Here is a 114,596-nt window from a genome sequence, read left to right as displayed (position 1 = left end):
CCGACCGCCGCAGCTTCATCCTCGCGGACTGCCCCGGCCACGTTCAGTACACCAAGAACACGGTGACGGGCGCCTCCACGGCGGATGCCGTCGTCGTGCTCATTGACGCCCGCAAGGGTGTGCTGGAGCAGACCCGCCGCCACCTGTCCGTGCTGCAGCTGCTGCGCGTGGCCCACGTGATCGTCGCTGTGAACAAGATCGACCTGGTGGACTTCAGCGAGCAGGTTTTCCGCGACATCGAGGCCGACGTGCAAAAGGTGGCCCGCGAGTTGGGCCTGGGTTCCGATGGAGTCGCTGACCTGCTGGTGGTGCCGGTCTCGGCCCTCGACGGCGACAACGTGGTGGACCGTTCCGAGCGCACTCCCTGGTACACGGGACCGGCGTTGCTGGAGGTCCTCGAAACCCTCCCGGCTGCCGATGAACTCGAAGCTGAACTGGAAAGCTTCCGATTCCCGGTCCAGCTGGTCATCCGTCCGCAAGGTGCCCTGGCCCCTGATGCCGTGGCTGCCGGACTCGATGTGGAGGCCTACCGTGACTACCGGGCCTACGCCGGGCAGATCACCGAAGGCTCCGTGAAGGTAGGTGACGAAGTGTCCGTCATCAGCCCGGGCCACGAGCCGCGCGTTACCACCGTGGTGGGCATCGACTTCGCGGGCCAGTCTTTGGAAGAGGCCGCTGCGCCGCAGTCCGTGGCCATCCGTTTGGCTGACGAGATCGACATCGCCCGTGGGGACACCATCGCTGCGGCCGGAACCGTTCGCGAAAGCTCGGCTGACCTGTACGCATCGCTGGCTTGGTTGTCGCCGAAGCCCCTGCGCGAAGGCCAGAAGGTCCTGGTGAAGCACGGAACGCGCACGGTCCAGGCTTTGGTCCGCAACGTCACAGGCAAGCTGGACCTGGCCACGTTTGCCGTGGAGCCGACGTCAACGCTGGAACTCAACGACATCGGAAACGCGCAGCTCCGGCTCGCCGCAGCCCTGCCGTTGGAGAACTACCTGCACCACCGTCGCACGGGTGCCTTCCTGGTGATTGACCCCATTGACGGCAATACCTTGGCCGCGGGTCTGGTCAAGGACCACCCCGGTGACCACGAAGACGAACGTTACGTCATCTAAGGACACAGACAGCAACAAAACCGCGGCTTGTTCGCTGCCCCTCCCTTTGTGGAGCGTGATGTTCGAACAAGTCGCGGTTTCTTTTTGGGAAGGCCGTATGCCCCGCAACACCACGCTCAGCACCCTCCTGGACGCCGGCAAGGACTTGGTCCTGGACGGAGCGCTTGCCACGGAATTGGAAGCCCACGGTTGCGACCTTGAGGACGCGCTCTGGTCCGCCAAGGTCCTGTTGGAGCAGCCGGAGTTGATCAAGCAGGTCCACCGCGACTACTTCGACGCCGGTGCCTCCGTGGCCATCACGGCAAGCTACCAGGCGACGCCGCAGGGTTTCGCGCGTCGCGGTCTGTCCGTGGAGGAGTCGCTGGAGCTGGTTTCGCTGAGTGTCCGGTTGGCCAATGAGGCCCGCCAGGAGTACCTCGCGGCCAACCCCGGTTCGGGGCCCTTGCTGGTGGCCGGCTCGGTGGGACCGTACGGCGCCTACCTCGCCGACGGCTCAGAGTACCGGGGCGATTACACGCTTTCTCCCGCGGAATTCCGGGACTTCCACCGGCCCCGCATCGCCGCATTGGTTGAAGCGGGCGCGGACTTCCTGGCTTGCGAGACGCTGCCGTCGTACGCCGAAGCGGAGGCGCTGTTGGCGCTCGTGGCGGAGTTCGACGTCGAATCCTGGTTTACGTTCACGCTGCGGGACAGCGCCCACATCAGTGACGGAACGCCCCTCGCGGACGTGGCCGCGCTGCTCAGCGCGGAACCGCGCGTGGCCGCCGTTGGGGTTAACTGTGTGCCGCTGGAACTGGTGACCGGGGCGCTGGGCAACTTCGCTAAGTCCTCCAACAAGCCACTCGTGGCGTACCCGAATTCGGGGGAGACGTATGACGCCGTGACCAAGACGTGGGGACCGGCCGGCAACGGGTTGTCTGCAGAAACCCTGGCCGGGAACGCGGGGGAGTGGCTTGGCCGTGGAGCCCGTTTGCTGGGCGGCTGCTGCCGCACGAATCCGAAGGACATTGAAGCCCTTTCGGCCAATATGACGCCAAGTGACCCTTCATGAACCTTGATTTCTACGGGATTGAAGCCGAAATATGACAGTCCCTACTGTGAACTCATGACCACTCCGGAACGGTCCTTCCTTGCCCTCGATGGGCGATGTTAGGGGCCTGATCTTCGCCCCGCTTCGCATCCCAAAAATCTCCTAAGGACCCCCATGTCGAACACTCCCGAGTCACCCAAGCCCGGATCTGATTCCGGCACCACCCGCATCGTCGCGGGACAGACCCCAGCCAAGCCCAAGCGCCGCCGCACCCTCGAGATCGGACTGGCCGTCGGCCTGGTCCTGCTGATCGGTGCAGGCGCAGCCGTAGCCTCCGTCGTCTCGAACAACTACAACAGCCAGGCAGCACCGGCCGCCAACACCTCCCCGGCAGCCGAGCTCAAGCTGGGCTACTTCAGCAACGTCACCCACGGCCCGGCCCTGGTCGGCACCAGCAAGGGCTTCATCGCCAAGGAACTCGGCGACACCAAGCTCAGCACCCAGATCTTCAACGCCGGCCCCGCCGCGATCGAAGCCCTGAATGCCGGAGCCATCGACGCGACCTACATCGGCCCGAACCCGGCCATCAACTCCTTCGTCAAGAGCAACGGCGAATCCATCAGCATCATCGCCGGCGCAGCTTCCGGTGGTGCCCAGCTGGTGGTCAAGCCGGAGATCAACTCCGCAGCCGACCTCAAGGGCAAAGTGCTCGCTTCGCCGCAGCTCGGCGGTACCCAGGATGTGGCACTGCGCGCCTGGCTCGGCCACCAGGGTTACAAGACCAACCCTGACGGCAGCGGCGACGTCAACATCAACCCGACCGAAAACGCCCAGACCCTGAAGCTTTTCCAAGACGGAAAGCTCGACGGCGCGTGGTTGCCTGAGCCCTGGGCCTCCCGCCTGGTGCTGGAAGCCGGCGCGAAGGTCCTGGTGGACGAGAAGGACCTGTGGGACAAGGGTGACTTCACCACCACCATCCTGATCGTGAACAAGAAGTTCGCAGCTGAACACCCGGAGACCGTCAAGGCTCTGCTGAAGGGCCACGTCGAATCCGTGAACTGGCTGAACTCGGCTTCGGCTTCGGAAAAGGCGAGCACCATCAACGCTGTCCTCAAGGACACCGCAGGCAAACCGCTTCCGGCCAACGTGATCGACCGCGCGCTGCAGAACATCAAGTTCACCACCGACCCCCTGGCAGGAACGTACAAGAAGCTCCTCCAGGACGGTGTTGACGCAGGCACCACCAAGACCGCCGACATCAACGGCATCTTCGACCTCCGCGCCTTGAACGAGGTGGAGGGCAAGAAGACCTCCGCCGCCGGTCTCGGCCAGGACTAAGCAGTAACAAGCTGGTCCGCCCCCTCGCGGGGCGGGCCGGCCTTTGGCCGCATCCGGACCCCGGATACGGCTCAGGCAGTACCAGCTTGACGAACAACAAACGAAGGACGGGACCATGCCAGTTGTACTGGAGAACCTGGGCAAACGCTTCGGCGACGGGGCTCCCGTCCTGGACGACGTCAACGCCACGATCGGGCAGGGCGAGTTTGTCGCCCTCCTCGGTGCGTCCGGCTGCGGCAAGTCCACCCTGCTGAACATCATCGCCGGACTTGAGCAGCCGACGTCGGGCGCTCTGGAAGTCCCCAGCGATGGTGCGGCGTTCATGTTCCAGGACTCAGCCCTGTTCCCGTGGCTGACCGCACGAGGCAACATCGAACTGGCCCTTCAGCTGGCCGACAAGTCGAGCAGCAAGGCGAGCCGACGTGCGCGGGCAACCGAGCTGCTGGAGCTCGTCCACCTTGGAGGAGCCGGCGACAAGCGTCCACACGAGCTGTCCGGAGGCATGCGCCAGCGTGTGGCCCTTGCCCGCTCGCTGGCCCAGGACCGGCAGGTGCTCCTGATGGACGAGCCGTTTGCCGCGCTCGACGCCATCACCCGGGACCTTCTTCACGATGAGTTGGAGCGGATCTGGAAGGAAACCGGGCGAACCATCATCTTCGTCACCCACAACGTCCGCGAGGCCGTGCGCCTGGGCCAGCGGGTACTGCTGCTGTCCTCGCGCCCAGGCCGGGTCGTGGCCGAATGGGAAGTCACTGAAGAGCACCGCACCGATGCCGGCCGCGCAGGGGAGCTGACCGGCGTCATTACCCGACGACTTCGCGAGGAGATCCGCCGCCATGCCAAGTAACCAGACCACCGAAGAGCGGACCCTCCCCGTGAGCGACCAGAACCACATCACCTCGCCGTCCATCAAAGGCAACCCCTCCGAGCTTCGCGACCTTGAAGCGGGTCTGGATAACCTGCAGTCGGACGTTGGCCGTCAACGCGGCATCGAGTGGAAGCGCATCCTGCTGCCGATCGTGGCACTCGTGGTCCTGGTTTTGGCCTGGCAGTTCTACGTGTCCTTGGGTCTCAAGCGCCGCGACCAGGTCCCGGGGCCGCTGGATGTACTGACCCAGTTGGGCGTCTTGTGGAGTGAAGGCAAGGTCCAGGAATCGGTCTGGACCTCCCTGCAACGCGGTCTGATCGGCTTCCTGATTTCCGTCGTGGTGGCAACGCCGATTGGCCTGTTGCTGGCACAGGTTGCACCTCTTCGGCGTGCTTTTGGGCCGCTCATCTCAGGTCTGCAGGTCCTGCCATCCGTGGCCTGGGTTCCTGCTGCCATCATCTGGTTCGGGTTGACGGACGCCACCGTGTACTTCGTGGTGCTCATGGGTGCCATCCCGTCCATCATCAACGGCCTCATCTCCGGCGTCGACCAAATCCCGCCGCAGTTCCGCAGCGTCGGCACGGTGCTCGGCGCGAACCGGCTGCAGATGGCCCTGCAGATCATCCTCCCGGCGGCCCTTCCCGGGTACATCGGTGGTTTGAAGCAGGGGTGGGCCTTCTCCTGGCGCTCCCTCATGGCCGCTGAAATCATCGCAGTGGGCGGCACGATCGGCTTTGGCCTCGGCTCCCTGCTGGATCAGGGCCGCGCGTTGTCAGACATGGCGATCGTCATGTCCGCAATCCTCCTGATCCTCTTCGTGGGCATCCTGATCGAACTGCTGGTCTTTGGCCCGATCGAAAAGCGCCTGCTCCAGCGCCGTGGCTTGCTGGCAGGCAGCAGCCGCTAACCCCCCCTTAACAAGCAACGCGGGGTCACTATTGGCCCATGTTGGGTATCAACATGGGCCACAAGTGACCCCGCGTTGCTGTTCGGGACGCCCGACGGCGGCCTCCCGCCGTCGGGCGTTTACGGAACGGCGTGTTAGAGACCGGCCAGCAGGGCCTTCATGTCCTGGATCTCCTTCTCCTGCGCGGCCACGATGTCCTTGGCCAGCTGCACCGCCTCGGGAGACTTGCCTTGGCTGATCTCGGTTTCGGCCATGGTCACGGCACCTTCGTGATGCGCGATCATCTGGGTGAGGTAGAGCTTGGCTGCTTCCGCACCTTGGGCGTCTTTGAGTTTCTGCAGCTCAGTGTCGCTCACCATGCCGTCCATGCCGTGTCCGCTATGTGCGGAGGACCCCATCACGGGCTCACTCCAGCCCTTCAGCCATGCCGTCATTTTCTCGATTTCGGGTGCTTGGGCCGCTTTGATCTGAACCGCCAAGGCAGTTACCGCGGACGGAATATCTTTCTTGTCCAGGATCGCGTCCGACATCTCGATGGCCTGGGCGTGGTGCGGAATCATCATCTGGGCGAACATGGTGTCCGCCGCGTTGTGGTCCGACGCGGTGCTGGTCACGGAAGGGCTGGTAGTCGCGGTCGGAGCCGGTGACTGGCCGTGATCCATGCCCGGCATCGAATCGGAGCCGGAATTGGACGCGCATCCCGTCAGCGCAATCAGGCCTGCAAGGGCGGTTCCGGCAACAATAAAGCGTGCTTTGTTCATCAGTGATTGGTCCTTTGCCAATTTCAGGCGGCCCGTTGGTCGACCGCCAAGGGTAAGCAGATGTGTTCCCCAAGCCATGGCCCGGGGTGTGGACGGGTAGCCGTACGGCGACCCATTTAGCTGCTTACGTCCTGCTGATGCTCAGTTGCCCGGGGGTGGGTGGGGCTGGTTGGTAGGACCAGGACGGACTGGGGTCCCGGGGAGCCGAGGCCGTGGCAATGACGACTACGGCGTCACCTGGAGGCGGCGCCGCCAAGGAGCCTGTCTGGTGCGAAGGGGTGCAGTTCGCGTTGCCCGTCTGCGCGCAGGAGCAACTGCCTGCCGTGCACTGATCGGCGTCGGCAGGCGAGGATGTCTGGAGGTGCTGGGATCCGTGCTCATGCTGTGCCGCGACAGTTAACGCGCTGGTCGAATGCGCACTGTGGGAACCGTTGACGACGTGCATTCCGAAGATTCCCGCGATCACAGCAGCCACCAGCAGCAGGAGTGGGACCCGCCGTCGAATGGTGGCGACAAACCGCAGGACTGTCACGCTGTTCACCTTTCTCCACCACCTCCTGCACGTCACTGACAACAGCAGCATACCCCGGGAGGGTATCCCAATGCAGTGCAGCATCGCGGTTTCGCACCTGATGTTGGTTTATCCGCTGTGCATTCCCCGCCGAACGCCTAGAATCGCCAAATGGGCCTCCTAACGTTCAGCATTAACGTCACCCTGGATGGTTGCGTCGACCACCGCGAGGGCATCGCCGACGACGAGACGCATGCCCACTTCACCCGGCTCCTGGAAGAGAGCGGCGCGATGCTCTGGGGCCGCACTACCTACGAAATGATGGAGAGCTACTGGCCTGGCGTCGCCAGTGGCGAGACCGATGCCCCGCAATCCCTCAAGGACTGGGCGGTGACGCTGGAGACCAAGCCCAAGTACGTCGTCTCGGCGTCGAGAAGTGACTTCCCCTGGACCAACAGCCACCATCTGACTGGCGACCTCCGCACGGCGGTCCAGGAACTCAAGGACAGAACCCCCGCTGGAGTGCTGGTAGGCAGCGGGAAGCTTGCCACGGAGTTGGACAGGCTGGACCTCATTGATGAGTACAAGTTCCTGATCCATCCCATGATCACCGGTCACGGACCCACCCTGTACCAAGATGGCTTGCCCAGTACCCGGCGCCTGGAGTTGGTATCCGCGGAACCACTGGGCAACGGCGCGGTTGCCATGCACTATCGACGGGCTGGTTGAGGAATGCGCCGGCATTCACCGGTGTTGTGACGGGCATGCACAACAAACGGATCGGCTTCCTGTCCTTCGGCCACTGGGCCCGCGTCCCGGGCTCCCTGGTACCAACAGCCGGCGAGGCCCTGAAACAGGGGATCGAACTCGCTGTCGCAGCGGAGGAACTGGGTATCGATGGAGCTTTCTTCCGTGTGCACCACTTCGCGCGCCAGCAGGCATCACCGTTCCCGCTCCTGAGCGCCATCGCAGCCCGGACCAGCCGGATCGAGATGGGTACCGGGGTGATCGACATGCGTTACGAAAACCCCCTCTACATGGCAGAGGAAGCCGCGGCCACCGACCTGATCAGTGACGGCAGGCTGCAACTCGGCGTGAGCCGTGGTTCACCCGAGCCCGCACGGAATGGCGCCGCCAATTTCGGTTACGTTCCGGCCGATGGCGAAGACGGGGGCGATATGGCCCGCCGCCACACTGCCCTGTTCCGCAAAGCCATTGCAGGGCACGGCGTGGCGGAGGCGGATCCGCACTACTCCGGTGGCGCCACGGGTTTGCTCCCGATCCAGCCCCAATCGCCAGGACTTCCACGACGGATCTGGTGGGGCGCCGGCACCCGTAAGACGGCGGTGTGGGCGGCCGAGCAGGGGATGAACCTCATGAGTTCGACGCTTCTCACCGAAGATACGGGTGTGCCCTTTGACGAACTCCAGGCCGAGCAGATCCGGATGTTCCGCGAAGCCTGGGCAGCTGCCGGCCATGACTTCGAGCCGAGGGTTTCGGTCAGCCGCAGCGTAATCCCAATCGTGGACGACGTCGACAACCACTACTTCGGCCTTCGCGCCCAAGCGGACAGCCAGGACCAGGTTGGAATTCTCGACGGCGCGTTGTCCCGTTTCGGCAAGAGCTACATCGGGGAACCGGACCAGTTGGCAGAAGAGCTGGCCAAGGACGCAGCTGTCCAGTCTGCGGATACGGTGCTGCTCACTGTGCCCAACCAGCTCGGCGTCGATTACAACGCCAAGCTCCTGGGCAACGTGGCACAGCACATCGCCCCGGCCTTCGGATGGAGCGCCAGCCGCGCTGTGTAACCCCTCCGGCCGGCGTCCACGGAGGTCCTGAAACGCCGGTACTCTTATTGGCTGTGCCTCGTTGCGGGAACACCGCGGGAACACCGTGGGAACGCAGCGGGTGCACGTGTAAGCCCCTTCAATGAGGAGGGGGCTGACGAAGCCAGTAAAGGTAACAATGGACATTCAGAATCTCCTCGAAGACATCGTTGGAGCAGTCGAACCGCACGTGGGCCAAGGAAATGTGGCCGACTACATCCCCCAGCTCGGGGCTGTGGATCCGTATCAGTTCGGGATATCCCTGGTCACCAAGGACGGTGAGTTGTTCTCAGCAGGTGACGCCCACGTCGAGTTTTCCGTCCAAAGCATCTCCAAAGTGTTCGCCCTCGCCTTGGTGCTGGCTTCCGACGGGGACCACATCTGGAAGCGTGTCTTCCGCGAGCCCTCGGGCAACCCCTTCAATTCATTGGTCCAGCTGGAGAGCGAGGACGGGATTCCCCGGAACCCCTTCATCAACGCCGGCGCGATCGTGGTGACGGACAGGCTCCTGAGCCTGACGGGCAATGCCGCGCACGCTGTCCGGGATTTGATGCGGCAGGAAAGCAGCAACACGAGCATCGATACCGACCACCGGGTGGCCTCATCGGAGTTGGACAACAGCCACCGCAATGCCTCCTTGGCGCACTTCCTGGCCAGCTGCGGCAACCTGGAGAACCCCGTGGAGGATGTCCTGAATTCCTATGCCAAGCAATGCGCCTTGGCCATGACGTGCGAGGACTTGGCGCTCGCTACCCGGTTCCTGGCCTCCAACGGCTTGGGAGCCGATGGAAGCCTCCTGTTGTCACCGGCGCAGACAAAGAGGATCAACGCGGTGATGCTCACCTGCGGAACCTACGACGCCGCCGGGGAGTTCGCGTACCGGGTGGGCCTGCCGGGCAAGAGCGGCGTGGGCGGCGGGATCGTGGCCGTGGTCCCGAACAAGTGCGCCATCAGCGTGTGGAGCCCGGGGCTGGGACGGTCCGGAAACTCCGTGGCGGGCGTCGCCGCGTTGGACGAATTCACCACACGCACGGGCTGGTCGGTCTTCTAACCAGCTCATTGTCGTAAAACCTTTTGTGACGCTGGATTACCCAGCGTTACTGGTTGTGTCTGGTCCTTTGAAGCATATTACGGCGCCGCCCTACAGTTTTTTCATGGCAATACAGGACATTTACCCCACTGCGCTGAGGCTGCTCGGCCGCCCGGTGCTGGTTGTGGGCGGCGGACCCGTCGCGCAGCGTCGCGCCAAGGGACTGCTCGACGCCGGTGCAAAGGTCACCGTGGTCGCTCCCGTTGCCACCGAAATACTTCGTTCGCAGGCGGCGTCCGGGCTCCTCAGCTGGGAGCCCCGGGAGTACCGCACGTCGGACCTCGACGGCGTCTGGTTCGTTCAGACCGCTACCGGCACTTCCGCTGTGGACACCCAGGTAGCTGCCGACGCCGAGGCGCAGCGCATCTGGTGCGTCAATGCTTCCGACCACGAGGCCTCAGCCGCCTGGACTCCCGCTGTCGCCGTGGTCGATGACGTAAAAATCGCCATCAACGCCGGAGGAGACCCGCGCCGCGCCATGGCCTTGCGGAACGCTGTTGCTACTGCCCTGGAGTCCGGTGATCTGCCGCTGCGCCGGCACCGGAAGGCGGACAGCACGCGTTCCATTGGTTCCGTTGCTTTGGTGGGCGGTGGTCCCGGCGACTCGGGACTCATCACAGTCCGCGGCCGTCGCTTGCTGGGCCAGGCCGACGTCGTGGTTGCTGACCGTCTTGGTCCGCGTGAGCTGCTCAAAGAGCTGGCTCCCGACGTCCGCGTGATCGAGGTCGGCAAGACCCCGGGCCACCACCCCGTCCCCCAGCTGGAGATCAACCGCATCCTCGTGGAGGAAGCTCTCAAGGGCAACCGGGTGGTCCGCCTCAAAGGCGGCGACCCCTATGTCCTGGGCCGCGGCGGCGAGGAAGCAGAATTCTGCCGGCAGAACGGCGTCGAGGTTGAAGTGGTCTCCGGCGTGACGTCGGCGATCTCGGTTCCCGCTGCCGCCGGCATCCCGGTGACCCACCGTGGCTTGGCCAAGGGCTTCAGTGTGGTCACCGGCCATGAGGAGCTGTCCGAAGTCCCGGCACGGCCCGATCACACTGTGGTGTTGCTCATGGGCGTGGCCCAATTGCGTGATTCCGCGGCTGCATTGGCAGGCTCGGGTCTGCCTTTGGATACTCCAGTAGGTATCGTAGAGAACGGGTATTTGCCGGATCAGCGCGTAACCATCGGCACCTTGGGAAGCATCGCGGACCAAGCGGAAGCCGTCGGTGTGGCCAATCCGGCGGTTATTGTGATCGGCGATGTTGTCCGTGTGAGCCCCTTTGCGCCGGAGCAATTCAAGACCGCTGACTACAGCACCATTACCCCCAACCGTCCCCGCGTCCGCATCAACTGAAACGAAGAAGGAACACAGCCGTGTCAATTAGCACCCCCGTAGGTTCTGCGGACCGTCCGCTCCGCGTCGCCGTCATCGGCTCCGGCCCGGCTGGCGTGTACGCTGCAGACATCCTGACCAAGACCGAAGCCGTCAAGAGCGGCGAACTCAATGTCAGCATCGACCTCTTTGACCGCTACCCGGCGCCGTACGGCCTGATCCGTTACGGCGTTGCCCCGGACCACCCCCGCATCAAGGGCATCGTGAACGCCCTGCACAAGGTCCTGGACCGCGGCGACATCCGCTTCTTCGGTAACGTGGACTACGGCACGGACATCTCCATCGAGGACCTCCGCAAGCACTATGACGCCGTGATCTTCGCTACCGGCGCCATCAAGGACGCCGACCTGAACATCCCCGGCATCGAGCTTGAGGGTTCCTTCGGCGGCGCCGACTTCGTCTCCTGGTACGACGGCCACCCGGACGTTCCCCGCGAATGGCCGCTGGACGCCAAGGAAATCGCGGTGCTCGGCAACGGCAACGTGGCGCTCGACGTCGCCCGCGTCCTGTCCAAGCACGCCGATGACCTCCTGGTCACCGAAATCCCGGACAACGTCTACGCCGGCCTGAAGAACTCCCCGGTCACCGACGTGCACGTCTTTGGCCGCCGCGGCCCGGCACAGGTCAAGTTCACCCCGCTGGAGCTCCGCGAACTCTCGCACTCCAAGGACGTCGACATCATCCTCTACGCCGAGGACTTCGAGTTCGACGAAGAGTCCGACCGCCAGGTGCAGACCAACAACCAGACCAAGACCATGGTTGGCACGCTCACCAACTGGATCGCCGAGCAGCCCGAGGACCTCTCCGAGCTCACGGCTTCCCGCCGCCTGCACCTGCACTTCCTGCACAGCCCCGTGGAAATCGTGGACTCCGCAGAGACTCCGGGCAAGGTTGCCGGCATCAAGTTCGAGCGCACCGAACTGGACGGCACGGGCAACGCCCGCGGCACCGGCGAGTTCATCGACTACCCGGTCCAGGCCGTGTACCGCGCCATCGGTTACTTCGGTTCGGCCCTGCCGGACGTCGAGTTCGACCACAAGAAGGGCGTCGTGACCAACGACGGCGGCCGCGTCCTGGATGCCGACGGCCAGCACGTCCCCGGCCTCTACGCCACGGGCTGGATCAAGCGTGGGCCCGTCGGCCTCATCGGCCACACCAAGGGCGATGCCCTGGAAACCGTCACGTACCTGCTGGAGGACCGCGAAAACCTGCCGGTCGCCGAGGTTCCTGCGGCAGACGCCGTCGTGGATCTGCTCGATTCCCGTGGTGTGAAGTTCACCAGCTGGGAAGGCTGGCTGGCACTGGACGCCCACGAGCTCGCCCTCGGCGCAGCGGCTACCGAAGCCGGCGGTTCGCACGGCGTTGAGGTGACCCGTGAGCGCATCAAGGTTGTACCGCGCGAGGACATGGTGAACATCTCCCGCGACGGTGTATCCGCCCAGGTCTAAGACCAACGCGGGGTCACTTATGGCCGGTCCGGAGCCTCCGGATGGGCCATAAGTGACCCCGCGTTGTTTTAAGGTGGGGGTATGGACGTCGTCGTCATCGAGACTCCCCAGCTGGGGGACCGCAGCTACCTGGTCCACGACGGCTCCGTGGCGTTGGTGATCGACCCCCAGCGCGACATCGACCGCGTCGAAGCGTCGGCCGCTGCCGCAGGTGTCCGGATAAGCCACGTGGCTGAGACCCACCTCCACAACGACTACGTCACCGGCGGCCTGGCTCTCGCGCAGAAACACGGTGCCTCGTATGTGGTCAACGCTGCGGACCACGTCTCGTTTGCACGGGTCCCGGTGGCGGACGGGGATGTGTTTTCAGTGGGACGCCTGTCCGTGCGGGTGGTCGCAACTCCCGGACATACCCACAACCACCTGGCGTACGTGGTGCGCGACGCAGCGGACGACGGCGGCACGGAGGCCGTGTTTTCCGGCGGCAGCTTGCTGTACGGCTCGGTTGGACGGACGGACCTGGTCGCTCCGGGCGACACAGAAACGTTGGCCCACGCCCAGTACTCCTCAGTGCGGAAACTCGTTGCCGCTGCAACCCCGGAAGCCGCGCTCTACCCGACGCACGGCTTCGGATCGTTTTGTTCCATCGGGCCGGCGAGCCACCAGGATTCGTCCACGTTGGCCGAGCAGGCTGAGACCAACCACGCCCTCACCGACCCGAGCGAAGAGCACTTTGTGGCGGAATTGCTGAAGAACATCACCGCCTACCCCGCGTACTACGCCCACATGAGCCCGCTGAACGCGGCAGGTCCGGCGCCGGTGAGCCTGGATGTTCCGGAATCCGTGGAGCCCGCCGAACTGGCGCGCCGGCTGCACGCGGGAGAGTGGGTGGTGGACCTCCGGCATCGGGTAGCTTTCGCGGAGGACCATCTGCAGGGCAGCGTGGCCTTTGAGTACGGGAATGGTTCCAACTTCACCAGCTATCTTGGCTGGGTGATCCCTTGGAACCAGCCACTCACGCTCCTCGGATCACACGATGACGTGGAAAAGGCGATCCTCGACCTGGCGAGGATCGGCATCGAAAGTCCGGATGCCGCCGTCGGGCACTCACCCGAAACGTTGGCGCCCGGGGCGTCGCGGTCCTCCTACCCGCACGGCGACTGGAGGCTGCTGTTGAAGGAACGCGCTCAGGATGACGTGGTGCTGGATGTCCGAAGGCCTGATGAGTTCGAGGCTTCACATGTGCAGGATGCCGTCAATGTGCCCGTATATGAACTCCTTGGCCGGATGACCGAACTGCCCGAAAGCAGGATCTGGGTGCATTGCGCCACGGGATACAGGGCCAGCGTTGCCGCGAGTTTGTTGGACCGTGCGGGGCACGACGTGGTGCTCATCGATGCCCGGTTCAAGGATGCTGCCGCTGCGGGAATTGGATTGACTCCCTAGGACGTCGAAAGCCCGCTGTTCCGTTGTTGGGCAACAACGGAATAGCGGGCACGCAACGTCCTTCTTAGAACTGCAGCGGCGTCTTGTCCGCGCAGAAGTCCAGGTTCCGGTAGACACTGGAGACCGCAGCTTGGGGATCGTGGGCCTCCAAGGCATCAACGAGTTCGTCGTGGCCTTCGCGCGGGATGCCGTTGAAGCCGTCCGTGCGCTGCTGGCGGAGGAGATCGTTGTGGAAGACGCCCCCAAAGGATACGTAGAGCTGGTGCAACAGGGGGTTGCCGGAGGCCAAAGCCACGCGTTCGTGGAATTCCCAGTCCGCAGTGGCCCAGGTGGGGTAGTCCTGGGCGAGCCAGGCATCGTGGCGCAGTGCCAGAAGGCGGCGCATCTCGGCGATGTCCTCAGCTGTGGCGTGCTTGGTTGCCAGCCGGGCGGCCTGGGTATCGAGCCCAAGCCGTACCTCGACGATGTGTTCCTGCGTGTGCTCCTTGTACATCCGCTGGGCTGCGCCGGAGATCTCGCTGTTGGCCCGGACATAGGTGCCGTCGCCGCGGCGTACTTCCAACATCCCGGAGTGGGCCAGGGCCTTGATGGCTTCCCGCAGCGTTCCGCGCGAAACACCCAAGGTGGCCATGAGCTCAGGCTCCGCAGGGATACGTTCCTGCAGCGGCCACTCACCGGTCTTGATCATGTCCCGCAGCTTGGCGGTGATCTCCTCGGCCAGGACCGGGCGATGCGAAGGGGTCAGGGTCATGCCGTCCTCGGTTGGGTCTTCGATGCTGTCCGCTTGCTGGTGAGCAGGTGGCAGGTGACCATGAGCGCCACGGCCACAATGGACAACAGGCTCAACGGCAACACCCAGCCACCGGTGGCGCTGTGGAGCAGTCCCATGCCAAAGGGACCGATTGCCGCAATCAAGTATCCCAGCGATTGGGCGATGGTGGAGAGCGCGGTGGTTTCCGCCGTCGATCCTCCGCTGCGGCTGATGATCACCAGGACCAACGGGAAGATGCCCAGACCGAAGCCGAACAGAATGGCAGGAACCACGGCCAAGGATGTCGGCAACCAGAGCATGGTGCCGATGGCCACTAGCGTGGAGCTGCTGGCCAGGTACAAAGCGGGCCGCAGCATGCCGGGGCGGGAGCCGATCGTCAGCAGGATCATGCCCGCCGCGACCGAGACCAACTGCATCACGCCGAACTGCAGGCCGCTTTCGGAAGCGCTGAGCCCCTGGGAGGTAAGGATGTAGGCGAACCAGCTCATGACGGCATAGGCCAGGAAGGCCTGGAACGTGAAGATCGCGGTGATCAGGAGGCCCAGACGGGTCTTCAGGAGCGGCCACATGGAAACCCGGGGACGGTCGGTCTTGGCCGAGTTGCGGTGGCTGTGGAGGACAACCGGGAGGAAGCCGAGCAGGGCAGCGACGCCCAGAAGGCCCCACGCAGCCAGGCCCATGGACGGCGAGCCGAGCTGCTGCGCGAGAGGCACGCTGACGGCCGCGGCGAACGTGGCGCCGCCGGACATCGTGAAGGTGTAGACGCCGGTCATCATGGAGGTGCGGTCCGAGTAGTGCTCGCGGATGAGCGATGGCATGGCGACGTTGCACACCGCCAACCCGGACATGGCCAGGACGGTGCCGCCCAGGAGTGCGCCGGTCGCGGGAACACCGCGGACCAAGAGGCCGGCTGCCAGGAGTGCCAGCGCGATGAAGATGGCCTTCTCGACGCCCACCCGGCGCGTCAGCCAGGAAGTCCCAAGACCGGCAACCGCGAAGCACAGCAGGGGAATGGACGGCAGGATCGAGGCCACCAGGGCGCCATAACCGAGGAACTGCTGCAGCTCATGGAACAGGGCGGCCGCGCTGGTGATCCCGGCGCGCAGGTTCAGGCCAATGAGGACGACGGCGATGACGCCAACCACGACGACGACACGGGACTTGGGGGCCTTGGCGCCGGTGTTCGCTGCGCTCGGGGCAGCACCGGCGGGGGAGATCGTAGGGATGTTTCCTGTCGTCGTGAGTGGAGTCGTCGTAGCCATATTTAAAGGTTAGACGTTTGACGTCTAATGTCTACACTTCTGTGGCGAATCTCTCCGGTCAGCCCATGGTCCGCCGCTCCCTGGCGAGTGAGACGCCCAGCCGCGTGCCGCCGTCGTGCGCTTTTACCGCGGGTTGCGCGACCCCAGGCGCTGGACCGCCAACGCCAGCCACAGTTGCACGCGGTCCTGGGTTTGGGAGGGGTCGTAGCCGGTGAGCTCGGTGATCTGGGCCAGCCGGTAGCGCACCGTGTTCCTGTGCAGCGTCAAGGCCTCGGCCACGGCCGCCACGGAGCCGTTGTGGTTCAGGTAGCTCTCCAAAGTGGCAACGAGTTCGGCTCCATGGGCGGCGTCGAACTTGCGCAGGGGAGTAAGCGACTCGCTCGCCATGTCCGCCAAGGGCACGTCCTCGCTCGCGAGCAGCAAGGAAGTCAGGCTGAGTCGCTCAGGCTCGTTAACCGGCAAGCCGTGCGCCACGGCGTCGCGCGCTTCGAAGTAGCTCCAGCGCAGGCCGTTCGGCTTGGTGTAGGCGCCGCCGATGCCGATCACGGCATGGATGCCGGCCTCCTGGAGGTGGTCGCTCAGGCTCTTGGCAAGGGCGGTGGCCGAGCTGCCGTCGTCGCTGATGACGGTGACCAGATCCTTCCCGACGACGGCGCTCACGCCACCTTCCAGCGCCTGGGGCAGCGAGATGCTGACCAGTTGCTTGTGGTGTGCCGTGGATTCAGCAACCAGCACCACGTTCTTCCGGGTGCTGTTGATGCCGACCCCTGCCAAACGCCGGGCCGCCTCGATGGTTTCCAGCGTGCCGTGGATGACGTCGTCCAGCACCTGCCCCGCCATGGCGCGCTGGGCCTGCCGCTGCTTGACCATGTTGTTGAGCTCGACGCTGATGAGGTTCTGCGCATAGCTGACGATTCCCGAGTCAATGAACGGTTGGCGGAGCCAGAGCGTGCAGGCGTCCCTGCGGCCGGTGGGAATCGGATAGGAGGCCCAGCCGTCAGCATTTGGGGCCGGTTTCCCGGGAACGCTGTTATAGAGCTGGGCGCTGAACTGCGTGAGAACGACGTCCGTGCGCAGCATGCTGCCGAGCTGTTTGAGGAGCTCGGCCAGGCCACCGCCTGTGAGGAGTGCGCGGGCCAGGATCTGGTGGCCGGCCAGGAGGCGTTCCAGGTTGGAATAATGGTCGGCGGAGTGGGACTCTGCCACGAGCTTTCCGATGGCGATGAAGGGGATCTCGTACGGGACTTCCACCAAGGGAAGCCCCCACCGGTTCGCCTCCGCGATGAGCGCTTCGGGGACGGAATCGTGCGTGAGGCCTATGCCGAAGCCAATCCCCACCGCGCCGGCCCGCTGGACCTGGCGGACAAAGCGCCGCTGGTCGGCCGCGCTCTTGAGCCGCAGGCCCGTGGTCAACACCAGTTCGCCGCCGCTGAGGAAGCGCTGCGGGTCCTCGAGCTCGGTCACTGCGACCCAGCTGATGTCCTGGTTCCAGGTGGTCTCGGCAAGGCCGGCCTGCCGGAGTTTCAGGGACGGGACAGCGACGAGCGAAGCAAGGGACAGGGCCATGGTTAAAGCGTAACCCGGTGCTGGTCAAGCGCACTAAGCGCGGCGGCCTTGTGTGTGCAGCTGACTATTCCTTGGACCACCTCCCTGGCATAGGCTCTGATCAGCTAAAACCCATGCCCAGACACCGAAAGAGGGTTGCACACCGTGGTTCAAACCTTGCAGAACTTCATCAATGGCGAATTCGTCACGCCGGCAGGCACGGGTCTGCTGGACATCGTGAACCCCGCCACCGGGGAAATCGTTGCCAAGTCTCCCATTTCGGTGCAGGCCGATGTGGACGCAGCCATGTCCGCAGCCAGTGAGGCCTTCAAGTCGTGGAAGAAAGCCACCCCGGGCCAGCGCCAGCTCATGCTCCTCAAGCTCGCCGACGCCGTCGAGGCCCACAGCGACGAACTAGTTGAGGCACAGCACCGCAACACGGGCCAGGTCCGTTCCCTCATCGCCTCCGAGGAAGTCGCTGCCGGTGCAGACCAGCTCCGCTTCTTCGCCGGCGCCGCACGCCTGCTCGAAGGCAAGTCCGCAGGCGAGTACTTCGAAGGCCACACCTCCTACGTGCGCCGCGAACCCATCGGCGTCGTAGCCCAGGTTGCCCCGTGGAACTACCCGTTCCTCATGGCCATCTGGAAGATCGGTCCCGCCCTGGCCGCAGGCAACACCGTTGTCCTCAAGCCCTCGGACACCACCCCCGAATCCACCTTGGTCCTGGCCCGCCTGGCCGGAGAAATCTTCCCCGCCGGTGTGCTCAACGTTGTCCTGGGTACCGGCGAGACCGGCGCCATGATGGTTGACCACAAGGTCCCCGGCCTGGTGTCCATCACCGGTTCCGTCCGAGCCGGCATCGCTGTTGCAAGCGGCGCAGCCAAGGGCCTCAAGCGTGCCCACCTGGAACTTGGCGGCAAGGCTCCCGCGATCGTGTTCAAGGACGCCGACATCAAGAAGAGCGCCGCCGCCATTGCCGAGTTCGCCTTCTTCAACGCCGGACAGGACTGCACCGCCATCACCCGGGTGCTCATCGAGGATTCGGTGCACGACGACGTCGTGGCAGCCATGGTGGAGCACACCAAGACCCTGCAGACCGGTTCGCAGAATGATGAAGACAACTACTTCGGCCCGCTGAACAACATCAACCACTTCAACGCAGTGACCTCAGTAGTGGAGAGTCTCCCGGCGAACTGCAAGATCGTCACCGGCGGACACCGCGCGGGCGAGAAGGGCTTCTTCTTCGAGCCCACCATCATCACCGGTGCCAAGCAGACCGATGACATCGTGCAGAAAGAAACCTTCGGCCCGGTCATCACCGTCCAGAAGTTCAGCACTGAAGAAGAAGCGCTCGAGCTGGCCAACGACGTCGAATACGCCTTGGCGTCCAGCGTGTGGACCACCGACCACGGCACGGCCATGCGCATGAGCCGCGACCTGGACTTCGGTGCCGTCTGGATCAACACCCACATCCTCCTCACGGCAGAGATGCCGCACGGCGGCTTCAAGCAGTCCGGCTACGGCAAGGACCTCTCCATGTACGGCGTCGAGGACTACACGCGCATCAAGCACGTGATGTCTGCACTGGATGCATAGCGCTGTCGCATAAGAATTTCCCCGTTTTTTAGAAAGGCAAACCCCTCATGACCACCACCGCGAACGAACTCTCGTACCGCATCGAGCAGAAGCGCAACATCAACGGCGCCTTCCCCGGCCCCAAGTCGCAGGCACTGGCTGAGCGCCGCTCCGCCGTCGTTGCTGCCGGCGTCGCCTCGGGCGTTCCCGTCTACGTAGAAGACGCCGACGGCGGCATCATCCGCGACGTCGACGGCAACTCCTTCATCGACCTCGGCTCCGGCATCGCCGTGACCAGCGTCGGCGCGTCCGATCCCGCCGTCGTCGCCGCCGTGCAGGAAGCTGCCGCGCACTTCACCCACACCTGCTTCATGGTGACCCCGTACGAGGGCTACGTTGCAGTTGCCGAGCAGCTCAACCGCCTCACCCCGGGCGACCACGCCAAGCGCACCGTGCTGTTCAACTCCGGCGCCGAAGCCGTGGAGAACGCCATCAAGGTTGCCCGCCTGGCCACCGGCCGCGACGCCGTCGTAGCTTTCGACCACGCCTACCACGGCCGCACCAACCTGACCATGGCACTCACCGCCAAAGCCATGCCGTACAAGACCAACTTCGGCCCGTTCGCGCCCGAGGTCTACCGCATGCCCATGAGCTACCCGTTCCGCGAAGAGAACCCGGAAATCACCGGTGCCGAGGCAGCCAAGCGCGCCATCACCGCCATCGAGAAGCAGATCGGTGGCGACCAGGTTGCCGCGATCATCATCGAACCCATCCAGGGTGAAGGTGGCTTCATCGTTCCGGCCGAGGGCTTCCTGCCGGCACTGTCCGCGTGGGCCAAGGAGAAGGGCATCGTCTTCATCGCCGACGAGGTCCAGTCAGGCTTCTGCCGCACCGGTGAGTGGTTCGCCGTCGATCACGAAGGTGTTGTCCCGGACATCATCACCATGGCCAAGGGCATCGCCGGCGGCATGCCGCTGTCCGCTATTACCGGCCGCGCCGACCTGCTCGACGCCGTTCACCCGGGCGGCCTCGGCGGCACCTACGGTGGCAACCCGGTTGCCTGTGCAGCAGCACTGGCAGCGATCGACACCATGGAGCAGCACGACCTCAACGGCCGCGCACGCCACATTGAAGAACTCGCCCTGGGCAAGCTCCGCGAACTGGCCTCTGAAGTTTCGGTCGTTGGCGACGTCCGTGGCCGTGGCGCCATGCTCGCCATCGAACTGGTCCAGGCCGGCTCGAAGGAACCGAACGCCGAGCTCACCAAGGCCGTTGCAGCCGCCTGCCTCCAGGAAGGTGTCATCATCCTGACCTGTGGCACCTACGGCAACGTCATCCGCCTGCTCCCGCCGCTGGTCATCAGCGACGAACTGCTGATCGACGGCCTCGAGGTCCTGGCAAAGGCCATCAAGGCCAACGCGTAAGTTTCACGCAAGAGCGGGCCGGGGGAATTTCCCCGGCCCGCCTTTTTTGCCCTGGCACGCCGCCGCGAGTTCGCGGGAACGCGCCCAGTTCGCGGGAGCTTTGCGCGCGATCTCGCAGCGTTCCCGCGAACTCGACGTCGAGTTGGGGGCGTGGGTTCCAGTGAGTGCTCGACGGCGGTGCCCGCCTAGGTCCCGAGCGTCAGGTTCTTCTGGTGGCCGTGTCCGTCGAGCTGGACTTCGACGGTGTTGCCGCCGATCAGGGTTGCGCCTTCGTCGGCACTGATCATCGTGGTCCAGGTGCCGGGAACCGTGATCCGGAGGCTGCTTTGAGTGCGCGAGGGATCGGCCACGGATACCGTGAGCTTCCCGTTGCTCTGATGGGTGGCAAGGGTGCACGGACCGGAGACCGTGAAGCCCGCCGCGCTGCCTGGTGCGAAGAAGTTGGCAAACACCAGGGCGTCCTTATCCACGCCCAGTACTTGGGCAACCGCCGAGTTGGCCAGCACCTTCACTGAAGGATTGGCCGACTGCGAGAACGTGGCATCGTGCGTTGCAGCGGGCAGCACCATGTACGCATAACCTGAGCCGGCCGGATCGTGGCCGTGGCGATGGGTCACTGTGACAAAGTCCCGGGTCACGGGATCTGCGCTCCCGCCGGTGTCCGCCCCGGAGTTGATGTCGTACCAGCTGCCGGTCCGGCGCACCACGGCAACCTCGGGTGTGCCCGAAACACCCGGGGAGTCCAGGAAGACGTAACCTCCGTGCCCCTCGATATGAAGGGAACGCTTAAGCGCGATGGGAGCATCGCCCGGGGCCATGCTGCGGTTGCGGGAATCGGTCCGTAACGAAGGCACGGAACCCACGGCGAAGGACCTGTTCTCGATGGTGGTCTGCACGGCGGCGCCGCCCGTGCCGGTGATGGCTGATCCAAGGCACACCACGGCATCGTCAAGGAAGAACCACGATTTCCGCCCGGAAAGCGTCTTGTTGTGGTTGAGGTGGTCCATGCCGACCACACCCCAGCGGCCATCGACAGTCAGCCCTCCGGCGAAGGCCTGGTAGGCGCGGGGGATCCCGGTGCCGGCTCCGCCCGCTCCGCTGGCACGGGCCTCGTCATTGACGGTGGTTCCGGGAAGGGCATAGGGGTCCACTGTGGGCCAGAAGTCCGCACTGAACTGTGAGGGGTCCTGACGGGTGTACACGAAGGTCATGCCGTCGCCCTGGTACCAGCCGAGGTTGTTTTCGCTGTTGCCCCATTCGTAGCGGCCAATGCGTTTGGAGGAGAGGTTCACTGTGCAGCCCCACTGTGGTCGGTGGTGCACCAGGCGGTCCTGGTCAGCGAACATTCGGCTGTACACCGGGGCCGGAGAAGCTGTCACGGACGCATTGGAGAGAACAGCCAAGGACAGCAGGGACTTGGCCAGGCTCTGTGTGGGGTGGCCCACGAGCTTCTGGTCGGCACAGCGTTCCAGCCACCCCTTCGCCAACGCCAGGAACCGGGAACGGTAGGGCTCCTCGCATCCGGGAGCCAACAGGAGCACAGCCGAGATCAAGCCGAAGCCGCTGACGTAGTCGGGTTCACGTTGCCGCGAGACAGCCCGCCCGCGAACGGTATCCATGATCCTGCCGTCCCAGACGAACGGGGCGTACGTGTTCTCCACGGCGTCCAAGAGCACTGACTGCCTGGGATCGTTGATGGCCCATGTGCTTCCACCGAGCATGGCGATGATTTCGGCGATCCCCGCCAGCGCCACCACACCGTAAGTCCCGGCATAGGGCAGGTAGCTGTGCTGAACGAACGAGCCATCCGTATAGAAGCCGTCGCCGCTGGTGACGTAGGTGAAAACACTGTTGGTGCCGCCCCGGACGGTGTCGCTGAGGGCGTCCCGGCCAAGAGTGATCTCATCCGTGTTGTTGTCCAGGATTCCGCGCATGCAGCAGGCCAGTGATTTGTCCACGCGGTTGGCTCCGGTTTCGGCCAGTGATGTAGCACGGCCGCGCCAATTCGGGTTTGGGGCGAACCAGCGGACCGCCGCGAGCAGGGATGACCGGAGGGCTTCCGGTACTTCGGCATGCATCAGGGTCAGGATGTCCACTGTCTTGCGGGGCACACCGATTTCCCAGAACCACCAGTTGCCCGCTGCGCGCATCCCGGGTTTGTAGGCAGTGTCGTTGAGGAGCTTCAAGCCAGCAACAATGTCGGCGGCCAGTTGGGGATTCCCCGCGTACGGGGTTCCGGCCACGGCGTAGCCCAATGCCATGTCATAGAGGCGATTGAAGTGCAGGCCCAGGTTGCTGGTCGCGGTGGCGGACTGTCCGATGCCCGTCAGCGGGAGGTCGCTCCAGAGGGAGGTCCGCACTGGCGCTTTGTCCATGGATGACCACCACTTTTCCGTGGTGGCGCCCATGCCATCGAGTTGTCCGGCAAGTTCCGGAATGTCAGCTGCGCTGCGGCCGCCGGTGAGCACTTGCCGTCGTCGTGCAATGAGCTCGGGCAGGCCATCCGCTGCAAAAGAGGGCCCCGCCTGTGCGAGAAGCGCCCCTGCGAGGGCTGCGGCACCTGCTGTGCGGAAAAGGGTCCTGCGGCTCATGGGCGATCCAATGACGTTCAAAACTGCTCCGTTCAAAACTGTTGTGGCGTGGGGATATGGCGGCGGAAGTTTCCGCAACCCTATTTCCGGTTCCCTGGCCCATCAACGGAAATGAACAGAAGTGCTCAGAACTTGTTGAGAGGCGAAACCGAGTCCCGGATGACGATGTGCGTACCAACGGTGAGGGTGTTGTCAGAGGAGGCGCCGGCGTCGTGCGGTGACTGGGCCAGAGCCAAACGGACGGCCTCGCGCCCCAGTTCTTCGAGCGGAACGCGAACGGTGGTCAGGCGCGGACGCAGCTCGCTGGCGACGGGAACGTCGTCGTAGCCCACCACGGAAATGTCTTGTGGAACCTTGATTCCGCGTTCCTCGAGTGCTTCCAGGATGCCGGCGGCCACGAGGTCGTTCGCTCCGAAAACGGCGGTGAAGTCCAAATTCTGGTCCAGCAATTCCCGCATCCTGCTGTACCCGAAACCACGGCCGAACGCGCCCTCGTGCACCAGCGCCGGGTCCCGCTCGATGCCGCGGGCGTCCAAGGCCCGGTAGAACCCTGCCAGCCGGGACGCGGTGGTGGAAAAATCACGGGGGCCGCCCACGTAGAGGATCCTGCGGTGGCCCTGGGAGATGAGGTAGTCGGTGATCGCGAAGGCGCCTCCTTCGTTGTCGTAGGTGACCATCTTGGTGGGCACTCCCGTTCCCAGGGACGGCCTGCCGCACAGGACCAGTGAAGATCCCGCCGCTGCAAGCGCACGCGCACGGTCGGCCATCTGCTTCCGGTACCGCGGGTCGTCGGATGCCCCACCCACCACGATGACGGCGTCGGTGCGCTGCTCCCGCATGAGGTCCACCAGGGCAAGCTCACGCTCTTTGTCGCCGTGGGTAGCGGTGATCAGGCACAACCGTCCCTCGGCACTCGCCTGCCGTTCCACGCCGCGGGCGATGTAGGCGAAGAAGGGATCAGCGACGTCGTTGATGATGATTCCCACTGTCCGGGTGGTGGCGCCGGCCAGAGCACGTGCATGGGCGTTGGCCACGTAACCCAGGTCCGTAACGGAACGAAGAATCCGTTCCCGCGTGGCTTTTGCCACGGGATAGTTGCCGCTCAGGGCCCTGGAAACTGTAGCTACTGACACCCCCGCCGCCTGCGCGACGTCGGCAATCGTGGCGCCGCTGCCGCTGCGGGCTAGGGCGGAATCTGTGGGGGAGTTTTTCTCGGTCACTAGGCGATTCTTGCAAGATCCGCGGCCAAAACCGGATAAGCCAAGGGCAAGCCCTCGGTCAATCGGCGAACTTCCATGACCGCTTGGCTGCCCAGACGGTGGATTTCGTTTCCCAAGGCTCCTGCGATGTGCGGTGTCAGGACCACATTGGGCAGGGTGTGCAGCACTGAGCCGGCGGGGAGGGGCTCGGGATCGGTGACGTCGAGATAGGCATCGAGCCGCCCCGAAACGAGTTCCCGGGTCAGCGCGGCTGCGTCGATCAAGACGCCCCGGGCGGTGTTGATGACCAAGGTGCCGTCCTTCATCAGGCCGAGCTCCTTCGCCCCGATGATGCCACGCGTTTCGGCAATGTCCGGCGCATGGACGCTGACGACGTCGGACAGCATGCAGAGCTGGGCCAGGCCGACGGATTCGACACCCAGCGCAGCAGCCTCGACGGCGTCAAGGTAGGGGTCGTAGACCAGGACCCGTGCGTCGAGGTTCTTCAGGAGACCGATGACCAGGCGTCCCACGCGTGAGGCGCCAACCAACCCGATGGTTACGCCGTTGGTTCCGATGGCGGGGAATCCGGCGGAGTTGCGGGATGCACCGGTGGTGCGCAGCTGTTCGCTGAATCGACGGGCTCTTTTGAGGCCCATGATGATTGCCGCAAACGTGAACTCGGCCACCGGCACCGCATTGGCCGCAGCCGAGGACGACACTTGTATTCCGCGCTCATGGACCTCCGGGGACAGGAACGTCTTGACCGTTCCGGCCGCGTGGACGATGGTGCGCAGCCGCGGCAACCGGTCCAGGACCCAGCCGTCGATGACGGGAGCGCCCCAACCAGTTATGAGGAGCTCGGCATCTTCGAGCAACCCGAAGGCACCCGGCTCGGAGAAATTGGCAACGGGTTCGGAACCGAGCAGCGTGACCATCCCGCGCAGCCGGGCAAGGTCCTCGGTGCTGAACAGGGCGGACAGATTGTTCCTGCCCATCACGAAAGCAGCCTTCATGGGGCCTGCGTGCTGGAGATTGGTGGTCACTGCGGGTTTCCGTCCATCGGTGGTAGGGAAAATTCATAGAAAGCGCTTGCTATTTTGAGTCAGCGTAGGGGTGGTACTGAAAGACTGTCAATCCCACCTTCCCTAGCCAGTCAGAGGAAAAGAGGTGTTGTTGACATCACATTATTTCTATAGGTAGCTTGTCTCCCATAGTAAACGCTTACTATTTCAGCCGATGGTTGCTCTACAGCGCCGGGCCACTCCACATCCGCCGTCCACTGGCGCAGACAGAGGAAATACATGAGCAGCAACAGCCAAACACTGACGCCCCAGGCGGCGCACGACGTCGGCGGGCCGGCGACGGCGGCGGAAGGCCGCCGTCGTAACCGCCCTCCTGCGGGACCCGACGCGGGACCGAGCCGCAAGAGAACCCTGATGGCACGCATCCGACGCGACAAAGTGATGTTGCTGCTGATCGCACCGGGCTTCCTGTACTTCGTGGTGTTCCACTACATCCCGCTCGCCGGCAACATCATCGCGTTCCTCGACTACAAGCCCTACCTCGGTTTCGTGGACAGCGTGTGGGTGGGGCTGGACAACTTCGCGGCCATGTTCCAGGACGGCGCCTTTTGGGAAGCCCTCCGGAACACCCTGGTGATCACCGGGCTCCAGCTGGCCCTGTTCTTCCCGGTTCCCATCTGCCTGGCCCTGCTGCTGAACAGCATCGTGTCCAACAAGATCCGGAAGTTCGTGCAGAGTGTGGTGTATCTGCCCCACTTCATCGGCTGGGTGATCATTGTGGCCGTCTTCTCGGAGGTTCTCGGTGCCACGGGCGCCGTCCCACACCTTCTGGAAAACCTGGGACTCCCGCGCTTCGACGCCATGACCACGCCCGAGTTCTTTCCCTTCCTGGTGACCATCCAATCCATCTGGAAGGACGCGGGCTGGGGGACCATCATCTTCCTTGCCGCGCTGATGAACGTAGACCAGGAGCTCTACGAGGCCGCGGCCGTGGACGGGGCGAACGTCCGGCACCGGCTATGGCACATCACCATCCCGGGCATCATGCCGGTGATCATCCTGCTGCTCATCCTCAACCTCGGCAGCATCCTCTCAGTGGGCTTCGAACAGATCGTCCTGCAACGCGACAATGTGGGCCCCGGCGCCGGCGAGGTGCTGGACACCTACGTCTACTTCCACGGCATCCAGGACGGCCAGTGGGGTCCGGCGGCCGCGGTGGGGCTCGTCAAGGGAATCGTTGGGCTGATCCTGGTGCTCGGCGCGAACAAACTGGCCCATCTCTTCGGACAGGAAGGTGTCTATTCCAATGGCAAATCCAAGTAGCACGCTGGTGGCAGGCATGGGCCGTCGTGGGAGCCGTTCGGTGAAAAAGGACACCCGTCCTGTCTGGATGGAAAAGCCCAAGCCGGTGGTCCAGGTATCCAAAGCCATCGCCCTGGTGGTGATCTGCTTCCTGGCGCTGTACCCGTTGCTGGCCGTACTGGCGACGAGTCTTTCCAGTCAAAGCGAGATCGCCAACAACAACGGTCTGGTCTTGTTTCCCAAGGAACCCACCTTCGCCGCCTACCAAACGATCTTCGCCGGTGGGGTAGTGACCGATGCCCTGGTCCGCTCCTTGCTGATCACCACGATTGGAACTGCCCTGTCCCTGGTGGTCACGGTGGCCATGGCGTACGGCCTTACCCGTCGTGACCTTGTGGGCGGCCGCTTCTTCCTCATGACCGCTCTGTTCACCATGCTTTTCAGCCCCGGGATCATTCCCAGCTTCCTCATGGTCAAGGAACTGGGGCTGCTGGACAATTACGCAGCCTTGGTCCTGCCCACGCTGATGAGCGCCTTCAACCTGGTGGTGGTCCGGTCCTTCTTCATGAACCTGCCCAACGAACTGTTCGAAGCCGCCAAGATCGACGGCGCCGGCGACTTCCGGATCCTGGTCCAGATGGTGTTGCCGTTGTCACGAGGCGTGCTGGCCGTCGTCGGGCTTTTTTACGCGGTGGGCTACTGGAACGCCTTCTTCAACGCCATGCTCTACCTGAACGACGACAAATGGCCGCTGTCCATGATCCTGCGCCAGTACGTGTTGCTCGGCCAACCCATGGGCGACTCCGCAGTAGCCGAGATCGCGGTGCCGTCCCAGGCGATCCAGATGGCCGTCGTCGTGATTTCGCTGATCCCGATCGTGATCGTCTTCCCGTTCCTCCAGCGGTACTTCACCAAGGGCGTCCTCACCGGCGCCATCAAAGGCTAAGCAAACTCTCTACTCTTGAAAGGGAATCCCATGAACGCAGTCCCGACTCCCGGCCCCAGCCGCCGGAGCTTCCTTTCCGTGGCGGGCATCGGCGCCCTTGCACTGTTCAGCGGCGGGGCCTTGGCCGGTTGCGGGCAGCGCACCACCAACGTCGCCTCCAACGCCAGCGAGGCTTTGCTTCCCACGCATATGCCGCTCAAAGCGGCCGCTGCAGACATCGCAGGCACGGCTGAAGGCGTCCCGGCTGCCTTTTACAAGTACCCGACGCCGTTCCGGAGCGTGGAGAAAGCACCCCTGAGCGGTGGCAAGATCACGGCCATTACCAACCTGTTTGGCACTGCACCCAACGCCCGTGCAGACAATCCCGCCTGGCAGGCCATTGAAGCCCGCTTGGGCGGACAGGTGGAGATCACCTCTGTCTCCTCGGACGACTACGCCACCAAGTTCAACACGATCATTGCCGGGGGCGAGCTGCCGGACCTCATGTTGAACGACGGTGCCGCAGTGCCCAACATCGTGGAATTCCTGCAGGCCAAATGCGCGGACCTGACGCCGCTGCTTGGTGGCGAGAAGGTCAAGGACTATCCCAACCTCGCCGCCATCCCGGAGGTTTTCTGGAAGCAGACAGTACAGGCCGGCAAGCTGTACTCCCTGCCCATCCCGCGCAACCTCACTGGCGGCTCCGGATTCGTCAACCAGACCCTGCTGGAGAATGTCGGGGTCAAATCCACCGAGGACATCAAGGACAAGGACGATTTCTACAGGGTGGCCAAGGAACTGACCAATCCTGCCAAGAACCAGTGGGCGCTGGGCAGCACCAAGTTCGGTCTCACGATGCTCCACCACATGTTCCGCACGCCGAACGTCTGGAAGAACGACGGCGGCAAACTCACCCGGGCGTTCGAGACCGACGAATACATGGCCGCGATCGAATTCGCAGCCAAGCTCTACAAGGACGGGATGTATGTCCCGGGCTCTGAAGGGTGGACCAAGTCCCAAATGGTGAACTCGTTCATCTCCGGCAAGGTGGCCATGATCTATGACGGACTGCCCGCCTACATTGGGCCGACGGGCTATGGGCGCAGCGTCCCTGCGGCGAACAAGGCCAACAAGGCCGTCCCGTTCATCCCCGTGGGCCACGACGGCGGCAAGGCCCAGACCTGGCTGGACAACATTACCTTCGGCACCGTGATGCTGAAAAAGGCGGACGAAGCCAAGCTCAAGGAAGTTCTGGCCGTAGCCGATTTCCTCGCGGCACCATTTGGCAGCGAAGAATACTTGCTGCTCAACTACGGGGCAGAAGGGGCGGACTACACCCTTGATGCCAACGGCAACCCCGTGGTGACCGAGCGGGCCTTGCTGGATAACGCCGTGCCGTGGAAGTACCTCGCGGCACCCCAGCAAGTGGTGTACGACCCCAGCAACAAGGACATCGTGGATGTCATGCACAACGCCTATTCCAAGCTCATTCCGCTCGGGGTCGAGGACCCGTGCGGCACCTTGTTCAGCCCGACCAACGCCAGCAAGGGTGCGAAGCTGGGCCAGCCCGTTTCGGACGCTGCCACGGCTGTCATCGCTGGACGCGGGACCATGGACGCGCTCAAGAGTGCCGTGGCGGACTGGAAGAAGAACGGCGGCGACACCATCCGCGGCGAATACGAATCAGCCCTGGCCAAGTAAGCAGCGGAACAACCCCAAGGATCCAACACCGTGACTCAGCCCCTCCAGGTAAACCAGCCCCTACCGGTGACCCAACCCTGGCTTCCCGAACCACAGACCGCTCTTTCCCCGTTCACCGGCTGGACCCGCAGCCACTGGGAAGCCACGGCCGACCATTGGTTGGAACATATCCGGACTTATTCCAGCCCCCTCAAAGCAAGTCCGAGACTCCCGGGCCGGGTAACACGCGACGGTGAGCGCCGGGAAGGCATGGAAACCATAGGCCGGAGCCTGCTGATGGCGGCGCCCCGCATTGCCGGGGCCCGTGGACAGGATCGGTTGGGGTTGGCTGCGTGGTACCGGGAAGCGCTGCTGGCCGGCACCGACCCTGAAGGTTCCGAACGTTGGCCCTTGGGTGTCACCTGCAAGTCCCCGTTGCTGGGGGTGACCAACTCGATCGTGGAGGCCGCGAACATCGCGTTCTCGTTGCACGTTGCCAGGGAGTGGCTGTGGGAGCCCCTGGCCGAGGGGGAGAAGAAGCAGGTGGCCGACTGGCTGCGGCACCACGCCCGGCTTGAGGTGTGGGGGAACAATTGGCAGCTTTTTCCGGCAATGGCCGAGGGCTTCCTGCGATCGGTGGGCGAGGACGTCTCCGGCTGCACGGGGGCGCGGAATGTGGCCCGGGTGGAGTCCTGGTATCTGGGTGATGGCTGGTATACGGACGGGCCGGAGCACGCCATCGATTACTACAATGCGTGGGCAATCCACCCCTATTTGTGGGCTTGGTACACGATGACCGGCAGGGAGGGCACTCCTGAGGGGCAGCGTCATCTGGAGCGGCTGCGGGAGTTCGTGGGCACCCAGAGCCTCATGTTTGCCAGTGATGGAGCCGTGCTGCACTTCGGGCGATCCTTGGCGTACCGCACTGCAGTCCTGGCAGCCTTGTGGTGTGCGGAAATTTCGGGAGTGAATCCGCTGACGCCGGGGGCTACCCGGCGCTTGGCGTCCGGTGTGCTGGCGAACTTTACGGCGAAGGGCGTCGGTGTGGACGGGCCGCCGACCCTGGGCTGGTATGACGAACACCTGGGATCCTGCCAGGCGTACAGCGGTTTTGGATCCCCGTATCTGGCCGGCATCGGCTTCCTGGGCTTGGCCCTCCCGCCGGAGCACAGGGTGTGGCAGGACGTGGAGGATCCGCAACCCACGGATGGGCCCGTCGTCGTACGTTCTTTGCCTGATGTCGGATGGACAGTGAGCAGCGATGGCGGGTTGGTCCGGCTCAGCAACCACGGCAGCGATCATTGCGGCTTGCCTGTTGACGGCGGCACGGACCCCGATGATCCGCACTACGCCAAGTTCTCCTACTCCACCCACACCGCGCCAGGAACGGGTTTGGCTTGGGAGGAAAACATCGACGGGCACTTGGCGTTGTTGGGCTCTGACGGCGTGGCGAGCCGGCGTTGCGCCCTGCGCGCCACCCGCACGCAGGGACCGGTCAGCGGCTCGGTCCACGTCCCACAGCTGTACGGTAAAGCGCTGCCCGGAACCGCGGTCACTACGGTGTCCGTGGTGGACGGTATCCATGAGGTTCGCTGCCATCTCGTCACCGGGCCGGCGGAGTTTTCCGTGCGTGAAGGCGGGCATGCGGTCGCGGGAGCGTCCCGGGTGCATGCGGGAACCACGCTGGACACTGCGTGGGTCAGCAATGGCGATGTCTTTGCCGCTGTGACAGCCCTGCACGGCTGGCAGGCGCGCGATACCAGCCACTACGCGGGTGCAAATGCCATGGGTGAGCACTCCGCAGTGCCAAGCCTGTCGGCCCAACGCGCGGTTGTCGAAACGGTCCACGTCGCGCTGCACACGCTTACCCGAGGCCCGGCTCCGGCGCCTGAAGCGCTCGAGGCGGCTGCCGCCGTCGTGGTTTCCGGTACGGAAGTCTCGCTCACGTGGGCTTCAGGTGCTTCGCAGTCGTTCGACCTGCGTACTTTCGTTCCATGGGACGGGCAGGTGGGAAAGTGATTGACCTTAAATACGGCGCGTCCGGGCAAGGGCGGAGGGACGACGCTGCCATGCGTCGGTTCCGGAGCCACCGGGTGGGTCAGTTCATCCACTGGGGCCTCTACTCGCTGCTGGCCGGGAGGTGGGAAGGGAAGGACGTCGAATTCGCGGCCGAGTTCCTGCCGCGCGTAGCGAAGATCCCCCAACAACGGTGGGAGGCGCTCGCCAACGACTTCACACTGGCGGATTTCGACGCCGACCGGTGGGCTGACACGGCCGTGGCTCTCGGTGCCCGCTACATGACCATCACCACCAAGCATCACGACGGCTTTTGCCTGTGGCCGAGCGCCCACACGGACTTCCACATGGGAAATACGCCGTCGGGCCGGGACGTTCTGGGTGAATTGGTGGCCGCCTATGAAGCACGCGGGATCGACGTCAACTTCTACTATTCAGTGCTCGACTGGCGGCACCCGGACTGGCGCTTCACGGTGGAGAACGACGGCGATCGGGCGGCTTTTGCCCGCTACCTGGACTTCGCGATGAAACAGTTGGAAGAACTGGCGGACCGTTACCCCGGTGTGAAGGGATTCTGGTTCGACGGCACCTGGGACGAATCCGTGAAGGCCAACGGGTGGTGGACCTGGGAAGTTGAGCGGATGCTGAAGGAGCGCCTTCCCGGCGTGGTGGTCAACAGTCGCCTGAGAGCCGATGATTTCGGGTCCCGGCACGTCGATTCCAATGGCCTGTTGATGGGCGACTACGAGAGTGGCTATGAGCGCAGGTTGCCCGGCCCATGGGATGTTGCTGTGGCTTCCCGCGACTGGGAAGCCTGCATGACCATTCCGCAGGCCAGTTGGGGATACCACCAAGGCCCCTGGGCGCAGTCGACGCTCAAACACCCCTGGGACCTGGTGGACATGATGGCCCACTGCACGTCCTTGGGCGGCAACTTCCTGCTCAACTTCGGGCCCCGCGGCGACGGCTCCATGGCTCCGGAAGAGGTGGAGATTGCCTCGCGGGTGGGGGAGTGGCTCGCCGTGAACGGGGAAGCCATTTACGGGTGCGGCTATGCAGAGGGCTGGAAATATCCCGGTTGGGGCTACTACACCCAGGATGGGGACACCGGACAGGTGTACGCAGTTGTGACGCGGATTCCGGCGTCGGGAAGGGTGCGCGTAGAGGTGCCCGCCTGGCAGGAACTGGCCGGGCTGCGATTGCTGGGTTCAGGCCCCGTCTCCGGGCAGGACGTGGAGGAGGGCTCAGGCAGTGTGCTGGGGTCCGTGGCTCCGGCGGGCTCCGGCGGATATCCGTTCAAGAGGCTGGCCGAGTCCGTGGTGGAGGTGGAGCTTGCGGCCGGCCCGGCTGCGGACACTGCTTCAGGATCAGGGATGCCAGCTGCAGGGTCAGCAGCCGCAGGGTCACTTGCAGCCTTTGGACCGGTGGTTTTCGCCCTGGAAACCCGTGCCCTGGACCCCTCCGGCCGCGAAAAGGAACCAAACCCGGACGTGCTCGACTAGGGCCCGGCGTCGAAATCGTGGGAAGGCTGCGAATCCGCCGGAAAGTTCCGTGGGTTTTGGGAGCGTTCCCGCGACTTCGCGCGATGGGACCAGGCGAGCGGTTCAGGCCTCGACGGCGGACAGCCGCGCCTGCTTCTTCAGCGCCGAGTTCTTCCTGGTGGTCCGTAGCATGTCGATCGTCAACAGGACCAGGGCAAGCCAGACCACGCAGAAGCCGATCCAGCGGGCAGCGGTCATGGTTTCGTGGAACACAAGCAGTGCCACAACGAACTGGAGGATCGGGGCAAAGTACTGGAGCAGGCCGATGGTGGTCATCGGCAGGCGGCGTGCGGAAGCGCCGAAGAAGAGCAGCGGAACAGCGGTGATGACGCCCGAGGCTACCATCAGCCAGAAGTGTCCGGCGCCCATGGTCGTGAGGGTTTCGGCCCCCGCAACACCCAGGACCACCATGGTGATCGCTGCGAAGGGAGCCAGCACCATGGTCTCGACACTGAGGCTCGTGAGGGCATCGACCTTGGGGCCCACCCGCTTCTTCACAAAGCCGTAAAGGCCAAAGCTGAAGGCCAGGATCAGGGCGATCCACGGGAGTTGCCCGTAGGAGAACGTCAGGACGCCGACCGCCACGAAGCCGATGCCCACCGCTGTCCACTGCAGGGGGCGTAGCTTCTCCTTGAGGACAAAGACGCCCAAAAGGACCGAGACCAAGGGGTTGATGAAGTATCCCAGCGAGGTTTCCACGGCGTGGCCGGTGGTGACGCCGAAGGTGTACGTGAGCCAGTTGATGGCGATGAGGATGGCAGCCAAGGCCAAGGGACCGAAGACGCTGCGGTCCTTCAACGCGGCGCCGAAAATCCGCCAGGACCGGGTGATGGTGATCAGCAGTGCGCAGAAGATCAAGGACCAGACAACGCGGTTGGCCACGATTTCGATCGCACCCGCAGGCATCAGGATGAAGAAGTACAGGGGGAGCAGGCCCCACAGCCCGTAAGCGCCGATGCCGAACAGGATTCCCGCCGTCGACTCGCTCCGCACGGGCTTGCCGGCGCCCCCGGTGCCTTGCTTGCCGGCACCGCCGGTTCCGTCGCCTCCGCTCCCGGCTACCGCCGTCGTGGGCTGGTTTGAAGGGGAGCCTGAGATGATCTGATCCGGAGTCGACACACTGGGGCCAACACCGGCGTTCCCCGCAATATTCCGCAATCTTTGGGTATTTTTGTGACTCCTGCCATATAAGCGGCCCGGTGTGGGGCCGACACCTAGAATTGAAATCTGCGCGCCACCAACAGCGGCGTGGCTCACTGCTTCGGAAGGGCTCACGGTGTCAGACTCAGCCGCAACCAATCGTCCGCTTCGCGTCGCCATTGTGGGCGCGGGTCCCGCCGGTGTCTATGCCGCGGACATCCTCACCAAGTCCAACGAAGTCAAAGACGGGCACGTGGAAGTGAGCATCGACCTCTTCGAGGCGTACCCCGCGCCCTACGGGTTGATTCGATACGGTGTAGCGCCGGACCATCCCCGCATCAAGGGCATCGTGAACGCCTTGCACAAGGTGCTGGACCGCGGGGACATACGCTTCCTGGGCAACGTGACCTACGGCAGGGACCTGACCCTTCACGACTTCCGCGCTTTCTATGACGCCGTGATCTTCTCCACCGGAGCCATCAAGGACGCAGACCTGAACATTCCCGGCATTGGGCTGGAAGGCTCCTTTGGCGGCGCGGACTTTGTCTCCTGGTACGACGGACACCCGGACGTGCCCCGCGATTGGCCGCTGGACGCCAAGGAAATCGCGGTGATCGGCAATGGCAACGTCGCCTTGGACGTTGCGCGCATGCTGGTCAAGCACCCGGAGGAGCTGCTTGTCACCGAGATTCCGGACAACGTGTACCAAGGGTTGAAGAGCTCGCCCGTGACCGACGTCCACGTTTTCGGCCGGCGCGGGCCTGCCCAGGTCAAGTTCACGCCCTTGGAACTGCGCGAACTCTCGCACTGCAAGGACGTGGACATCGTCCTGTACCCGGAGGATTTCGAATTCGACGAGGCCTCGGACGAGGCAATCCGGACCAACAACCAGATCAAGACCATGGTCAACACCATGACCAACTGGCTGGTGGAGGAGCATGCTGAAGCCGAGCAGCCCTCGTCCCGCCGCCTTCACCTGCACTTCCTGCACAGCCCGGTGGAAGTCCTCGACTCACCCGAGACCCCGGGCAAGGTTGTGGCGATGAAGTTTGAGCGGATGGAACTGGACGGGACAGGCAACGTCAAGGGAACCGGGGAGTTCCTCGAATACCCGGTCCAGTCGGTCTACCGGGCCATCGGCTACCACGGCTCGCCGCTGGAGGAGCTGCCGTACGACGCCCGCCGCGGCGTCATTCCGAACGACGGCGGCCGCGTCCTGGGTGCCGACGGGGAACCCGTGCCGGGAATCTACGCCACCGGCTGGATCAAGCGCGGACCAGTGGGGTTGATCGGGCACACCAAGGGCGATGCACTGGAAACCATCGGCTGCCTCCTCGAGGACCGTTTGAACCTGCCCCCGGCCGAAAACCCGGACCCGCAGGCCATCATCGACCTCCTGGAAGAACGCGGCATCGAATACACCACGTGGGAAGGCTGGAACCGGCTGGACGCACACGAAGCTGCCCTCGGTGCTGAGTGGTCCTCAGCCGCCGCCGCCTCCGAAGACGGGAACGGCGTGGTCCGCGAGCGCATCAAGGTTGTCCCGCGCGAGGAAATGATCCGCATCTCCCGCCCCTGACCTCCGGAGTTTTTGTACAGCTAATGCGCTTACTCGGGCGCCTCAGGGGCATTAGCTGTACAAAAACTCCATCCGGCGAACTATACTCGTCGGTACTGTGCTGCCCACCACACGCGTTGCCCACCACGCGAGGCCATAACGCACAGGACCCAGGGGAGTTCGAGTGAGGAATCCAATCCACCCGGTGGTTCCCGGCAATGACGCCGCGGAGCTGCTGCAGAAGCGCGCCCTGGCCGGCCACGAACACTTGGAGGCCTGGCGCGCCGGAACCGCCGATGAGATCGCGGGAATCAGGCGTCTCGTCCATGAGTCGTGGCAACGTTCGGCCAACTTGAAGGCCAACCCCGACGTACCCGAAGCCCCCCTGGCCATGGACCGCGATGAGCTCGAGGAGTACAGGCGGCAGCACCCTTTGGCCACCATCATGCCCGTGATCAAGAAGCTGCTGGTCCAGCCGAGCCATGACAGCGGCCTGCTGGTGGCCGTAGGCGACGACGTCGGACGGCTTTTGTGGGTGGACGGCGACCCCGTCATGCAACGCCGCGCCGAAGGCATGATGTTCGTCGCCGGCGCCGACTGGTCCGAAGCCTCCGTGGGCACCAGCGCTCCGGGCACGGCATTGGCCCTTGACCGCAGCATCCAGATCTCCGGGGCCGAGCATTTCAAGCGGTCCGTCCATCCCTGGAGCTGCACCGCGGTTCCCTTCCACGATCCCGACTCCGGCGCAGTGTTGGGCGTCGTGGACATCACCGGGACCGAAACCGCCGTCGCACCGCACACGCTCTCGCTGGTGGAAGCAACGGTCGCTGCCGCCCAGGCACAGTTGCGCATCGAACGCTTGCAGCTCGCCGCGGCAGTCCGCGACAAACCACGACGCCGGAGCGCAGCCGCCACGGGCGGCCAGGCTTTGTACCGCAACAGCCTCCAGCTTCTGGGGCGCGACCAGGCGCTGCTCAGCATCGATGGCCGGACAGTCTCCTTGTCAGCGCGCCACAGCGAGATCCTGGCCATTCTCGGCAACCATCCGGATGGGTTGAGCGCTGATGATCTGTGCGCCGAGCTTTACCCAGGCGAGGGATCGTCCGTGACTCTCCGCGCCGAGATGGTCCGCCTCCGCAAGGTCATCCAGGAACTCAGCCCTGACGCTGTGCCCGAGTCGCGGCCGTACCGGCTGCCCGTCGAGTTGCTTCCCGATTCCGGCCAGGTCCTGAGTTGCCTGCAGCGCGGCGCCCACCGCATAGCCTTGGAAATCTACAAAGGTGCGCTTTTGCCGCGGTCGGAGGCGCCCGGCGTCGTGCAGTTGCGCGAGCGGGTCTCGCATCTGTTGCGGGAGGCGCTGCTGAGCGACGGCAGCGTCGATTCGCTGCTCAAGTACGCGGAACTGCCGGAGGCGAAGTACGACGTCGACCTCCGCCTTGCGGTCCTGAAGCTGCTGCCGCCCCGCTCACCCAAGCGCGCCGCGGTGGTGGCCGACCTTGAGCGGATCGACAGGGAACTGCAGGCGTGAGCTGACTCACACTGTTGCAACGTAGCTGCAACCTCCCGGCTCCTAGGCTCGGATCAATGGCGAGAGCCACAGTGATTCGCAGCAAAGGAGCTAGCAATGACCGTTTACGCACAGCCGGGTGCCGAGGGTTCGAAGGTCACCTTCAAGGACCGTTACGAGAACTGGATTGGCGGCGAATGGGTCGCCCCGGTCAAGGGCGCCTACTTTGAGAACATCACCCCAGTAACAGGCAAGGCCTTCTGCGAAGTTGCCCGGGGAACCTCGGAGGACATCGAGCTCGCGCTGGACGCAGCCCACAAAGTCGCGCCATCCTGGGGAAAGACCTCCGCCACCGAACGCGCCGCGATCCTGAACAAGATCGCCGACCGCATCGACGAGAACGTTGAACTTCTGGCCGTCGCAGAGACCTGGGACAACGGAAAGCCGGTCCGCGAGACCCTCAACGCCGACATCCCGCTGGCAGCCGACCACTTCCGCTACTTCGCCTCGGCCGTCCGCGCCCAGGAAGGCGGACTCTCCCAATTGGATGAGGACACCACGGCGTACCACTTCAAGGAGCCGCTGGGCGTTGTCGGCCAGATCATCCCCTGGAACTTCCCCATCCTCATGGCTGTCTGGAAATTGGCGCCGGCACTCGCGGCCGGAAACGCGGTTGTCCTCAAGCCTGCCGAGCAGACGCCGACGTCCATCCTGGTCCTCATGGAACTGATCAGTGATCTCCTGCCGGCCGGCGTCGTCAACGTGGTCAACGGATTCGGCGTCGAGGCAGGCAAGCCGCTGGCTTCCAGCCCGCGCATCCGCAAGATCGCTTTCACGGGTGAGACCACCACTGGCCGGTTGATCAGCCAGTACGCTTCCAACAACCTCATCCCCGTCACCTTGGAGCTTGGCGGCAAGAGCCCGAACATCTTCTTCGACGACGTCGCCGCCCAGAACGACGCCTTCTACGACAAGGCGCAGGAGGGCTTCACGCTCTTCGCGTTCAACCAGGGCGAAGTCTGCACTTGCCCGTCCCGCGCCCTGGTCCAGGAAGGCATCTACGACTCCTTCATGGCCGACGTCGTGGCCCGGACCAACAAGATCATCCAGGGCAACCCGCTGGATACGGAAACCCAGATCGGTGCACAGGCCTCCAACGACCAACTGGAGAAAATCCTGTCCTACATCGACATTGGAAAGCAGGAGGGTGCCAAGGTTCTGACCGGTGGTGCCCGGGCCGAGCTCTCCGGTGATCTGGCCGGCGGCTACTACGTCCAACCCACCATCTTCGAGGGACACAACAGGATGCGGATCTTCCAGGAGGAGATCTTCGGCCCGGTAGTGTCCGTCACCAGGTTCAGCGACTACAACGACGCCATCGGCATCGCCAACGACACCCTCTATGGACTTGGCGCCGGCGTCTGGTCGCGCAACGGAAATGTCGCCTACCGCGCAGGCCGGGAAATCCAGGCCGGCCGCGTGTGGGTCAACAACTACCACGCCTATCCGGCAGGTGCCGCCTTCGGTGGCTACAAGTCCTCAGGCATTGGCCGTGAAAACCACGCCATGATGCTGGACCACTACCAGCAGACCAAGAACCTCCTGGTCAGCTACAACGAGAACAAGCTCGGCTTCTTCTAGGAGTTTTGTACAGCAAATGCCCTTATGGAGCCTTCTTAAGGGCATTAGCTGTACAAAAAACTCCAATTATTCGCAGGGATCAAAGGAGATCGTCAATTGTCGAACACGATGCAAGCAGCAGTAGTCACGGAGTTTGGAACCGACCTCACGGTCAAGGAGGTTGAACGTCCGACGCCGGGTCCCGGCCAAGCGCTGGTCCGCCTCCTGACGTCGGGGGTATGTCATACGGATTTGCACGCCGCCGAAGGCGACTGGCCCGTCAAACCCACGCCACCGTTCATTCCAGGGCACGAAGGAGTGGGCGAAGTAGTGGCTTTGGGCGAAGGGGTTACTGACGTTGCCGTCGGTGATCTCCTGGGCAACGCCTGGCTGTGGTCTGCCTGCGGAGACTGCCAGTACTGCAGGACCGGATGGGAAACACTGTGCGAGTCCCAGCAGAACGGCGGCTACAGCGTGGATGGCTCTTTCGGTGAGTACATGCTGGTGGACACACGCTTTGCAGCCCGCATCCCGGAAGGCTCGGACCCTGTGGAGGTTGCTCCGGTCCTCTGTGCCGGTGTGACGGTGTACAAGGGTCTCAAGATGACCGAGGCCAAGCCGGGGCAGTGGGTCACCATTTCCGGCATCGGCGGCCTGGGCCATATCGCGGTTCAGTATGCCGTGGCGATGGGCTTGCGTGTTGCCGCTGTGGACATCGCCGACGACAAGCTGGCGCTGGCAAAGGAACACGGTGCCGAGCTGACCGTCAACGCGTTGCATGAGGATCCCGCCGAGGTGATCCAACGGGAAACCGGCGGCTGCCATGGGGTGCTGGTGACGGCCGTGCACCCCTCGGCCTTCGGTCAGGCCATCGGCATGGCCCGGCGCGGCGGGACGATCGTCTTCAATGGCCTTCCCCCAGGGGATTTTCCGGCGCCGATCTTCGAGATTGTCCTCAAGGGCCTCACGGTCCGGGGTTCGATTGTGGGCACCAGGCAGGACCTTGAAGAAGCACTGGAGTTCTATGCCCAGGGGAAGATCAAGCCAACGGTCTCCACCCGGGAGTTGTCCGAGGTCAACGCGGTGTTCGACGAAATGAAACACGCAAAGATCGACGGCCGAGTGGTTCTGAAGTTCTGATGACCAGCTCTGCATTGGAAGCTGCGGTGACGCTGCCCGGAGAGGATTTCTCCCGGGTGGCGCTCACCGCGGCGTCCGTGGATCTTCTCCGCACGTTGTGGGCGCAGCACGGCCCGTTGATGTTCCATCAATCCGGTGGCTGCTGCGATGGCTCCGCACCCATGTGTTATCCGGCGGGGGAGTTCCTGACCGGCGATTCGGATGTCCTTCTGGGCCGGTTCGAACTCGGCACAGCCTCGGAGCCACAGCCCTTGGAGTTCTGGATGTCCCGGGAACAGTTCAACTACTGGTCGCACACCCATCTGACAGTGGATGTTGTTTCAGGGCGGGGGAGCGGTTTCTCAGTTGAGGCACCCGAGGGCAAGCGCTTCCTGATCCGGTCAACACTGATGGATTGGGACGTACCTGGCGTTTAGCTACATGAAGTCGGGCATGAGGCTGGTGTGATGCGGGCAACTCGGCCGCGTCACAACAGCCTCAACTGTCACAGGACTACGGGGAGCGTCTCACTATTTGGGATAAATATGGCCGTCCATTGGCCGGACACTATTCTTGATGAGTCCTATACCACCCCCCTCCAGAATGTGGCATTTTTATGAACATTTTCAGGACCAAGTCGATTGAGCAGTCGATCGCCGATTCCGACGAACCCGGTCGCAAGCTCAAGCGCAGTCTGAGTACCTGGGACCTCATGATCATGGGCGTCGCGGTTGCCGTCGGCGCCGGTATCTTCTCGGTGGGCGCCAAGGCTGCCGCCAACTTTGCCGGCCCCGCCGTCACCATCTCCTTCGCCATCGCCGCTGTCACCTGTGCTCTGGCCATCATGTGCTACGCCGAGTTCGCGACCGCCATCCCCGTGGCGGGTTCCGCCTACGTCTTCACGTACGCCACGATGGGCGAGGTCCTGGCCTGGATCATCGGTTGGAACCTTATTCTTGAGCTCTTCACTGCTGCTGCCGTGATCGCGAAGTACTGGGGCATCTACCTCAGTACCGTGTTCGGTTTGATGGGAGTTGAGATGCCGCCCTCCGTCAGCGTGTTCGGCATCGACCTCTATTGGGGTGCCTTCCTGATCGTCGCAATCTTTACGGTGCTGCTGGTGCTGGGGACAAAGCTGTCCGCCCGCGTGGGCAACGTCTTCACCATGATCAAGATCGCTGTCGTGCTGTTCGTGATCGTAGTGGGCTTCAGCTACGTGAAGTTCTCCAACTACACGCCGTTTGTCCCGGCCTCCGAGCCTACGGCCGGAAACGGTGCGGCCGACGTCATGAAGCAGTCGTTCTTCGGCTTCCTGACCGGTGCCGCTCCTGCGCAGTACGGAACCCTCGGAATCTTCGCCGGCGCTGCACTGGTGTTCTTCGCCTTCATCGGCTTTGACGTGGTGGCCACCTCCGCCGAAGAGGTCAAGAACCCGCAGAAGACACTGCCCCGCGGCATCTTCGGTGGCCTGGCCCTGGTCACCTTGCTCTACATCCTGGTCTCCCTCGCGTTGACCGGCATGGTTTCCTACACCCAATTGGCTGAGGTCAAAAACCCGACGCTGACCACCGCATTCGAGGCCGTGGGCAACACCGACGCAGCCAAGGTCATCGCCTTCGGCTCCCTGGTGGGCCTGACGACCGTGATCATGGTGCTCCTCATGGGCCTGTCCCGCGTGGTCCTGGCCATGAGCCGCGATGGACTGCTGCCCCGCTCCTTGTCCAAGACGAGCGACAAGCGGGCTACCCCGGCCCGCTTGCAGATCATCTGTGGTGCCGCAGTTGCCATCGTCGCCGGCGTAACCAAGGTGGACCTCCTTGAGGAAATGATCAACATCGGAACGCTTTCGGCCTTCGTCATGGTCAGCCTGGGTATCCTGGTGCTCCGCAAGAAGCGTCCCGACCTCAAGCCTGCCTTCCGCGTTCCGTTCGGCAAGGTTCTGCCCTGGGTCTCGGCAGTGTTGTGCCTCTACCTCATGACCAACCTGGCCGTGGAAACCTGGATCTTCTTTGCGATCTGGCTGGTCATCGGCATGGCGATCTACTTCGCCTACGGCCAGCGGCACTCCAGGCTCAACGAGAAGTTCGCTTCCGCCAAGGCCTCCGTCGATGGCCCCACCGAAAGCCGACAGAGCGACGGCGACGAGGACGAAGACAACCTCTCCAAGGTCTGATTGCGTCTGCCTGCACGTTTGATGCGGGTAGCAGCTTGTCAGACAGCTGCCTGCTTTTCCATCACGGAGACGCCCGGGAACCACTGGTTTTCGGGCGTTTCTGCGTCCCGGGGCCGTCAACATCCTTACGGTGCCGCGTGCTCGCCGACCCATTGCACCAAAGGCCTCAGCACCTCCCACCGGGCAGCGATTTGGTCCTTGGCCGCAGCAGTGGACAACCATTCCGGCTGCCCCACCTCCACCCCGGCCGACAGTGACTTATGCTTGAGCAACTCTGCCCTCGGATGGTCCTTGTCGAAACCGCGGGGGATGGTCTTCAACTTCTCGCCTTCAATCGCGAATCCTGCTTCCGCTACGGCGTCGATGATCTTCTGCAGCTCCTGGCCACTCTCCGGAGCATCCACTGCTGCCCGGAAGCGGGCCAGCTGCGCCGGCGTGTGGGAATGGTAACCGCCGCCAATGAGGAGCCCGTCGGCGCTGATCTGCACGTAGTAGCCAACGCCTTCCCGGGTGGCAGCAAAGGCGCCCTGCGCGGTCTTATACGGAGACTTGTCCTGGGAGAACCTGATGTCCCGGTTGGGGCGGAAGATCTTTGCCGGCCCGAACCTGGGCTCCAACTCCGCAAGGAGAGCTGTCAGCGGCTCCCTGACCTCGGCGTCGTACGTGCTTTTATGTTCCAGCCACCACTCACGGTTGTTGTTCTCTTCAAGGTCCTCGTAGAAGCGGAAAGCGGCTGTCTGAATGCCTGTGAATGTGTCCATGAAGGGATCCTATGAATCCCCAGGACTGATCAGCCATAGGTAGAGCCTGCTATGTGGAAAGAAGCGGCTATGTGGAAAAGCAAAAAGAACACCCCGCCGCGGATGGATCCGCAGCGGGGTGTTCTGAAAGCCGAACGCTTAGAGCTTGTTGGCTGCTTCAGCGTCGGACGTGGTCTGGCCAGCGCCGAGGTTGGCGCGCAGCTTGGCGCCGAGTTCGGCGTCAACGTTGGTCCAGTACTGGATGGCGCGTTCCTTGATGTCGGCGTTCTTCACGCCGCCAACGGCACCGGTGATGGTCTCGAGGAAGCGTGCCTTGGCGGCCTCGTCGTAGACCTCGCGGTACAGGGTACCGGCCTGGCCGAAGTCGTCATCCTCAGCGTGCAGGGTGTGCGCGGAGAGGGTGAGCTCGCCGTCGTTCTCCCAGCCACCGGCGGGGGAAGCCGGCTCGACTGCTGCGGGGCCACCGACCGAGTTCGGTGCGTAGACCGGGGTGGACGGGGAGTTGAACAGGTAACGTCCCTGGCCATCCTGGCTGTAGTTGTTGACCTGGTTCTTCGGCTGGTTCACCGGGATCTGGGCGTGGTTGGTACCCACGCGGTAACGGTGTGCGTCGGCGTAGGAGAAGATGCGGGCCTGCAGCATCTTGTCCGGGGAAGCAGCGATGCCCGGCACGAAGTTCGACGGCGCGAAGGTGGCCTGCTCGATCTGCGCGAAGTAGTTCTCCGGGTTCTTGTTCAGCTCCATGGTGCCCACGTGGATCAGCGGGTAGTCAGAGTGCGGCCACACCTTGGTGAGGTCGAACGGGTTGAAGCGGTACGTCTTGGCGTCCTCGTAAGGCATGACCTGGACGTGCAGTTCCCACGAAGGGAAGTTGCCGGCTTCGATGTTCTCGGAGAGGTCGCGGATGTAGAAGTCTGCATCCGAACCGGCCAGTGCTTCAGCCTGCTCACCGGTGATGGAGTTGACGCCCTGGTTGGACTTGAAGTGGTACTTGACCCAGAAACGCTCGCCGGCAGCATTGATCCACTGGTAGGTATGCGAGCCGTAGCCCTGCATTTCACGCCAGGAAGCCGGCAGGCCGCGGTCGCCCATGAGCCAGGTGACCTGGTGTGCGGACTCGGGGGAGAGGGTCCAGAAGTCCCACTGCATGTCAGCGTCGCGCAGGTGGGTACCCGGGAGGCGCTTCTGGGAGTGGATGAAGTCCGGGAACTTGATGCCGTCGCGGATGAAGAACACCGGGGTGTTGTTGCCCACGAGGTCGTAGTTGCCCTCGGAGGTGTAGAACTTCACGGCGAAACCGCGGGGATCGCGCCACGTGTCGGGAGAACCGTTCTCGCCTGCAACGGAGGAGAAACGGATCAGCATGTCCGTCTCGGCTCCCGGCTGAAGGAAAGCTGCCTTGGTGTAGGCGGAAACGTCGGAAGTGGTCTTGAACGTACCGAAAGCGCCGCCACCCTTTGCGTGCACAACACGCTCCGGGACGCGCTCGCGGTTGAACTGTGCGAGCTTTTCCACCAGGTAGTGGTCGGTCAGGATGATGGCACCGTCAGCGCCGACGGACTTGGAGTGCGCGTCGGAAGTGACAGGGGCACCCGACTGTGTGGTCGAGATGTTCGCGGTCATCATTCTCCTTTTTCTTATTTCTGGGTTACGGAAGGTAGTACGGGAAGCTGTTGTTTGGCCTGGCAATCCTGGCAGATGCCCTGATAGAGGACGTCTGCGATCTGGATGGTCATGGGCTTGGAATTTTCATTCCAGTGCGGAGTGAGGCACGGTGCGTGTCCCACTGCGCAGTCCACGTCCTCCACCTTGCCGCAGCTGATGCAGACGGCGTGGTGGTGGTTGTCGCCAACCCGGGTTTCATAGAGCGCCGGGGAGTGCGGGGGCTCGAAGCGGCGCAGCATCTGCAGGTCCGTGAGGTCGCTGAGAACCACATAAACAGACTGCGCCGTCAGTTCGGGAAGTTCTTCGCGGGCAGCGGCAAGGATGCCTTCTGCCGGGGAATGCGGATGGTGCTGGACCGCGGCGAGCACTGCAAGCCGCTGTTTGGTCACACGGCGGCCGTGGGCATGCAGGGCCGCCGCCCATGCTTGCTGCTCAGCTGTGTGATCCGTCATGCATCCATTCAAACACTTATTTTGATAAGTTCACAATAAGGCGAGGCTAACTTCCGGTGAACGTAATAATTCCAGGAGCGGATTCACGACTTCCGCCGCGGACCGACCCAGCGCGTGGATCCGCAGCGGTGTCTGCGGTGCTGGTGATTCGAGCGCCAGGCAACTGAAGCCGCTGACGCCGGCGGACAGCGGTAACGCACGCAGCGACGCGGCGACGGCGAGGAGATCAGCCGGCCTGAATTCACGGATCGACGCCGCACCTCCCACGGGTTCGAGAACCGTGTGGCGGGGACCCGCCGCAACAGTCCGCACCAGTGGGGTCGGTTCAAGGAGAGGTACGACGGCGGCCTCCGCCGCATGTTCGACGGCCCGGTCCGCTGTGGGTCGCTCGCTCCGGAGGGCCTCGCGTATCGCTTTGTCGGTCACCTCGAGCCCGGACTCCGGCAGCACCGCCCGACGGTGGGCAGGCAGCGAAAGCTGCTGTCCCGGCGTCGTGGTTTCCCCAGCCCAACGACCGAAAAGGTGGAACGTCGGCGTTGAGGACTCAGCCACCGGTTCACCCAGCCCGGCTCCCAAGGGGTGCCACTGGTAGGCGAACATGACGGCGCACTGACTGGCTCCGAGAACCTTCGCAAGGGCTGTCCGCGCCAGCTGGTGGCAGAGCAGCCAGTCCGCTGCTGACGGGAGCGCGAAGTCGATGGAGGGATCGGACAAACGGATCACTACGTGTCCGGCAGTGAGGGGGTGGCGTGGCCGGGCGATCTCCCAAAAGTCCGAACGGTACAGCAAACGTCGCGACATGACCATGTCAACTCCTTCCCCGGGGTGAGCCTACCAAGCCCCGGGGCTGGTTAGGGTTGGACGGTGGCAAAACTACTGGCAGACATCACTCCGCTCAGGGAGAGTCCTGCTTTTCGCCGGCTCTGGCTCGGGGCATCCGTTGCGGCCATCGGCACCCAACTGACCCTTGTTGCCGTCAGCCTGGAGGTCTACCGGCTGACCCAGGAAAGTCTCTATGTAGGATTGCTGGGCATCTTCGCGCTGGTTCCGTTGGTGATTGCAGGTCTCTACGGCGGCTCCATCTCCGATGCCTACGATCGGCGGAAAGTGGCCCTGATTGCCTCCCTGGTCCTTTGGTTGACCACGGCCGGGCTGGCTTTGCAGGCATGGCTGGAGATTGGCAATATCTGGGTGCTCTACGCGCTGGTGGCCATCCAAAGCGGCGCGCAGGGCATCAACGGTCCGGCCAGAAGCGCGATTATTCCGCTCCTGGTCCGCAAGGACCTGCTGCCGGCTGCCAATGCCCTGAACATGCTGACATTCGGTCTTTCGATGACCGCGGGACCCCTGTTGGCCGGCGTGCTCGTGGCCACCATCGGCTTCGGGTGGACCTACACCATCGACGTCATCAGCTTTACCTTTGCGCTGTGGGGGCTCTTCAAGCTCCCGCCACTGCCACCGTCCAAGGATGCAGTGCGGCCCGGATTCCGTTCAGTGGTGGAGGGGTTTCGCTTCCTGGGCGGGCGTCCAAATGTCCGCATGACCTTCGTGATTGACCTGATCGCCATGATCTGCGCACAACCCAGGGCGCTGATGCCGGCTATTGGTGCTGTGATGATCGGGGGAGGCGAAACCACTGTCGGCGTGCTGCTTGCGTCCACGGCAGTGGGGGCGTTCCTTGCCGGCCTGTTCTCAGGGCCGTTGGGCAGGGTACGCCGGCAGGGCAGCGCCGTGGTGTGGTCGGTCATGGGCTGGGGTGCCTCGATTGCCGGCTTTGGCCTGGTGGTGCTCCTGGCTGGAGACTCGGGACGTAACGGAACCACGCCCTGGCTGATACCGGCGGCGCTCTGCTGTGCGCTCGCCGGCATTTCCGATTCCGTGAGTGCTGTCTTCCGTACCACCATCCTCCAGGCCGCCACTCCCGACCATTTGCGCGGGCGGCTGCAAGGGGTGTTCATTGTGGTGGTCGCGGGCGGGCCACGGGTGGGGGACATGCTTGCCGGTGGAGTGACGAAGTTCCTCAGTGAGGGCGGAGTGCTGCTGCTCGGCGGCGTTCTGTGCATTGTGCTGGCGTGGCTGGCCTCGCGCATCCAACCCGGGTTCGTCGCCTACGATTCGAAGCACCCGGTGCCGTAGCACCCGTTGCCCTAGACGCCGGTGCCGTAGCCGCCGGAACAGGGCGGCCGACGTCGACGTTTAAGCTAAAGAACCCCCGCAAGAGGCGACGAAAGAGGACGAAGGAAACGTGCACAAACACAACAATGGACTCAAAACCGCGGCGCTGTTCGGCGTGCTGTGGGCGGTGTTGTTGGGTTTGGGTGCCATCATCGCCTCAGGAACCCGCAGCACCGCCCCCATCTGGATTATGGCCTTGATCGGCGTCGGTACCACTGCCTATGGCTATTGGAACAGCGACAAAATCGCCATCCGCTCCATGGCCGCGTACCCCGTGACCGAGGCCCAGGCGCCACAGTTGTACCAGATCGTCCGGGAGCTGTCCGTCCGGGCCAACAAGCCCATGCCGCGGATCTACCTGTCACCTACCATGACGCCCAACGCCTTCGCTACCGGTCGCAATCCGAAGAACGCCGCCGTGTGCTGCACGGAGGGAATCCTGCACCTTCTGGACGCACGGGAACTCCGGGGTGTGCTGGGCCATGAGCTGATGCACGTGTACAACCGCGACATCCTCACGTCCTCGGTGGCTGCTGCCGTGGCCGGCGTGATCACCTCGGTTGGCCAGATGCTGCTGATCTTTGGCGGTGGCGACCGGCGCAATGCAAACCCCCTTGCCACTATCGCCATGGCGCTGCTGGCACCCTTTGCGGCCTCACTCATCCAGATGGCGATCTCCCGCACCCGCGAGTTCGACGCGGATGAGGACGGTGCCGAACTCACTGGCGATCCCCTGGCATTGGCCTCGGCCCTGCGTAAGATCGAGTCCGGGGTGAGCCAGTTGCCACTTCCGCAGGACCAGCGCTTGGTCAATGCCTCGCACCTGATGATCGCCAACCCTTTCAGGGGCGGCGGCATGCGGCGCATGTTCTCCACCCACCCGCCCATGAAGGAACGGATCAGCCGGCTGGAAAGGATGGCGGGGCGGCCGCTCTCCTAGGGACGCAACACGTTGTGGACCCGCAGATCCGTTGTTGGCCAACGACGGAAAAGCGGGCCCGCAACGGAAGAGGGCTCTAGCTGAACAGCCCTTCGCCGATGTACCCGCCCTGCTGCACGCCCGGAGGCACGGCAAAGAGGCCGGACCCGGTGTGCTTGAGGTACTCCACGGACAAGGTGTCGCCCTTGGCCAAGGCCAGCTGCATGGGGACGTAGTGGGTTCGCGGATCCTTGACGAACGCGATGAAGAACAGGCCGGCATCCAAGTGCCCGAGTCCGTCCGAGCCGTCGGTGAAGTTGTAGCCGCGGCGCAGCATGCGGACGCCGTTGTTCTGGTCCGGATGGGCCAGGCGCATGTGTGAATCCATGGGGATCAACGGCTCGCCATTGCGTCCGGCCATGGCAAAGTCCGGTGGGCTGAACTCGTCTCCTCCCGACAGGGGAGCCCCCGCGCCCTTGGTTCGACCGATCAGCCCTTCCTGCTCCCGCAGCGAGGTACGGTCCCAGATTTCGATGTGCATCTGGATTCGCCGCGCCACCAGGTAACTGCCACCGGCCATCCACTGCTCGGCCGCGGGGCCACCGCCCGCCACCCACACGTGCTCGTCGAGGAGGGCGTTGTCCTCGACTTTGAGGTTGTTGGTGCCGTCCTTGAAACCGAACAGGTTGCGGGGCGTCACCTGGGCACGGGAGGTCGAGGAAGTGCGGCCGAACCCGAGCTGCGACCACCGTACCCGGACCTTGCCGAATCCGATCCTCGCCAGGTTGCGGATTGCGTGGACGGCCACCTGTGGATCATCCGCGCAGGCCTGGACCACGAGGTCACCGCCAGTGCGGCCCGGCTGCAGGTCATCGCCTGGGAAGTGGGGAAGGTCGATCAGGGCGGCCGGGCGCCGCCCCTCCAGACCGAACCGGACTTTGCCATCCTTTTCAAACAGGCCTGCGCCAAAGCCCAACGTCAGGGTCAGCTTGGAAGCTGCCAGATCCAAGGCCTCGCCGGTGTCTTCCGGCGGGGCGTCGTACGGGCCATCGACGGCGCCGGTCTTGCCGGTCGGATTGCCGGCAGTCATCGCCTGGGCCGCTGCGGTCCAGTCCTTGAGGAGCTTGATCAGTTCCTTGCGGTCCTCGGTGGTCACATCGAACGCAGCCATGTGCAGACGGTCCTGGGCAGGCGTCGTGATGCCTGCCTGGTGATCGCCAAAGAACGGAACCACGGCGTCCCCGGCTGGAGGCACCGAGGGTGATGCCGCCGTCGCCACCGCGTCATGACCCAGGAAGCCTGCGGCGAGTCCGGCTACAGCTCCGGCGCCGCCCACGCCGGCGAGGGAGAGCAGGCCCCGGCGCGACATCCGTGCAGCGCCGGTATCAGCGGCAGCCGCCGTACCGCCGTCGGACGCCTTTTGGGACTTTACGACGTCGGCCGGCTCACCGGAACGCCCGACGTCGGCCGGCTCACCCGTGTGGCCGAAAGGGCAGCCGCTCACAGCACCACGGCTGAGGTGAGCTTGGAGAGGGGCTCACCCAGCGAGTCGACCAGCGATGCCAGGGCCTGCACCTGCTCCGGGCTGAGCTCGTTGTAGTAGGCGAAGCCATCGCCCTTTGCGTGCTTCTTCAATTCGGCCTGCAGCGCGGTGAACTTTTCATCCAAGGACTTGGAGAGCTCTGCGTCCTTCTGTTCCAAGGCTGGCTTCAGGCTTTCGAACGCGATGCGGGCGCCGTCAACGTTGGCCTGGAAGTCCCAGAGGTCGGTGTGGGACCAGATCTCTTCTTCGCCCGTGACCTTGCCGGTGGCAACCTCGTCCAGGAGTTCCTTGGCGCCGTTGCCCAGCTTGTCCGCCGTTAGTTCCACGGTGCGGGTGCGTGTGGCGAGGTCTTCGGTGTCGGCAACGAGTTGCGTGGAGATGGCGGTGCGCTCCGCGGCGGTCATCGCTGTGTAGCCTGCAGGCGGGAAGAGGTCCTTTTCTGCGCGGTGCCAGCCGGTCCATTCCTGGCCGGGTTCAAGGTCTGCTTCGCGGGCATCCAGCTTGGGGTCGAGGTCGCCGAAGGACTCCGCCACGGGTTCGATCCGTTCCCAGTGCATGCGGGTGACCGCGTAGAGCTCGCGGGCCTTGGCTGCATCACCGGCGGCGAACGCTTCCGCGAAGGTCTTTGTGCCGGTGACGAGCTGTTCGGTCTGGTCCTTGACGTAGGCGGCGTACTGCTGGGTTCCTGTGTCCACCAGCTTTTGCAGGTCCGCGTCAACGCTGGGCTTGTTGCCGGATTCCTTGACCTCGAAGGAGGCACGGATGCCGTCGCCTTGCATGCCGGGCTTGCACGCCGTGGTGTATTTACCGGCGGGAGCGGTGACTACCAGGTTGCGGGAGATTCCCGGGCCGATGTTCTCCACTTCGCCGATGATCCGCAGCCCGTCTTCGGCCAGCAAGTAGAACTCGGTGACTTCGGTGCCCTCATTCTTCACCGCGAAGGTGAGGTTGCCGCTCGATGCGGAGGTGGTGGACACCTTGCACTCGTTGGCCGTGCTGCTGACCTGGATGGGACCGTCTGTTGCGGCCGTGGTCTTCGCGTTGTCAGTGCACGCTGAGAGGACCAACGGTACTGCTGCTGCGGCGCCAATCACGGCAAGTGTTCTGCGGAGCTTGGGTGAAGCGGGCATGGGGAATCCTTTGTCTATCGGTGGCGCGTGAGGGGAGGGTCCGAGGGGACCGGGCAGGGGGTCTTAGGGCTGGGCAGCGACGGCCGGAGCCGGGACGGCGCTGCTGGCCTTCGGCCGGGACGAACGGTTGGCCCGGATGTACAGGAACATCACCGGGGCCACATACAGCAGCCAGGCTGCTGCTTCCAGCCACGTGGTCGCGGGGGAGAAGTTCAGGGTGCCTTTGAGCAGCGTGCCATACCAGGACGACGGCGGGATGGCGGCTGAGACGTCGAAGGCGAGGTTGTGGAGGCCCGGGAGGATGCCGGCTTCCTGGAGGTCGTGGACGCCATAGGCAAGCACTCCGCCCGCGATGACGATCAGGCCGACTCCGGTCCAGGTGAAGAAGCGGCCCAGGTTCACCTTGAGGACTCCCCGGTGCAGCAGATAGCCCAAGCCGGCAGCGGCCACCAGTCCGAGCAGAGCCCCGAGGAGCGGCAGGGTTGTTTCTCCCGTGGCTTGGGCTGCAGCCCAGATGAACAGCGCGGTTTCGAGTCCTTCGCGGCCCACGGCCAGTGCCGCCACGAGCGCAAGGCCCCAGGCGGCGCCGTCGGCCGCTTTGTCCACCTGCGAGCGGAGTTCGCCGCCGAGGCTGCGCGCGGTGCGGGCCATCCAGAAGACCATCCATGTCACCAAGGCCACGGCAACGATTGACAGTCCGCCGCCAATGGCTTCCTGTGCCTCGAACGTCAGGCCCTGCGGGCCGAAAGTCAGCAGGGCGCCGAAGCCGAAGGAGATGGCAATGGCTGCGCCCACCCCTGCCCAGAGGCGCGGAATGAGATGCCGCCGCCCGGTCTTGATGAGATAAGCCATCAGCAGGACCACGATCAGGGAGGCCTCGAGGCCTTCGCGCAGGCCGATCAGGAAGTTGGCGGTCATGTCGGAGTGTTCTTTCGCTAAGGGAGCCGTACTTAGGCTCGCCTAAGGAAGAAGAATACTGCCCGGCGGCTATTACGCAAACTAATCGTGCCGTAATTTACGACAGTCGCTGTAGATACGGGCATCGGGCCGGGATGCGATGCTGCTCGAAGTTGGGTTGTGGTGCCTCTGGCGGATCAGATCGGCGGAGCAAGCTGGACACGATAGCGCCACCAGACCAAGTCTGGATCCTCTTCGTCTTCTTCCTCGGGCTCCCAGCCCTGGTGCTGCAGTAAGGCGTGAACCGGGGTATTCAGCTTATGCGCTTGACCTGAGAATACGACGAGCTCCACTTTGGGCATGCCATCTGCCATCTCGAGACACGTGTCGACGAAGTGCTTGAGTGCTTCGGTGCCCGTGTTGTTCTTGGCGCAGTCCAGGTGACGGGCCAGGAACAAGGCGAGGAACTGATGCTGGGTGGCGTTGATCGGTTCGCTACGGAAAGCCACAAACGCGTTGATCCTCGCGGCCTCTACATCCAAGAGAATTTCAGCCCGGTGCGGCGCCTTCAGCGGTAGCCTGAGCCCGCGGATAGCGGCCTCTACGCGGCGCGCCCATGGCCGGTCTTTCTGCTTTTTGTGCCACGTCCCTGGTCCGACTTCAGCCTTTGCTATACAAGTGAACTTCTGCAGGAGCGGTTGATGTTTGCGATCGGCTTCCAGCCACTCCGCCATTAGTGCTTTTTGCGGGTGTAAATCACGGTGGCGGGCTTAGCAAGGGCCGCCTCAACGCCTTTCGGGGAATTGATGTAGGCGGCCAAGCGCTCAGAGCGCTGCTGAAACGCTTCCGTACGCCGGCGCGCAAATATGGACTTCTTGACCGTCCGACGCGATTGCCTGCCAGTCAACAAGCTTGCTCGGGGGTGGATTTGCGCGCTCAAGGCTTCCCTTCCGTATGCGATTTCTCCCCTGTTCATCCAACGCTAACGACATTCTCTCTCAAGAGGACTCTCTGTGAGGAAAATCACAGCTGTGGATAAAACGAGGACCGCAGGATCAAGGCTGATCGCTGCGGTCCTCGGTGATTCTGCGGACTCTGTGCGGACTTCGGGCGCGGGCGCCCAGTAATCACGCGGCCAGAGCGCCGTTAGCTGCGGAAGTTCACGAACTGGAGGTCGGCCTCTTCGAACTTCTTGAGGATGGCCATGGTCTCCTGAAGATCGTCGCGCGACTTGGAGGTCACGCGGAGTTCGTCGCCTTGGATCTGGGACTTGACGGACTTGGGGGCTTCATCGCGGATGATCTTGTTGATCTTCTTGGCGATGTCCTGGGCGATGCCCTCCTTGATGCTGCACTCCAGGCGGAACTCCTTGCCCGAAGGGTAGGGCTCGCCCTGGTCCAGGGACTTCAGGGAGATGCCGCGCTTGATGAGCTTGGACTGGAAGACATCCAGGACTGCAAGGACACGGTCCTCCGAGTTGGCCTTCATAAGGATCTTCTCGCCGCTGAAGTCGATCTCTGCGCCGACGCCCTTGAAGTCGTACCGCTGCGCGATTTCCTTCTGGGACTGGTTCAGTGCGTTGGCGACCTCTTGCTTGTCTACCTTGCTGACGACGTCGAATGTGGATTCGCCTGCCATGACTCTCCTTAGGTTGGGGGCCCTGTGAGGGCGGGTTGGGTTCTGGCATCCAGCCTAGTACGGAAGCCCGCAGTTGGGGCGGTGCAGGGCTTTCACAGTTCGCTCACAGCACACGCAGGGTGGGAACCGAGGAATGCGGCCCAGAGTTGTACCAGTTGGAAGACACTTCGTCCGGAGGATCAGCATGAGCACCAAGGCCGTCCAGTCCATCAGCAAGTCCGCCTCAGCAGCAGCAGGTTCCATTGGAACGGCTGCTGTGGCTGCTGCCAGTGCAGTAGCTGCGGCGGCGGTGGCGGCCTCGATCGTGCTAAGCCCGGTCCCCGACGCCACATCGCGCATGGATGGCGTCCACGCAGATCTCCAGCGGGCCGTGCAGCTGAACCAGATCACCGCCGAGCAGGCCGAGAAGTTCGAGGCCAAACTGGCGGATCGTATCCTCGGAGAAGCCTGAAATACGCCGAAATTCAGGGCCTCTGACCTCGATTAGATTCTTGGGCGGAAGTTCTGTAAGGTTGTCTCTGCCTTCGGTTACCGGATCGAAAGAAATGGTCTTCCGGAAGTGATCTTCTTTTGAAGTTCGGCAGATTACCCGAGCGGCCAAAGGGGGCTGACTGTAAATCAGCTGGCACTGCCTACGGGGGTTCGAATCCCTCATCTGCCACCCAGAAAAAATCCCCGGAACCACTGGTTCCGGGGATTTTTTGTGTCTGCGGGTTGTCCCGGACGGGGTGGCTTTTTGGTTACTGCCGCTCGGAGATTTTCCGGAGCTCGGCGATTTCCAGCCGCAAGGCCGCGATCTCCTTGACCAGATCAGCCACTTCGGCCCGCACGGGTTCCTCGGCTGCCGCCACCTTTTCGCCGGCCGCGGCCGCCACGCCTTCGGCATTCTCCTCGATCCGCTGCACCAGCCAGGAGGCGATGGAAGCAGTGACGATACCCAGTACTGCGATGCCGCTCATCATAAGGGCTGCGGCCACCACCCTGCCGATGGGTGTTACCGGATACAAGTCGCCGTAGCCCACGGTGGTGATGGTGGTAACGGCCCACCAGGCTGCGTCTCCGAAGGTCAGGATCTTGGCGTCGGGGGCGCCCTGTTCGACGTCAAGGACGGCGAGCGCTCCAACGAGGATGAGCATGGCTGCCGCTCCGGCGACGTAGGTTGCTACGCGTCCACGGAGGGTTTCGCCTACGGTCCGCTGCAGCACTGAGAGCAGGGTGACCAGGCGCAGCAGCCGCAACGGCCGGAAGAAGGGAAGCACCACGATCAGGAGTTCATGGAGATTCCAGAGGAACCATCGCATGCGGTCTTCGGCGAGCCAAAGGTTGATGAAGTAGTCCACGGCGAAAATTCCCCACGTAATCCAGAGAATCACTTCCAAGGGGGTCGCCGTGGGTCCATCGACGCGACCGATGACCTGCCAGGCGTAGGCGGTAAGGAAAATCAATGCCGTGGCCATCAGCGGCCATTCGACGAGGTCCCGGTATCGCGCTTGAGTCATACGGGAATCCTAGCCACAGGCCGGCCCTGCGGCAGGAGGATCAAGCAGTCGTTTCCAGCCAGTAGCCGTCCAGGTGGTGGATCAGCTGGCGTCCAAGCCCACCCTTAAGCTGGATCCACAGGGTGCTGCGGTCATCGGTCATGCCGTCCAGGGTTCCCTCAATCCGGTTCCCGCGGGCATCCTGGAGCACTACCACTTGGTGGCGCTGGAGTTCGGGCCAGACGTCGCCGTGGGGCCGGGTGGTTTGCAGCGTACTCAAAGGGATCCCCCTGATGTGTTCTTCCAATACGAGTTCCAGATATTGTGCACGTCTTTCGTGAACCTGCGGTAAACGTTAGTGCAATCGTTGGACATAAAAGTGGCCTGGGGACGGCTGAACACCGCCCTGGGCGCTGTAGTCGGAGGGGCGTTCCACATTACGGGCTGCACCTTCCGCTGAATGTTACCCGCGGGTAACATAACTGCCATGCACCTGCTTCTACGTACCCTCATGCTGCTGTTCACGTCCGCCAAGCGTTCGCCCTTGGGCGTCTGGGAAGAATCCTCGCTGCCTTTGCGTGTGCTGCCCACGGACATTGACATCGCCATGCACGTCAACAACGGCATGTACTTTTCCCTGATGGATCTGGGTCGCTTCGACCTCATGGTGCGCAGCGGGGTCTGGGGCAAAATGCGTAAGCGGGGCTGGAGCCCTGTTGCAGCAGGGGAGACCATTGCCTTCCGGAAGTCCTTGCAGCTATGGCAGCGCTACACCATTGAAACCCGCATCATCGGCTTGGACACCAAAGCCATCTACTTCGAGCAGCGCATGGTGGTTGACGGAGAGATCTACGCACGCGCCTACATCGCCACGCGCCTGGTAGCCAAAGGCAAGCCGGTGTCCCAGGAAGAGATCATCGCCGAGTTTGGTGCGCCGCCGGCCGACCTTGAACTGCCCGAATGGATCCACGAGTGGCGCGAGAACAACGGACTGCCGGGGGCCCGCCGTCCCGCGCCTCACGTGTGGAGCTAGACGCCGACATCCCGACGCTGCAGGGCAAAGGCTCCCAGGGCAATAAGGGCAACCGATATGGCGTACAGCCCGGTCACCGCGCCCCAGTCGGCCCCATTGGCAACCGGTGAATTGCCATAGGCCCAGTGATACGGGGAGAGGTTCAGCAGCCAGTCCACGTTGGGGCTTTGCCGTCCCACGGCGTTGAAAACGTAGCCGAGGACCGCAACGGCAGCGCCGGCCGCGACTCCGTACACCTTCCGTCCGCTCAGGGCACCGACAAACAACGCTGCGGTGCCGCTCAGCAGGGCCAAGGCAGCAAACAGCAGCACCGCGCCGGCAAGATGCCCGACGTCGATATTTAGCTGGGCGGGCCCGTTGAGTACCAGCACCAGCACGAAGACAAGGGCAGTGAGGATCGCGATACGAACGATCAGCGCCAAGGCCCGCTCCAGCACGATCTGTACGCGCGTCACGCTATGGGCCAAGGTCAGCTCCAGGAGCCCGGACTCCTCGTCGCCGCCCACTGCGGCCGCGCCCCAACCCACGGAGGCCATGGACATCAGCAGGAACCCGATGAGCCCGAACAACGTGGCCTGGGTGTAGCCGGGACCGGTCGCGATTTGATCGTAGTTCAAGGCCTTGGTCATGCCTTGGGGGAGGGCATCGATCATTTGTTGCATCTGGGAGCTGCCGCCGATGGAGGGATACAGGGGCAGGTACAGCATGATGGCACCCGTCAGACCCACAGCCCACGCGAGGGTGGAACGCCACGAATCCGTCAGTGCCTTCGTGAACAGCGGCAGTGGCCTAGGCATGGTGGGCTCCTTCCGGTTGCTTTAGGGCTCTGTGCCGTGATTCTTCATGGGAGGAAGGACTTTCGTCGCCCGTGTAGAGCGTCAGGACGGCTTCCTCCAGATCCGGCTCCTCCAGCACCAGGTCCGTCAAGTTCAGCTTGGCCAGCTCCTGGACCAGGGGCTGAACGTGGCCGGACAGGGTGGCCGTGGCTTCGACCGTCCCCGCGGCGTGCCCATCGGGCGTCAGCTCCCGGACCGCCACATTGGCGACGCCCGGCACCCTGGCCAGCAGCGCACCGACGTCGTGCGCTTCTGTTCCGGTGCTGTTGAAGCGAAGCTGCCTTACCGCTGCTGTCCTGAGGGCCTCCACTGTGGAAACCGTGACGATTCCGCCGTCGCGAAGGATGGCGACGGCATCCGCGGCCTGCTGGACTTCGCTCAGCACATGCGAACTGAGGAACACTGTGGCTCCGTCGTCCACGGCTTCGCGGACCATGGCGTGGAAGACCTGCTGGACCAGGGGATCCAAGCCGCTGGTGGGTTCGTCCAGGATTAGGAGTTCGGGTTTGTGCATGAAAGCCTGCAGGAGCCCGAGTTTTTGCTTGTTGCCCTTGGAGAGCTTGCGGGTCTGGCGGTCCAAGTCCAGCTGCAGCCGATCGGCGAGATCGTTGACGTGCCGCTGGTCCACCGGCCCGCTGATGGCGGCGAAATGTTCCAGCATCCGGCGGCCTGTGGTGCGGTTCTCCAAGTGCAGCTCCCCGGGCAAATACCCGATCCGGCGTCGCAATTCGGGCCCTGACCGCCTGGGATCCTGCCCGAGGATGGAGATGGAACCGGCACTGGGCCGGATGATGTCCAGCAGGCAGCGCATGGTGGTGGTCTTGCCCGCTCCGTTCGGCCCGATCACACCGAAGACGGTCCCTGACTCCACGGCGAAATCCAACCCGTGCAGAACCTCGCGCTGTCCGAACTTTTTGCGCAACCCCTTGACGACGATTGCTTGGGTCACGGGGCATGCTCCCTTCCGTTGTTGTTGTTGTTTTCAAGTGCTTCGCGTGCTGCGTTCAGGAACCGCGAGTCCGTGTAGAAACCATGGGTGTAAATGTCGAGCGCGGGCAGCGTCAGATGCCGCAATAACTCCGGGCCGATGCCGTGCAGTTCGGCTACGGGGGTGCCCAGCGCCCGGGAGACGTGACGGCCCAGCATGAGCATGGACAGGCTGTTGGAGGCAATAACGACGGCGATGGCCCGGACATTCTCGAAGACCCGGATAGTGCCGGCCTGGATGCCCGTGTGGATGATGTCCTCCGTTTGGCTGACAACCCCGTCGAAGAAGGCGTCACCGGCATCCGACTCGTCACTGAGGGACTGGCGGATATAGGCGATCTCATTGGCGTAGTCGTGCGGATTGTTCAGGTAATCCTGGATGAGTCTGCCTGTGGAGCCCGGATCCGTTTTCTCCCGTCCCTGCGTGGCTGTTTGGGAAAGGACATGCTCATCGCAGGCATCCCGCAAACCTGCTTTGCTGCCGAAATGGTGGATGACAAGCCCTGGACTGACTCCGGCCTCGGCTGCGACGGAACGTACAGTCGCACGGGCGAATCCCTCACGACCAAAGAGCCCGATGGCGGCGTCACGGATGCGTGCCCGGGTAGTTAGATCGTCTGCGGTTGAACGCATGTTTAATACGTTAAACACCTGTTCAGCCCGAATCAAGAGCCTCCCGAGCGTGGGACCGGGCTTTTATTCCCGGTGACGCGGGAAGCGAACAGGGCACCCTTCCACGGGACTTACCGGGCAGGGACGCGTACGGTGGAAGTATGGCTACAGTTGACATCACTGGTGAACAGTTCGCATCGACCATCGAGGAGAACGATATTGTCCTCGTGGATTTCTGGGCCGCATGGTGCGGCCCCTGCCGGCAGTTCGCGCCCACGTATGGAGCGGCGTCGGAAAAGCACTCCGACGTGTTCTTCGCCAAGGTGGACACCGAAGCCGAGCAGCAGCTCGCAGCGGAAGCCGGGATCACGTCCATCCCCACGCTGATGGCCTTCCGCGAAAAGGTGCTCGTCTTCTCGCAGCCCGGCGCCCTGAACGCCCAGCAGCTTGAACAGGTCATTGAGGCCGTGAAGGGCCTGGACATGGAAGAAGTCCACGCCCATGTTGCCAAGGCCCGTGCCGAGGCGCAGGAAAACTAGACCCTATCCGGCGAAATCGCTGGAAATGCATCGAGGTCGCCGGAAATTTCCGGCGACCTCGATGGTTTAAGGCGAACTGGCGAACCAGCGGAGAACTAAAGACGTTCCAGCTGCACAGGCTCGGCCAGCAAAGCGCTGAGGGACTCGTTCAGGTCCTGCACCGCGACACCCTTGGAGTGCTTCTCCAGCAGTTCCTCGGATTCCCAGCGTTCGGTGAGGACGAGCTTTTCTTCTGTGGCTTCGGTCAGTTCATACCGGATGCAGCCGGGCTCGTTGACTACCTCGTCAATGGCGATTTCCAGCGCGAGCTTCACGCGGAAGAACTCGCCTTCGTTGGGGATGAACGTGGCCTTCAGGTCAATGGGTGCACTCATGGGTCCAACCCTACCGGCAGGACACGGCAGCCTTGGCGGTGGTTACGGTTCTGTTGCGCGGCAGGGCTTGGTAGCGTTCCGTCATGTTGTCCTACACTGCCGGAGACACCGACGTCCCGTTGCTCGAAGAGACCATTGGCGCCAATTTTGAGCGCATCGCCGCCCAGTTTCCCTTGCGGGACGCGCTCATCGAGGCCGCCTCATCGCCGGGCATGGATGCCCGCCGCTGGAGCTACCAAAAACTGAACGACGACGTCGATCGCCTCGCCCGCGCGCTGCTGGCCGTGGGCGTGGCAAAGGGGGAGAGGATCGGCATCTGGAGTCCCAACTGTGCCGAGTGGACCATCCTCCAGTACGCCACAGCGAAAGTCGGGGCAGTGCTGGTCAACGTGAACCCCGCGTACCGGAGCCATGAACTCGAATTCGTGGTGAAACAGAACGGCATGCGGATGTTGGTTACTGCGCCCAAGGACAAGAACAGCGATTACGTCGGCATGGCCAGGGAAGCGGCCAACACCTGCCCCGAGCTCATGGAGATCGTCTTCCTGCCCGGCGATCCGGCGGCCGGACTGACGGCGGGGGTGCCGGAAGCCGGCCACGAACTGAGCTATGCCGAGCTACTGACCCGGGCCGACGGCGTCGGGCTTTCAGCGCTGCGTGAGCGCATGGCGGAACTGGACCCGCACGATCCCATCAATCTGCAATACACCTCGGGGACCACTGGATTTCCGAAGGGTGCGACGCTGACGCACCACAACATCCTTAACAACGGGCACTCCATCGGGCGGCTGCTGGGTTACACGGAGCATGACCGCGTGGTGATACCGGTGCCTTTCTACCACTGCTTCGGCATGGTGATCGGGAACCTGAACGCGCTCAGCTTCGGGGCCGCCACGATCATTCCGGGCCGGGGTTTCAACCCATCGGCGGCGCTGGAAGCGGTACAGGATTTCGGTGGGACCTCGCTGTACGGGGTGCCGACGATGTTCATCGCAGAGCTGGCGCTGGAGGATTTCGGCTCCTACGACCTCTCTACACTGCGCACCGGTGTGATGGCGGGTTCACTGTGTCCCATCGAGGTGATGCGACGGGTGATCGACGAGATGCACATGGTGGACGTGGCCATCTGCTACGGGATGACTGAGACCTCACCCGTGTCCACCATGACGCGGGCCGGGGACACCCTGGAGCAGCGGACGTCAACAGTGGGCCGGACCATGCCGCATTTGGAGAGCAGGATTGTGGATCCGGGGTCCGGGGAGGTGGTGGAGCGCGGTGTGATCGGCGAGCTCTGCACCCGTGGGTACGCCGTGATGCAGGGGTACTGGGGCCAGCCCGACAAGACCGCCGAGGCCATCGACGCTGACGGATGGATGCACACCGGGGACCTGGCCCGCATGGATGAAGACGGCTACTTCGTGATCGAAGGCCGCATCAAGGACATGGTGATCCGCGGCGGGGAGAACATCTATCCGCGCGAGATCGAGGAATTCCTCTACCTGCACCCTTCCATCCAGGACGTTCAGGTGATCGGCGTTCCGGATGCCAAGTACGGCGAGGAGCTGATGGCGTGCATCATTCTCAAGCCCGGCGCCGGGCCGCTGACAGCCGACGACCTCGCCGAGTACTGCCGGGGCAAACTGGCGCATTACAAGATTCCCCGCTACATCGACGTCCGTGAAAGCTTCCCGATGACCGTCTCCGGGAAAGTCCGCAAAGTCGATATGCGCCAGGAAGCCGTGTCCCGCCTCCACTTGTAAAAGCAACGCGGGGTCACTTATGGCCCATGTTTCCTCCATTTATGGGCCATAAGTGACCCCGCGTTGCTGTTGGAGGAATTGGGCCTGTGGATAACTCCATTTGATGGGCCTGCTGCCAAGAGACTGGATTGCATGGTTCGCATCAGTCCTTTACCCGAAGTTCTCGGCATCCGCCCCTTTACGATCTACGAGTCGCGGGAACTGGGGGTGCCGAGGAAAAGGCTGCGGGCGAAGGACATCGAAGACGGCGGCCGCCTCATCTACTTGCCACGTGGAGCGGATGTAGACCTCCTCGAGCGGGCCCGGGTCCTCACCGCCGCAACCCCCGGCGCATGGATCTCACATGAGACCGCCGCTCTCCTGACAGGCCTCGGGCTTCCGCCGTGGATGGGGAACAACGACACCTTGCATCTGAGCAAGCCGCACGGACTACCCAGGGTGCGGAGAACCGGGGTGACGGGGCACCGCGTACGGGTTTTTCCTGGCGAGGTCATGGATCACGAGGGCGTACCTGTGTCTGTTCGCCCTAGAACGTGGTTGGACCTGGCAAAATCCTTGCCCCTTTCCTATGTCATCGCGATGGGAGATCAACTAATTCGCCAGCCCAGGCCTGACCTTGAATTCCGAACCGAACCATATGCTTACAGCTCCGGCCTTCGGCTCCTCATCCGGCAGCATCCAAACCTCCAAGGGGTGGAGAAGGCCCGGCTGGCCTTGGATGAGATGCGCGTTGGAGCCGACTCGTATCCTGAGACGTTTCTGCGATTGGCAATGAGGGACGAAGGACTGCCCGAACCGGAACTTCAGCTGCGGCTGAATCCGCATGACCCCTGGTCGCCCACTGCGGACCTCGGTTATCGCCGCTTTCGGATTGCGATCCAGTACGACGGCGCCCATCACCTGTCGCGGGAACAGCAGACGCGTGACAACCGACGCGATGAAGCATTCCTCAGCGCCGGGTGGTCGTATTTCAAGGTCAATGCGGACGACCTGGCTGAAGGGTTCGCCGGGGTGATTTCCCGTATCCGGTCGGCGAAACTCCGCACCAGCTGAAGCAACGCGGGGTCACTTATGGCCCATAATCGCGGGGAACATGGGCCATAAGTGACCCCGCGTTGCTTCTAGTGGTGGCGGTGGTCCTGCACTGTCATTCGGGGGCCGAAGGTGGGTTTGCGGAAGCCGCTCAGGTAAAGCATCCGGACCAGCCGTTGCCTCTGTCCGCGCCAGGGCTCGAGCAGCTCGATCATGCCGGCATCGTCCGTTTTCTGCCCGGTCAAGGCATAGCCCACGTAGGACGCCAAGTGGTAGTCGCCAACGGAGATTGAATCGGGGCAACCATGGGTACGCTGGACAACCTCCGCTGCGGTCCAGACACCGATTCCGGGGATCGTCTGCAGCTTGGCGCCGGCCTGCACCGAGTCCAGAGCCGCCAAGCGTTCAAGTGCGACGGCGGATTGCAGCGCCCGCATGACCGTCGCCGAACGCTGTGGTCCAACCCCTGCCTTGTGCCACTCCCAGGAAGGAATGGCCAGCCATTGCCGGGCGGTGGGTGGGACGAGGAGACCTTGGGGTGCCACCCGGCCCGGAGCCTTGGTGCCATAGCGATACATCAAGTACCTGTAGCCCCGACGGGCCTCCAATGTGGTGACCTTTTGCTCCAAAATGGTGGGCACCAGTGAGTCAACCACCCGCCCGGTGGAGGGCAGGCGCACAGCCAGGTTCCGGCGTCGTGATTCTGTGACGCGGCGCGGAAGCGTGGCGTGGAAAGCCGGGTCATCGAAAGCGGACCAGTCGTCATCGGCGCCCAGCAACCGTGGCACTCCTGCCACGGCGTCCGCGGCGCCCGGCCCCCAGGCCTGTGCGTCCACGAACGAATCAGGACCCAGGCCTCCGCCCGAAAGGCGGAGGGTCACCGGACCGGAAGGGGCGGTGAAAGCCATCCAATAACCACTCGCATGCGCCGCGAACGACGGGTCAGCGTTGCCGCGCATCAGCGGAAACATGGTCTGGTCCAGGCGGAAGGAACTGCCCGGATGCCACCTGATGGATGCGTCCGCCGCGGCCGCAACAAGCGGAGGGGCTTCTGCAATGGTCATGTTCTTAATGGTCCCACGCCGGGCTGACAGTTTGCTCCGCGAAGCCCTTACCGACGCCGGTGCCCGCGGCTAGACTCCGTGGTGTGGCGCGGGTGGGCCGCGCCCAAACCCAGGAACAAACGCAGGAACAAGGAGCGCATGCCATGGCCGCAATAGTGCATTTCGAGATTCCAACCGATGACACCGAGAGGGCCAACGCCTTTTACCAAAAAACGTTCGGCTGGAACCTCAGCCCGATGCAGGGCATGGACTACACCATCGCCCTGACCACCGAATCGGACGACCAAACCGGTGCGCCCAAAGAACCCGGAGCCATCAACGGTGCGTTGTTCCCCCGGACGGACAACCTCAAGACCCCCATCATCACCATCGACGTGACAGACGTCGATGCTGCCCTCGCCCAGGTTGAACAGGCCGGTGGTTCAGTGGTGCAGGGCAAGGACGCCGTGCCAACCATGGGGTGGTACGCCTACTTCAAGGACACCGAAGGCAACATCCTGGGGCTGTGGCAGACGGATCCGTCAGCGGGGAGCTGACCGTCCGGTCCGGTCCCAACGCGGGCAGGCGGTAACTTTGTACCTATGAAGTACGCCCAGTCCGTGTTGGACCTCATCGGCAATACGCCCCTCATCAAACTCAACCACGTTACTGAGGGAATCAGGGCCACAGTCCTGGTGAAGCTCGAGTACATCAACCCCGGTGGATCGATCAAGGACCGCATCGCGGTGAAAATGATCGAAGACGCGGAAAAAGACGGTCGGCTCAAGCCCGGTGGCACCATCGTCGAGCCGACGTCGGGCAACACGGGAGTTGGTCTGGCACTGGTGGCCCAACAGAAGGGCTACAGGTGCATCTTCGTAGTCCCGGACAAGGTGGGTGAGGACAAGCGCGCTGTCCTGAAGGCGTACGGCGCCGAGGTCGTGGTGACCCCTACCTCCGTGGCTCCCGACAGCCCGCAAAGCTACTACGGCGTCTCCGACCGACTGGTCCGCGAGATTCCGGACGCTTTCAAGCCGGACCAGTTCTCCAATCCGGCCGCCCCCGGCAGCCACTTCGAGTCCACCGGCCCGGAGATCTGGAACGACACGGACGGCCGCGTCACCCACGTCGTCATCGGCGCCGGTACGGGCGGGACGATCACCGGCACCGGGCGGTACCTCAAGCAGGTTTCGGCTGAACGGCCGGAGTCCGACGGCGGCCGCGTCAAGGTCATTGGTGCGGACCCCGAAGGTTCGGTCTACTCGGGCGGAACCGGCCGGCCGTACTTCGTCGAGGGCGTCGGCGAGGACATGTGGCCCGCCAACTACGATCGTGACGTCCCGGACCACGTCATCGCTGTCTCGGACGCCGATTCCTTCGCCATGACCCGCCGCCTGGCAAGGGAAGAGGGCTTGCTCGTTGGCGGTTCTTCCGGCATGGCTGTGGTGGCGGCGCTGCAAGCTGCCAAGGACCTGGACGAATCCGCCGTGGTGGTGGTGATCCTCCCTGACTCCGGTCGCGGATACCTCGCCAAGATTTTCAACGACCAGTGGATGCGCTCCTATGGCTTCCTTTCCGGGGGCGAAGAGGCTTCCGTAGGGGAAGTGCTCAAGTCCAAGACGGGCGAGCTGCCGGACCTGGTGCACATCCATCCCAACGAGTCCGTCCGCGACGTCATCAACATCATGAACGAGTTCGGTGTCTCGCACATCCCGGTCCTCTCGCAGGAACCTCCCGTTGTGATGGGTGAAGTCCTGGGTGCCGTCGACGAGCGCAGCCTCACCAGCAAGCTGTTCCGCGGTGATGCAAAGCTCACGGACAAGATCGCCGAACACATGGGGGAACGCCTCCCTGTGATCGGGTCCTTGGAGACCATTTCCGCCGCGCGTGAGCTGCTGTCCGACGTCGATACCGTGATGGTGACCTTCGCTGGAGCCCCGGTAGGCATCCTGACCCGCCACGACCTCCTGGCTTACCTCAGCAACTAGCCTGCGCTGACCAACCGTTGATCGAACAAAGAGGAGCTTCCATGTCCGCCAACAACAAGGCCGGTTTCAACACGCGAGCCGTCCACGCCGGCCAGGAATTCGAGCCACGCACCGGCGCTGTGGTCCCACCACTGCACTTCAGCACCACCTATGCCCAGGACGGCATCGGTGGGTTGCGCTCCGGATATGAGTACGGCCGCGGCGGCAATCCCACCCGGGATGCCTTGCAGGAGCAGCTTGCCGCCCTTGAAGGTGGTACGGCGGCGTTCTCCTTCGGGTCCGGCCTGGCCGCCGAAGACTCGTTGATCCGGGCGGTTGCCCGTCCCGGCGACCACATCGTGTTGGGCAATGACGCCTACGGTGGAACCTACCGCCTGATCAATCGTGTGCTGAGTGAGTGGGGCATTGGCAACACGCCTGTGGACATGTCGGATCTTGACGCCGTGGCTGCCGCTGTCGCCGCGAACAAGACCCGCCTGGTGTGGGTTGAGACGCCGTCCAACCCGATGATGAAGATCACCGACATCGCGGCGCTCGCCGCTGTAGCGCACGACGCCGGTGCCCTCCTCGTCGTCGACAACACCTTCGCGTCTCCCTACTTGCAGACCCCGCTCGCCCTGGGTGCCGACGTCGTGGTTCACTCCACTACCAAGTACATCGGAGGCCACTCGGATGTGGTGGGTGGCGCCATTGTGGTGAAGGATGCTGAGCTGGCCGAGAAGATCGGTTTCATCCAGTTCGCCGTCGGCGCTGTGTCCGGTCCGATGGACGCGTTCCTGACCACCCGTGGCTTGAAGACCTTGGGCGTGCGCATGGACCGCCACAGCGAGAACGGCCAAGCCGTGGCCGAGTGGCTGCTGACGCGTCCGGAGGTTGAGGCCGTGCTCTACCCGGGGCTCCCGGACCACCCGGGCCACGATCTTGCCGCGAAGCAGATGAAGAAATTCGGCGGCATGGTCTCGGTGCAGTTCAAGGGTGGAGAGGCCGCGGCAAGGACCGTTGCGGAAAACACCTCGGTGTTCACTCTTGCCGAATCCCTGGGCGGGATCGAGTCCCTCATGAACTACCCCTCGGAGATGACCCATGCTTCTGTGAAGGGCACCGAGCTGGCCGTCCCGGTCAACCTTTTGCGCCTCTCGTGCGGCATCGAGGAAGCCGAGGACCTGATTGCCGACCTTGAACAGGCTTTCGCCAAGATCACCAACGGCTGACATGGCGGCCTCTCCTTCACACACGGTGGCCAACACCACCGCACGCGGCTGGCTGCTCACCGTGGCGGGTGCCCTGACCCTGGTGGTGGCCGTGTGCTACCTGTACGCGAACTACCAGCCGGCGCTCAATGACTTTGAGGTGTACTACTACGGCGGGGGCAAGGTCCTGGAAGGCGGCGACCTGTACGCCGTCCGTGATGGCCTGCCATTCACGTACCCTCCTTTTGCCGCCTTGCTTTTCACGGGGTTGGCGGCGTTGGGGTTCTTCGCCGGAAGCATGGTGTTCATTCTCGTGGCCCTGGGCGGCGCCGCAACCGTAGCCGCTTGGTTGGCCAGGCACTACTTCGGCCTGAAGACCTGGCGTGAAGCCTTTGCCGATTACCGTTTCAGGACCACGGCGCTGGTGGGAACAGGAGCCATCCTGCTGCTGGGACCATGGCGGGACACGTTCGTTTTCGGGCAGATCAACATCATTTTGATGGGTGTGATCCTGGCCGATTTCGCCCTGTACGGGAAAGTGCGTGCAGGTGCCATCCGCTGGCCTGCAGGCTTGCTGATCGGCCTGGCGGCGGGCGTGAAGCTCACCCCTCTCGCTTTTGGTTTGTACTTCCTGGTTCGCCGTGATTTCAAAGCGCTGGGTTGGATGGCAGCCGGGTTCTTTGGCTCCATTGCTGTGGCCTGGGCTGTCCTGCCTCAGGCGTCGCTGGATTTCTGGACCAAGATCCTTCCTGACACCGGCCGCATTGGCGGCCCTGCCTACGTCGACAACCTCTCGGTCAAGGGCCTGCTCCTGCACTTTGGCATGCCGGACTCGTCAGCCACCAATGTGGTGTGGATGGTCCTGTCGCTGGGGCTCGCGATCGTGGCTGGGCTCATCATCACCTGGGCCGTGGCTGTGGACGAGAATTTTATTGCGGTATCGGCCACGGCCATCCTGATGCTCCTGGTCAGCCCGGTCTCCTGGTCCCACCACTGGGTATGGGTTGCCGTTGCGTTGCCCAGCATGGCGTTTGCGATGCACCGGGTTCCCTCCCGCAATGGGCGGATGCGCACTGCGGGCTGGGTGATCGTGGTGTGCTCCACGGTTGCGTTCTACATGACACCCAAGAACCTGGCTGTTTGGGCTGGCGCCGCGGAATGGGGCAAGGACCCGCAGACCCAGTGGCAACTCATGGTTTCCAGCCTTGGAGTGGTCTGCGCCATCGCCATGATGGTCTATTGGGCCCTGGCTTACCGCCCTTCCCGGGCCGGCCTGGTCCTTGGTGCAACCACCAAGGACCATCCGGCGGGCGCTTAGCCGGAGATGCCTTCCCGACCGTCTTCGTCGCGACCCGTCAGCCTGCGACGGAACGTCGGGTCCCCGGGGGAAGTGACTTCAACGTCGTACCAGCCGCTGACGGTTTCCCAGCCGATCTTCTTCGATTGTCCGGCCTTGAGTTTCACAGTTTCGGCACCGGGTGCGTACTGCAGTGACTTCACGGCCAGCGTCACCGAAGCCCCGCCGTTGTTGCGGACTTCCAGTTCCACGGCCTTATTGCCGCGGCGGCCGTTAACCGTAACGTCGACGCCGGACGCGGCGCCCGCCGTCGTGCCTTTCAGTTCGTACTGGAAGCGGTTGGGACCGGTGACGACGACGTCGAACGCACCCGAGGCGGGCAGCAGCTCCACGGCGTCGTTCCCGAGCACGTCCACGTGCCGTGGTTCTGCGAGCTCGCCGGCGTAACCGTAGATGGCAAAATGCGTTGACCTGCTGCCCGTGTTCGTCAGGGCCAGGGTGAGCTTCCCCGGCGCTGCGACCGCGGACACCTTAGGCCTGTAGGGGAGCGGGCGGGCCGGACGCGAGCCGCTTTCCTGGATCGGTGCCACTTGGACTGCCGGCGGGGTGGGCCGCCACCTGCTGATTTTGGCAGGCACGGGACCCGGGTGGTCCAGGACAGGCGGAGTGCCTGGGGAACTGAAGTTGAAGACGCCCGTCAGGTCACCGCACACCTGCCTGCGCCAGGCCGAAATGTTGGGCTCCTCTACACCGGTCCAGCGTTCCAGGAAGCGCAGCACAGAGGTGTGGTCGAAGACTTCGGAGCTGACGTAACCGCCCACCGTCCAGGGCGAGACCACGGTCATGGGTACCCGCGGCCCCAGCCCGATGGGCCGTGCCGTGGTCCAGTCCGGGGACTCGCCTGATGCGGGGCGCGGCTGTACGGGCGGGGGAACGTGGTCGAAGTAGCCATCGTTTTCGTCGAAGTTCAGGAAAATCGCGGTGCTGTCCCAGGTGTCCGGGTTGCTGGCGACCGTATCCAGGAGGCGGTAGACGAAGTTTGCGCTGCCCACCGGCGTCGAAGCCCCCGGGTGCTCGGAGTCGGCAGCGGACGGGACCAGCCAGCTGACCTGCGGCAGGGTTCCTCCGGTGATGTCGGCATTGAGGCGTTCCAAGAGCGTGTCAGGACGGCCACGCCACATGGCCTTGTCGAAGAGTGACCGCTCAGCGTCCGTCAGCTTGGCCCGTCCCTGTTCCAACTGGGCCAGGAGGCGTTCCTGCTCCGCTGCAGACTTGCCGGCAAGGTTGTCGTAGAACTCCTCGGTGGTTCGCAAGGTGCCCTCAACCGAGGCCAGCATCTTCCGGCCAATCGCCTTGAAGGTCTGGAAGTATTCGACGGCGTTGTCAGTGAAGTTGTCCCAGTCCTGGTAGATCTTCCAGGAGACCCCGGCCTGTTCCAGACGTTCCGGGTAGGTGGTCCAGTCGTAGCCTCCGTGATCGTAACCATAGGCCGCGTTGGTGACTGCCCGTCTGCTGCTGCCTGGCTCGTTGCCGGTGGTGCCGCTCCACAGGTAGTTGCGGTTGGGATTGGTGGAGCCGTTCACGGAGCAGTGATAGGCATCGCAGATGGTGAAGGTGTCCGCGAGCTCGTATTGGAGCGGAATGTCCTGGCGCTCGTAGAACGTCATGGTGGAGGCGCTCTTGGCTGGAATCCATTTGTCGCACCAGCCGTGGTTCCACGCCGTGGTGGTGCCCTTGAAGGAATGATCCAGGTCTCCGAGGTATTGGATGTCGGAACCTGGCCGTCCAGCGAGTTCGGCGGCCTTGCGCAGGGAGAAGGGCAGCACTGTCTCGCCCGTGGCGCGGGGCTGTTCGAACATGGACTTGCCATTGGGCAACCGGGTGACGGAATGGTCACCGTAGCCGCGCACTCCGCGCAGCGATCCGAAGTAGTGGTCGAAGGAGCGGTTTTCCTGCATCAGCACGATCACATGCTTGATGGACTGCAGGCTTCCGGGAGGGGTTGGCTTGGCCATGGCCGCCTGTACCGAAGGAGGAAGAAGCGAGCCGGCTGCCGCAAGCGCCGTCGCTGCAGCCGCCGTGCCGAGGAAGCCGCGGCGGGAGAGCCCAGGAGATTCGGTTGAACGTTTCACCATGTCAGGGTTGTTCGAGGACATTCGGGGTGCCTTTCGTGGTCAGAGTTGACCCGGCAAGCGTAGGCACGGCAGGTGAACCGCCGGTGAACCCCGCCCAACCCGGAAGTTCGTGTCGTGCTTGCTTATGGCTTTCTTTAGAAAAGTCAGCTAGTTTAGGGCGCATGCCTCTTCGTTCCGACTGGTCTGCCCGCTCCTGCAGCCTTGCCCGCGGCCTTGACGTCCTTGGGGACCCTTGGGGAAGCCTGGTGCTCCGGGAAATCTTCCTTGGCAACGGCCGATTCGACGCCATCAAGCAACGGCTCGAGGTGGCGGACAACGTACTGAGCAAGCGTCTGGGGTGGTTGCTCGAGGCCGGACTGCTGGCCCAACGCCCCTACCAGGACGGCGGCCGGACCCGACAGGAATATGTGCTCACTGTCAAAGGTGAGGAAGCGTTACCTGTCCTGAACGCGATCATCATCTGGGCAGAAAAGCACCTGGACGCGCCGAACGAGATCTCCCACATGCGGGTCATCCATACCGACTGCGGGCACGCCACGTCCTCGGCGGATACGTGCACCCACTGCGGCACGGCACTTACCGCCGCGAACACCAGCTGGCACAGCTTCAAGCGCAACAAACAGCCGGTGCCCTTGGCCGTGGCACCACAGCGAGCCAACACAGCAGATTCAGCCGGCACAGCAGATCCAGCCAGCACAGCAGATCCGACCAGCACAGCAGAGACGGAGATCCCCGCATGACCGCTCCCGACGTCACAGGGACACCTGCCGGCTCGCCGCACGCCTCCTCCGGAAAGCGTCCCTCCGGAAAGCGCGAGCCCGGAAAGCGCCGTCTGCACCCCGCTTGGATCGTGGCGGCTGTGGCTTTCCTCGCGCTGGTGGGCGCCGCAGGTTTCCGAGCGGCCCCCGGCGTGCTGATGGTCCCGTTGCAGCAGGAATTCGGCTGGTCCACCACTGTGTTGTCCCTGGCGGTCAGCATCAACCTGGTCCTCTTCGGGCTGACGGCACCTTTTGCTGCTGCCCTCATGGAACGATTCGGCATCCGCAAAGTGACAGCGCTGGCCCTGTGCATGATCGGACTGGGTTCGGCTTTGACAGTCCTGGTGAACCAGTCCTGGCAGATCCTTCTCACGTGGGGAGTGCTGATTGGTTTGGGAACCGGGTCCATGGCCTTGGTTTTCGCCGCCACCATCGCCAACACATGGTTTGCCAAGAGCCGTGGCCTGGTGATTGGCATCCTCACCGCGGGAAGTGCGGCCGGTCAGTTGGTCTTCCTTCCGTTCATCGCGGTCTTGGCGCAGAACCCGGGCTGGCGCGGCGCCTCGCTGCTCATAGCGGCCGGTGCGCTCGCCGTGGTGCCGCTGGTGCTGCGGTGGCTGCGTAACTCACCTGCCGACGTCGGGGTGTTGCCTTATGGTGCTCAGGAACCTGAGGTGCAGGTCGCCGACGCCGGGACCACCGCTGCGGCGGCCGGCAACCTCGAGGTTGTGGTTCCCAAAGACTCTGCCAACGCGGCAGTCCGTGCCCTGCAGGTCCTTAAGCGTGCAGCCAAAGTCCGCACCTTTTGGGCCTTGGCTGCGGGCTTCGCGATCTGTGGAGCCACCACCAACGGGCTCATCGGCACGCACTTCATCCCTTCGGCACACGACCACGGCATGCCCGAAACCACGGCGGCGGGTCTGCTGGCCGTCGTCGGGATTTTTGACATCGTGGGAACCATCGCCTCGGGCTGGCTGACCGACCGCTTCAACCCCAAGGTCTTGCTGGCCGTCTACTACCAATTCCGGGGGATCGGCCTGCTGGTGCTGCCGCTGCTGCTGGGCTCGACCGTCGAACCGAGCATGATCATTTTCGTGGTGGTGTACGGCCTTGACTGGGTGGCGACGGTGCCGCCCACCGCGGCCATTTGCCGTTCAGTGTTCGGGGCCGATGGTTCGGTGGTGTTTGGCTGGGTGTTCGCCGCCCACCAGCTCGGGGCCGCAGCTGCCGCTTTGGCTGCGGGATTCATCCGCGACGCCACGGGACACTACAACTACGCGTGGTTGGGTGCAGCAGCGATGTGCACGGTGGCGGCAGTCATCAGCGCCACGATCCGTAAAGACGCGGCAAAGAAGGAACCCGTAGCCGTGGCCTGATCCCTTGCGAGGCCCGCTCTGCGTGCCATCCGGCAGGAATAGCACGCAGAGCAGGCCCCACAACGGGGAGGGGCTAGCCCGCTTCGGTGATCCGGAACGTCAGGGTTCGGGCCTCCGGACGCAAAGCGAAGTCCGGCCACACATCAGGGCCGCAAGCCCTGGACCCCAGTCCATGCTGGGCCGCGTCCAGGTACAGATAGCTGCCCTGGCTCTCGGGGAGCTCGTGCGGATGGGCGGCTGCGGAAATCTCCTGCGCTGTGTGCCGGGCAAGCGTAAAGCCCGGGAGGCGATCGCGGGAGTCCGGTACCGCCTGGAACTGGAGCCAGGGAGCACCATTGTTGTGCAGGTCCAGTGACCTGACCGCACTCCTGTGGCCGGATTCCTGGGGCTTGGCGTACTGCACGGACAACTCGTCGATACCCGAGAAATAGCGTCCAACCAACGCGGCGCGCATGCTGTCCGGGTACGACTCACGGGGGCCGGTTCCGAACCAGGCGGCCCCGTCCACGGAGCCAGGCAGGTCGAAGCGGATTCCCACCCGCGGCCAGATGATGTCCCACCCTGCGCCAGGAACGATCTCCACCCGTAGCCACAGCCCGCCATCGGCCAGCTGCCAGTTTTCCTCCACCGACACCCAGCGCGCGGTGTCGGCCGCGGCGTACCGGGTTCGGACAGAAACCCCGTCGTCGCTGGAGAACATGCTTTCCACCCGGCCCGTGAGCCGGTCCAGGCCCGCAGCACGCCAGATGCTCTCCATGGAAGGAGCCGGAACACCGTCGCCATTGTTGAGCCACGGATCGGCGAGGTCGTAACTGCCGCGCCCCGCACCGGCGTCGTTATCCGTGGGGGCACGCCACAACTCCAGCCGGGGACCGGAAACCGATAGCCCCGCCAGGGACACCAGGCGGCCGTGCTCAAAGACCGCCGGGCCAAGCGTCACGCTGGGAGCCACGTCCTCGGAACGCCGATGAGCCGCAGGCTGCGGCCGGGGCGGGGTGACAGGTGTCCTCGGCCCTGCCAGCGCCAACTGCGCCACGGAGATCACGTGGCCAGTCGTCGCCCAGGCTGTGTCCTTTCGGAGCACTGCCTCCACGGTCAGCCACTGTTCGCCCGTTTCTGCGATGGCCAGCCGGGGAAGTTCCATGATGGCGGTCCGACCTGCGGCCAGTGGCGCCCCGGCGGAATCGGTGGCGTCGAACTCTCCAGAAGCGCCCGGCTCGCCGTCACGCTCAAGACGCCAGCGAAGCAGGACGTCGGACGCGTCAGCCGTGTGCCGAAGGTTGGCGACCGTGATGAAGTGGCGGGCACCGGCGTCGTGCGTTTCGGTGGAGAAGCCCAAGCGGATCGGTGCCACGACCTGCTTGTACTCGAAAAGTCCCGGGCTGGGCGTGGAGTCCGAAAGCACCATGCCGTCCATGACGAAGTTGCCGTCGTGGACCACCTCGCCGAAGTCCCCGCCGTAGGCGAAGAACTCCGTGCCATCGGCGGTGGTGGTGCGGATACCGTGGTCCCGCCATTCCCAGACGAAGCCACCATGCAGCCTCGGGTACCGGTCCACAAGGTCCTCGTATTGGTCGATCGCGCCGGGGCCGTTGCCCATGGCATGGACGTATTCGCACAGGATGAAGGGCTTGGTGCGCTGCCGGGCCGATTCCGCAGCGGAGCAACCGAGCAGCAGTGAGCGCGAATCGTCGCGGCCGATCGCTTCGGTTTCGGGCACGGAGGAGTACATCCGTGAGTAGACGTCCGTGTAGGCGCCGGTGTAATCGCCTTCGTAGTGGACGGGGCGGCCGGTGTCGCGGGCATGGGCCCACGCGGACATCGCAGCCAGGTTGGCGCCGGTGCCGGACTCGTTGCCGAGGGACCACATGATGATGGAGGGGTGGTTCTTGTCCCGTTCCACGGTCCGTTCCATGCGGTCCACATACGCTTCGTGCCATGCCGGGTCATCACTCGGATTGCCCACCCAGCCGTGTCGCTCGAAACCGTGGGTCTCCAGGTCGCACTCCAGGATCACCCAGAATCCCAGCTCGTCGGCAATGTCGAGCAAACGAGGGTGGGGCGGATAGTGGCTGGTGCGGATCGCGTTGACGTTGAACCGCTTCATCAGGGCCAGGTCCTCGCGGGCGAAGTCCTCGTTGAACACCCGCCCGCGATCGGGATGTGTCTCGTGGCGGTTCACGCCGTGGAAGACCACCCGCCGGCCATTGACCAGGAACTGGTCGCCCTTGATCTCCACCGTGCGGAACCCGAGGCGCAGGGAGATGGTCTCGCCTTGGCTTGCGACGCTCGCGTTGTAGAGGCGCGGCACCTCAGCAGACCAAGGTTCGACGCCGGTGATCGCCACCGGGGCGACGTCGGCCGGGGAGTCCCAGACGACGTCGACGTCCAGTTCAGGGACCGACAGGCGAATGGGGTAGGCGGCCACCGATGCCGTGACCTCCGGGTCAATGACGCCGGCGCCGGCGGTGAAGGACGTCCGCAACCAGACGTCGTCGATACCCGTCTTCGGGCGGGCCTGCAGCGTCACGTCGCGGAAGATGCCGGGCATCCACCACTGGTCCTGGTCTTCGACGTAGCTGGACGCCGACCACTGGTGGACCCGGACGGCCAGGACGTTGGTGCCGGGTCGGAGTGCTTCCGTGACGTCAAATTCCTGGGCAAGCCTGCTGCCGGTGCCCACGCCGATTTCGGTTCCGTTGAGCCACACCTTGTAGCGGGACTCCACGCCATCGAAACGGAGGGCTGTCCTGTCCGTGAGGTTCCAGTCCCCCGGGAGTTCGAAGGTGCGACGGTAGTCGCCGGTGGGGTTCTGGTCAGGGACGTGCGGTGCTTCGGTGGGGAAGGGGAACTGGACGTTGGTGTAGATGGGGCGGCCATAGGCGCCGTCACCTTCCAGCACCCAGTGGGCTGGGACAGGGATCCGGTCCCAGCCGGAGTCGTCCAGGGACTCTTCGGCCACGCCCTCAACTGCTTCTCCGGCAGGCAGGACTCCGCGTCCCCCCGGTGTGCCGGGAGCGCCGGGCAGAAGGCGGAAGCGCCACTGGCCATTCAATGAGAGGGCGGGAGCATCCGAACGCAGCCAACTCCGCGCGGGGAGGCGGTTGCCCGTTCCGGGGCCGGTATCTGTGATGTAGCCGGTTACTGCTGGGGCGGTCATTTACTTCACGGCTCCTTCTGTCAGTCCTCCGCGCCAGAAGCGCTGCAGGACAATCATGGCGATGCTGAGGGGAATGATGGAGAGCAGCACTCCGCCTGTGGTCAGTTCATAGAATTCGGGCAAACGGTCCACTTGGCTGAGCCAGTTGTTCAAGCCGAGAGTGATGGGGTAGAGCTCGGAATCGGACAACATGACCAACGGCAGGAAGTAGTTGTTCCAGATGCCCACCAGCTGGAAAAGGAATACGGTTACCAAGGCCGGCGTCAGGACCTTGAGCCCAATCGTGTGGAAGATCCGCAACTCACCGGCACCGTCGATCCTTGCCGCTTCGATCAGTGAAGTGTCCACAGTGGCCTGCGCATATATCCGGCAGAGGAACAGCCCAAAAGGGGAGACCAGCGATGGCAGCAGGACGCTCCAATACGTGTTGGCAAAGCCCATTTGGCTGAACAGCAGGAAGAGCGGCAGGGCAGTGGCCGTTCCCGGAACGAGCACACCGCCCAGGATGGTACCGAACACCAGGTTGCGTCCTTTGAACTCGTACTTGGCCAGGGCATAACCGCCTGCCGCAGCGAAGTATGTGGCCAGGAGTGCCCCAACACCGGCGTAGATGGCCGAGTTCAGGAACCAGCGGCCGAAAATGCCTTGATCATAGCTGAGGACCCGGCCCAGGTTATCCCAAAGCGAGAACGTCGGAGCGAAGAGGAATCCGTTGGTGGAGAACAGATCGGCAGTGGATTTGGTGGAGGCCACCAGGACCCAGTAGACGGGGATCAGGAAGTAGAGCGCTACCACCAAAAGAAGGGCGGTGACGACGATGGTGGAGGACCGCCGTCGTCCGGCTGATCGATCTTGGCCTGCGGGTTGTTGGCTTCGTGCGGTGGTGGAGGGTTTGGTAGCTGTCGCGGTCATGATGACTTCCTGTTCGTGAGTGCGAGGAAGGCGAAGGAAAGGGCGAACGCAGCCACGGCGATGATGACCGACTGGGCGGCCGCAACGTTGTAGTCGTTGTAGGCAAAGGCCGTCGTGTAGGCGCTGAGGTTCGGCGTGTACTGGCTGTCGATGGCGGGGGCCACGGTCTTGAGGACCTGTGCTTCGGCGAACAACTGCAGCGTTCCGATAATGGAGAACACTGTGGTGAGCATGAGGGCGGGACGGATCAGGGGGAGCTGGATGCTCCGGGCCACCCGCCACGTCGAAGCCCCATCGACTTTTGCCGCCTCGTACAGTTCCACCGGGATGGCCTTCAGCTGCGCCACGATGATGAGCATGTTGTACCCGGTGTAGCTCCAGGTGACAATGTTGGCGATGGACCACAACACGCTGTTGGCACCCAGGAAATCGGGGGTCAGTCCTACGAGCTTGGCAGCGTCGAAGAGGGGACTGAGGCCGGGGACGTAGAGGAAGGACCACAGGATGGTGGCGATGACTCCGGGGACGCCGTAGGGCATGAAATAGGCTGCCCGGAAGAATCCCGGCCACTTGGCGGAGGCCGATTCCAACATCAGGGCAAGGACGGTGCAAAGGACGATCATGACCGGAACCTGAACGATGCCGAACAAAAGCATCCGGCCGATTGACGCTACGAAGCTGCCGTCGGCAAGGGCCTGTGCGTAGTTGCCGAACCCGGCGAATTCGCTGGTAACACCCGCCTCTCCGAAGAGTCCGCTCCGTGTCACTTTGGTGAAGCTGGACAGCAGGGCCACAACAATGGGAAGCAGGAACGTCAGGACGAAGAGTGCCAGAAAAGGTGCGAGCAGGAGCCAGGGTGCCCGTGCCGCGGCGCCTGTCCTCTTGGCGCGGCCGGCCGCCGCGACGGGACGTTGCGCGGTGGTTGCAGTGCGGGTGGTCGTCATGCCGTTTCCTTCCGGATGGTTAGGCCCTTGTTCTTGAAAACGGTGATGATCTGCTGCTCCGAGGCTGCAATGGAGTCCACCAAGGACGTACCGAAGGCCTTCTTGCGGAACCCATCACTGAGGATGTTGAAGGACTGCTGGGTCACCGGCCACCAGGACCATTCAGGGTTTTGCTGCTGTGCGGCCGGAACGAAGACCTCCTGGTTGTAGTTTTGACCCCCGAAGAACGCCGATGGCTGTTGGCGGTCCGTGCCAATGAAGCCAGGATTGGGAGACCATCCGATGCCGCTGTTGTTGATTTCGGAGTCGATTCCCTCTTTCGAGGTAGTCAGCCAGACTGCGAAGTCCACTGCTTCCTTGGGATGCTTGCTGTTGGCCAGGACCGCAGCGGTGGATCCGCCGAGGTAGCTGGAACCGAAGCCGGTGGCACCCCAAGTTGGCATAGGGGAAACGCGCCATTTTCCTTCGGAACCGGCGACGCCCTGCACCAGGGCATCACCCCAGCTTCCGGTGATGGTGGAGGCAATGCCACCTTTGCCCGCCGCGGCGAACCAGCCGGGGGAGAAGGCACCGTAGGCGGTGGTGACGAGGTCGTCGTCGATCGCTTTGTCGAAGAAGCGGGCAGTGTTGAGCGTCGCGTCGTCCGTCATGTTGATGACCCAGCCGTCTTCCTCGGGCCGGAGCCAGGCAGCGCCTGCCTGTCCGGCAAAGGAAGCGAAAGGGGAGGCATCGCTGATGGGGAAGCAGTCAAGGTAGGTGTCCACGGAACGAAGTTCGCGGGCCAGGGCAGCCCATTCCTCCCACGTTTCAGGTGGAGTTCCGCCCACTTTGTCCAGGAGGGCCGGTTGATGGAACATGGCCATCGGACCCGAGTCCTGGGGGATTCCGTAGACACCGCCCGTGTAGCTGACCTGCTTCCAGAGGGTGGGATCGTACAGGTGCTGATGGTCGTTGGCTCCGTACCGGGAGACATCCACCAGCCCGTTCACCAGCACGAACTCCGGGATCGACCGCAGTTCCACCTGAGCCAGATCCGGCCCGCCCCCGGCTGCCAGGGCTGAGTACAGCTTTTGGTAGCCGCCCGCGTTGCCGCCAGGGATCCACACCACATCCACTTGGACGTCGGGATTGGCAGCGTTCCACACGTCGGCAACCTTCTGGAAGTCCTTCAGCCACGCCCAGTAGGTGAGCCGCACGGGACCGTTGGCGGCGGGGATGGTCGGTGCAGCGTTGACGGAGTGGGTTCCCGGGGTGGCGCAGCCGGACAGCAGGCCCATGGCGGCTGTTCCCAGGCCTGCTGCCAGGAGTTGTCTTCGACTGAAACCGGTCATGAGCCTTCACCTCTTTGTGTCGGGTTGACGCTGCAGCGCACCCGGAAAGCGTGTGCGGCGCGTCGATTGTGACCACGGTAACAGAAAAATCGAGTGACTACTCGAATTTCAACGCAATGACGTTCCGCGTACACTGGCTAGCCATGACCACAAAGGATGCGGGCCGGGCAGCGAGGCGTGGCCCTTACGCCAAATCCGAGGAACGGCGCCAGACGATCCTGGATGCAGCCCACGCGGTGTTTGCCGCCCGGGGATACCGCGGGGGATCGTTGCAGGAAGTCGCTGACCGTGCGGGCATGAGCCAGACCAGCCTCCTGCACTACTTCCCGTCCAAGCGCGACCTCCTGATGTCGGTCCTGGAACGGCGTGACGAGATCACCGGCGGAGCCTTCCCTGATGACATGGAAGAGGGCTTGGCGGACTCGGTCATCCGGACGGCGCTGTACAACGAGAACATCCCCGGGGTGATCGAGCTCTACACGGTCCTGTGTGCGGAATCAGTCACGGATGAGCATCCCGGCAGGGACTACTTCACCGCACGCTTCGAGCGATTGCGGGCAAGCTATGCCCGTCGTTTCGGCGAGCTTGCAGCCGACGGCAGGCTGCGGCCCGGCGTCGATCCCGAGGAAGCAGCAACATCGCTGGTGGCTCTTTGGGACGGTCTCCAAACCCAGTGGCTCCTTGCCCCGGACCGGGTCGACGTAACCAAGGGCCTGAGTGGGTTCCTCAAGTTGGTGATCCTCCCGGACCCAACCAGGGGACAGCAAACGTCCCATTGAGCCCCCGTAGCGACGTTTGCTGTCCCCTAGTTGGGGTGGGTTAGCCGCGGAAGGCCGACAGACCTGTGATGTGCTGGCCCAGGATCAGGGTGTGGACCTCGTCGGTTCCCTCGTAGGTCCGGACCGACTCCAGGTTGTTCGCGTGCCGCAGCGGTGAGTAGTCCAGCGTGACGCCGTTGCCGCCCAGGATGGTCCGGGCCTCGCGGGCGATCTTGATGGCTTCGCGGACATTGTTGAGCTTGCCAAGCGAAATCTGCTGTGGCTGGAGGTGCCCGGCGTCCTTCAGCCGGCCCAAGTGGAGGGCCAACAGCGTGCCCTTCTGGATTTCCAGGAGCATATTGACCAGCTTCTCCTGCGTCAACTGATAGCCGGCCAGAGGGCGACTAAACTGCAGGCGTTCACCAGCGTAGGAAAGGGCGGCTTCGTACGAATCGCGGGCCGCTCCCATGGCACCCCAGACAATCCCGTATCTGGCCTCGTTCAAGCAGGAGAACGGCCCCTTAAGGCCCATGGCACCCGGGAGGATTGCCTCCGGAGCCAGCCGAACGGCGTCGAACATCACATCGCACTGAACTGAGGCACGCATGGAAAGCTTTGGCCCAATGGGCGTTGCGGTGACGCCCTGGGTACCGGCGGGGACCAGGAAGCCCCTGATTCCGTCGTCCGTCCGCGCCCACACCACCATGATGTCTGCGATCGAGGCGAGCCCGATCCAGCGCTTGGCTCCATCCAGCACCCACCCATCGCTGGTCTGCCGGGCGGTCGTGGTCATGGAGGAAGGGTCCGAGCCAGCCGTAGGTTCAGTCAAAGCGAAGCAGCCGATCAGCTCACCGGCAGCCATCCGTGGAAGCCACTCCTCCTTCTGTGCCTCCGATCCCCAACGATGGATCGCCGTCATGGCGAGCGAACCCTGCACCGAAACAAAGGTCCGGATGCCTGAATCGCCGGCCTCCAGTTCCATGGCGGCCAGGCCATATTCGACGGCGGTCCGGCCGGGGCAGCCGTAACCCTCCAGGTGCATGCCGAGCACGCCCAGCTCGCCAAGTTCCGGGGCGATCTCCCGGGGAAAGACCGCGTCCTCGTACCAGCGGGAAATATTCGGACGGATCCTTTGGGTGGTGTAATCGCGGACTTTGTCGCGGACGGCGAGTTCGTCGTCGGAAAGAAGGGAATCCAGGGCCAGGACGTCGGAGGTGTTCGTCGTTGAATCGCTCATTCCAGCATCCTAGGGGGAGTGCCGGACCCTGCGGACCAGCCGGGCCGCAGGGCCTCGGAAGGCCCTTCAGTAGTATGGGATGCGGGGGCGGCACACTTCCCCCGTGCGACTTTGCTTACTTGGGGGATTTTGGATGGCACTGCCCGACGTCGATTTACGGACCGGAACGGACGCCGCGCGGCCGCACACAACAGCCCAGGCCTCGCCGTTGCTCCTGCGCCTGCTGCCTGTGGCCGTAGTGGCTTTGCCGGTGTGGATGTTGCTCGCGGACTGGGCCAAGCAGGGCCTGGACTTCAGCGTCTACTGGTTCGGTGGGAGCATCCTGAACCAAGCAGGCTCCTCGCCGTCGGACCTCTATGGCCCCACAGTGGCATCGGCCGGAGGGCCGCACCTGCCGTTCACGTACCCACCGTTTGCCGCGCTGGTGTTCGGGTTGTTGGCCCGCCTGCCCCAATCCTTGGCGCTCAACTTGTTCAACGGCGCCGGTGTGGTGGTGGCAGCGTGGGTGGCTGTCACGATTGTCCGTTACTGGTCATCCAAACCGGACCTGCGGAGCGCACTTTCCTCGGCCAGGAGCTATTGGACAGCTGCGGCGTTGTTCCTGGCAATCCTTTTACTGGGACCGTGGCGGGAGACGTTGGCCTTCGGCCAGATCAATATTTTGCTGATGGGCCTGATGGTGGTGGATCTGCTCGGCGGCGTGTCCAAGCGCAGGAGGTTCCGGGGAAGCGGCTTCCTTGTTGGCGTTGCCGCCGGCATCAAGCTGACGCCCTTGGTGTTCGGCCTGTATTTCCTGATGCGCAAGGACTGGCGTGGGCTGGCGAATATGTCCGTGGGCTTCGTATCCACAATCCTGTTTGCGTGGTTGCTGCGCCCGTCGGAATCCCTGAAATTCTGGCTGGAAATCCTTCCCGACACCTCCCGCATCGGCGGAGCCGGCTACGTGGACAACCTCTCCATCAAGGGTGCACTGTTGCATTTCGGAGTCCCTCAGGACGCCGTGACGCTCCCTTGGATTGCATTGAGCCTGTTGACGCTGGTTTTGGCTGCCGTTCTCATCAGGGCCGCCAGCGCCCAGGGCGCCCGCGTTGTTGCCATTTCGACGACGGCACTGGCCATGCTGCTCGTCAGCCCGGTTTCCTGGTCCCACCACTGGGTCTGGATGGCCGTGGTCCTGCCGGCGTTCGCTTGGACCATCAAGGACACCCCGGCGCGTCTGAAGGCCCAACGGACGGTGATGGGGATGGTTCTTACCGTCTCCACGCTGGTGTTTTTCTTCTCCCCGAAGACCATTGGTACCGCACTCGGCGCAGCCAACCTGGACGTCCAGACGCCCGGTCTGTGGATCATGGCCTCCAGCGCCGGTGTCTTCTGCGCGGCGGCCATTCTCCTCTCCTGGTTGGCAGCCCTGCGCAGGAACTCCGTCCGCACCGAAGAAGTGCCGGACGTTCCTACCCGCCTGCGCCAGTGGGCTGCCCGCTCCTAAGCGAGGTCCTAAGCCGGGGCCGCAGGAAACGGCAACCCGGCCTACTCGCCGCGAACCACGCCGGCGTCGGCCCGTTCACCCGTGAAGTAGCCGCGGGTGGAAGGGGCGAAGCGGCACACGACAGCCAGGACCACGCCCAGGGCCAGCAGCAGCACGCCACTGACAAACGCGCCACCGATGCCGAAGATCTGCGTATCGCCGTAGGACGGATCCCACATCTGCACCGCGGAGATGAAGAACGCCGCCGTCAGGGACAAGGCTCCCAGGAACGGCAGGATGCCGCGGAACCAGAGGTTGCGGGCGGAATCCCGCAGGGTCGCACGGAAGTACCAGACACAAGAGAACCCGGTGAGCGCATAGTAGAACGCGATGAACAGGCTGATGGCACTGATGGAGTCCGAGAGCAGGTTCTCGCTGAGGAAGCTCATGGCCACGTAGTAGACCACCGCCACGGCCCCCATCACCTGGGTTGAGAACCCCGGCGTCATGAATCGCTCATGGACCTTTCCGAAGCGCGGGGGAAGAGCGCCATGGACGCCCATGGACAGGGTGCCGCGGGCCGTCGGAAGGATGGTGGTCTGGGTGGAGGAGAGGACAGAGGCCAGCACCGCCACCACAATCAGCCATCCCCACGGACCGAGAACAACATCCTTCATTGCCAGGAAGACATCATCCTGGTTGGCCTCATTACCGAGGCCGATACCATCGGTTCCGATCGTGGCGTACATCATCACCAGCAGGGCCACGGACACGTAGATTGCCACCAGCACCGAGGCGGAGATGACGGCACCACGGCCCGGGGTTTTGGCCGGGTTTTCGGTTTCTTCATTCAGCGCCAGGCAGGTGTCCCAGCCCCAGTAGATGAACAGAGCCAGCAGGGCGCCGTGGACCACTGCTCCCGGGTCGGCAAAAGCGCCCGCAGGATTGAACCACTCAAAGTCGAAGGCCTGCCCCTCGGGTGCCCCGCCTGCGATCCGGAAGATGATTGCCACGGCAAAAATGCCCAGGGAGATGTACTGGATGTACGTCAATGTCCGCTGGACGTGTTCACCTAACCTGATGCCTCGATGGTTGACGTAGGTCATGAACACGATGAACAGTACGCCCGTGGCGGTCACCAGCCATTTGTTCTCCGCCAGGGAGCCATCGCCAATCAGCAGCCAAAGGTACTTTCCAGCGATCTGGGCGAGGTTGGCCAAGACCACGATCCCAGCCAGGGCCACGCCCCAGCCGCCCAGCCAGCCCGCCCACGGCCCGAACGCTTTGCGTGCCCAGAAGAACGTGGTTCCACAGTCCGGCATGGCGCTGTTGAGCTCGCGGAACGCGTAGGCGATGAACAGGACAGGAATGAATCCCAGCACAAGAATGAGCGGCTTGTAGTTCCCGTTGACGGCAACGATGAGCCCCAGGGTCGCCGCCAGCGAATAGACCGGCGCAGTGGATGCAAGCCCCAGCATGACGGAGTCGCCGAGGTCCAGGATTCCGGCGTGGAGCCCTTTGGGAGGTACGACGGCGGTACGGTCGCCGCCCGCTGGGCCGCCACCCGGCGTCGAGGTTTCAGTGCTCATAGTGCAGCTCCATGGGAAGTAGCAGGGGGCGCGACGGGCGCGGGGGCGTCAATGGTGTTGGGGACGAAGCGGCAGAAGTAGTCCGTGATGGGGCCATCCGATTCGCGGATGCCGCAGCCGACGGATTCGCCGTCCACCACCCAGAGCCCGAGGACGGGGTGGTTTCCGTCGAAGTCGGGAAGCGGGTGGTACTGCTGGTAGCACCAGCCTTCGCGGCCGTAGCCTCCGGGCTGCGAGATATCGATGCCGGGGGCGTGGATGCGGATGTTGTCGCCTTCGCGGCCGTGCAGGGGCTTGGCCACCCATTCCTTCAGCGGTCCGGGATCGCCGAGGTAGGCGGGCAGCAGGTTCTCGTGGTTGGGGTAGAGGTGCCACAGTGCAGCCAGGAGGGCCTTGTTGGACAGCAGCATCTTCCAGGCCGGTTCCACCCAGCGGGGATTGTGTGCACGCTGCAGAAGACGGTGGCCGAAAGGCTCCTTCATCATCAATTCCCAGGGGTACAGCTTGAACATGGTGCTGATCATGAAGTTGTCCAGGTCCACGAACCGGTTCAGGTTGGGGTCCCAGCCGATGTCCGACATGTTGATGCCGATGGTGGTCCAGCCGCCCTGGCTGGCCACGTCCCGCATGTAGGCGGCCGTCATCCAGTCCTCGCCGGATTCCTCGGCTTCGGAGTGGGCGACGTGCAGGGTGCTCATTCCGGTCCGGTACTGCAGCTTTTGCCATTGCCGGATCAACGCCTCGTGGATGCCGTTCCACTGGTCCTTTTCCGGAAAGACGTCCTGCAGCCAGAACCACTGGGCCACCGAAGCTTCGATCAGACCAGTAGGGGTATCGGCGTTGTACTCCAGCATTTTGGCCGGGCCGCCGGCGCCGTCATAGATGAAGTCGAAACGGCCGTAGATGTCCATGTCCCCGGCCTGCAACGACTCTGCGGCCAGTTCCAGTGCCTGGCGCCCAATCCCGATGTCGCCCATGGCCCCGGTGGCAAGATACTTCGCCGCCTCCAGGCACATGAGGTGCATGCCTTCGGCGGTCTCCTCGAGTTTTTCCACCTCGTCCATGGAGAACTCGTAGTAGGCCGATTCGTTCCAGTATTCGATCTTCCGGCCGTCGGGCATGGTGGTGGTCGAAAAAACCAGGCCCTGCTCTTCGATCTTCTGCTTCCAGTCCGGCCGAGGCACGGAGGACAGTCGCCGCACGCCTAGCCTCCCGAGCTTCCGCCGCTTTTGGAACTGCTGCCGAAGCCACCGCGACTGACCGTGCCGCCCTTGGTGCTGTATCCCGTGGAAGTCTTGGCTCCCTGGGGGACGGTCTTCGTGGCGCTGGGATAGGAGCTGCGGTTCTGGCCGACGGCGGGCACGCTGGCGCCGCGCGAGTAGAAGTACCAGGCATAAACGCCGGAGCTCCGGCCGGCCGAACTGCTGTTGTTGCACTGGTCATCGTCCACGCGCTCGCCGGTTTCTTCGTTGAAACAGACCTGGGCGTAGTCGGCCTCTTGTTCGTTGGAGGCCACGATGGCGGTGATAGTTCCGGCCAGGAGGGCCGTCACGCCCAGCCCCACTACGATGGTGCGGCGCTGGGAACGCTTCTTTTTCTTCGCTGCGGCAGCGGCTTCACGTTCGCGTTCACGCTCAAACGGGTCAACGACGGGCAGGGGCTGTCCCGACCCAGCCTGTCCTGCCGTGTTACCAGCCGCGGGAGCTCCCACGGGTGCGCCAGTGGTCTTCTTGTTCTTGGACCGTTTGCCGCTTCCCGTGGGGCCGTCCTCGACCGGGGTGAACAACTCGGGATGGAGCTCAGGTTTGGGTACCTGCCATGGAGGTGGTTTGGGCGCGTTGTTGGCCGCGTTCAAGCCGTCGTTGTTGTCCCCACCGCTGCCATTGTTGCCGGCCGCGTCAGGGCTGTCTTTCGGGTCCATGTATATCCCCCTGGATAGACCGTGGTGTGCCCGGCGCCCCGCCGGACCAGAATGCTCAGAGCAAGCCTAGTCCTTGCACCCTCTGCAGGCACTTATCCCCGCGGTATATGGGGAGAAGTGCCCATCGCGGGAACCGTGCAAGGATGTAGCCATGGCGGCAACTGAGGCTCACGGCAACGGTGATGAAGGCGCCCTGCTGAAGTTTCCGACGGTGCGCGGCATTGGCCGCGGCCGGGTCACGGCAGGGCTGGTCTTGGCGCTTCTGCTCCCGCCGGCGGTGGAACTGACCGTTACGGTCCTCAATTTCCGCAACTTTTCCATGATCATGCTTCTCCAGCTTGCCGTGGCCGTGGCGGTGGCCGCCATAGGTGGTTTGTGGCCTGCGGTGGTTGCGGCCGTGCTGGGAAGCTTCCTGCTGAACTATTTCTCGGCAGACCCGGTGGGATCGTTGTCCATCGCCGATCCCACCACCTTGTTTACTTTGGTGGTATTCCTCGCGGTGGCTTGCGGAGTGGCGTTGGCGGTGGGCCTGGCCAGCCGGAGGGCGCAGGAAGCGGCGAGGTCCGGCGCGGAGGCCACTGCGCTCAGTGAACTTGCCCTTCGCATCCTGAGTTCGGATGGCAGCCTTGAGACGTTCCTTGAGAAGGTCCGTGGCAACCTCGGCATGGACGCAGTGACCCTCCTGGGTTCCACAGGCACAGGGACCACCACCCACGGCGCGCCCCCTGAATGGCGGGTCCTCGCCACCGCCGGCCTGAATCCGCCGGTGACGCATGCCGCCGCCGACCACGCCGCCGTCGTCGATCCCCACTACACGCTGCTGCTCCGCGGCGGTCCGTTGTCGCCCCACCACCAGCGGATGCTGGTGGCCTTCGGCGCGTTCGTGGTGGCTGTCAGGGAGCGGCAACAGCTGGTTAAGAGCAGGCGTGACAATCTGAGGTTGTCGGAGGGGAACAAAATGCGCACGTCGATTCTTCGGGCGGTTTCCCACGATTTGAGGACACCCTTGGCAGGAATCAAGCTGGCTGTCAGCAGTCTTCGGCAGGAGGACGTGAGCTTTCCCCCGGACGTTGAGCGGGAGCTGTTGGAAACCATCGAGGATTATGCGGACCGCCTGGACCACCTGGTGGACAACCTCCTGGACATGTCCCGGATCACCGCCGACGCCGTAAACCCGTTGTTGAGCGGGATGGTGTGGGCGGACGTGCTCCCGGATGCTTTACGGGGCGTTCCGCATGAGCGCCTGCGCAACGAATTGCCGCCGAACCTGCCTCCCGTGCAGGCGGACGCGGGGATGCTCGAAAGGGTCGTGGCCAATATCGTTGAAAATGCCATGAAGTACGCCCCGGATTCGGATGTTGTGCTGACAGCCAGGGCGGGCGAAGGCATCACCGTGGGGGAGCAGCCGGCCAGCGAACTGCGGATCACGGACCACGGCAAGGGCGTCGGCCATGAGGAGGTCCTCACCATGTTCCAGCCGTTCCAGCGGTTTGGTGATTCGTCCACTGCCTCAACTGCCGGTGGGACAGGGGCAGGTGGCGGAGTCGGGTTGGGACTGGCCGTGGCGAAGGGATTCACCGAAGCCATGGGTGGCCGCCTCGCAGCGGAGCCGACGCCGGGTGGAGGCTTGACCATGGTGGTCACCTTGCCGTTGTGGACCGGTGACCCGCTGTGACGCTGGTTCTGATCGTTGAAGACGAGGCCCGCATCGCCCGGGCCATGCAGGTCACCCTCCAGGCCCATGGGTACCAGGCCCTGACCGTGGGAAACGGTGCCGACGCCCTGAACGCGGCCGCGAAGCACCCGGTCAACATCGTGGTGCTGGACCTGGGCCTTCCGGACATCGACGGCGTGGAGATTATCCGCCGCATCCGCGGCTGGAGCAGCATGCCCATCATTGTCTTGTCAGCCCGCCATGCTTCGGAGGACAAGGTGGAGGCGCTCGACGCCGGCGCGGACGACTACGTGACCAAGCCTTTCGGTTTGGATGAGCTGCTTGCGCGGCTGCGGGTGGCCTCACGCCGCGTGGTGGCCGGAGGGGAAGAACCCACGCTGGCAACCGCCGACTTCATTGTTGATCTTGCCGGGAAAAAGATCGTGAAGGACGGGACCGAGGTCCGGCTGACCCCCACCGAATGGAACATCCTGGAGCTGCTGGTCCGGAACAAGGGCAAACTGGTCAGCCAACAGCAGATCCTCACGCAGGTCTGGGGGCAGGCCTATGCCAAGGAAACCCAGTACCTGCGGGTTTACATTGCCCAGCTGCGGCGGAAGTTGGAGCGTGATCCAGCGGAGCCGCGCCATCTGCATACGGAAGCGGGGATGGGCTACCGTTTTGATCCTTAGCCGCTGGCCGGTCCGTCCGTAGACTGGTGCCCATGAACACCGCTTCCGTCCTTGCCGTGTGCCGCGTCCACCAATTGCTTCCCGACCCCGTGGGAAGCGTTGGCGTTACCGCCATTGACAAAAGGCCCGTCGAAGGACCGGTCAAGGTCCACAAGCTGGGAATCCACGGGGATGTGCAGGCCAGCAGGGTGCACCACGGCGGGGAAGACCAAGCTGTCTACGCTTATTCGCAGGAAGACGCAGATTACTGGTCCGGCGAGCTGCAGAGGGACATTCCGGCAGGCACCTTCGGCGAGAACCTGCGTGTGGCAGGAATTGAAACCACGGGTGCTGTGATCGGCGAGCGGTGGAGAATCGGCCTGGATGTGGAACTTGAAGTGACGTCCCCCCGAACCCCCTGCGCCACGTTCCAACGGGTACTGGGGGAACCAACCTGGGTCAAGCGGTTTTCCGAGGCCGGTCGGGTGGGAGCTTACCTGCGCGTGATCAAGACGGGCAGTATCTCCGCCGGCGACCACATCCACCGCACCTTCATTCCCAAGCACGGCGTCACTGTGGGCCAGTGGTTCAGTGAGCCCACCCCGGAGCTGGTGCAGATCCTGCTTGATGCCGAAGCGGACGGGGAGATCCGCCTGCAAGAGGATTACCACCGTGAGTTCGACAAAGTGCTGCGAAGGAGCGGACTGTAGCAGCCCCGGGCAAGGATGTGAACAAGCTCACCCGGTGGTCGCGGGGTCTTAACTCGCGGTGGGGATGCCGCGTGCCCTACACTTGAAACATCCCCCACTCCGGAATTCCCTTTATCCTGCCCAATTCTTGAGGCAGGACTGGTAAGTGTTGGGGCCCGCAATTGTGTGCGGGCATTTTCATAGGGAGAGCCGGCTAAAGAAAACGCTGTACAGACTGCTGGGATAGCAGCCAAGAGATGCAGCGGGAAGTCCTGCCATGGGATTGCGACAGCGCCGGACTTCTTGCGGAAGCAGGGCACCATTTCCTGTTTTCGCGACAAGTACTGCGGCCAGCCCAACCGGGTCGCGCCGACTGCCCTATGGATGAGGAATTTCTCCCTATGACCGAAAATCTCAACGAAGACTTCGACGCCCGGAACGCTGAAACTGTCGAAGCTGAAGCACCGGCTGCCGCCGCTGCCGCCGTCGAGAATCCCGCAGCTGAAACTGCGGCCCCCGCCTCAACTGACGCCGCCTCCAAGGACGGCGAAGAAGAAGGCGTCCGTTTCGCCGAACTCGGCATTGACGGCCGCGTCCTGGCCGCACTGCAGGATGTCGGCTACGAAAAGCCGTCGCCCATCCAGGCCGCAACCATTCCGCTGCTCCTTGAGGGTCGCGACGTCGTTGGCCTGGCCCAGACCGGTACCGGCAAGACCGCGGCATTCGCCGTTCCCGCGCTGTCCCGCCTGGCCGAACTCCACGACCTCAACGGCCCGTCCCGCAAGACCCAGGCCCTGGTCCTGGCTCCGACGCGTGAACTTGCGCTCCAGGTTGCCGAGGCCTTCACCTCCTATGCCAAGCACATTGACGACTTCACCGTGCTGCCCGTCTATGGTGGCTCCGCCTACGGCCCCCAGCTCGCTGGCCTTCGCCGCGGTGCCCAGGTTGTTGTCGGTACCCCCGGTCGTGTCATCGACCACATCGCCAAGGGTTCCCTGGACCTTTCCGAGCTCCAGTACCTGGTGCTTGACGAAGCTGACGAAATGCTCCGCATGGGCTTCGCCGACGACGTTGAGCAGATCTTCCAGCAGACGCCGGAAGACCGCCAGGTCGCTTTGTTCTCTGCCACCATGCCCGGCCAGATCCGCCGCATGTCCAAGCAGTACCTGAACAACCCTGCCGAGATCTCCGTGAAGTCCAAGACCTCCACGGGCACCAACATCCGCCAGCGTTACCTCCAGGTCATGGGCCCCCACAAGCTGGATGCCCTGACCCGCATCCTCGAGGTTGAAGAGTTCGACGGCGTTATCGCCTTCGTGCGGACCAAGATGGCTACCGAGGACCTCGCCGACAAGCTGAAGTCCCGTGGCTTCCAGGCGGCAGCCATCAACGGTGACATCCCGCAGCAGCAGCGTGAACGCACTGTGGACGCACTCAAGGAAGGCCGCATCGATATCCTCGTGGCCACCGACGTCGCCGCCCGCGGTCTTGACGTTGAGCGCATCAGCCACGTGATCAACTACGACATTCCGCACGACACCGAGTCCTACGTGCACCGCATCGGCCGTACCGGCCGTGCAGGCCGCAACGGTGACGCCGTGCTGTTCATGACGCCGCGCGAGAAGTACTTGCTCCGTGCCATCGAGAAGGCCACTCGCCAGACGGTGGAGCAGATGCACCTTCCCACGGCCGAGACCGTCAACTCGCTGCGTCTTGGCAAGTTCGCCGAGCGCATCACGGAGACCCTTGAGTCCGAGGACGTGGCCTTGTTCCGCGACCTCATTGCCTCCTACGAGGAAGAGCACAAGGTTCCGGCTGCCGAGATCGCCGCGGCCCTTGCCGTCATGGCCCAGGGCGGACAGCCCCTGTTGGTCAAGGAACTGCCCGCAGCTCCGGAGTACCAGAAGCGTGAGCGCTCCAAGGACGGCTTCGGTTCCCGAGGCCCGACCCGTGCGCTCACCGAGGGCAACGCCACCTACCGGATCGCCGTCGGACGCCGCCAGCGCGTCATGCCGGGTTCCATCGTGGGTGCCATTGCCAACGAAGGCGGTATCTCCTCCGCACAGATCGGCGGCATCGACATCCGCTCGGACCACTCCCTGGTGGAGCTCCCGGCAGACCTGAGCCCCGAGCAGCTGCGTGCACTGTCCCGTACCCGCATCGGCGGCGAGCTGATCCACCTTGAGCTTGACAACGGCCGCAGGCCCAACCGGGAACGCGGCGGCTACGGCGACCGCGACAACCGCGGTGGTGGCAACTTCAAGGGCAACGGCGGATTCAAGAAGGAATTCCGCAAGTCCGATGGCGAGCGTTCTTCCGCTGACCGTGGTGGCCGCTCCTACAGCGACCGCGCCGAGCGCACCTCGGGCAGCTACGGCGACCGCGATCGTGGCCAGGCCAGCGGCTCGCGCTACGGCGGCCACGGTGATGGTGCCCGCAAGCCCCGCACTGGCGGCGAAGGCAGCAACCGCGACTTCAACCGCAAGGGCAAGTGGTAAACAGCGCCAAGTGGTAAACACCGCCACGTGGTGACCAATCAGTAGTTCCCGTCAAGGGGCCGGCTTTCGAGCCGGCCCCTTGCGGCGTTAACGGGGTTACATGTGCCGTCGACCCGCCGTACGATCAAGGTGCCGGCCGACTGGCCGCAGAACAGGGGAGGGTGCTCCATGGGTTTGCTGGATAACGTGAAGAAGAACCTTGGCTTTGGAGGCAAGGGCTCACAGCAAGACGACGGCGGTGCGCGCGAAAGCGGTGCGACGGAGCCGGTGGAGGACAACACCGCGGTGACCCAGGCCGAGGAGGATGCTGCCGCCGTCGAGGTTTCAGCGGCGGACACGTCCGCGGCTGAAGCTGCCGCGGCACAAGCGGCGCGGCAACAGGCCGCAGCAGACGCCGCAGCCGCCGAGGAAGCGTCGCAGGAGGGCTTGGATCCTGACGCCCCGGAAATCCAGCCACAGGCCCAGGAGGCGGCTGTGGAGGCAGCTGCAGCAACGGGCCAGCCCGGGCCCGTGGCACCGCGTGTCACTGAGGTTGTCGTGGAGCAAGGGGACACCATGAGTGGCATTGCCGCGCAGTTCGGTGTGGACCTCGGTGCCTTGATCGCCACAAACGCCGATACCGTGCCCAACCCGGATCAGATCTACCCCGGACAGGTGCTTCGGCTGCCCTGATTTTCTCCGTTTGTAGATCAGGTAAACAGCTGTTTTGCAAATTGTGTCGAGGCCATTTTTCCCTTTGGATTCGCCGATTTGTAGCTTCTGAAAACGTCCGGTAGAGTATTTACTCGTTGCCCCCCTAGCTCAGTGGTAGAGCGCGTTCTTGGTAAGAACGAGGTCACCGGATCGATTCCGGTGGGGGGCTCTGGATGAGGGCCTGCGTCAAGGCGGTTTGACCGGCTGACGCAGGCTTTTCTCATCCGTGGCGGTGTAGCTCAGTTGGTTAGAGCGCACGACTCATAATCGTGAGGTCGGGAGATCGAGCCTCCCCACCGCTACAGAGCAAGACCCCGCAGATATTGTCTGCGGGGTTTTTTGTTTTCTGGGACAGAATGGGTCCATGAGCCGAATCGCGATTATTGGCGGCCACGGGAAAGTGGCCCTGCATCTGTCCCGGATTCTTAGTGGTGAAGGTCACGACGTCACGTCCTTCATCCGAAATCCCGACCATGTGGCGGATGTCACGGGAACGGGGGCCTCCGCTGAGGTGCTGGACGTTGAACATTCGACGACGGCGGAACTCGCCCAGGCGCTGCAGGGCCATGATGCCGTGGTCTGGTCCGCGGGGGCCGGTGGGGGCAACCCCGCAAGGACCTATGCCGTGGACCGGGACGCTGCCATCCGTTCCATGGAGGCTGCGGCGGAGGCGGGTGTGAAGAGATACGTCATGGTTTCCTACATTGGTGCTTCCAAGGAGCACGGTGTCCCGGAAGAAAACCCCTTCTTCGCTTACGCGGAGTCCAAGGCTGCGGCTGATGACTACTTGCGCGGCACGGACCTTGACTGGACAGTCCTGGGACCCGGCAGCCTGACCGATGAGCCGGCAACGGGGTTGATCGAACTGCATCCAGAAAACCCCGATGACGGCACGCAGACGTCCCGGGCCAACGTTGCCCTGGTGGCTGCCGCTGTCCTGGAGCTGCCGGAGACCATCGGCAAGACCCTCCCGTTCAAGGACGGTACCGAGGACGTGGTGGACGCCCTGACCAAGGAGTGAAGGCGCCGCTGAGCCACGCGCTCGCGGGGAAGTGTCCGTGCCCCGGGATATGTTTGTAGGGAACTTTTCCGGTCCGGCCGGGGAAGGGGCCGTACAACATCTGGGGAAGCAGGAACATGGATCAGCTGGCGCTCATAGTCGGGTTGCTGCTTGCAACAGTATTCGCCGTCGGTCTGGGGGACCGGCTCCGCCTGCCGTATCCGGTGCTCATGCTGCTGCTGGCGGTTGCCCTCACGTTCATTCCCGGCTTTCCCGAGTTCGAGATTTCGCCCGAACTGATCCTGCCGATCTTCCTTCCGCCGTTGCTCTTCGCCACGGCCCAGAAGAGTTCCTGGGCGGTTTTCCGTGTCCGTTGGCGGACGTTGCTGCTGATGGCTGTCGCCTTGGTGGTGGTGACCACCGCCGCGGTGGCCGGGGCCGCCTGGTTGATGATTCCAAGCATTGGTATCCCCGCTGCAATCGCCTTGGGAGCCATGGTGGCGCCGCCGGATCCCGTAGCCGTGGAGTCCGTGGCAGGCCGTGTGCATATGCCGCGCCGGCTCATCACCGTTCTTCAAAGTGAAGGCCTCTTCAACGACGCCGCTGCCATCGTGATCTTCCAGGCTGCCGTCGCAGCCACCATGTCCGGCAAGGAAGTAGGCCCCGAGGTCATCCCCCAGTTCGTGCTGGGTGCGGCGCTGGCCGTCGTGATCGGCATCGCGATGGGTTGGCTGACCAAATTCATTACCAAGCTGGTCACGTCCATGGTTGCACGCAGCGCAGTCACCCTGGTGGTTCCTTTTGCTGCCTACATCCTCGCCGAAGAGCTGCACGCCTCCGGCGTGGTCGCCGTCGTCGTTACTGCCTTGGAACTGCAGCGCCACGCCCGACCGCAGGACGCAGCGGAGCGCGTGACGCGGACGGCGTTCTGGGACGTGGTGGAGTTGCTCGCCACGGGCCTGGCCTTCGGCCTGGTGGGGCTGGAGATCCGGCAGGTGATCCGGGACGAAGGCACTGCCATTTTCGGCATGGTCGGCATGGCCGTGGTGATCTGTGTCCTGGTGTTCGTGGTGCGGTACCTGTGGCTTGGGCTGCTTGCCTTGACGGCCCGACGGCGGCGCAACCTTCTGCAGCCCACCTCACCCAAAGAGGTGCTCATCCTGACATGGTGCGGAATGAGGGGCCTTGCCACGCTGGCGCTGGCCTTGGCGCTTCCGTTGACGTTGCCGGATGGCAGCGACTTCCCTGCGCGGCACGAGATCCTGGTCATTTCCTGCGCCGTGCTGCTTGCCACCCTGGTTCTTCCGGGGCTGACCCTGCCGTGGTTGATGCGGGTACTGGACGCTACCGAGGACGGCTCGCATGAAAAGGATGCTGCGCGCCTGCTGGCCAAGCGGGCACAGACGGCGGCGGTTGCTGCCCTGAAGGACCACGACCTGATGAAGGAGCTTCCTCCGGAGAAGGTGGCGCTGGTGAAGGAGAAGATGCGCCGGCTGCACGCCGAGCTGCTCGATGGCACCCTGAAGAACGAGTCTGCCAAGGAAAAACGCGAGCGGGGCCGGGAATTGGCCATCACTGTCCAGACCATCGCCCTGGATGCGGCCCGGATGGAAGTGGTCCAGGCCCGGAATGAGCCGGGGACCGATCCCGAGGTGGCGGACCGGGTCCTGCGCCAGCTGGACCTGCGGACCATGTCCATGCCGGAGTAGTTGGCGCTTGGCGCAGGCTCAGGACGCCCGGTTGGGCCGCGAGGAGGGGGAGAGGTCCAGCGCGTGTTCCTCGACGTAGTCCAAGGCATGCCGGATGGCTCCGAGGGAAACTATTCCGTCGCCCACAATGGAGGTCGCCAGCCTCGGGGGAGTGAAGGTGAACTCCGGAAGGTGTTTGGCGATGCCTGGCAGCAGCACTTCGGCTGAAGCGGCGACTCCTCCGGCGATCACCACGAGTTCGGGATTGACCAGTGTGCTGATGGCGCCAATTACCTTCGCCATGCGGAGGGAGACGCTCTCCAATGCCTTCTTGGAGGCAGCGTCACCTTCTGCGGCAGCGGTGAAGACCATCTCGGCGGTCAGGGCATCGGGATTCCCGCCGCAGAGTGCCCGCAGCTTTGTGGCTGTCTGCGTCTTCAAGGCTTCCCGGCCTGCCGCGGTGGCTTCGTATGCAATGCCGTAGGTGCTCCCCACGCCCTCGACGTTGTTGAGGAACCCCAGTTCGCCGAACCCGCCCAGATGACCGTGCAGCAGGCGCCCCGATTCGAGAATGCCCGAGCCCAGCCGGTCGCCGGCCAGCATGACCACCAGGTTGTCCACGCCCTTGGCCGTACCCCGCCAGCGTTCGGCAAGGGCCGCGAGGTTGGCGTCGTTTTCCAGCAGCACGTGCCAGCCGTGCCGTTCCGAGACGATCCGGCGGACGTCGAAGGACTTCCAGAACTCCTGGACTGTGAGGACTTCGCCTTCCCGGTTGACGGGTGCTGCGACGCCGACCGATACCGCCAGCACGGAGTCGGCGGGAACGCCCGCTTTCTCGAGTGCCTCGGCGGCAATCTTGTCCAGGACGTCGGCCCGTTCGGCTGCTGAGACGTTATAGGTCCGGAAGGGCCTGGTGACCTGGGACAGCGGGGTCCCGGCCATGTCGGCGACGATTGTGGTGATCTTGTTGACGCCGATATCTATTCCCAGAACGCTCGCAGCGCCGTCGTCAAAAACAAACCTGCGGGCGGGCCTGCCCTTGATGTAGTCGCCCGCGCCACGCTGGTTCTCGAGCTCCTGCAGCCAGCCGAGCCGGACCAATTCATCACAGATGGAGATGACAGTGGCCCGGGACAAACCTGTCAGGGTCATGAGCTCCGTGCCTGTGACGACCCCTGCTCCGCGCATGGCTTTGAGCATGGCTCCGGCGTTGAGCCTGCGTACCAACTGTGTGGACGGCGCGGTTCCGCTCATCATGCAGTGCTCCCAACTTTAAGGCGAGGCGATGGAAGGACTCATCGGCCGCTCTAAATTTAGTACATAAATTTAAACTTCGCCCTGTTACGCCGGCCGGCTTGACCGTGTGGCGGCGCTCACAGAATACTTGTCGCAGATAATAAATTTATTTCCTATCTAAATTCCTGGGTGGTGTAGCGCGCCATCATCCGACGCATGCGGCAGAGGGGCCGCACGACGAAAGGACTACGTGTCTGTGAAAGTGACACGCAAGAAACGCATGGCAGCAATGGGTCTCGGATTGGCATTGCTTGCGGGACTGCTCTCGGGATGCTCCGGGGATCAGGGGAAAGAGACCATCCGCTTCACCTTCAGCAAGCGGGAGGCGATCGGCTTCATGACAAAGCTGGTCGCCGACTACAACGCATCTCAGGACCATACGGAAGTCGTGTTGGACACCTCCGGCGTGGACGTGGTGTCTGCGAGCTTCGTCCGGGGCAACCCGCCGGACATCGCCCTGGCCAACTACAACATGGAAACCTCGCGGTTTGTCCAGCGAGGAGTCCTGAGCGACTTGTCTGAAACAGGGGCCGCTTCGCGCATCCGCGAAGACCTCCAGCCGCTGATGGACCAGTACGGCTCCTATCCGGGTCGGACCAGCGCCTTGCCGTACTCGATCATGGCCTCGTCGGTGATCTACAACAAGGAGATCTTCGCCGCCAACAACATCGAGGTTCCACGTACCTGGAGCGAACTGGTCGCTGCGTGCGACAAGCTCAAAGCGGCCGGAGTGACGCCGTTCTATGCAACCTGGAAAGATGATTGGACCATCGCCCAGGGGTGGTTCGACTACTCCGTGGGTGGCCAGCTGGATACTCTCGGCTTTTTCGACAAGCTGGAATCCGAAGGGACCGCCGTGGGGCCCGAATCCCAAGCGTCATTCCAAAAGGACTTCGACCAGCCCGTGGACAAGATGCTGACGCTGGCAAAGAACTACGTCAACAAGGACGCCGCCAGCCGCGCTTACGGAGACGGAAACCTCGCGTTTTCGCAGGGCAAGGCAGCGATGTACCTTCAGGGCCCCTGGGCCTTCAGCGAGGTTGCCAAGACCGCTCCGAACCTGCAACTCGGAACGTTTCCGCTGCCGATGACGGAAAATCCGGAAGACCTGCGCGTTCGGGTGAACGTGGACCTTGCCGCCTGGATTCCGGAGGCGTCCAAACACAAAGACGCGGCCCATGAATTCCTCGAGTACCTCTACAGGCCGGACGTGATCGAGGCGTACAACGCTTCGCAGCTGGGATTCACTCCCACCAAGGATGCAAGCGGAGTGCCCGACCCCCGCGTGGAGGGTATGGCCAACTACTACAACAACGCCCAGGTGTACCAAGGGCCATCCGTGCTGGTTCCCAAAACAATCCCCATCATGAACTACACGCAGGCGCTCGTGTTTGGTGCCGACCCCACATCCACCCTCCGCACACTCGACGCAGACTGGGCACGCCTGGCCTTCCGCCAGTAGCGCAGAGACAGGGAGCCAGAAAAATGTCCATCATCGCAACGCCCCAAACATCAGAAGACCAGGGAACCCCTGGCAACGGCCGGGGCCCGGCGTCGGCCCCGCGGCAGCGCAAGGGGAAACGGGTTGAACCCATCTTCTACCTTTTCCTCCTGCCGAGCCTTGTCCTATTCACCTTGGCCATCACAGTCCCGGGAGTCATCGGAATCTTCTTCAGCTTTACGGACTCCATTGGCATCGGAGACTGGGAGTTCGTCGGGCTGACCAACTACATCGCCCTCTTCAGCGACCCCGCCATCCTGCAGAGCTACTTGTTCACGTTCGGCTTCTCGATTGTCACCGTCATCGCGGTGAACGTGATCGCTTTCCTGCTGGCCGTCGGCTTGACCTCCCGCATCCGCATGAAGTCTGCGCTGCGGACCATCTTCGTGATCCCAATGGTTGTCTCCGGCATCATCATCGCCTACGTGTTCAACTTCCTCTTTTCGAACTCCCTGCCGGCGTTCGGCGCTTCCGCAGGAATCCCTTGGCTGGAGGGGAGCCTCCTGGCCAACCCCGACCTGGCGTGGATCGCGATCGTGCTGGTCACTGCATGGCAGGCAGTTCCTGGATCCCTGCTCATCTACATCGCGGGCCTCGTCGCGGTACCGGGGGACGTCTATGAGGCAGCAGACCTCGACGGTGCGAGCAAGACACAACAGCTTCTCAAAATCACGCTGCCGCTGGTTGCCGGCTATGTGGTCATCAATGTCATCCTCGGGTTCAAGGGTTTCCTCAACGCCTACGACATCATCGTGGGTCTGACCAACGGCGGACCGGGTACCTCCACGCGAAGCATCGCCATGACGGTCATTACCGGTTTCAACGGCGGAGACTATGCCTACCAGATGGCCAACGCCACAATCTTCTTCCTGGTAGCCATTGCCATTTCCCTTGTACAGCTATCCCTGACCCGCGGACGGAATGCCCTCTGATGAGCACACAAGCCACCCTCGACTCTGCACACGCCACCAAGGCCACCTCTGCGGGTGCCCGGCGCTCACCCGAAAAGCCGGAGCGGATCAACTGGTCCGCGACCACCGTCCTTGTCCTGTGCGCAGTGACTGTGCTGCTGCCCCTGTATGTCACCGTCTCCATGGCGTTCAAGACGCAAGGGCAGGCCGTGGACGGCAATGCCTTCTCCTTGCCGGCTCCCTTCAGCCTCGACGGTTTCATCCAGGCCTGGACGCTGACCAACTTCCCCGTGGGGGCGGCGATGTCCTTGCTGGTTACCGCCGGGACCGTGGTTGCCACGATCGTCCTTGCGGCCTTCGCCTCGTATGCGATTGTCCGGAACTGGGACAGGCGCTTGTTCCGCTATTCGTTCTTCTACCTGCTCGCGGCGATGTTCATCCCGTTCCCGGTGGTAGCCTTGCCGCAGATCCAGCTGACCGGGCGGCTGGGCCTGGACAATCCCTTCGGTGTGATCCTTCTGGCCACGATGTTCCAGCTGAGCTTCAGCGTGCTGCTCTTCACCGCGTTCCTGCGCTCCATACCCATGGAGTTGGAAGAAAGCGCCAGGATCGATGGAGCCACCACCTGGCAGACCTTCTGGAAACTGATCTTCCCCTTGCTGGCTCCCATGAGCGCAACGGTGGGTATTTTCGCCTTCCTCTATGCCTGGAACGACTTCATGATGCCTTCATTGATCATTTCCGATCCCGCACTCCAGACCCTTCCCGTGCGGCAGAGCCTGTTCCAGACGCAGTTCAGCAACAACTACCACGTCTCCTTCGCCTCTTACCTGATGGCCATGGCCCCGGCTATCGTTGCGTACCTGTTCACGCAGAGGTGGGTCATGGCGGGGGTTACCCAGGGCGCTGTGAAGGGCTGACCCCGGAAGTGCTGTTGACCTCCCGTGCCAGCCGTCACATACTGGTTCGGGAACTAAATTTAGAATCTAAATCAAAGGAGTTTCGTGAGCACCTCCGCCACCAAGGCAAACCTGTCCCACTCCGACCGCATGGCCGACCCCAACTGGTGGCGCCAAGCTGCCGTGTACCAGATCTACCCCCGCAGCTTCTACGACGCGAACGGTGATGGCCTCGGTGACATCAAAGGCATCACGGCCAAGGTTCCCTACCTGCAGGAACTCGGCGTCGATGCCGTGTGGCTGAGCCCGTTCTACCCCTCCGCGCTCGCCGACGGCGGCTACGACGTCGACGACTACCGGAACGTGGACCCCAAGCTCGGAACGCTCGAAGACTTTGACGAGATGGCCGCAGCCCTGCACGCCGCCGGCATCAAGCTCGTAGTGGACATCGTCCCCAACCACTCCTCCGACCGCCACGAGTGGTTCAAGGAAGCACTCGCATCGCCGAAGGGCTCGGCCGCACGGGATCGCTACATCTTCCGTGACGGCAAGGGCGAAAACGGCGAAGTACCGCCGTCGGACTGGGACTCCGTGTTCGGCGGACCCATCTGGGAGCGCATCACGGAACCGGACGGCACCCCCGGCCAGTGGTACATGCACATCTTCGCCAAGGAGCAGCCGGACTTTAACTGGGAGAACCCGGAGATCCGCGAAGACTTCCTGAAGACCCTGCGCTTCTGGTCCGACCGAGGCGTGGACGGCTTCCGCATCGACGTTGCCCACGGCATGGCGAAGGACCTGTCCGAGCCGATGCCCATGAAGGAAGACCTCCTGAAGAAGGCCCACGGAACCGACGGTTTCATCGACGGCTCCCACCCCTTCTGGGACCGGGACGAAGTCCACGAGGTCTACGCGGAGTGGCGCAAACTCTTCAACGAATACAACCCGCCCCGGACGGCCGTCGCCGAAGCCTGGGTCCACGAGTCACGCCGCGCGCGTTACGCCAGCCCCGAGGGCCTGGGCCAGGCCTTCAACTTCGACCTGCTGCAGTCGGACTTTGACGCCGCATCCTTCAAGAAGATCATCACGGACAACCTGGTGCACGCCAAGGAGTCCGGAGCCTCCTCCACGTGGGTCTTTTCCAACCACGACGTCGTCCGGCACGCCACCCGCTACGGGCTGCCGAAGGGTGGTTCCGTCGCGCAGGGAACCAACGCAGCCCAGGACATCACCGGTGCCGAGCCCAAGGGCCAGGACGGCAAGGGCTGGTTGCTCGCAGGTGCTCCCGCTGAAGAGCTGGACATCGAACTTGGCCTCAAGCGGGCACGGGCGGCTTCCTTGCTTCTGCTCGCACTTCCCGGTTCGGCCTACCTGTACCAGGGTGAAGAGCTCGGGCTGCGCGAAGTCACCGAGATTCCTGACTCAGAACGGCAGGACCCGTCGTTCTTCCGCAACAAGGGTGTGGAAATCGGCCGTGATGGCTGCCGCGTCCCGCTGCCGTGGACTCCGGAGGGCCCATCCTTCGGCTTCGGCGCCGGCACCGCACACTTGCCCCAACCTGCCTGGTTCAAGGACTACGCCGTGTCCACGCAGGAAGGCATTGAAGGCTCAACCCTTGAGCTCTACCGCCAGGCCCTGCGTCTTCGCAGTGAACTTCAAACCGAAGAAGAACTCGAGTGGGTGGAAACGGGCAACCCCGAGGTACTGCACTTCAGCCGCCCCGGTGGCTGGGAAACAGTGACCAACTTCGGCGCAGAAGCGTTCGAGCTTCCGGCGGGGACCGTCGTCGTCAGCAGCGGTCCCCTGGAGGACGGCAAGCTTCCGGCCGATACCACCGCCTGGATTGTCCGCGAAGCCTAAGCGCACGGGAAAGACAACAAGTGAACAATGCGAACGGGCGGGGACGCCTCATCTACGGCTGCATGGGACTGGGCGGTTCCTGGGACGGCACCTCCTACGGGGCCGCTGAAATCGACCAGGCCGCTGCAGTGATTGAATCGGCGCAGGGTATCGGCATCGGGCTTTTCGACCACGCCGACATCTACCGCAGCGGTAAATCAGAGGCCGTCTTTGGTGAGGTCCTCGTCCGTTCGCACGGCCTGCGGGAGAAGATCCAGCTGCAGACCAAATGCGGGATCAGGCTGGGGGAGCGGGGACTGCAGACGCACTACGACCTTAGCCGCGAAGCCATCCTCGAACGGGTCAACGAGAGCCTGAAGCGGCTCCAAACGGAGTACGTTGACGTGCTGCTCCTGCACCGGCCCGATCCCTTGATGGACGCGCGCAAGGTGGCTGACGCCGTCGGGCAGTTGATGGCCGAAGGCAAGGTGCGGCAACTGGGTGTGTCCAACATGTCCGGCGCCCAGATTGCCTACCTCCAGGACCGCCTGGAAACGCCGGTCGTGGCGAACCAACTGGAGATGAGCCTGCTCAAGCGCGATTGGCTGGAGAGCACAGTGCTGGTCAACCATCCGGAAAGCGCTGGGTCCGGCTTCCCGCACGGGACACTTGAGCACTGCATGGACAAGGGGATCGAGCTTCAGGCGTACGGCTCCTTGGCCCAAGGGCGGTACACAGGTGCGGGCGCGCAATCGGACGCGGAGACGGCGACTGCCGCGATGCTCCAGCGACTTGCTGCGGAAAAGCACACCACGGTGGAAGCCGTCCTGCTGGGCTGGCTCATGAAGCATCCTGCGCGGATATCGCCGGTGGTCGGCACCACCAACCTTTCACGCATCGGCGCCTGCGCCGACGCTGCCGACGTGGCCGCGCAGATGTCCCGGGCCGAGTGGTACGGCCTGTGGATGGCGGCCCGGGGAAGCAACATCCCTTAAACCCAACTGAGTCGCAGTTCTTGTCGTCATCAAGGCTCAAACGACATCTACTGCGACTCAGCTGGGTTACAACAGCAACACATAAGACCCCCTACGACAGTTCGGCCACCACGGAGTAGGTGCTGGAATCACCCTGGATGGCCTGGCTCTGCTTGCCGTCGATGCCCACGGGGATGTCGCCGGCGATCGTCACGCGGTTGAGCTTGCGCGGCTGGCCGTCGTAGTTGTCCGGAGCGTAGTGCTGGGTAATGCGGTTGTCGAACAACACCACCTGGTTGGGTTCCCAGTTCACCCGGACCACGTTCTCCGGACGGGTCACGTAGGCCTGCAGCAAGCGGATGATGTCCTTCGACTCGGTGTTGGAAAGCCCCACAATCCGAAGCCGCTGCGCAAAGCCGCCGATGAAGAGCCCGCGCTCGCCGGTCAGCGGGTGGACGCGGACCACGGGGTGGGCGGTCTCGAACTTCAAGCGGGTGAACTCCTTGCGGCGCTCCTCGGCGTTGGCGTGCTCCAGGTTCTTGGGAACGGAGTAGTCGTAGTCGTTGGTGTGGATGGCCCACAGGGTGTCCGCGAAGTTCCGCAACTCCTCCGGAAGGTCCTGGTAGGCACCGGCCGACGAAGCGATCAAGGTCTCGCCACCGTAAGCAGGCAGGTCGATGCTGCGCAGAGTGGAAGCCTGGGGCGGGTTCACCACGAAGGTGACGTCCGTGTGCCAGTTGTTGGCCGAACCGTTCTCGCTGTCCACCGGCAGGACATTCTCTTCGCCCTCCACCGATGCCACGGTGGGGTGCGCCTTGGTCAAAGGCCCGAAGTGCGAAGCGAACTTCACCTGGGCTTCGTCCGTGAGGATGTTGGCCTCACGGAATACCAGTGCCTTGTGTTCGTTGAGCGCTGCACGGATCTGGGCAACATTGTCCTCGCTCAGGTCGCCGCTGATGTCCAGGCCGCGGATCTCGGCGCCGATGCGGGAGCCCAGCTTGGCGAATTCGAGCTTGGTTTCGGTAATGACAGTCATTGTTTTTCCTTTTTCAGTGATGGGTGTGGCTGGATCGCCACGGGTAAAACTTAGGAAGCGGCAGAACCAACGGCGGTCCGCCAGCGGGAGAAGTGCCGTTCAAGGCCGACCAGCAGGAAGTTCACGCCAAGCCCGAGCAGGGAGACCGTGAGGATGCCCGCGTACATGTCCGGGATAAGGAAGCTGCTCTGCGCGTTCACGATCAGGTAACCGAGTCCGGCTTTGGCGCCGACCATTTCGGCTGCGATCAACACCAGGATGGACGCGGTGCCCGCCATGCGGATGCCGGTGAAAATGGTCGGCACCGCCGAGGGCAGGATGACCTTCTGGAACAGTCGGAAGCTGTTCAGGCCCAGCGAACGCGCGGCCCGGATCAGCAACGGATCCACGGTCTTCACGCCGGCGATCGTATTGAGCAGCACCGGGAAGAACGCAGCGTACGCCACGATGCTGATCTTGGATTCCTCACCGATACCCAGCAGCAGCGTGAAGACCGGAAGCAGGGCAAGGGCGGCGGTGTTGCGGAAGAGTTCCAGCAACGGGTTCAGGACCGAGTTCAGCCGTCCGTACCAGGCAATCAGCAAGCCCAGCGATACACCAGCCACCAGGGCTGCCCCGAAACCGGCCACGGAACGGGTCAGGCTCGCCGCGATGTGGCCTTGGATGGTTCCGGCTTCGAACAGCTTGCCCCATGCCAGAAGCACTTCATGCAGCGGCGGAAGGAAGACCCGGGTGGAGGGGCTGGCCAAGTACGTCGGCCCGAGCTCCCACAGCAGCAGGAAGGCAAGGATGGCGGCGGACTTCCACACGCCCGAACCCACAGCCGAGGCGACCCGGCGCACCAGGCCAGGGGCCGGCGTCGTACGTTCCGCCGTGGGTACTTGTGAAACGGAAGGCTCGACGGCGGTTGTCCGCTGGGGTGCGGACGCGGCGGTTTCTGCCTGTGCGAGGGTGGTGGTCATCAGGCTGCGCTCCTTTCAGGGATGGTTGCTGGTTCGTCCGGGGCACTGCCGTCCGGGAGGATCTTGCGGTGTCCGGCGTCCTGTGCCCGGCGGACTTCGTCGTGAAGCAGGGTCCACACCTGGTGGCGGTGCTCTACGAACGCAGGATTGGAGCGGATGTCTTCCTCGCCGTCACGGTCCGGTATGTCGATATCCACGATTTCCTTGAGGCGGCCCGGACGTGCGCTCAAGACTGCAACGCGCTGGCCCAAGTACACGGCTTCGTCGATGCCGTGCGTGATGAAGACGATGGTCTTGCCGGTGGCCTTCCAGATCCTGAGGAGCTCGTCCTGCAACTGCTCACGGGTCTGGGCATCCAAGGCCGCAAACGGCTCGTCCATCAGCAGCACATCGGGCTCGTACGCCAGGCTGCGGGCGATGGCGACGCGCTGCTTCATGCCGCCCGAGAGCTCGTGGGGGTAGCGGTCCTCGAAGCCCGCGAGGCCCACCAGCGCCAGGTACTCCTTGGCTTTCGCGGCGCGCTCGCGGCGGTTCAGCTTTTTGCCGTCCGCGCCCACACCCTCAAGTCCGATGGAGACGTTGGCCGAAGCCGTCCGCCAGGGGAACAAGGCGTACTGCTGGAAAACCACGGCCCGGTCTTTGCCAGGTCCTGTTACCGGCTTGCCGTCCACCAATACCTCGCCGGAGGTGGGCGTGGAGAGCCCGGCAAGCAGATCCAGGAGCGTCGTCTTCCCCGAACCACTGGGCCCCACCAAGGTGAGGAATTCGCCGTCGCGGACATCCAGGCTGAGGGAGTCGATTGCAGTCAGCGTCGTGGCGGGGGTGGACTTGGTAGCCCGGACCGTGAACTTTTTGGTGACATTCCTGAGGCTGATCTTCGCTGTCATGGTCATCCCTTCTTCGCGAGATCGTTGAAGTCGTTGGTGTAGTACTTGGACGCGGTCAGCTTGTCCTTGACGATTCCGGCCGAGTTCAGCCAGGCTTCCCACTGCGTGAAGTCCTTGTCCTGGATGACGCCCGCGTCCGGTACGCCGGGGCTCTTCCAGAACTTCAGGTTGGCGGTGCTCTCGTTGCGGCCACGGCTTTCGATGATCTTGGTGAAGCGGGCTATGACCTCATCACGCGGTGTTTCAGCTGCCCACTTGATGGCCTTGGCAACGCCGGTAGTGAAGGTGCGGGTGGTGTTCGGGTTCTTCTCGATGAAGTCGTTGCGGAGCACGATCTGTCCGCCTGCGAAGTTGCCGAACAGCTGGACGTCGCTGAACAGGGAGCGCAGTCCGCCGGCTTCAACGGCGCGGTCCTGCAGGACCCCGCCGAGCGTTCCGGCATCCACCTGGCCGCGGCGGATCGCTTCCTCGGTGTCGTTGGGAGCCAAGGGAACCAGCTGGACCTGCTTGATCTCGTCCTGGCTCAGGCCGTTCTTGGTCAGCCAGGTGTTGATGACAGCCTCATGGTGGGCGCCCAGGGTGTTGACGGCGATCTTCTTGCCGATCAGGTCCTTGGGACCTTTGATGTCGCTCTCTGCCTTGACGTAGTAGCCGCTGAAGGTCAACTCGTCCGAACCGTAATAGTTCACGACGCCCTTCACCGGGGCTCCGGCCTCGATCAGCTTCACCACCGCGCCGGAAAAGGCGCCGCCGAAGTCCGTCTGGTTGGTGGCTGCGGACTGGATGTCCTGCGGGCCGCTGGTGGTGTTTCCCACCCAGTTCAGCTTCAGGTCGCCCAGGTAGCCGAGGTCCGCTGCCAGTTCGGGGAAGGTCACATTGTTGGCCGAGCCTTGGTACCGAAGTTCTTTGACCTCGTTGCCTGGCTGACCGCTTTGTCCGGCTTCGGCTGCACCGCCGCAGCCGCTCACCGTCAGCGCTAGTACGACGGCGGCCGCGACGCTCAGGAGGGGCAGATGCAGTTTCATGGGAGCTACTTTCGATGGATTGGAGTGGGTGGGGTGATCCGCTGCGGCAAGTACTTGGCGAGCTGTGCAACGGCTTGGGAACGATGAAAGCCCATGACGACTGCGGCTGGGAAGTAGCGCGGTAACGCCCGGAAACGCTGCGAAACAGCCCGAAACGGGACGAAATCCTGAGCCATTCCCGGCAACCGGGCGACTCAAAGACGCAGTGTTGAGCCGCGTGAACAACAGCGTCAGGTGGGCCGTTCATGACTGGCGTGTACCGCCGTCGGGCCTTCATACTGCGGGACTCCACAGTCATATGGCGTTTAGTTCGTATTGATCCTCACAAGGAACGCGAATTCTTGGCCTTGCGGGCGGCAGGGCGGATACGGTAGATACATGACGTCTAGCATCGCCGCCGAATCCATTCGGCCCACCCGCAATATTCCCGCCGATATCGCCCGTTCCTGGCTTCTCGTGAATGCCATGAAGACGGAGCTTTTTGACGAATCTGCGGCTTCGCGTGCTGACGCCATCATTCTTGACATCGAAGACGCCGTTGACCCGTCCCAGAAGGACGCTGCCCGCGAAAACGTCGTGAACTGGCTCGCCGGCGGCGGCCAGGCCTGGGTCCGTATCAACGACGCCACCAGCGATTTCTGGGCCGATGACCTCGCCGGCCTGCGCGGTACCCCGGGGCTCCTGGGCGTCATGCTCGCCAAGACCGAATCCGCTGACCAGGTCACTGAGTCGTATCACCGAATGGACGGCAAGACTCCCGTGGTTGCTTTGGTGGAATCAGCCCTCGGCATTGAGGAAGCGAACCACATCGCCCGCGCACAGGGTGCCTTCCGCCTGGCCTTCGGTTCCGGTGACTTCCGCCGCGACACCGGCATGGCCGCAACGCCTGAGGCCATGGCGTACCCGCGGGCCAAGCTGGTTGTCGCCAGCCGCGTAGGCAACCTCCCGGGACCCATCGATGGACCCACCGTCGGCACCAACCACCCGATCCTGCGCGAGCAGACGGGCATCACCGTGACCATGGGTATGACCGGCAAGCTGTGCCTGGCCATCGACCAGACCACGGTCATCAACGAGGTCATCAGCCCCACGCCTTCCGACGTTGCCTGGGCCACCGACTTCATGAACGACTTCGAAGCCAACGGCCGCGTCATCCGCGACGGCTCCGACCTGCCGCGCCTGGGCCGTGCTGAGAAGATCATGAAGCTCGCCGTGGCCTTCGGGGTCCAGCCTTCCCTGTAAGGGGCCCCGTGCTGGTCCACGGAGTCGCGTGGGACTCATCATCCCCGGCATTGCGGCTCCACACCCCGGATGGGGAATTCAGTGATGTTGCGTTGGCCCAGGGTTCATCCCTGGGCCTGCGTGTTATGCCCGGATTGTGGTGCCTTGGCCACGTCAAGGTACATGGTCCGGGCGAGAGGACACATGTTCCCTGTCCTGGCGGTTCTCCTGCCGAACGTGGCAAACAGTGCGGCGCCTGCTTCGCGCGGGACGACTCCCGGCTCATGCACGACTTCCACCGCGGCGGCTCCGTGCCTCCTGGGCTCCGGTCCTATCTCATGCAGCCGCACTGGCTCTACGTGGCCACTTTCGCCAACGGTGCCAGCAAAGTTGGTACTGCTTCGGCCCGGCGCAAATGGAATCGCCTGGCGGAGCAGGGCGCCGTCCACGCTTCGTATGTTTCGCGCGCTGAAGACGGCCGTGTGGTCCGCGTGCTCGAGGACCTCGTAACCCGGGACCTTGGCCTCGTCCAGCAGGTCCGTTCGGCAGCAAAGGCGGCATCGCTCGTGGAGCCGCGTGACGGCGTCGAACTCCAGGCCATCAACCGGAAACATGCCGCCGACGTGCGTGAATTGCTGTCGGGTCTGGCCATGACGGGTTTCACCGTTGTGGAGGAGGAGTGGGAGCGGCCTGAGTTGGCCCATCAGCTGTGCAGCGCCCGGCCGTCAGGCGCCATCCGCCATCCGTACCCGACAGCGTTCGACGGCGGCGGGCACGGTTTGCGGGTCCACTCACTGTCGGGGGCCATCGCCTTGGCGGGCTTGCCCGACGCCGGGGGCAATGAAGTGGAAGGTACTTTCGTGGCCGACCTCGGCGCGCTGAAGGGACGACGCATCGAATTCGGGCCCCACACCACGGAGATCCCGGCACTGCAGGATTCGTTGTTCTAGAGCCCCGGTAGACTTGGACGGTGCTTGAACAATTCTGGGCCACCGCCTCAACCGCCTACAAAGTGCTGGTCTTCAGCGCCATGGGGCTGATCGCCGTCGGACTCATCCTGTCCATTCTTGGGAACACCACCGGCAACCAGGCGCTGGCAGTGGCGTCCTTGCCCGTGATCGGCGTCGGACTGATCCTTCATGTCACAGGACTGGTGGTTCGAGGCCAGAAGATCCGCAAGAGCTACAAGAAATAGGCAGCCGGGAGTTCCGCTCTTCCTGCACGGCCGGTGCCCGATAGGGTTGGTGCATGAGTATCAATCCGGACCTGCAGGGCCGAAGCTACCCTGCCGCAGAGGTATACGACGTCGGTCGTGAAAAAATCCGCGAGTTCGCCAAGGCCGTGAAGGCCAGCAACCCGGCGCACTTCGATGTTGAGGCAGCCAAAGCCCTCGGCCACAGCGACCTCGTAGCACCCCCGACGTTCGCCATCATCATTGCCCAGCGCGCTGATGCCCAACTGGTTGAAGACCCTGAGTCGGGCATCGACTTTTCCCGCGTGGTCCACGCCGATCAGCGGTTCACCCACCACCGCGCCATCGTTGCCGGGGACCGCCTGGTGGCCGAACTCCACGTCGACGGCGTCCGGGCCATGGGCGGGGGAGCCATGATCACCACGCGCTCCGAGATTTCCACGGAGGCAGGCGAAAAAGTCGCCACCACAACCTCGTCGATCCTGGTCCGCGGAGAGGGACAGTAGCCATGAGCCACTCATTCGAAGAACTGAGCGTGGGCCAGGAAATTGGCACGCGCAGCATTGACGTCACCCGCCAGGACCTTGTGAAGTACGCAGGAGCTTCCGGCGACTTCAACCCCATCCACTGGAACGAGTCCTTCGCAACGTCCGTGGAACTCCCGGGCGTCATCGCCCACGGCATGTTCACCATGGGTGCGGCCGTGCAGCTGGTGAGCGACTGGGCAGGCGACCCAGCCGCCGTCGTCGACTACCAGACCCGCTTCACCAAGCCCGTAGTAGTCACCGACACCACCGGCACCGATGAGGCAGGCGCTGTTATCGATGTCACCGGCGTGGTGGGAGCGCTCGACGCCGATGCCCGCACCGCCCGTATCGACCTCACCGTGGTGGCTGCCGGACAGAAAGTCCTCATGAAGTCGCAGGCGGTTGTGAAGGTCTCTTGAGCCAAGCAAACGACGCACAGCGGCGTGCCACTGCGACGGAAATGTTGCGGTGGCGCGTCGCTGTTCTTGCTTCCTACGCCGCCAGCGGGGTCGCCTTTGCCACCTGGGTGTCCCGGCTGCCGGCGATCCGTGATGGCCTGGACCTGACCCCGGGCGGCATCGGCCTGTTGCTGATGTGCATGACTGTTGCGTCCTTTATCTCGATTTCTGCTTCGGGGCTCATCGTGCTGCGGCTTGGCCCCAAACTGACCACGAGGATCGGCAGTTGCATGGTCAGTACGGGCCTGGTCATCGTGGGCATCGGCACCTCGATCGCTGCCAGCCCGCTCATTGTTGCCGCAGGCCTGGTTGTCCTGGGGCTGGGTACTGCAAGCTGGAACACGGCATCCAACGTGGAAGGTGCGGCACTCGAACGTGGGCTGGAACGGCACATCATGCCGCACTTGCACGGGGCCTTCAGCCTTGGAACCGTAGCCGCGGCAGGTTTCGGAGCATGGGCAGCCGCAGTGGACATGCCTGTCTTCTGGCACTTCCTGGTGGTGGGCGTAGTGGTTGCGTCCTCGGTTGTCACAGCAAGTTTCTGGTTCCGTGCGGAAAAGTCTGCCCCCGCTGCCGCACCTTACAAGCCCCGTGAGACGGACACCTTCCAGGACCCGTCTACGGGACCGCTGCCCATTGTCAGCGTCCAGCCTTCCGGGGCCTCCGGCTCCGGGGCCTCCGGCTCCGGGGCCGAGGCAGAGACCGCCCCACCGCTGGACAACAAGCGGCTTGTCGCCCTCGCCTGGCGCGACCGCCGTACCCTTCTGATCGGGGTCTTGGTCCTTGGGTTGGCCTTGGCAGAAGGCGCTGCGGGAGACTGGGTGGCTTTGGCGCTGGCCGATGGGCACGGGCAAAGCGACGCGGCGGGCGCTGTGGGTTATGGCGTGTTTGTCACGTTCATGACTGTTGGCCGGTTCACCGGAACTGTCGTGCTCGACCGGTTCGGGCGCGTACGGGTGATGCGCTGGTGCTCCGCCACCGCCGTCGTGGGTCTTGCACTTTTCGTATTTTCCCCGGTTCCTTGGCTTGCCTTCGTGGCGTTGGCGGTGTGGGGCCTTGGTGCTTCGCTGGGCTTCCCGGTCGGCATGTCCGCCGCGGCGGATGATCCCGTCCATGCAGCCGCCCGCGTCTCCGTGGTGTCGACCATTGGATACGGCGCGTTCCTGTGCGGGCCGCCCCTCCTCGGACTGCTGGCCGAGCATTTCGGCATCCTCCACTCCCTGCTGGCGCCCCTGCTCCTGCTGGTGGTCAGCTTCTTCCTGGCGCCGCTGGCCGGCAAGCAGAAAGCAGCGTCCGTGGAGTCCAGCGAATCCCGTTAGGCTTGATTGGTGACCCAGATGCTTCTTTCAGAATTGACCACAGCTGCCGTCGGCGGCCCCGCAGGGAACTATGTCGAAGCCCGCACCGAAGCAGAAATCATCGACGCCGTCCGCTCGGCAGATGCTGCGGGGGAGAAACTCCTGATCATCGGTGGAGGGTCCAACCTGCTGATCTCCGATGACGGCTACCCGGGCACTGTCCTGAAGATCGCTTCCGAGGGTTTCACCGTGAACTCCGAGGACAGCTGCGGAGGTGTCTCCGTGGTGGTCCAGGCGGGCCACAACTGGGATGCGTTGGTGGAGTACTCCGTGCTGCATGCGTGGTCGGGCCTGGAAGCTCTCTCCGGCATTCCTGGCTCCACGGGCGCAACCCCGGTGCAAAACGTAGGAGCCTACGGGGCAGACGTTTCCCAAACCATTGCCGCAGTGCGGACGTGGGACAGGGAGCGCAACGCCGTCCAGACCTTCACCAATTCGGAGTTGAAGTTCGGCTACCGGGATTCGATCCTGAAGCAGACCACTGTTGAAGGATCCCCGCGGTACGTGGTGCTGACAGTGGAATTCCAGCTGCCGCTGGGCCGCATGAGTGCCCCGATCCGCTACGCCGAGTTGGCGCGGGCCCTGGGTGTCCAGGTTGGAAAGCGGGCCTACTCCAACGATGTCCGCCGTGAAGTTCTCCGGCTCCGGGCATCCAAGGGCATGGTCCTCGATGCCGCCGACCGCGACACGTTCTCCACGGGATCCTTCTTCACCAACCCCATCGTCCCCGCCGGGCGCGCCGCGGAACTCCCGGAGAATGCTCCCCGGTACCCCGCGGGGTCGGACGGCTTGGTCAAACTCTCCGCTGCATGGTTGATCGACCAGGCCGGCTTCGGGAAGGGCTTCGGCCTGGGGGAGTCCAGCGTTTCAGGCGGCCGTGCTTCCCTGTCCACCAAGCACACCCTTGCCATTACCAACAGGGGCTCGGCGTCGGCTGCGGACATGGTGGCCATCGCGCGTGAGGTGAGGGCCGGCGTCGTCGAACGTTTTGGTATTGAGCTGCACCCGGAGCCCCTGCTGATCGGCGTCAGCCTGTAGCCAACAGCGCCTGCGCTTAGCGGGTCCGGCGTTCGGCGATGGGGAGCACCTTGTTCAGCAGCAGGAAGGTGAGCCCGCAGCTGACCGATCCCAACAAAAAGATCTGGCTGAAGGCGATGCTCTGCGGCGACGGCCCACTGGGCATGAACAAGCCTGCGGTGGCGAAGCCAACCAGCCCCAGGAGCAACACTATGGCCCCCAACAGGAAGCTGCGCACTTGCGCTGCGGCTGCAGGGTAGTACCAGGGCTCGGGGGCATCGTCGTGGCGATCCGAGAGGGGCTGGCTGGCCGCTGCGGTTCCTATCAGCAACGCCGCAGCAGCTGTCGACACCAGGCTGATGGTCTGGATGGCTTGCATGGAGGGGGAGAGGCTGACGCCGGTTCCGACCGCAACTATCAGCCCGGCACCAAGCCCGACCAGCGTGCAGAACCAGCCGGCGGTAGCCAACCACCGGCTCAGCGGCCGCACGAGCGGAGCAAGATCACCGAAAAGCATGGAACCATCCTAGGAGCCGCTGCTGGGTGACGGCTGGGAGGCGTGGCAAGGTTCCCTGTGCTTGTTGCTGCTTTTAGGATGAAGCATGCCTGCACCCCTTACTCCGCGCGTCCTGGGCCGATTGCGGCTCGCCAGCCAAGGCTTGTTGGGTGGCGGTTTTTCCACTGTCCCCGAGGCCGTCCGCTGGATGACGGCCATGCAGGCGCAGGATCTCGGCTCGGCATTATGGGCGGTAGGCCAGCGTGTGCCCGGGATCGCTGCCTCGGATGTGCGCGCCGCGCTCGACGCCGGGACGGTCGTCCGATCGTGGCCGATGCGGGGCACCTTGCATCTGCTGGCCCCTGAGGACCTCCGCTGGATTTTGGGTATCACCAGTGGACGGCTGATGAACGCCGTGGCGGGGCGCCACCGCGAGCTCTCCATCACCCCCGACGACATCGCCCACTGCCGGGACATTGCTTTCAAGACCACCGAAGTCCTCAAGGCGGAGGGTGCGCCGGGTGCGACCCGGGAGCAGCTTTTCCAGGCTTTCGAGGAAGCCGGCCAGCCCACCAAGGCGCAGCGCGGCATTCACCTGCTCGGGAGCCTCTGCCAACGCGCTTGGCTCGTTCAAGGGCCGATGGCGGTTTCCAACGGGAAGGTCGGGGTGCAGCAACTCTTCGTACCGTTGGATGAATGGATCCCGCAGTCCCGGGACGTTGGCCGTGAGGAAGGCATCGCCGAGTTGCTCTTCCGGTACGTCAGGAGCCGGGGGCCGGCGACGGTGAAGGATTTCTCCTGGTGGAGCCAGATTCCCCTGACGGAGGCCCGCGCCGCCCTCGATGCGGTCCGTAACCGCCTGGTTGAGCTGCAGTTCGGCGGTGGCGGCTATTGGCTTTCGCCCGAGTCAGCGGCAATACTCGACGACGGCGTTCCCGGCTCGCGCTCGTTGCTGGCTCTGCCTGGGTTCGACGAGTACCTGCTGGGCTACCAGGACCGCAGCTTGGTCCTGGATCCTGAATTCGCCGAGCTCGTGGTGCCTGGAAAGAACGGGGTATTCAAGCGGATCATCGTCTCCGGGAGCGAGGTTATCGGGACGTGGAGCAGGACTGTGAGTGGCAAGACCATCGGAGTCGAGCCTGAGCCGTTCGAGGGGACGTTGGGTCCGGCGGCGGAGCGTTCCTTCCAGGCCCAGGGCCGTGCGTATCTGAAGTTCATGGCCGGCTGACTCCCCGCCGCTGCGGGTCAAAGTCGTTGTCGGCCCGCTTTTACGTTGTAGCCCAACGACGTTAGTGCGGGTCCGCGACGTTATTAGGGGGCTGCCCGCCGAGGGCCGTCTCCGCTCTGCCGTGGTTTGATGCAGCACTTGTCCACATACGGCGGAAAAGGGATGTCCTGACATCCCTGGATCAACTCACGATGAATGCATGCAATCGCGAAAACTGGATGCACTGATAGCCGCCAATTGGCCTGACAGCACCATTGCTGTTACGTCGGAACTCGCAGGAAAAGGCTTGGGCGACCGCGTGCTGACAGCGGGTGTGCGCTCCGGCAAGCTTATTCGGGTAAGACGGGGCGCATACGCCCGAAGCTCAGACTGGCGTCGCCGACCTCCCTGGGAGCAGGACCTGCTGAGAATCCAAGCACACCAGCTTAGTTCGCGCTCGGCCAATCTCTACAGCCATGCCAGTGCCGCGCGCCTGCATGGATGCGCACCGTGGGATGGTGGGCCCCTGGTGCACGTCACCACGCCGTTCTCGCCGGCCCAGGCAAGTTCCGGGGAGGATGTACAGGCACATGGTGGAGCGCTGGAAGCTGCCGAGATTGTTGAGATCCTGACGCCTTGGGGGCGACGCGCCAGAGTGTCGAGCCTGGAGCGCACTGTCGTCGATTGTGCCCGGACCCTGGAATTCGAACGGGCACTGGTGGTCGCAGACCAAGCCCTTCGTAGAGGGGCGGATCCGGTGTTGATTCAGGCTTATGTGGACGGGGGCCGGATCACCAGAGGCGCTCGACGCTTGCGGCGGGTGCTGGACGCAATGGATGGCCGTTCCGAATCCGTGGGCGAGACCCGGACGCGTGCTCTTTTGGAGAGGCTGGGAATCCCGGAAGCCGTGCTTCAGCTCGAAGTCGATACTCCCATCGGTCGCTACCGCGGAGACTTCGGATGGCCCGACAGCAAAGTCATTCTCGAGTTCGACGGCCGCACCAAGTACTTCGACTATGCGCCTACTGACGAGGTGGTCTTTCAGGAACGGAGACGTGAGAAAGCACTCAAAGCCTTGGGCTGGGACGTTATCCGAATCGAGTGGCAGGATCTCGGCAGGCCGTGGGAAGTGGAGCGGCAAGTGAAGACTGCCTTGTCGAGGCCAGAACGTCGAAAACCCGCTGTTCCGTTGCAGGGCAGCAACGGAACAGCGGGTTAGGGACGTGATAATGCCTGGGTTAGAGCTTGCCCGTCACAATGTTGAGCATGCGGCGCAGCGGTTCGGCCGCACCCCACAGGAGCTGGTCGCCCACGGTAAAGGCACTGATGTACTCCGGACCCATCTCGAGCTTGCGGATACGGCCAACAGGGATGTCCAGGGTGCCGGAAGCTGCAACCGGGGTCAGGTCCGCCATGGAGGCTTCCTTGGTGTTGGGCACAACCTTGGCCCACTCGTTGTCCTTGGCCAGAAGGTTCTCGATCTCCGTGACGGACAGGTCTTCGCGAAGCTTCAGCGTCAGAGCCTGCGAGTGCGAACGCATGGCACCGATGCGGACACAGAGCCCGTCCATGGCGATGTGTTCCTTGCCCGGGGTTCCCTTGGACGTGCCAAGGATCTTGTTGGTCTCGACCCCGGCCTTCCATTCTTCCTTGGACTGGCCGTTGCCGAGGTCGGCGTCGATCCACGGAATCAGGGAACCGGCCAACGGAACTCCGAACTGGGTGGCGTCAACGCCGGTGCGCTGCGTGGCGAGGACCTTGCGGTCGATCTCCAGGATGGCCGATGCCGGATCCTCGAGTTCGCTGCTGACCTCCTTGTTCAGGGTTCCGAACTGGTTCAGGAGTTCGCGCATGTGGCGCGCGCCGCCGCCGGAAGCGGCCTGGTACGTCATGGACGTACCCCACTCGACGAGGTTGTTCTTGAAGAGGCCGCCAAGGCCCATCAACATGCAGGAAACCGTACAGTTTCCGCCGATGAGGTCCTTCACGCCGCCGGACAGCCCGGCGTCGATGACGTCGCGGTTGATGGGGTCCAGCACGATGATCGAGTCGTCGTTCATGCGAAGGGTGGAGGCAGCGTCGATCCAGAGACCGTCCCAGCCGCGGCTGCGGAGTTCGCTGTGGACCTGCTTGGTGTAATCGCCGCCCTGGGCGGTGACAATAATCGGCAGCTTGGCAAGCGTCTCAATATCGAACGCATCCTCGAGCTTGCCGGCCCCATCAGCGAAGGACGGGGCGGCACCTCCTGCGTTCGAGGTGGAGAAAAATACCGG

General features: G+C 63.6%; 101 protein-coding genes and 3 tRNA genes (2 of these 104 only partly in view). 63 read left to right on the top strand and 41 right to left on the bottom strand.

Going from position 1 to position 114,596, the window contains the following annotated elements; all coding sequences use genetic code 11:
• From PQ627_RS13840 to PQ627_RS13820, 5 genes are all read left to right on the top strand, one after another.
• Positions 1–1,115: the 3' portion of a sulfate adenylyltransferase subunit 1 gene (locus tag PQ627_RS13840; RefSeq protein ID WP_144659290.1), read on the top strand. It extends 289 nt beyond the left edge of the window; the window shows 1,115 of its 1,404 coding nt (coding positions 290–1,404); its start codon lies beyond the left edge, outside the window; its stop codon occupies positions 1,113–1,115.
• A 97-nt stretch (positions 1,116–1,212) separates the two neighbouring features.
• A complete protein-coding gene (gene mmuM / locus PQ627_RS13835; protein WP_274261909.1) occupies positions 1,213–2,166 on the top strand; it encodes a homocysteine S-methyltransferase in 954 nt (317 codons plus the stop codon).
• Between the two features lie 153 nt (positions 2,167–2,319).
• On the top strand, positions 2,320–3,483 hold the full coding sequence (locus PQ627_RS13830; protein WP_274261907.1) for an ABC transporter substrate-binding protein: 1,164 nt from the start codon (positions 2,320–2,322) through the stop codon (positions 3,481–3,483).
• Between the two features lie 115 nt (positions 3,484–3,598).
• On the top strand, positions 3,599–4,330 hold the full coding sequence (locus PQ627_RS13825; protein WP_144659293.1) for an ABC transporter ATP-binding protein: 732 nt from the start codon (positions 3,599–3,601) through the stop codon (positions 4,328–4,330).
• Complete coding sequence (locus PQ627_RS13820) at positions 4,320–5,258, top strand: ABC transporter permease (RefSeq protein WP_262275726.1); 939 nt, start codon at positions 4,320–4,322, stop codon at positions 5,256–5,258. The genes PQ627_RS13825 and PQ627_RS13820 overlap by 11 nt, the downstream gene beginning before the upstream one ends.
• 134 nt (positions 5,259–5,392) lie before the next feature.
• Here the strand turns inward: PQ627_RS13820 and PQ627_RS13815 are convergent, their stop codons facing one another.
• Together PQ627_RS13815 and PQ627_RS13810 are read right to left on the bottom strand one after the other, a co-directional pair.
• A complete protein-coding gene (locus PQ627_RS13815; RefSeq protein WP_274261904.1) occupies positions 5,393–6,019 on the bottom strand; it encodes a DUF305 domain-containing protein in 627 nt (208 codons plus the stop codon).
• A gap of 124 nt (positions 6,020–6,143) precedes the next feature.
• Positions 6,144–6,551, bottom strand: a complete 408-nt coding sequence (locus PQ627_RS13810) for a DUF6153 family protein (RefSeq protein WP_274261902.1) — start codon at positions 6,549–6,551, stop codon at positions 6,144–6,146.
• A 150-nt stretch (positions 6,552–6,701) separates the two neighbouring features.
• On the opposite strand from PQ627_RS13810, the gene PQ627_RS13805 reads away from it, so the two are divergent.
• From PQ627_RS13805 to PQ627_RS13780, 6 genes are all read left to right on the top strand, one after another.
• On the top strand, positions 6,702–7,259 hold the full coding sequence (locus PQ627_RS13805; protein WP_274261899.1) for a dihydrofolate reductase family protein: 558 nt from the start codon (positions 6,702–6,704) through the stop codon (positions 7,257–7,259).
• 35 nt (positions 7,260–7,294) lie between these two features.
• A complete protein-coding gene (locus PQ627_RS13800; RefSeq protein ID WP_274261897.1) occupies positions 7,295–8,338 on the top strand; it encodes an LLM class flavin-dependent oxidoreductase in 1,044 nt (347 codons plus the stop codon).
• A 157-nt stretch (positions 8,339–8,495) separates the two neighbouring features.
• Positions 8,496–9,407 (top strand): glutaminase, encoded by a 912-nt coding sequence (locus PQ627_RS13795; protein ID WP_274261894.1) that lies wholly within the window; start codon positions 8,496–8,498, stop codon positions 9,405–9,407.
• A 103-nt stretch (positions 9,408–9,510) separates the two neighbouring features.
• Positions 9,511–10,782: a uroporphyrinogen-III C-methyltransferase gene (gene cobA / locus PQ627_RS13790; protein ID WP_274261892.1), complete on the top strand. Its 1,272-nt coding sequence runs from the start codon at positions 9,511–9,513 to the stop codon at positions 10,780–10,782.
• Between the two features lie 20 nt (positions 10,783–10,802).
• On the top strand, positions 10,803–12,269 hold the full coding sequence (locus PQ627_RS13785) for an FAD-dependent oxidoreductase (RefSeq protein WP_274261890.1): 1,467 nt from the start codon (positions 10,803–10,805) through the stop codon (positions 12,267–12,269).
• 81 nt (positions 12,270–12,350) lie between these two features.
• On the top strand, positions 12,351–13,715 hold the full coding sequence (locus PQ627_RS13780) for an MBL fold metallo-hydrolase (RefSeq protein ID WP_274261888.1): 1,365 nt from the start codon (positions 12,351–12,353) through the stop codon (positions 13,713–13,715).
• A 64-nt stretch (positions 13,716–13,779) separates the two neighbouring features.
• Here PQ627_RS13780 and PQ627_RS13775 read toward each other — a convergent pair whose 3' ends face one another.
• The 3 genes from PQ627_RS13775 to PQ627_RS13765 all read right to left on the bottom strand — a co-directional run bounded on the left by PQ627_RS13775 (position 13,780) and on the right by PQ627_RS13765 (position 17,315).
• Entirely contained in the window at positions 13,780–14,466 is a 687-nt protein-coding gene (locus tag PQ627_RS13775) for a FadR/GntR family transcriptional regulator (RefSeq protein ID WP_274261886.1), read from the bottom strand.
• Positions 14,463–15,749: an MFS transporter gene (locus PQ627_RS13770; protein ID WP_274261884.1), complete on the bottom strand. Its 1,287-nt coding sequence runs from the start codon at positions 15,747–15,749 to the stop codon at positions 14,463–14,465. The genes PQ627_RS13775 and PQ627_RS13770 overlap by 4 nt, the downstream gene beginning before the upstream one ends.
• 123 nt (positions 15,750–15,872) lie before the next feature.
• A complete protein-coding gene (locus PQ627_RS13765) occupies positions 15,873–17,315 on the bottom strand; it encodes a PucR family transcriptional regulator (protein ID WP_274261882.1) in 1,443 nt (480 codons plus the stop codon).
• A gap of 144 nt (positions 17,316–17,459) precedes the next feature.
• On the opposite strand from PQ627_RS13765, the gene PQ627_RS13760 reads away from it, so the two are divergent.
• Together PQ627_RS13760 and gabT are read left to right on the top strand one after the other, a co-directional pair.
• On the top strand, positions 17,460–18,890 hold the full coding sequence (locus PQ627_RS13760) for a gamma-aminobutyraldehyde dehydrogenase (RefSeq protein WP_144659304.1): 1,431 nt from the start codon (positions 17,460–17,462) through the stop codon (positions 18,888–18,890).
• 47 nt (positions 18,891–18,937) lie between these two features.
• Complete coding sequence (gabT, locus tag PQ627_RS13755) at positions 18,938–20,293, top strand: 4-aminobutyrate--2-oxoglutarate transaminase (protein WP_144659305.1); 1,356 nt, start codon at positions 18,938–18,940, stop codon at positions 20,291–20,293.
• Positions 20,294–20,478: 185 nt separating this feature from the next.
• On the opposite strand, the gene PQ627_RS13750 is transcribed toward gabT, so the two are convergent.
• From PQ627_RS13750 to PQ627_RS13740, 3 genes are all read right to left on the bottom strand, one after another.
• Positions 20,479–22,884, bottom strand: coding sequence for a polysaccharide lyase 8 family protein (locus PQ627_RS13750; protein ID WP_274261877.1), 2,406 nt, complete (start codon positions 22,882–22,884; stop codon positions 20,479–20,481).
• 125 nt (positions 22,885–23,009) lie between these two features.
• Positions 23,010–24,104, bottom strand: a complete 1,095-nt coding sequence (locus PQ627_RS13745; protein WP_274261875.1) for a LacI family DNA-binding transcriptional regulator — start codon at positions 24,102–24,104, stop codon at positions 23,010–23,012.
• Positions 24,104–25,129 (bottom strand): hydroxyacid dehydrogenase, encoded by a 1,026-nt coding sequence (locus PQ627_RS13740; protein WP_274261872.1) that lies wholly within the window; start codon positions 25,127–25,129, stop codon positions 24,104–24,106. The genes PQ627_RS13745 and PQ627_RS13740 overlap by 1 nt, the downstream gene beginning before the upstream one ends.
• Positions 25,130–25,387: 258 nt before the next feature.
• On the opposite strand from PQ627_RS13740, the gene PQ627_RS13735 reads away from it, so the two are divergent.
• From PQ627_RS13735 to PQ627_RS13715, 5 genes are read left to right on the top strand one after another with little or no spacing between them, the layout of a single operon-like run.
• Entirely contained in the window at positions 25,388–26,431 is a 1,044-nt protein-coding gene (locus tag PQ627_RS13735; RefSeq protein WP_274261870.1) for an ABC transporter permease, read from the top strand.
• Entirely contained in the window at positions 26,415–27,356 is a 942-nt protein-coding gene (locus tag PQ627_RS13730) for a carbohydrate ABC transporter permease (protein WP_274261867.1), read from the top strand. Before PQ627_RS13735 ends, PQ627_RS13730 begins: the two co-directional genes overlap by 17 nt.
• A 30-nt stretch (positions 27,357–27,386) precedes the next feature.
• Positions 27,387–29,036, top strand: coding sequence for an extracellular solute-binding protein (locus PQ627_RS13725; protein WP_274261865.1), 1,650 nt, complete (start codon positions 27,387–27,389; stop codon positions 29,034–29,036).
• 30 nt (positions 29,037–29,066) lie between these two features.
• Positions 29,067–31,034: a DUF2264 domain-containing protein gene (locus tag PQ627_RS13720; protein ID WP_274261863.1), complete on the top strand. Its 1,968-nt coding sequence runs from the start codon at positions 29,067–29,069 to the stop codon at positions 31,032–31,034.
• Positions 31,031–32,533, top strand: coding sequence for an alpha-L-fucosidase (locus PQ627_RS13715; RefSeq protein ID WP_274261861.1), 1,503 nt, complete (start codon positions 31,031–31,033; stop codon positions 32,531–32,533). Before PQ627_RS13720 ends, PQ627_RS13715 begins: the two co-directional genes overlap by 4 nt.
• 102 nt (positions 32,534–32,635) lie before the next feature.
• On the opposite strand, the gene rarD is transcribed toward PQ627_RS13715, so the two are convergent.
• On the bottom strand, positions 32,636–33,730 hold the full coding sequence (gene rarD / locus PQ627_RS13710; protein WP_274261859.1) for an EamA family transporter RarD: 1,095 nt from the start codon (positions 33,728–33,730) through the stop codon (positions 32,636–32,638).
• Positions 33,731–33,848: 118 nt separating this feature from the next.
• Between rarD and PQ627_RS13705 the strand changes: the two genes are divergently transcribed.
• The 6 genes from PQ627_RS13705 to PQ627_RS13680 all read left to right on the top strand — a co-directional run bounded on the left by PQ627_RS13705 (position 33,849) and on the right by PQ627_RS13680 (position 41,689).
• The gene (locus PQ627_RS13705; RefSeq protein ID WP_274261856.1) at positions 33,849–35,291 is read left to right on the top strand and encodes an FAD-dependent oxidoreductase; all 1,443 of its coding nucleotides are present in this window, start codon (positions 33,849–33,851) and stop codon (positions 35,289–35,291) included.
• A gap of 163 nt (positions 35,292–35,454) precedes the next feature.
• A complete protein-coding gene (locus PQ627_RS13700; protein ID WP_144659314.1) occupies positions 35,455–36,798 on the top strand; it encodes a helix-turn-helix domain-containing protein in 1,344 nt (447 codons plus the stop codon).
• 96 nt (positions 36,799–36,894) lie between these two features.
• Positions 36,895–38,418 (top strand): acetaldehyde dehydrogenase ExaC, encoded by a 1,524-nt coding sequence (exaC, locus tag PQ627_RS13695; protein WP_274261854.1) that lies wholly within the window; start codon positions 36,895–36,897, stop codon positions 38,416–38,418.
• Positions 38,419–38,526: 108 nt separating this feature from the next.
• A complete protein-coding gene (adhP, locus tag PQ627_RS13690; RefSeq protein WP_144659680.1) occupies positions 38,527–39,537 on the top strand; it encodes an alcohol dehydrogenase AdhP in 1,011 nt (336 codons plus the stop codon).
• Entirely contained in the window at positions 39,537–39,953 is a 417-nt protein-coding gene (locus PQ627_RS13685) for a DUF779 domain-containing protein (protein ID WP_144659316.1), read from the top strand. Before adhP ends, PQ627_RS13685 begins: the two co-directional genes overlap by 1 nt.
• A 179-nt stretch (positions 39,954–40,132) precedes the next feature.
• The gene (locus tag PQ627_RS13680; RefSeq protein WP_274261851.1) at positions 40,133–41,689 is read left to right on the top strand and encodes an APC family permease; all 1,557 of its coding nucleotides are present in this window, start codon (positions 40,133–40,135) and stop codon (positions 41,687–41,689) included.
• Positions 41,690–41,814: 125 nt separating this feature from the next.
• Here PQ627_RS13680 and PQ627_RS13675 read toward each other — a convergent pair whose 3' ends face one another.
• The 4 genes from PQ627_RS13675 to PQ627_RS13660 all read right to left on the bottom strand — a co-directional run bounded on the left by PQ627_RS13675 (position 41,815) and on the right by PQ627_RS13660 (position 45,374).
• The gene (locus tag PQ627_RS13675; RefSeq protein WP_274261849.1) at positions 41,815–42,450 is read right to left on the bottom strand and encodes a DUF2461 domain-containing protein; all 636 of its coding nucleotides are present in this window, start codon (positions 42,448–42,450) and stop codon (positions 41,815–41,817) included.
• Between the two features lie 138 nt (positions 42,451–42,588).
• Entirely contained in the window at positions 42,589–44,073 is a 1,485-nt protein-coding gene (locus PQ627_RS13670; RefSeq protein ID WP_144659319.1) for a catalase, read from the bottom strand.
• 14 nt (positions 44,074–44,087) lie between these two features.
• The gene (locus PQ627_RS13665; RefSeq protein WP_144659320.1) at positions 44,088–44,567 is read right to left on the bottom strand and encodes a Fur family transcriptional regulator; all 480 of its coding nucleotides are present in this window, start codon (positions 44,565–44,567) and stop codon (positions 44,088–44,090) included.
• A 30-nt stretch (positions 44,568–44,597) separates the two neighbouring features.
• Positions 44,598–45,374 (bottom strand): hypothetical protein, encoded by a 777-nt coding sequence (locus PQ627_RS13660; protein WP_274261846.1) that lies wholly within the window; start codon positions 45,372–45,374, stop codon positions 44,598–44,600.
• A gap of 57 nt (positions 45,375–45,431) precedes the next feature.
• Between PQ627_RS13660 and PQ627_RS13655 the strand changes: the two genes are divergently transcribed.
• Together PQ627_RS13655 and htpX are read left to right on the top strand one after the other, a co-directional pair.
• On the top strand, positions 45,432–46,703 hold the full coding sequence (locus PQ627_RS13655; protein ID WP_144659322.1) for an MFS transporter: 1,272 nt from the start codon (positions 45,432–45,434) through the stop codon (positions 46,701–46,703).
• Between the two features lie 109 nt (positions 46,704–46,812).
• On the top strand, positions 46,813–47,682 hold the full coding sequence (gene htpX, locus PQ627_RS13650) for a zinc metalloprotease HtpX (protein WP_144659323.1): 870 nt from the start codon (positions 46,813–46,815) through the stop codon (positions 47,680–47,682).
• A gap of 76 nt (positions 47,683–47,758) precedes the next feature.
• Here the strand turns inward: htpX and efeB are convergent, their stop codons facing one another.
• The 5 genes from efeB to PQ627_RS13625 all read right to left on the bottom strand — a co-directional run bounded on the left by efeB (position 47,759) and on the right by PQ627_RS13625 (position 52,869).
• Positions 47,759–49,165, bottom strand: coding sequence for an iron uptake transporter deferrochelatase/peroxidase subunit (gene efeB, locus PQ627_RS13645; RefSeq protein WP_274261842.1), 1,407 nt, complete (start codon positions 49,163–49,165; stop codon positions 47,759–47,761).
• Positions 49,162–50,334: an iron uptake system protein EfeO gene (gene efeO / locus PQ627_RS13640; protein ID WP_274261840.1), complete on the bottom strand. Its 1,173-nt coding sequence runs from the start codon at positions 50,332–50,334 to the stop codon at positions 49,162–49,164. Before efeO ends, efeB begins: the two co-directional genes overlap by 4 nt.
• A 63-nt stretch (positions 50,335–50,397) precedes the next feature.
• Complete coding sequence (gene efeU, locus PQ627_RS13635) at positions 50,398–51,252, bottom strand: iron uptake transporter permease EfeU (RefSeq protein ID WP_274261838.1); 855 nt, start codon at positions 51,250–51,252, stop codon at positions 50,398–50,400.
• A gap of 176 nt (positions 51,253–51,428) precedes the next feature.
• Positions 51,429–51,965 (bottom strand): hypothetical protein, encoded by a 537-nt coding sequence (locus PQ627_RS13630; RefSeq protein ID WP_144659327.1) that lies wholly within the window; start codon positions 51,963–51,965, stop codon positions 51,429–51,431.
• A 412-nt stretch (positions 51,966–52,377) separates the two neighbouring features.
• Positions 52,378–52,869, bottom strand: a complete 492-nt coding sequence (locus PQ627_RS13625) for a YajQ family cyclic di-GMP-binding protein (RefSeq protein WP_144659328.1) — start codon at positions 52,867–52,869, stop codon at positions 52,378–52,380.
• Between the two features lie 184 nt (positions 52,870–53,053).
• Between PQ627_RS13625 and PQ627_RS13620 the strand changes: the two genes are divergently transcribed.
• The gene (locus PQ627_RS13620; RefSeq protein WP_274261836.1) at positions 53,054–53,320 is read left to right on the top strand and encodes a hypothetical protein; all 267 of its coding nucleotides are present in this window, start codon (positions 53,054–53,056) and stop codon (positions 53,318–53,320) included.
• Between the two features lie 128 nt (positions 53,321–53,448).
• Positions 53,449–53,530, top strand: a tRNA-Tyr gene (locus PQ627_RS13615).
• 79 nt (positions 53,531–53,609) lie between these two features.
• On the opposite strand, the gene PQ627_RS13610 is transcribed toward PQ627_RS13615, so the two are convergent.
• Both PQ627_RS13610 and PQ627_RS13605 read right to left on the bottom strand, forming a co-directional pair.
• Positions 53,610–54,368: a potassium channel family protein gene (locus PQ627_RS13610; protein WP_144659330.1), complete on the bottom strand. Its 759-nt coding sequence runs from the start codon at positions 54,366–54,368 to the stop codon at positions 53,610–53,612.
• 40 nt (positions 54,369–54,408) lie between these two features.
• Entirely contained in the window at positions 54,409–54,627 is a 219-nt protein-coding gene (locus tag PQ627_RS13605) for a hypothetical protein (RefSeq protein ID WP_144659331.1), read from the bottom strand.
• Positions 54,628–54,834: 207 nt separating this feature from the next.
• Between PQ627_RS13605 and PQ627_RS13600 the strand changes: the two genes are divergently transcribed.
• Positions 54,835–55,380 (top strand): acyl-CoA thioesterase, encoded by a 546-nt coding sequence (locus PQ627_RS13600; protein WP_274261833.1) that lies wholly within the window; start codon positions 54,835–54,837, stop codon positions 55,378–55,380.
• Here PQ627_RS13600 and PQ627_RS13595 read toward each other — a convergent pair.
• From PQ627_RS13595 to PQ627_RS13585, 3 genes are read right to left on the bottom strand one after another with little or no spacing between them, the layout of a single operon-like run.
• Positions 55,377–56,177, bottom strand: a complete 801-nt coding sequence (locus PQ627_RS13595) for an ABC transporter permease subunit (protein WP_274261831.1) — start codon at positions 56,175–56,177, stop codon at positions 55,377–55,379. The genes PQ627_RS13600 and PQ627_RS13595 overlap by 4 nt on opposite strands.
• Positions 56,170–57,165 (bottom strand): ABC transporter ATP-binding protein, encoded by a 996-nt coding sequence (locus PQ627_RS13590; RefSeq protein WP_274261829.1) that lies wholly within the window; start codon positions 57,163–57,165, stop codon positions 56,170–56,172. The genes PQ627_RS13595 and PQ627_RS13590 overlap by 8 nt, the downstream gene beginning before the upstream one ends.
• Positions 57,162–57,836: a TetR/AcrR family transcriptional regulator gene (locus PQ627_RS13585; protein WP_274261827.1), complete on the bottom strand. Its 675-nt coding sequence runs from the start codon at positions 57,834–57,836 to the stop codon at positions 57,162–57,164. Before PQ627_RS13585 ends, PQ627_RS13590 begins: the two co-directional genes overlap by 4 nt.
• A 140-nt stretch (positions 57,837–57,976) precedes the next feature.
• Between PQ627_RS13585 and trxA the strand changes: the two genes are divergently transcribed.
• Positions 57,977–58,354, top strand: coding sequence for a thioredoxin (gene trxA, locus PQ627_RS13580; RefSeq protein WP_144659336.1), 378 nt, complete (start codon positions 57,977–57,979; stop codon positions 58,352–58,354).
• Between the two features lie 95 nt (positions 58,355–58,449).
• On the opposite strand, the gene PQ627_RS13575 is transcribed toward trxA, so the two are convergent.
• Positions 58,450–58,728, bottom strand: coding sequence for a putative quinol monooxygenase (locus PQ627_RS13575; protein ID WP_144659337.1), 279 nt, complete (start codon positions 58,726–58,728; stop codon positions 58,450–58,452).
• An 83-nt stretch (positions 58,729–58,811) separates the two neighbouring features.
• On the opposite strand from PQ627_RS13575, the gene PQ627_RS13570 reads away from it, so the two are divergent.
• Both PQ627_RS13570 and PQ627_RS13565 read left to right on the top strand, forming a co-directional pair.
• A complete protein-coding gene (locus PQ627_RS13570; protein WP_274261824.1) occupies positions 58,812–60,488 on the top strand; it encodes an AMP-binding protein in 1,677 nt (558 codons plus the stop codon).
• A 132-nt stretch (positions 60,489–60,620) separates the two neighbouring features.
• Entirely contained in the window at positions 60,621–61,541 is a 921-nt protein-coding gene (locus PQ627_RS13565; protein ID WP_274261823.1) for an endonuclease domain-containing protein, read from the top strand.
• A 68-nt stretch (positions 61,542–61,609) separates the two neighbouring features.
• Here the strand turns inward: PQ627_RS13565 and PQ627_RS13560 are convergent, their stop codons facing one another.
• Positions 61,610–62,584, bottom strand: a complete 975-nt coding sequence (locus PQ627_RS13560) for a DNA-3-methyladenine glycosylase family protein (protein WP_274261821.1) — start codon at positions 62,582–62,584, stop codon at positions 61,610–61,612.
• A gap of 143 nt (positions 62,585–62,727) precedes the next feature.
• Between PQ627_RS13560 and PQ627_RS13555 the strand changes: the two genes are divergently transcribed.
• The 4 genes from PQ627_RS13555 to PQ627_RS13540 are packed head-to-tail and all read left to right on the top strand — an operon-like array spanning position 62,728 to position 67,059.
• The gene (locus PQ627_RS13555) at positions 62,728–63,120 is read left to right on the top strand and encodes a VOC family protein (RefSeq protein WP_274261819.1); all 393 of its coding nucleotides are present in this window, start codon (positions 62,728–62,730) and stop codon (positions 63,118–63,120) included.
• Positions 63,121–63,165: 45 nt separating this feature from the next.
• The gene (locus PQ627_RS13550; protein WP_144659341.1) at positions 63,166–64,551 is read left to right on the top strand and encodes a cystathionine beta-synthase; all 1,386 of its coding nucleotides are present in this window, start codon (positions 63,166–63,168) and stop codon (positions 64,549–64,551) included.
• A gap of 41 nt (positions 64,552–64,592) precedes the next feature.
• Positions 64,593–65,762, top strand: a complete 1,170-nt coding sequence (locus PQ627_RS13545; RefSeq protein ID WP_274261817.1) for a cystathionine gamma-synthase — start codon at positions 64,593–64,595, stop codon at positions 65,760–65,762.
• A gap of 1 nt (position 65,763) precedes the next feature.
• Positions 65,764–67,059: a glycosyltransferase 87 family protein gene (locus PQ627_RS13540; protein WP_274261815.1), complete on the top strand. Its 1,296-nt coding sequence runs from the start codon at positions 65,764–65,766 to the stop codon at positions 67,057–67,059.
• Here the strand turns inward: PQ627_RS13540 and PQ627_RS13535 are convergent.
• Positions 67,056–69,194 carry a phosphocholine-specific phospholipase C gene (locus PQ627_RS13535; protein ID WP_274261813.1) on the bottom strand — a complete coding sequence of 713 codons (2,139 nt, stop codon included), beginning with the start codon at positions 69,192–69,194 and terminating at the stop codon, positions 67,056–67,058. The two genes, PQ627_RS13540 and PQ627_RS13535, sit on opposite strands and share 4 nt — an antisense overlap.
• A gap of 140 nt (positions 69,195–69,334) precedes the next feature.
• Here PQ627_RS13535 and PQ627_RS13530 point away from each other — a divergent pair, with 140 nt between their 5' ends.
• Positions 69,335–69,913, top strand: coding sequence for a winged helix-turn-helix transcriptional regulator (locus PQ627_RS13530; RefSeq protein ID WP_274261811.1), 579 nt, complete (start codon positions 69,335–69,337; stop codon positions 69,911–69,913).
• Positions 69,910–71,307 (top strand): MFS transporter, encoded by a 1,398-nt coding sequence (locus PQ627_RS13525; RefSeq protein ID WP_274261809.1) that lies wholly within the window; start codon positions 69,910–69,912, stop codon positions 71,305–71,307. Before PQ627_RS13530 ends, PQ627_RS13525 begins: the two co-directional genes overlap by 4 nt.
• 73 nt (positions 71,308–71,380) lie before the next feature.
• Here the strand turns inward: PQ627_RS13525 and PQ627_RS13520 are convergent, their stop codons facing one another.
• From PQ627_RS13520 to PQ627_RS13505, 4 genes are read right to left on the bottom strand one after another with little or no spacing between them, the layout of a single operon-like run.
• Positions 71,381–74,467 (bottom strand): glycoside hydrolase family 2 TIM barrel-domain containing protein, encoded by a 3,087-nt coding sequence (locus tag PQ627_RS13520; protein ID WP_274261807.1) that lies wholly within the window; start codon positions 74,465–74,467, stop codon positions 71,381–71,383.
• Entirely contained in the window at positions 74,468–75,379 is a 912-nt protein-coding gene (locus PQ627_RS13515) for a carbohydrate ABC transporter permease (RefSeq protein WP_274261805.1), read from the bottom strand.
• Positions 75,376–76,323, bottom strand: coding sequence for a carbohydrate ABC transporter permease (locus PQ627_RS13510; protein WP_274261804.1), 948 nt, complete (start codon positions 76,321–76,323; stop codon positions 75,376–75,378). The genes PQ627_RS13515 and PQ627_RS13510 overlap by 4 nt, the downstream gene beginning before the upstream one ends.
• Positions 76,320–77,654, bottom strand: a complete 1,335-nt coding sequence (locus PQ627_RS13505) for an ABC transporter substrate-binding protein (RefSeq protein WP_274261802.1) — start codon at positions 77,652–77,654, stop codon at positions 76,320–76,322. Before PQ627_RS13505 ends, PQ627_RS13510 begins: the two co-directional genes overlap by 4 nt.
• Positions 77,655–77,797: 143 nt before the next feature.
• On the opposite strand from PQ627_RS13505, the gene PQ627_RS13500 reads away from it, so the two are divergent.
• Entirely contained in the window at positions 77,798–78,433 is a 636-nt protein-coding gene (locus tag PQ627_RS13500; RefSeq protein WP_186313502.1) for a TetR/AcrR family transcriptional regulator, read from the top strand.
• Positions 78,434–78,473: 40 nt separating this feature from the next.
• Here the strand turns inward: PQ627_RS13500 and PQ627_RS13495 are convergent, their stop codons facing one another.
• Positions 78,474–79,649 (bottom strand): acyl-CoA dehydrogenase family protein, encoded by a 1,176-nt coding sequence (locus PQ627_RS13495; RefSeq protein ID WP_274261799.1) that lies wholly within the window; start codon positions 79,647–79,649, stop codon positions 78,474–78,476.
• 133 nt (positions 79,650–79,782) lie between these two features.
• Between PQ627_RS13495 and PQ627_RS13490 the strand changes: the two genes are divergently transcribed.
• Positions 79,783–81,135, top strand: a complete 1,353-nt coding sequence (locus PQ627_RS13490; protein ID WP_274261797.1) for a glycosyltransferase 87 family protein — start codon at positions 79,783–79,785, stop codon at positions 81,133–81,135.
• A 41-nt stretch (positions 81,136–81,176) separates the two neighbouring features.
• On the opposite strand, the gene PQ627_RS13485 is transcribed toward PQ627_RS13490, so the two are convergent.
• The 3 genes from PQ627_RS13485 to PQ627_RS13475 are packed head-to-tail and all read right to left on the bottom strand — an operon-like array spanning position 81,177 to position 84,624.
• Positions 81,177–82,703, bottom strand: coding sequence for an APC family permease (locus tag PQ627_RS13485; protein WP_274261795.1), 1,527 nt, complete (start codon positions 82,701–82,703; stop codon positions 81,177–81,179).
• Positions 82,700–83,905, bottom strand: coding sequence for a glutathionylspermidine synthase family protein (locus PQ627_RS13480; RefSeq protein ID WP_274261794.1), 1,206 nt, complete (start codon positions 83,903–83,905; stop codon positions 82,700–82,702). Before PQ627_RS13480 ends, PQ627_RS13485 begins: the two co-directional genes overlap by 4 nt.
• A 2-nt stretch (positions 83,906–83,907) precedes the next feature.
• On the bottom strand, positions 83,908–84,624 hold the full coding sequence (locus tag PQ627_RS13475; protein WP_274261792.1) for a Tat pathway signal protein: 717 nt from the start codon (positions 84,622–84,624) through the stop codon (positions 83,908–83,910).
• 151 nt (positions 84,625–84,775) lie between these two features.
• Between PQ627_RS13475 and PQ627_RS13470 the strand changes: the two genes are divergently transcribed.
• From PQ627_RS13470 to PQ627_RS13430, 9 genes are all read left to right on the top strand, one after another.
• The gene (locus tag PQ627_RS13470; RefSeq protein ID WP_274261790.1) at positions 84,776–86,299 is read left to right on the top strand and encodes a sensor histidine kinase; all 1,524 of its coding nucleotides are present in this window, start codon (positions 84,776–84,778) and stop codon (positions 86,297–86,299) included.
• Entirely contained in the window at positions 86,296–86,970 is a 675-nt protein-coding gene (locus PQ627_RS13465; RefSeq protein ID WP_144659355.1) for a response regulator, read from the top strand. The genes PQ627_RS13470 and PQ627_RS13465 overlap by 4 nt, the downstream gene beginning before the upstream one ends.
• A 32-nt stretch (positions 86,971–87,002) precedes the next feature.
• Positions 87,003–87,659: an MOSC domain-containing protein gene (locus PQ627_RS13460; protein WP_274261787.1), complete on the top strand. Its 657-nt coding sequence runs from the start codon at positions 87,003–87,005 to the stop codon at positions 87,657–87,659.
• Positions 87,660–88,039: 380 nt separating this feature from the next.
• The gene (locus PQ627_RS13455; RefSeq protein WP_274261785.1) at positions 88,040–90,136 is read left to right on the top strand and encodes a DEAD/DEAH box helicase; all 2,097 of its coding nucleotides are present in this window, start codon (positions 88,040–88,042) and stop codon (positions 90,134–90,136) included.
• Positions 90,137–90,304: 168 nt separating this feature from the next.
• Positions 90,305–90,808, top strand: a complete 504-nt coding sequence (locus PQ627_RS13450; protein WP_274261784.1) for a LysM peptidoglycan-binding domain-containing protein — start codon at positions 90,305–90,307, stop codon at positions 90,806–90,808.
• Between the two features lie 118 nt (positions 90,809–90,926).
• Positions 90,927–90,998 (top strand) — tRNA-Thr (locus PQ627_RS13445).
• A gap of 59 nt (positions 90,999–91,057) precedes the next feature.
• Positions 91,058–91,131 (top strand) — tRNA-Met (locus PQ627_RS13440).
• 62 nt (positions 91,132–91,193) lie between these two features.
• Complete coding sequence (locus PQ627_RS13435) at positions 91,194–91,850, top strand: NAD(P)-binding oxidoreductase (RefSeq protein ID WP_274261781.1); 657 nt, start codon at positions 91,194–91,196, stop codon at positions 91,848–91,850.
• Between the two features lie 116 nt (positions 91,851–91,966).
• Positions 91,967–93,538 (top strand): Na+/H+ antiporter, encoded by a 1,572-nt coding sequence (locus PQ627_RS13430; RefSeq protein WP_144659360.1) that lies wholly within the window; start codon positions 91,967–91,969, stop codon positions 93,536–93,538.
• 18 nt (positions 93,539–93,556) lie between these two features.
• Here PQ627_RS13430 and PQ627_RS13425 read toward each other — a convergent pair whose 3' ends face one another.
• A complete protein-coding gene (locus PQ627_RS13425; protein WP_274261779.1) occupies positions 93,557–94,774 on the bottom strand; it encodes an ROK family protein in 1,218 nt (405 codons plus the stop codon).
• A gap of 268 nt (positions 94,775–95,042) precedes the next feature.
• Here PQ627_RS13425 and PQ627_RS13420 point away from each other — a divergent pair, with 268 nt between their 5' ends.
• The 5 genes from PQ627_RS13420 (at position 95,043) to PQ627_RS13400 (ending at position 100,958) form a co-directional block, all read left to right on the top strand.
• Complete coding sequence (locus tag PQ627_RS13420; RefSeq protein WP_274261934.1) at positions 95,043–96,275, top strand: ABC transporter substrate-binding protein; 1,233 nt, start codon at positions 95,043–95,045, stop codon at positions 96,273–96,275.
• Between the two features lie 23 nt (positions 96,276–96,298).
• Entirely contained in the window at positions 96,299–97,246 is a 948-nt protein-coding gene (locus tag PQ627_RS13415; RefSeq protein WP_274261777.1) for a carbohydrate ABC transporter permease, read from the top strand.
• Complete coding sequence (locus tag PQ627_RS13410; protein WP_274261775.1) at positions 97,246–98,145, top strand: carbohydrate ABC transporter permease; 900 nt, start codon at positions 97,246–97,248, stop codon at positions 98,143–98,145. Before PQ627_RS13415 ends, PQ627_RS13410 begins: the two co-directional genes overlap by 1 nt.
• Positions 98,146–98,229: 84 nt before the next feature.
• Positions 98,230–99,984 carry a glycoside hydrolase family 13 protein gene (locus PQ627_RS13405; protein ID WP_274261773.1) on the top strand — a complete coding sequence of 585 codons (1,755 nt, stop codon included), beginning with the start codon at positions 98,230–98,232 and terminating at the stop codon, positions 99,982–99,984.
• A gap of 20 nt (positions 99,985–100,004) precedes the next feature.
• Positions 100,005–100,958 (top strand): aldo/keto reductase, encoded by a 954-nt coding sequence (locus PQ627_RS13400; protein WP_274261771.1) that lies wholly within the window; start codon positions 100,005–100,007, stop codon positions 100,956–100,958.
• A 91-nt stretch (positions 100,959–101,049) separates the two neighbouring features.
• Here PQ627_RS13400 and PQ627_RS13395 read toward each other — a convergent pair whose 3' ends face one another.
• The 4 genes from PQ627_RS13395 to PQ627_RS13380 are packed head-to-tail and all read right to left on the bottom strand — an operon-like array spanning position 101,050 to position 104,847.
• Positions 101,050–101,973 (bottom strand): TauD/TfdA dioxygenase family protein, encoded by a 924-nt coding sequence (locus tag PQ627_RS13395; RefSeq protein ID WP_274261769.1) that lies wholly within the window; start codon positions 101,971–101,973, stop codon positions 101,050–101,052.
• A gap of 50 nt (positions 101,974–102,023) precedes the next feature.
• Positions 102,024–102,935: an ABC transporter permease gene (locus tag PQ627_RS13390; protein ID WP_144659367.1), complete on the bottom strand. Its 912-nt coding sequence runs from the start codon at positions 102,933–102,935 to the stop codon at positions 102,024–102,026.
• The gene (locus PQ627_RS13385; RefSeq protein WP_144659368.1) at positions 102,935–103,822 is read right to left on the bottom strand and encodes an ABC transporter ATP-binding protein; all 888 of its coding nucleotides are present in this window, start codon (positions 103,820–103,822) and stop codon (positions 102,935–102,937) included. Before PQ627_RS13385 ends, PQ627_RS13390 begins: the two co-directional genes overlap by 1 nt.
• A gap of 2 nt (positions 103,823–103,824) precedes the next feature.
• Positions 103,825–104,847, bottom strand: a complete 1,023-nt coding sequence (locus PQ627_RS13380) for an ABC transporter substrate-binding protein (RefSeq protein ID WP_274261766.1) — start codon at positions 104,845–104,847, stop codon at positions 103,825–103,827.
• A 378-nt stretch (positions 104,848–105,225) separates the two neighbouring features.
• Here PQ627_RS13380 and PQ627_RS13375 point away from each other — a divergent pair, with 378 nt between their 5' ends.
• Genes PQ627_RS13375 through PQ627_RS13345 form a run of 7 tightly spaced genes read left to right on the top strand, consistent with a single transcriptional unit; the run spans position 105,226 to position 110,641 of the window.
• Positions 105,226–106,089, top strand: coding sequence for an HpcH/HpaI aldolase/citrate lyase family protein (locus PQ627_RS13375; protein ID WP_144659369.1), 864 nt, complete (start codon positions 105,226–105,228; stop codon positions 106,087–106,089).
• A gap of 8 nt (positions 106,090–106,097) precedes the next feature.
• Complete coding sequence (locus PQ627_RS13370; protein ID WP_400452242.1) at positions 106,098–107,018, top strand: DUF2797 domain-containing protein; 921 nt, start codon at positions 106,098–106,100, stop codon at positions 107,016–107,018.
• A 20-nt stretch (positions 107,019–107,038) separates the two neighbouring features.
• On the top strand, positions 107,039–107,263 hold the full coding sequence (locus PQ627_RS13365; protein ID WP_144659371.1) for a DUF3188 domain-containing protein: 225 nt from the start codon (positions 107,039–107,041) through the stop codon (positions 107,261–107,263).
• 53 nt (positions 107,264–107,316) lie between these two features.
• Entirely contained in the window at positions 107,317–107,766 is a 450-nt protein-coding gene (locus PQ627_RS13360; RefSeq protein WP_144659372.1) for a MaoC family dehydratase N-terminal domain-containing protein, read from the top strand.
• 2 nt (positions 107,767–107,768) lie between these two features.
• The gene (locus PQ627_RS13355; protein ID WP_144659373.1) at positions 107,769–108,206 is read left to right on the top strand and encodes a MaoC family dehydratase; all 438 of its coding nucleotides are present in this window, start codon (positions 107,769–107,771) and stop codon (positions 108,204–108,206) included.
• 41 nt (positions 108,207–108,247) lie between these two features.
• Positions 108,248–109,564, top strand: coding sequence for an MFS transporter (locus PQ627_RS13350; protein ID WP_274261932.1), 1,317 nt, complete (start codon positions 108,248–108,250; stop codon positions 109,562–109,564).
• A gap of 9 nt (positions 109,565–109,573) precedes the next feature.
• Complete coding sequence (locus tag PQ627_RS13345; RefSeq protein WP_274261761.1) at positions 109,574–110,641, top strand: UDP-N-acetylmuramate dehydrogenase; 1,068 nt, start codon at positions 109,574–109,576, stop codon at positions 110,639–110,641.
• Positions 110,642–110,657: 16 nt separating this feature from the next.
• Here PQ627_RS13345 and PQ627_RS13340 read toward each other — a convergent pair whose 3' ends face one another.
• Positions 110,658–111,137 carry a hypothetical protein gene (locus PQ627_RS13340; protein ID WP_144659375.1) on the bottom strand — a complete coding sequence of 160 codons (480 nt, stop codon included), beginning with the start codon at positions 111,135–111,137 and terminating at the stop codon, positions 110,658–110,660.
• Positions 111,138–111,222: 85 nt separating this feature from the next.
• Here PQ627_RS13340 and PQ627_RS13335 point away from each other — a divergent pair, with 85 nt between their 5' ends.
• On the top strand, positions 111,223–112,344 hold the full coding sequence (locus tag PQ627_RS13335; RefSeq protein WP_274261758.1) for a winged helix DNA-binding domain-containing protein: 1,122 nt from the start codon (positions 111,223–111,225) through the stop codon (positions 112,342–112,344).
• A 508-nt stretch (positions 112,345–112,852) separates the two neighbouring features.
• Positions 112,853–113,542, top strand: coding sequence for a DUF559 domain-containing protein (locus tag PQ627_RS13330; protein WP_274261756.1), 690 nt, complete (start codon positions 112,853–112,855; stop codon positions 113,540–113,542).
• Between the two features lie 19 nt (positions 113,543–113,561).
• Here PQ627_RS13330 and asd read toward each other — a convergent pair whose 3' ends face one another.
• A protein-coding gene (gene asd, locus PQ627_RS13325) for an aspartate-semialdehyde dehydrogenase (RefSeq protein ID WP_274261754.1) crosses the window boundary here: on the bottom strand, positions 113,562–114,596 show its 3' portion. 108 nt of this gene lie beyond the right edge of the window; only the last 1,035 of its 1,143 coding nucleotides appear in the window; its start codon lies beyond the right edge, outside the window — the gene reads right to left on this strand; it ends in the stop codon at positions 113,562–113,564.

The sequence above is a fragment of the Paenarthrobacter sp. AB444 genome (assembly GCF_028736865.1).
In the GTDB taxonomy this organism is placed as follows: Bacteria; Actinomycetota; Actinomycetes; order Actinomycetales; family Micrococcaceae; genus Arthrobacter; species Arthrobacter nicotinovorans_B.
The sequence above is the reverse complement of the archived record's forward strand: the minus strand, read 5'-3'. Positions and strand labels throughout refer to the sequence as shown.

What these genes read in the sequence shown, in the direction of transcription:
- mmuM (WP_274261909.1), top strand. Translation starts at nt 1,213, where the DNA reads ATGCCCCGCAACACCACGCTCAGCACCCTCCTGGACGCCGGCAAGGAC.
- PQ627_RS13830 (WP_274261907.1), top strand. Translation starts at nt 2,320, where the DNA reads ATGTCGAACACTCCCGAGTCACCCAAGCCCGGATCTGATTCCGGCACC.
- PQ627_RS13825 (WP_144659293.1), top strand. Translation starts at nt 3,599, where the DNA reads ATGCCAGTTGTACTGGAGAACCTGGGCAAACGCTTCGGCGACGGGGCT.
- PQ627_RS13820 (WP_262275726.1), top strand. Translation starts at nt 4,320, where the DNA reads ATGCCAAGTAACCAGACCACCGAAGAGCGGACCCTCCCCGTGAGCGAC.
- PQ627_RS13815 (WP_274261904.1), bottom strand. Translation starts at nt 6,019, where the DNA reads ATGAACAAAGCACGCTTTATTGTTGCCGGAACCGCCCTTGCAGGCCTG.
- PQ627_RS13805 (WP_274261899.1), top strand. Translation starts at nt 6,702, where the DNA reads ATGGGCCTCCTAACGTTCAGCATTAACGTCACCCTGGATGGTTGCGTC.
- PQ627_RS13800 (WP_274261897.1), top strand. Translation starts at nt 7,295, where the DNA reads ATGCACAACAAACGGATCGGCTTCCTGTCCTTCGGCCACTGGGCCCGC.
- PQ627_RS13795 (WP_274261894.1), top strand. Translation starts at nt 8,496, where the DNA reads ATGGACATTCAGAATCTCCTCGAAGACATCGTTGGAGCAGTCGAACCG.
- cobA (WP_274261892.1), top strand. Translation starts at nt 9,511, where the DNA reads ATGGCAATACAGGACATTTACCCCACTGCGCTGAGGCTGCTCGGCCGC.
- PQ627_RS13780 (WP_274261888.1), top strand. Translation starts at nt 12,351, where the DNA reads ATGGACGTCGTCGTCATCGAGACTCCCCAGCTGGGGGACCGCAGCTAC.
- PQ627_RS13775 (WP_274261886.1), bottom strand. Translation starts at nt 14,466, where the DNA reads ATGACCCTGACCCCTTCGCATCGCCCGGTCCTGGCCGAGGAGATCACC.
- PQ627_RS13770 (WP_274261884.1), bottom strand. Translation starts at nt 15,749, where the DNA reads ATGGCTACGACGACTCCACTCACGACGACAGGAAACATCCCTACGATC.
- PQ627_RS13765 (WP_274261882.1), bottom strand. Translation starts at nt 17,315, where the DNA reads ATGGCCCTGTCCCTTGCTTCGCTCGTCGCTGTCCCGTCCCTGAAACTC.
- gabT (WP_144659305.1), top strand. Translation starts at nt 18,938, where the DNA reads ATGACCACCACCGCGAACGAACTCTCGTACCGCATCGAGCAGAAGCGC.
- PQ627_RS13750 (WP_274261877.1), bottom strand. Translation starts at nt 22,884, where the DNA reads ATGAGCCGCAGGACCCTTTTCCGCACAGCAGGTGCCGCAGCCCTCGCA.
- PQ627_RS13735 (WP_274261870.1), top strand. Translation starts at nt 25,388, where the DNA reads ATGAGCAGCAACAGCCAAACACTGACGCCCCAGGCGGCGCACGACGTC.
- PQ627_RS13730 (WP_274261867.1), top strand. Translation starts at nt 26,415, where the DNA reads ATGGCAAATCCAAGTAGCACGCTGGTGGCAGGCATGGGCCGTCGTGGG.
- PQ627_RS13725 (WP_274261865.1), top strand. Translation starts at nt 27,387, where the DNA reads ATGAACGCAGTCCCGACTCCCGGCCCCAGCCGCCGGAGCTTCCTTTCC.
- exaC (WP_274261854.1), top strand. Translation starts at nt 36,895, where the DNA reads ATGACCGTTTACGCACAGCCGGGTGCCGAGGGTTCGAAGGTCACCTTC.
- adhP (WP_144659680.1), top strand. Translation starts at nt 38,527, where the DNA reads ATGCAAGCAGCAGTAGTCACGGAGTTTGGAACCGACCTCACGGTCAAG.
- PQ627_RS13685 (WP_144659316.1), top strand. Translation starts at nt 39,537, where the DNA reads ATGACCAGCTCTGCATTGGAAGCTGCGGTGACGCTGCCCGGAGAGGAT.
- PQ627_RS13680 (WP_274261851.1), top strand. Translation starts at nt 40,133, where the DNA reads ATGAACATTTTCAGGACCAAGTCGATTGAGCAGTCGATCGCCGATTCC.
- PQ627_RS13675 (WP_274261849.1), bottom strand. Translation starts at nt 42,450, where the DNA reads ATGGACACATTCACAGGCATTCAGACAGCCGCTTTCCGCTTCTACGAG.
- PQ627_RS13670 (WP_144659319.1), bottom strand. Translation starts at nt 44,073, where the DNA reads ATGACCGCGAACATCTCGACCACACAGTCGGGTGCCCCTGTCACTTCC.
- PQ627_RS13665 (WP_144659320.1), bottom strand. Translation starts at nt 44,567, where the DNA reads ATGACGGATCACACAGCTGAGCAGCAAGCATGGGCGGCGGCCCTGCAT.
- PQ627_RS13660 (WP_274261846.1), bottom strand. Translation starts at nt 45,374, where the DNA reads ATGGTCATGTCGCGACGTTTGCTGTACCGTTCGGACTTTTGGGAGATC.
- efeO (WP_274261840.1), bottom strand. Translation starts at nt 50,334, where the DNA reads ATGCCCGCTTCACCCAAGCTCCGCAGAACACTTGCCGTGATTGGCGCC.
- efeU (WP_274261838.1), bottom strand. Translation starts at nt 51,252, where the DNA reads ATGACCGCCAACTTCCTGATCGGCCTGCGCGAAGGCCTCGAGGCCTCC.
- PQ627_RS13630 (WP_144659327.1), bottom strand. Translation starts at nt 51,965, where the DNA reads ATGGCGGAGTGGCTGGAAGCCGATCGCAAACATCAACCGCTCCTGCAG.
- PQ627_RS13625 (WP_144659328.1), bottom strand. Translation starts at nt 52,869, where the DNA reads ATGGCAGGCGAATCCACATTCGACGTCGTCAGCAAGGTAGACAAGCAA.
- PQ627_RS13620 (WP_274261836.1), top strand. Translation starts at nt 53,054, where the DNA reads ATGAGCACCAAGGCCGTCCAGTCCATCAGCAAGTCCGCCTCAGCAGCA.
- PQ627_RS13610 (WP_144659330.1), bottom strand. Translation starts at nt 54,368, where the DNA reads ATGACTCAAGCGCGATACCGGGACCTCGTCGAATGGCCGCTGATGGCC.
- PQ627_RS13600 (WP_274261833.1), top strand. Translation starts at nt 54,835, where the DNA reads ATGCACCTGCTTCTACGTACCCTCATGCTGCTGTTCACGTCCGCCAAG.
- PQ627_RS13595 (WP_274261831.1), bottom strand. Translation starts at nt 56,177, where the DNA reads ATGCCTAGGCCACTGCCGCTGTTCACGAAGGCACTGACGGATTCGTGG.
- PQ627_RS13585 (WP_274261827.1), bottom strand. Translation starts at nt 57,836, where the DNA reads ATGCGTTCAACCGCAGACGATCTAACTACCCGGGCACGCATCCGTGAC.
- trxA (WP_144659336.1), top strand. Translation starts at nt 57,977, where the DNA reads ATGGCTACAGTTGACATCACTGGTGAACAGTTCGCATCGACCATCGAG.
- PQ627_RS13575 (WP_144659337.1), bottom strand. Translation starts at nt 58,728, where the DNA reads ATGAGTGCACCCATTGACCTGAAGGCCACGTTCATCCCCAACGAAGGC.
- PQ627_RS13570 (WP_274261824.1), top strand. Translation starts at nt 58,812, where the DNA reads ATGTTGTCCTACACTGCCGGAGACACCGACGTCCCGTTGCTCGAAGAG.
- PQ627_RS13565 (WP_274261823.1), top strand. Translation starts at nt 60,621, where the DNA reads ATGGTTCGCATCAGTCCTTTACCCGAAGTTCTCGGCATCCGCCCCTTT.
- PQ627_RS13560 (WP_274261821.1), bottom strand. Translation starts at nt 62,584, where the DNA reads ATGACCATTGCAGAAGCCCCTCCGCTTGTTGCGGCCGCGGCGGACGCA.
- PQ627_RS13555 (WP_274261819.1), top strand. Translation starts at nt 62,728, where the DNA reads ATGGCCGCAATAGTGCATTTCGAGATTCCAACCGATGACACCGAGAGG.
- PQ627_RS13550 (WP_144659341.1), top strand. Translation starts at nt 63,166, where the DNA reads ATGAAGTACGCCCAGTCCGTGTTGGACCTCATCGGCAATACGCCCCTC.
- PQ627_RS13545 (WP_274261817.1), top strand. Translation starts at nt 64,593, where the DNA reads ATGTCCGCCAACAACAAGGCCGGTTTCAACACGCGAGCCGTCCACGCC.
- PQ627_RS13540 (WP_274261815.1), top strand. Translation starts at nt 65,764, where the DNA reads ATGGCGGCCTCTCCTTCACACACGGTGGCCAACACCACCGCACGCGGC.
- PQ627_RS13535 (WP_274261813.1), bottom strand. Translation starts at nt 69,194, where the DNA reads ATGTCCTCGAACAACCCTGACATGGTGAAACGTTCAACCGAATCTCCT.
- PQ627_RS13530 (WP_274261811.1), top strand. Translation starts at nt 69,335, where the DNA reads ATGCCTCTTCGTTCCGACTGGTCTGCCCGCTCCTGCAGCCTTGCCCGC.
- PQ627_RS13525 (WP_274261809.1), top strand. Translation starts at nt 69,910, where the DNA reads ATGACCGCTCCCGACGTCACAGGGACACCTGCCGGCTCGCCGCACGCC.
- PQ627_RS13520 (WP_274261807.1), bottom strand. Translation starts at nt 74,467, where the DNA reads ATGACCGCCCCAGCAGTAACCGGCTACATCACAGATACCGGCCCCGGA.
- PQ627_RS13515 (WP_274261805.1), bottom strand. Translation starts at nt 75,379, where the DNA reads ATGACCGCGACAGCTACCAAACCCTCCACCACCGCACGAAGCCAACAA.
- PQ627_RS13510 (WP_274261804.1), bottom strand. Translation starts at nt 76,323, where the DNA reads ATGACGACCACCCGCACTGCAACCACCGCGCAACGTCCCGTCGCGGCG.
- PQ627_RS13505 (WP_274261802.1), bottom strand. Translation starts at nt 77,654, where the DNA reads ATGACCGGTTTCAGTCGAAGACAACTCCTGGCAGCAGGCCTGGGAACA.
- PQ627_RS13500 (WP_186313502.1), top strand. Translation starts at nt 77,798, where the DNA reads ATGACCACAAAGGATGCGGGCCGGGCAGCGAGGCGTGGCCCTTACGCC.
- PQ627_RS13495 (WP_274261799.1), bottom strand. Translation starts at nt 79,649, where the DNA reads ATGAGCGATTCAACGACGAACACCTCCGACGTCCTGGCCCTGGATTCC.
- PQ627_RS13490 (WP_274261797.1), top strand. Translation starts at nt 79,783, where the DNA reads ATGGCACTGCCCGACGTCGATTTACGGACCGGAACGGACGCCGCGCGG.
- PQ627_RS13485 (WP_274261795.1), bottom strand. Translation starts at nt 82,703, where the DNA reads ATGAGCACTGAAACCTCGACGCCGGGTGGCGGCCCAGCGGGCGGCGAC.
- PQ627_RS13475 (WP_274261792.1), bottom strand. Translation starts at nt 84,624, where the DNA reads ATGGACCCGAAAGACAGCCCTGACGCGGCCGGCAACAATGGCAGCGGT.
- PQ627_RS13470 (WP_274261790.1), top strand. Translation starts at nt 84,776, where the DNA reads ATGGCGGCAACTGAGGCTCACGGCAACGGTGATGAAGGCGCCCTGCTG.
- PQ627_RS13460 (WP_274261787.1), top strand. Translation starts at nt 87,003, where the DNA reads ATGAACACCGCTTCCGTCCTTGCCGTGTGCCGCGTCCACCAATTGCTT.
- PQ627_RS13455 (WP_274261785.1), top strand. Translation starts at nt 88,040, where the DNA reads ATGACCGAAAATCTCAACGAAGACTTCGACGCCCGGAACGCTGAAACT.
- PQ627_RS13450 (WP_274261784.1), top strand. Translation starts at nt 90,305, where the DNA reads ATGGGTTTGCTGGATAACGTGAAGAAGAACCTTGGCTTTGGAGGCAAG.
- PQ627_RS13435 (WP_274261781.1), top strand. Translation starts at nt 91,194, where the DNA reads ATGAGCCGAATCGCGATTATTGGCGGCCACGGGAAAGTGGCCCTGCAT.
- PQ627_RS13430 (WP_144659360.1), top strand. Translation starts at nt 91,967, where the DNA reads ATGGATCAGCTGGCGCTCATAGTCGGGTTGCTGCTTGCAACAGTATTC.
- PQ627_RS13425 (WP_274261779.1), bottom strand. Translation starts at nt 94,774, where the DNA reads ATGATGAGCGGAACCGCGCCGTCCACACAGTTGGTACGCAGGCTCAAC.
- PQ627_RS13420 (WP_274261934.1), top strand. Translation starts at nt 95,043, where the DNA reads ATGGGTCTCGGATTGGCATTGCTTGCGGGACTGCTCTCGGGATGCTCC.
- PQ627_RS13415 (WP_274261777.1), top strand. Translation starts at nt 96,299, where the DNA reads ATGTCCATCATCGCAACGCCCCAAACATCAGAAGACCAGGGAACCCCT.
- PQ627_RS13410 (WP_274261775.1), top strand. Translation starts at nt 97,246, where the DNA reads ATGAGCACACAAGCCACCCTCGACTCTGCACACGCCACCAAGGCCACC.
- PQ627_RS13395 (WP_274261769.1), bottom strand. Translation starts at nt 101,973, where the DNA reads ATGACTGTCATTACCGAAACCAAGCTCGAATTCGCCAAGCTGGGCTCC.
- PQ627_RS13390 (WP_144659367.1), bottom strand. Translation starts at nt 102,935, where the DNA reads ATGACCACCACCCTCGCACAGGCAGAAACCGCCGCGTCCGCACCCCAG.
- PQ627_RS13385 (WP_144659368.1), bottom strand. Translation starts at nt 103,822, where the DNA reads ATGACAGCGAAGATCAGCCTCAGGAATGTCACCAAAAAGTTCACGGTC.
- PQ627_RS13380 (WP_274261766.1), bottom strand. Translation starts at nt 104,847, where the DNA reads ATGAAACTGCATCTGCCCCTCCTGAGCGTCGCGGCCGCCGTCGTACTA.
- PQ627_RS13375 (WP_144659369.1), top strand. Translation starts at nt 105,226, where the DNA reads ATGACGTCTAGCATCGCCGCCGAATCCATTCGGCCCACCCGCAATATT.
- PQ627_RS13360 (WP_144659372.1), top strand. Translation starts at nt 107,317, where the DNA reads ATGAGTATCAATCCGGACCTGCAGGGCCGAAGCTACCCTGCCGCAGAG.
- PQ627_RS13355 (WP_144659373.1), top strand. Translation starts at nt 107,769, where the DNA reads ATGAGCCACTCATTCGAAGAACTGAGCGTGGGCCAGGAAATTGGCACG.
- PQ627_RS13350 (WP_274261932.1), top strand. Translation starts at nt 108,248, where the DNA reads ATGTTGCGGTGGCGCGTCGCTGTTCTTGCTTCCTACGCCGCCAGCGGG.
- PQ627_RS13340 (WP_144659375.1), bottom strand. Translation starts at nt 111,137, where the DNA reads ATGCTTTTCGGTGATCTTGCTCCGCTCGTGCGGCCGCTGAGCCGGTGG.
- PQ627_RS13335 (WP_274261758.1), top strand. Translation starts at nt 111,223, where the DNA reads ATGCCTGCACCCCTTACTCCGCGCGTCCTGGGCCGATTGCGGCTCGCC.